Below are 107,224 nucleotides of genomic sequence, written 5' to 3' on the forward strand. Positions count from 1 at the left end.
CAGGCATGCGAATTGGGGAAGCCACTGCGATTCAATGGGAAGATATTGACTTTGACAAAGGTCTGTTATCTATCGATAAAACACTTTACTATAAGAATTTGGATAACTATTCTTTTGTAGAACCAAAAACAAAGGCTAGTGTTCGTCATATTGCACTAGACGGAGATACATTAACTTTACTCAGCGAATGGAAGGACGTACAGCAATCTGTCGTTCAAACCAATTTTGTGATGAGTTATAATGGTATCCCTACACAAAAGCATACGTTAGCGAATGCTATTACACGTTTTTCTGAAAAAGCTGGGATTCATCGGATTAGGTTACATGCTTTAAGACATTCTCACGCTTCCCTGCTCATCAGTATGGGAGAAAATCCGTTAATCATCAAAGATCGTTTAGGGCATGAAGATATTGAAACGACACTCGGCACCTATGGACATTTATATCCAAATAGTAACTTCGAGGTCGCCCATAAATTAGAAGGAATTATGTCTTATCAGACATCAAAGGAAAATATCGATACGTCTCCCAAAAATCAATTTACTGTCCAATACCTACGTAAAGGTTTAAAAACAAAAACAAATAATGCAATAACAATGCAATGAAAATAGAGTAAAGAGCCGAAACCCTTGTAAACAAAGGGGTTTCAGCTCTCCTACAACTACTCCCACTCTTTTTTAAACGTACGGCATATTAAGCAAAATGCTGTAATATCAAGGAGTTTGGGAACATATAAAAACGAATAAACTGTATAGAAAATAATAAAAAGTGCAATAAAAGTGCAATTGCACCTAATCAAATACTTGTTGAATTCTGTTACTGATTCCTAAAACTCTAATATTCAAATTTAGTTAAATTCTATAAGAAACAGTTATTTCTGCAAAGGCGTTCATTCTTTTGAACGTCTTTTTTTATTGGGATAGGTTTAATATCAATAGTGATAAAAACTTACATTTTTATCTTCCACTTATTATTTCAATAATTGTATTTAACGTCATTGGAATGTTGATCGATGACAGATGATGTTTCTTAAGGTTATGAGATCAGAGGTGAAATATTGATAGATGACATGTTTAAAAATAACTATAACACAAATTTAAAATTAGGTAGTCTTTTTGACGGAATTGGTGTCTTTCCTCTTGCAGCTTCTCGTTGTGGAATTATACCTACATGGGCAAGCGAGATAGAGAAAGCACCTGTTTCCATTACCAAACGACACTTCCCTCATATGCTCCATCTGGGGGATATTACAAAAATAGATGGTGGAAAGATACCACCTATTCATATCATTACATTTGGTTCACCCTGTCAGAATTTATCCAATATTGGAAATAGAAAAGGTCTTGCAGGAAGTCAATCAAGTTTGTTTTTTCACGCAATCCGAATTATTGATGAAATGAGGTGTGCAACGAATGGAACATATCCAGTTATCGCTGTTTGGGAAAACGTCATGGGAGCTTTTTCATCAAATAACAGGTTGGATTTTAAAGCCGTGCTGGAATCGTTCACAAAAGCCGATATTCCAATGCCTGCTTCTGGAGAATGGGCAAACGCTGGAATGGTCCGAGGGAAAGATGTTGAAGTGTGTTGGCGACTCTTGGATGCCCGATATTGGGGAAAGCCCACGCTCGCTCAAAGAAGAAGACGTATCTTCCTCGTGGCAGATTTTGGAGGAACACGTGCCAAAGAAATATTATTTAAAGCCCGCGATTTGCAATCGTTTCCTACGTCTTGCGGAAAAAACAGGTTGTCCTCCACCAGCACCAGTCGAATATCTGCTACAAAAACAAGGGGGAAAATACCCATCGTCCGCCCCTTTCAAGAAAGACGCATGCGAAGTGCCGCAAAAGATAGAAATAAAACGGGATTCATTGGAAGTTTTGGACGAACGCATGACCCTTTTCCCACTTTGCTCGCAGGTTCCGTAAATTATTTTTCGTTTTGGTACGAAGGAGAAGAAAAAGAAGGATTTATTCGTCAGCTTACCCCATTAGAATGTGAACGTTTGATGGGTTTACCTGAAGGTTGGACAGCTTTAGGACACAAAGATGAAGCAATTAGTGATTATGCACGATATAAAGCGATTGGAAATGCAATTGCCGTTCCATGTGCGGCATATATTATGGCTGGTATTGCAGAAACTTTATAGATTAACAAGCTAACGTGTGACAAATTCTATCTGTCATGCTTTTTTTATGGTTTCATCCATGAAGGAGTGTGGTTTGTTTGGAAGATAACGAAACAAAGGTGATGGAATGGATCGATGATCATTTTGTAATCAATGAAATTGAGATTGAAGATTTCCCGTTTTTTCCTTGTGGGAAATTGATTCGTGATAAAAATGGAGAAACTATGATTGTGTTTTGGTGTGTCATTTATGGGCGTGTGGATTATCGACTACAAGAAGCATAGGAGTGATTCATTTATGAAAATGTATTTTACTCGTTCACCTCCGTTCTGCTCTTGTTTTCCATTTGAATAGATAATCAAAAATTAAAACAAGAAAAGAGGGCTATATCATGGAATTAAAATATGTCATTCCAAACATGGAAAAGACGTTTGGAAATTTAGAATATGCAGGAGAAGGTAAAGTCGAACAGCGACGGATTAATGGGCGTATGACCACTCTTTCTAGGAGTTATAATCTGTATTCCGATATTCAGCGTGCAGATGATATTGAAGTGATTCTCCCCCAAGAAGCTGGAGAAAAGTTTTTTGAACATGAGGAAAAAGTAAAATTAGTGAATGCTAGAATTACCGCAGAAGGTTATAAAATTGGTGAACGTGGTTTCACTAATTATATTTTACATGCAGACGACATCGTCAAAGCATAAGGAGGAAAAAACATGAGATTAGCAGAAGGAATTGTGATTGATAAAGAAAAGACATTCGGATTATTAAAGTTTTCTTCATTACGTCGGGAAGTGTTTCTACAAAATGAAGATGGTACAGTATCAACGGAAGTAAAAGAACGCACCTATGATTTAAAGTCTCGTGAACAAGGACGTATGATCCAAGTAAGTATTCCTGCTTCCGTTCCATTAAAAGATTTTGATTATAATGCGGAAGTGGAACTGATTAATCCTGTCGCAGATACAGTCGCAAATGCAACTTTTCGTGGTGCGGATGTGGATTGGTATATCAAGGCAGATGATTTAATTTTAAAAGGGAAAACAGCGTCGCCAGGCACTAACACTCAAAAATCCACTTCATCCAAAGATAAATAATGAAATTATACCGAAAAAGAGGGAAGCGAATCCGACCAAGTGACGCATCTCTCTTTTTTCAATTTATCTTTTTTAGATTGTTTGGTGTATGGCTCGTTTTCATTATCCCTTTTCATATAAAGTTTTTACTTACGACAACATGGGAAATTGATCCATTTCAAACTCACTTTGTAAGTAAGTATGGATTCACTTCACTAATCATTAGTTTGGTATTAGTGGCAATCTGTACTTTTGTTTATTATCGGTATCGTTATAATCATCTAAAACAATTGATGCATCGACAAAAGCTCGCAAAGATGATTTTAGACAATCAGTGGTATGAAACAAAACAAGTGATGAATGAAGGTTTTTTTAAAGATGTACCTTCTAATAAGGCAAAGGAAAAAATCAGTCATTTTCCAAAGATGTATTATCGTTATGAAAAAGGCATGATTCATATTCAAGTAGAAATAACACTTGGCAAATATCAAGAGCCACTTTTAAATTTAGAGAAAAAGTTAGAAAGTGGCTTATACTGTGAGTTAGTGTCTAAGGAGTTACATGATTCCTATATTGAGTACGTTCTTTTTTATGATATGATTGCGAACCGTATTTCGATTGATGACGTCATTGCGCAAAACGGTCGTTTAAAGCTCATGAAATCGATGGATTGGGAATATGATCAGTTGCCACATATGTTGATTGCTGGCGGAACAGGTGGCGGAAAAACGTATTTTATTCTTACGTTGATTGAAGCGTTGTTAAAAACAAATGCGAAGTTATATATCTTAGATCCAAAAAATGCAGATTTAGCCGATCTAAGTACTGTCATGCCTGATGTCTATTATAAAAAGGAAGATATGATGGCATGTATTGACCAATTTTATGAAGATATGATAGCTCGAAGTGAAGAAATGAAACAAATGCGGGGATATAAAACAGGAGAAAACTATGCGTATTTGGGTTTACCTCCCCACTTTTTAGTTTTTGACGAATACGTGGCTTTTATGGAAATGCTCGCTTCTAAAGAAAGTACAGCTGTATTAACGAAACTAAAACAGATTGTCATGTTAGGTCGTCAAGCCGGTTTCTTTCTTATTCTCGCCTGTCAGCGGCCAGATGCAAAATATTTAGGCGATGGGATTCGTGATCAATTTAATTTTCGCGTTGCTTTAGGAAGAATGTCCGAACTAGGATATGGCATGATGTTTGGAAGTGATGTCCAAAAACAATTTTTCTTAAAACAGATTAAAGGACGCGGGTATGTCGATAAAGGAGATAATGTGATTACCGAATTTTACACACCACTTGTGCCAAAGAATCATGACTTTTTAAAAGAGATAGAGAAACTAGCTCAATGAAGGCTGCCCAGCGCGGCGGCGTGCGAAGCGTAAGCCGCTGTGCTGGGCAAAGCCTGCGTGGCGACAGCCACGCTTTACCCCCCGTTTCTAACAGGGGGGTAGAAAAACAATAAGAAACTGTTTCAAAAGTCTAAAACCCCTTTTGCATCAAGGGTTTAGAACATATTACGAAGATGTCAGCTTTTAGCCTTTAGTTGACATCTTTTTTCTGTTGGGAGGCATGCACATGAATGAAGTACCTTGGTATCAACAATTAAAAGAAAAACGGTTGGCATATGGCGTATCGCAAAACAAATTAGCGGTACATGTGGGAATTTCAAGACAATATATTAGTGAGATTGAAACAGGAAAAATGACACCGACTCAAACATTACAACAGGCAATGTTCGATATTTTAGAGCAATTTAATCCAGAAGCACCTCTCGAAATTTTATTTGATTATGTAAGAATACGTTTTTTAACAACGAACCCAAAGCCAGTTATTGAAGAAATCTTACGGTTGAAAATGGAGTATATGATCCATGAAGACTATGCGTTTTATTCTTACATGGAACAATATGTTTTTGGTGACATTGTCGTCATGGTTTCGCCAGATGAAGATAAAGGTTGTTTACTTGAACTGAAAGGAAAAGGATGTCGGCAATTTGAAAATTTTCTACTGGCTCAACAACGAACATGGTTTGATTTCTTTATGGATGTGTTTCGTGTGAATGGTGTATTTAAACGAGTTGATCTTGCGATCAATGATAAGACAGGCATATTGGATATTCCATTTTTGACTAACAAATGTAGAAATGAAGAATGTATTTCTGTGTTTCGTAGCTTTAAAAGTTATCGTTCTGGAGAATTAGTTCATGGAGAAGAAAAGCGGGATATGGGAAATACGTTGTATATCGGCTCTTTGAAAAGTGATGTGTATTTTTGTGTGTATGAAAAAGATTATGAACAATACGTAAAACATGGTGCCTCACTTGAAGATACGGACATTAAAAATCGGTTTGAAATTCGATTAAAAAATGATCGTGCGTATCATGCAGTTGTTGATTTAATGACCTATGAAGATGCGGGACGAACTGCTTTTTCTATTATTAATCGGTATATTCGATTTGTAGATAAAGTGGAGAATAAGCGTCGTAGTAGTTGGCCAATGAATGCAGAGTGGCAGCGTTTTTTAGATTTAGGTGAAAACAGAAAAATTTATTTAACAACAAAACCTGAACCTTACACATTCGATAAAACACTTAGGTGGTTGGCTCGACAAGTAGCCCCTACTTGGAAACTAGCGACTAAACTAGATGAAATCAATCAAACAACTGTGATTCAAGATATGTTAGATCAAGCGAAGTTAAGCAAGCGTCATCAACAATTATTGATGCAACAGGCACTTGAAACAGAAGATGTCATTAAATGATAGATTGGAGGGCTTCCATGAAATTCGTAAAATTTATTTTTATTACCATCATAGGTGGCATCATTTTATGGTTTATCGAATGCATGCATCAAGTGACAAAATATTAGTAATTGAAAGGAGAAATGAAAGATGAACTTTGGGCAGAATTTATATAACTGGTTTTTAAGTAATGCGCAGTCTTTAGTATTAATGGCAATAGTGGTCATTGGTATTTATTTAGGATTTAAACGGGAATTTTCTAAACTGATTGGCTTTTTAATTGTTGCCTTGGTTGCAGTAGGATTAGTATTTAATGCAAGTGGTGTTAAGGATGTACTATTGAACCTGTTCAATAGAATCATAGGGTCTTAATTGTAACGTTTGTTTGTGGGGGATAAGTGTATTTTTATGTTCTATAAACAAACGTTGATCCAAACGGTAGTGCGGAAGGGATTAACAAGTCTATTTTTGTCTATTAGCGGATAAAATGCTTCTGTTTGTATGTTCACTTTAAAAGCCTGACGGATATTAAATTTTAGATGATTTATTATTCAATTGTTAGTGAACCTATTTTAAACAATAAGAAATTAGGTGAAAGTATTGATTTCAAATACTATAAGTTATAAATCGATATAATGTTAGCTGGTTAACATTATGAAGAATACATTGTGTATATTGACAAACTAATTAATTTTATATAAAATTAATATTGTTAACTGGTTAACTAAAAGTTGGAGATAGGTGATGAAAATGAACAAAAGTATAGAAGCACTAGAGGCTTTAGAGCAATTCATCAAGGAAAGAGAAGCCGCTGATAAAATAAGAAAACAGATGAATATGGGACAAGAAGAATCAATTATTTCGGATTGGACGCTGACTCAATTACACATCGTGGCATCTATTAAAGAAAAAGGAAGAGCAAATAATACCACACTCTCTAAAAGTTTAAATGTATCTAAACCTGCGATTACAAAAGCTGTAAGGAAACTGTTAGAACATCATATCTTAGAAAAAATACAAGAGAAAGACAACAAAAAAGAAGTTTACTATCTGCTAACAAAATCAGGTGAAATGCTTGCTCTTATTCATGCCCAACTACATGAGCAGGCAAGGGAACGTTATTTAAGAATTTTTAATGAATTTAATACAGCGGAATTAGAGACCATTATTCGCTTTTTAAAGACTGTTACAGGAAATATAAAATCTCAATAAGATTATACAAGGAGAACATGTATGTTTCGACAGCTTACTCAAACAAAAATACTGTCATTATATTTGTTGAGTCTTAGTAGTTTTTTCGCTTCTTTAAATCAAAATATTTATACACCGGTGATTCCGCTTATTCGAGATTCTTTTAACGTTTCTATTAACTGGGTAAATTTTACTGTTAGTAGTTTTATTTTTATTATAGCTTTGATTCAAATTATTTTAGGAACCATAGTAGACACTAAAAATCAAAAACGTTTATTAATCCTTAGTTTTATTTTAATTGGTATTTCAACCGTTAGTTGTGCGTTCACTACCAATTTTATACTCTTTATGATTTTTAGGATTGTTCAAGCGATTGGCGCTGGGATCATCCCATTAGTTGCGATAAATATGATTTCACACTTATTTGAAAGTGAGAAAAGAGGGAGTGCTATGGGTACCTATCAAATATTGCTTACCTTAGCTCCCGCAATTGCGCCGATATTAGGAGGTATATTGGGAGAAAACTTTGGTTATCAGGGGATTTTCCTGTTTTTATTTCTTATTGCGATGGTACTGCTGATGTTTATTATATGTACACTTGATAGTGGTGAAAATATAGACGGTCAGAGGACGTCAAAAAATTTTATTAAAACCTATCGGACTATTTTTTCCAATCAAGTTGGTTTTATTACGATGGTAGTAAGTTTTTTTATCTTTTTTATTTACTTTCTGATTATCGTATTTTTACCGATATTACTAAACGACTATTATCATATATCCTTGCAAGATATCGGGCTATTATACTTACCTTTAACAATAAGTATGATTTTAGGAAGTATGATCTTTAAAAAAGTCCAGGTAACAATAGCGTTGCGAAAACTGTTTATTATTGTTATCTTTTTTATGCCTTTGCTTATTATAATCTTTGGTTTTCTTCATTCAAAGTCTATCATAGGGTTAAGTATTCTATTATTTCTGTATGGAATAACAGTAGGATTTGCTCCCCCATTATTTTCATCAATTATAAGCAATGAATATAGTGAAAATCGCGGTGCGGCTTTAGGTTTGTTTAATTTCATTCGTTACTCTGGTATGGCAGTTGGAGGTATGTTTACTGGATTAAGTCATGTGATACCAAGCTCCTATATCTTTATCGTTTTGGGTGTGTTACTTTTTCTTATTTCCCTATTTCAGTATATCAAGTTCTAACACTTTGAAAAGTGAACAAAATATAGCATTGTTAGAGCTAATATGGTAATTAAAACGGGAGATAATATATGAGTCAGTATAAACGAAGAAAAGTTTTCAAGTGCAGTAGACAATACGAGTTGTTTACTGCTTTTTTTATGTCTAATTTTAAGAAGGATGTGAAAACTGATGGACATGCAAGTATATATCGCTAATCTCGGAAAATATAATGAAGGCGAATTAGTTGGATCGTGGTTTACACCACCTATCGACATGGAAGAAGTGAAGGAACGCATTGGGTTAAATAGTGAATATGAGGAATACGCCATACATGATTATGAATTGCCGTTTGAAATTGGTGAATACACGCCAATCTCTGAAATCAATCGGTTATGTGCCATGGTAGAAGAATTAGAAGGCTCACCAATTTACCATGAACTATCTGAAATTCAAGGCTACTGGTTTGATAGCTTAGAAGAATTGCTAGAAAATCAGGATGATATTATCTGTTATGCAGATTGTGAAGATATGGAAGATGTAGCTCGGTATTATGTAGAAGAAACAGGCATGCTTGGGGAAGTCCCTACTAACTTACAGAACTATATTGATTATCAAGCGCTTGGTAGAGATTTAGAAATAAACGGGAGTTTTCTTGTTACATCACATGGTGTCTTTGAATATGTTGGATAAGTAAATATAAAAATGTAAAAACAGTCTGTGTATATGCAGGCTGTTTTTTTCTTGAAAGGAGAACTTATGAAAAAACTAAAAAGTTATACACGTATTTGGTCGGTTGAAAAAGTGATTTATGCGATTAATGATTTTCGATTGCCCTTCCCCGTCACGTTTAATCAAATGTCGTGGTTTGTACTTTCGCTTCTGCTTGTCATGTTACTTGGGAATCTTCCCCCACTCTCTTTGATCAATGGAGCGTTATTAAAATATGTGGGAATACCTGTTGGCTTAACATGGTTTATGAGTCAAAAAACATTTGATGGCAAAAAGCCATATAGCTTTCTAAAATCTGTCATCACTTACTTTTTTCGTCCTAAATTAACTTATGCAGGGAAACCAATCAAATTACAACAAGTGAATATGAAAGAAAATATTACAGCTGTGAGGAGTGAACTGCATGCGTTATCCGATTAAATATATAGAAAATAACCTTGTCTTCAATCATGACGGGGAATGCTTTGCTTATTATGAATTGCTTCCCTACAATTATTCTTTTTTATCGCCAGATGAAAAAATCCAAGTGCATGATCACTTTCGCCAATTGATTGCACAAAATCAAGACGGAAAAATTCATGCCCTACAAATTAGTACGGCTAGTAGTATTCGTTCTGTTCAAGAGCGAAGTAAAAACTTGGTTACTGGAAGGTTAAAAGATGTTGCTCATGCACGAATTGACGATCAAACCGAAGCGCTTGTTTCCATGATTGGGGAATATCAAGTAGACTATCGTTTCTTTATCGGTTTCAAGTTGCTCTTGAATGAAGAAGAAATCAGTATGAAATCTATGGGGAAATCAATCAAAAATTCACTATCTTCTTTTGTTCGTGATGTGAACCATCATTTAATGGGGGATTTTGTTTCCATGCCTCATGATGAAATGAGACGTTTCTCTAAAATGGAGTCTTTGCTGCAAAACAAAATTTTAAGACGTTTCAAAATACGCCCTTTAGATAAAAATGATTTTGGTTATTTAATTGAACATCTACATGGACAATCAGATATTGCTTATGAGGACTATGACTACGTGCTTCCCTTGAAAAAATTAAAGCATGAAACTTTAGTGAAGCGCTATGACATCATTAAACCAACACGTTGTTTAATGGAAGAAAATCAACGTTATTTAAAAATAGAACAGGAAGAACAAACGACTTATGTTGCTTATTTTACGATTAATTCAATTGTTGGTGATTTGGAATTTCCGTCAGATGAAATCTTTTATTACCAGCAACAACAATTCACCTTCCCTATCGATACATCCATGAATGTAGAAATTGTGACGAATAAAAAAGCATTATCAACCGTACGGAATAAGAAAAAAGAACTGAAAGATTTAGATAATCATGCCTATGAATCTAACAATGAAACAGGAAGTAATGTGCTAGAAGCCTTGGAACAAGTGAATGAATTAGAAGATGTACTCGATCAAAGTAAAGAATCAATGTACAAGTTAAGTTATGTCATTCGAGTTTCTGCATCTACTTTAGATGAACTGAAACAGCGATGTAATGAAGTAAAAGATTTTTATGATGACTTAAACGTAAAACTTGTTCGACCTTTTGGGGATATGATTGGTTTACACAGTGAATTTATTCCCGCCAGTAAACGGTATATAAATGATTATATTCAGTATGTAACATCTGACTTTTTAGCGGGACTTGGATTTGGTGCAACACAGATGCTTGGTGAAACAGAAGGGATTTATTTTGGCTACAACTTGGATACAGGAAGAAATGTATATCTCAACCCAAGCCTAGCCAGTCAGGGCGTCAAAGGTTCTGTCACCAATGCGCTTGCTTCTGCTTTCTTAGGTTCACTTGGTGGTGGGAAATCTTTTTCAAATAACTTACTCGTTTATTATGCAGTGCTATTTGGTGGACAAGCTCTTATCGTTGATCCAAAGGCGGAACGAGGAAGTTGGAAAGAAACATTACCAGAAATGGCACATGAAATAAATATTGTTAATTTAACAAGCGATGATTCAAACAAAGGACTACTTGATCCTTTTGTCATTATGAAAAAGAAAAAGGATTCAGAAAGCCTTGCGATTGATATTCTTACCTTCCTCACGGGTATATCGAGTCGGGATGGTGAGAAATTCCCTGTATTACGACGTGCGATTCGGGCCGTTGGTCAACAGGAAGAACGTGGCTTGCTTCTTGTCATCCAAGAACTTAGAAGTGATCCGAATCCATTAGCACGTCCAATCGCCGATCATATTGAAAGTTTTACCGATTATGATTTTGCCCACCTCCTGTTTTCAGATGGAACGGTGAAAAATTCGATTAGTTTAGAAAAACAGTTAAATATTATTCAAGTAGCCGATTTAGTTTTACCTGATGCAGAAACGAGTTTTGAAGAATATACGACGATGGAACTGCTTAGTGTCGCAATGCTCATTGTTATTTCTACCTTTGCATTAGACTTTATCCATTCTAATCGCAGTATATTTAAAATAGTTGATTTAGATGAAGCTTGGTCCTTCCTGCAAGTAGCACAAGGGAAAACACTGTCTAACAAACTAGTAAGAGCTGGACGTGCCATGAATGCGGGCGTATATTTTGTGACGCAAAATGCAGATGATTTAACGGATGAGAAATTGAAAAACAATATCGGTGTGAAGTTTGCCTTTCGTTCTAGAGATATTAATGAAATTAAAAAGACGTTGGAGTTTTTTGGCGTCGATAAAGAAGATGAAGGAAACCAGAGAAGACTTCGTGAATTAGAAAATGGTCAATGTTTGATTCAAGATTTATATGGACGTGTGGGGATTATTCAAGTCCATCCTGTTTTTGAAGATTTATTTGATGCCTTCGATACTCGCCCACCTACAACTGAAAAAGAGACGAGGTGATGATGTGAAGAAACGACAATTGAAAAAAGTGATCTTAACGGTAGTACTCATTGGTGCTGCCGTTTTTCTATGTCTTCTATTACTTGGCACTTTTGCGCAAGCTGCGGGATTAGTCGATGATACGGTATCGGAGGATAACTTCTATTCCCTTTATCCATTAGATCATTACCAATTGGATTTTTATGTCGATACAGGTTGGGATTGGCTGCCGTGGAACTGGAATGATGGAATTGGTAAACAAGTGATGTATGGACTTTATACGATTACCAACTTCATTTGGATAATAAGTCTGTATTTATCAAATGCGACAGGCTACTTAATCCAACAAGCCTACTCTCTAGATTTCATTTCTCAAACAGCGGATGCGATTGGGAAGAATATGCAAACATTAGCTGGGATTACGGCAAGCGGTTTTAGTAGTTCAGGATTTTATGTTGGGTTCTTGCTGCTGTTTATTTTAGTCATTGGGATTTACGTGGCTTATACAGGATTAATGAAACGAGAAACAACGAAAGCGATTCGAGCGATTTTAAACTTTTTGGTTGTGTTTATTTTATCTGCCTCCTTTATCGCTTACGCACCAACATACATTACAAAAATCAATGATTTTTCAGCAGATATTAGTCAAGCAAGTTTAGATTTAGGAACAAAAATTTTGATGCCAAGTTCTACTAGTCAAGGAAGAGATAGTGTCGATATGATTCGAGATAACCTCTTTTCAATTCAAGTGGAGCAACCTTGGATGTTGTTACAATTCGATGATTCGGATAAAGAAACGATTGGCGAAGATCGTGTTGATACATTAGTTTCGATTAGTCCAGATGCCAATAACGGAAAAAATCGTGAGAATGCGGTGAAAGCAGAAATTGAGGATCATGACAATAAAAACTTAACGATTACGAAGACCACTACGCGTTTAGGCATGGTCTTCTTTTTATTCCTATTTAATATTGGTATATCCATTTTCGTATTTCTGTTAGCGGGCATTATGATTTTCTCACAAATTTTGTTTATTATTTATGCGATGTTCTTACCGATTAGTTTTTTATTATCTATGATTCCAACTTTTGAAAACATGGGGAAACAAGCCATTATGAAGTTGTTTAATGTAATCATGCTTCGTGCGGGCATTACGTTAATTATTACAGTTGCTTTTAGTATTTCATCCATGTTGTATAGCTTAACAACAAGCTATCCATTTTTCTTAATTGCTTTCTTGCAGATTGTCACGTTTGCGGGCATTTACATGAAACTTGGTGACATCATGAGTATGTTCAGCTTACAAAGTAATGATTCACAAAACGTTGGGCGTAAAGTGATGCGTCGGCCTTATCGCATGTTTAATCGTGGAGGGCGTCGATTGCAACGCAATATTACGCGAACTCTTGCAGGTGCAACCGCTGGAGCGACGGCTGGTGCATTAGTTGGCCAGTCTAAAAAGACAAAAGGAAGTTCATCTTCCCTTCGCCCATTACAACGGCTTACATCATCATCTAAAAAGAATCGAGAAAAGACGAAGGAACAAGTAAATCCAACTTCATTAAGTCAGAAGTTTGGTCAAGTAACGGGAAAGGTGCTTGGTGCAAAAAATCAGGTTCGAGCAAATATCAAACACCGAAAAGAACAATTGGTTGATTTACCGACAAATACTCAATATGCAGTGATGCAAGGCAAAGAACAATTGAAAAAGCCTGTTCATGATTTTAAAGAAGGTGTTGTGCAGGCGAAAGAACAAAGAGAAAAAGCAGCAAAAGAACGTTCAATGAAGCATCGCCAAACAATAGCTGATAAACGACGGGCATTGGATAAAAAGCGTGAACCTTCTCGTAACCGGTTTACTCATACACGACCAGTTACTCAAAGTGAACCGATTGTAGCAAGAATTGTACAGCAAGGAAAGACATCAACAAATGCTAAAGAATCTTTAACCCATGTGGTGCAGGATCCATTCAAACAGTCGAAGTTAAATAGAAAAATATCTGTTTATAAAGAACGTCCTGAAATGGAACGTAAACAAAAAGTACAAAAAGTGATGAAGCACCCGGATAAACCAATCAAAGTAATGAAGAAGAGGCAGCTTCAGAAACGTTCTGCGCCTACGAATAGGAGGCAACGTTAATGAAAATCATGCGATTAAAAATCATGCTCATTACGTATGGAGTAGGCTTTCTACTCTTTTTTGGCTTGTTAGTTTTTGTGGCACTTTTCATTTCTAATGAAGATGATTCATCAGGAGGAAATGATTTTGACATGGATGGCGGTAGAAGTGTTTCCGTGTCAGCAGATGTATTAAAATACCGACCAATGGTAGAAAAATATGCAAAAGAATATGGCGTTAGTGAATATGTGTCAACGTTACTCGCAATTATGGAAGTGGAAAGTGGTGGAAAGTTAATCGATGTGATGCAATCGAGTGAATCCATGGGATTACCTCCTAATACGTTAGATTCGGAAGAAGCCTCTATAGAGCAAGGCGTAAAATACTTTGCGGATTTACTTCAATCAGCAGAATCTAAAGGTGTAGATGGAAATACGGTCATACAAGCGTATAACTACGGCGGTGGTTTCATTGATTATGTCGCAAAAAGAGGAAAAAAATATAGTTTTGACTTAGCCCAAAGCTTTGCGAAAAAACATTCAGGTGGAAGTAAAACGACTTATTCCAACCCAATTGCCGTAAAAAAGAACGGGGGTTGGCGTTACCTGTATGGCAACATGTTTTATGTAGATTTAGTCCATCAATACTTTCACTCCCCACAATTTGATGGTGAAATTGTTCAACTTGTGATGGATGAAGCATTGAAATACGAAGGATATCCTTATGTATTTGGGGGAGATAATCCGAACACTTCTTTTGACTGTAGTGGACTTACGCAATGGAGCTATCAAAAGGCTGGAATTAATTTACCAAGAACAGCACAACAACAATATGACTTTACAGAACATATCCCTTTATATGAAGCTAAACCAGGTGATTTAGTATTTTTTCACTCAACGTATAATGCTGGAACGTATGTTACCCATGTCGGTATTTATCTTGGAGACAATCAAATGTATAACGCAGGTGATCCGATTGGTTATGCAGACTTAACGACTGCTTACTGGCAAAAACATCTAATTGGAGCCGGACGAATTAAACAATAGGAAGGGTTGGAATAGATGAAAAACATATTTAGAAAAAAAGAAAAACAAAAAGTGGAAATAAAGTCATCGAAAACAAGAGAAAAAAGTGTTGGAACACGTAAGAAATCAGTGACTGTTTTGTGGATTGTGTTAATCAGTAGCCTTGTCTTTGGGATATATAAGAACTTTACTGCTATTGATCAACATACAGTTCATGAAAAAGAAGTGATTGAAACAAAACTTGTGGACACTAGTGCAATTGAAAGCTTTACGAAAAGCTTTGTGAAAGATTACTATACGTGGCAAAATAATAAAGAATCGATTGAACAACGTGAGGATAAGTTAAGCCATTATCTAACAGAGGAATTGCAAGCTTTAAATACTGATACAGTAAGAGCAGACATTCCTACTAGTTCTAGCGTAAGTGATATTGATATTTGGTCGGTATCACAAGAAGATGATAATACTTATGCGGTTGTTTATTCCGTAGAGCAAAAAATTACGGAGGATAAAAATAGCGAAAAGATTCATTCCACCTATCGGATTTTGCTTCATCAAGATAGTGCGGGAAATTTAGTGATTGCACAAAATCCTACTATATGGAACATACCACATAAATCAGATTATGAACCACAACAACCCGAGAGTAACGGTACAATTGATTCCGATACGGTGCAAGAGGTGACAGAGTTTTTGGAGACGTTCTTTGCATTTTATCCTACTGCGACGGATAAGGAACTTGCTTATTATGTGAAAGATAATGCCTTACCACCTATTGGTAAGGACTATTTATTTTCAGAGTTAGTTAATCCCGTATTTCAGACAGTGGACCATCAAATAAAAGTATGGGTTACAGTAAAGTATTTAGATGAAGCAACGAAAGCAATGCAGTTGTCGCAATATATACTCACGTTAGAAAAAGATTTGAATTGGCTAATTATTGAATAAATTAAATGTAGGATAGTCACCACTTGCTCCATCAAAACTGAACAAGTGGTGATTGTTATGTTAGTACAGCACATCTAAAAAACTGAAGAATTTATTACTATATATTCAACAATCACAATTGATTATAGGAAACAAATATTTAATTTGATCCGCTTTTTTTATGGTAAGTTCCTTTTAATCATTTCATATAAAATTAGTTGTTAGTATATTTATTGATTCCACTTCATAATTACAAATAACATGTGGGCATATATTCGCCAGTCTTAATCCATTCATAACATTGCAAGGATGCTAACGCATTCCAACGATGACCTAAAAATAATGCAAGATGTGAGGGACCAGCATAAAACAAGTGCACTTGTTTTGCATTAGATATAGAAAGTGCCTTTTTAATTTCAGTTTTTATTTTATTAACTGCATCATTAGCTTGTTGGGCGGATAAAATCGGCAAGTGCGAATAGAGATGAAGTTTTGGTAAATGTAATAAATTTTGTTTTTGTAAATATTCAGTAACCTCAGTGACAATACTATCCCTTGTGATACCTATTGTAACAATAAGTTCTTCTCCAATTTTATCTTCAAAATCAATTGAAAACTTATACTCTGGAGTTTCATTATCAGGAAACGAATCTGTGTACCATATTTCCCTATTTCGCTGTTTAACTTCAATTACAAAACCTGATACTGCTGAAAAAGCAACTCCAAACGCTAAAGACGCAGAAATCCTGCGATTACCACTTAGATGTATCTTCTTTGTTGATCGATTTGCTTGAATCCTTTTTTTTGTCTCCAGTAATTCTTGAAATAACTTTGTATTCCATTTGGGGGTAGGCGGATATTTTCTGTCATAACCACCAAAAAAAGAGTGCCACATGAATTCAATCTCTTTATTTTCTTCTAAGACCTCATCTATAGATGTACATATATATACTGGGTTTGAAGGGATACTATCCTTGTTAATCGATTTATTTATCGTATCAGTTAACCGACAACGGGAAACAGGTTTATTCTTTTGAGACCTAACCAAGACAAGCAAGTTTTCAAACACTTTATCTAATTCACTGCTTCTTAAATCGTAATCGGGTAAGTGACTATCAAATTCATCCTTAAAAATACCTTTAGTCTTATCACTAAGTGATCCCCATTTTTCTTCAATAATAACCTTACTATAAATGAACATCGCCATTTTATCGTCTTTACCCAATTTTTTTATTATTTCTTTAAAATCATTATAAGAATTTCGAAATACTCCAGATGAAAAATCATAGAACGGGTATGAATCCCGCAATCGTTTTAACCCATTTACTAGGGGGTGTAGCTTCACTGACAATCCAGGACATGATAAGATAAATCTCCTATATGTTCCAGGGCTACCTTCATCCATTCGTTGAAATCTTTCAATTTCTTCCCAAAACTCTGAAGGGGTTACTTGGTGATCTTTTGCCTCAATCGCTTCAACACTTTCCCCTATTCCAGGTACATAAAACTTTGCTTCTATATCTCCTATACTCTCCCAAATAATTGATGAAAAACCCTCATATGATAACCAATAAGGGATTTTGCATAGAATAAGATTAGCCTGAAAATCTATCCCCTTTGTGGCTATGTCCCCTCCTCTAGATTCAGCTTCTAAAAGTGACGGTGATTGTTTATATTTATCAGTCAATTAATCGCTCTCCTCTCGTATCAAATTTCCTTTAATCATTGAAGAGCCAGGAATGTACAACGTAACATTGTAATCAATTTTCTCATGATTAAGTTTTACCAATAAAAGGACTACAAAATTAGCTCCTACCTCAGGGTTATTTACTATATCAGACATACTTTGTCGGTCTTGTATGCTGGGTATTAATTCAAAAGAAGGATGTGAATGCCATTCACCAAGGTAATTAAATTTTGTATAATTATGTTTATTTTTTTCAAAAAATTGACGTAAAGCCTGTTTTAAAGACTTTTGAATCCGTCGAACAAATGTAATCCATGTTCCACCGTCTCTTTGAATCGTGAAATCACAAATCCTGAATGTTCCTTTTTCCACATGTTCACCCATTAAAATCCCGCCAATTTCTCGTTCGCCAGCATCCTGTAATTCAATTTTTAACTTTTGTTCAATATGGTTAGGAAGAATCAGGTTAATCATTGGTTTTCTCCAATAATGTTTGAATAAATTCTATAGTCGGTCTCAATTCCTCTTCAGATACTTTTTGTTTTTTTGAATATTTTTGCAAGTGCTCTGTCTTTATTGGACGTGTATCAAATGGTGCTTCAAATATCCATGAAGTCGTTAGGCCAATAAGATACATTGAGAATGGAAACATAGATGGATCATTTTCTAAAACTGTATCAACTGCAAGTCTTGTTAAATGACTTGCTATCACATTAACATCAGCATCTGAAGCAATCATAACTTTTCCAGTTTCCTCTTCAATACCATAAGGTTCAAATGTATTGAAATCAATATCTGGAAATTGCTTCGTTGTTTCATAAAAAGCATGTCTCATTGTTTGAGGATCTGGGTCAATATCTGGTCTACTTCTTGCTATCAAACCACCAATTCCTCCTGCAAAAATTTCACCCCAAACCATTGGTTTTTTATAAGAAACACTAACAGCTGACAAGAAATTAAACACCTTTGGACTTGCGGTAGCATCAATAATCAAATCACAATTCCCTAATTGGCTTAATACAGCATTCAAAGAAGTTGTTGCCTCTTGCCCAGTAACATTGATTTTGCTTGTCTTAACATAAATATAAGAAGATATACGTTTTAACTGATTCTCAACTGCATCAACCTTATGTGCTCCTACACTCTTCCAATCAAGGGTATGTCTCACTATGTTTTCAGATAAGAATATATCATCATCAACAAGATAAAATTTTTCAGCACCCATCCTCGCTAAAGATGTTGCCACTTTACTACCTAACGATCCCAAACCTACAATCCCAATTTTTCTTTTATTTAATTCGCTTAAGTACGCAGGATTTCTATTTTTAACATTATTTTCAGTTACAATCGGAATTTCTAACAATTCGTTATCACTTTTAAAACTAAAAAGTGCATGGGGTTTATTGTCTTTATCTATTACTAAAATTAATTTTTCATCTGACAAAGGTTTTACAGAGCTTTTATCATAAAGTTCTTCTATATCTGTGATTGTCTTAAGCGTTTGGATTTTTTCCAAGGGTAGTTGTGTCTTTAAAATTAACCCAATATCCTCCTTCGATGGTTTTAATTCTTCTGGAAGGATAGAACTTGTCCAGAGCGTTTCGTCTTCTTTCTCTAACGCTGTAACATGCATAACCAATGTTTTGTTTTCAAAAACCATGGCAAACTTCATGTTTGCCACTTTGTTATAGTGAAAAGTTGATATTACATCCAAAAATTTACTTTTTACGTAAAATCTTATGTTTTTACGTCTAAGTTTTTGACCTTCGGTTAAAAAATGCCTAGAGGGTATATGTTCTTTTTCCTGTTTGTTTCCTAGAGGGTTTTCTGCATGAATTAGTCGATAAGCACTTTCTAATACTTGAGCCCCTGTAATAGATGGATGCCAATTATCTGGTCCCCATTCAAGACATAAAGCTCCATCTGTATACTGATGATCCGACCAGCGACTGTCATCATCAATTGGCTTTACTGTTGGTGGGGTTTGTGGGAATAGATTCGGGTAGCTTAATTTCACTTCATAAATATACTCATGTGCTTTTATTTGAGCTTTTAATACGATACCAGAATCAAGGATCCATTCCACACCCTCTAACCATGTTGATTTAGACTGCATCCGTTCAATTGCTTCTCTCTCTATAGCCAATCGTTTAGGTTCGGATAAAAACCATAGATTCATTAAGCAAATCCTCCTGGCTTTTTTGGTTCAACTGCTTTATTTGGGAATGTTAAAGAAGGCTCTATAGCATTCTTTAACAAGGAGTTAGTATTGTAGGTACCAGATGATGGATAGCGGGAACCAAAAATTTGGCGCCACAATTTTAATGCTTCTTCGTCATCCTCTTCATTAAGTGCTTTTCTTCCAATCTCAGCATGTTTCTTGGCTTTGTTGTAGAAACCTTCAAATGCTGCAAAACTCATACCTGTTGTAACTGAGTTTCCAGACACACCAGGATCATCGATATGTGGTACCATCCCTAGTCCAATATAAAAAGCATATTTATCAACGATTGATTCAAGTGTCCCTACAAACAATTCCCCATACTGTGCTTCATTTCGATCCATACATTCTGCCGTAATGCATTCAATGACAAATCCCTTTGGTTTTTTATTTACAGTTGGATTCTCGCGACGCCACCATTTCATTAACTTAACAAGTGGTTTAAAACGCCCTCCACTATCTTGATTGACTTCTGTTGTCCATTCTGTATGCTGTGGTGGATTTGTTTCAAGCCAATCTTCTTTTTTTCTATCTGGAATATATAAAGTACCTTCCATGCCATTTGGTGCAATAATAGGTACAACATCCATGTCAACGTTACTCGTTTCGATTCCCACGGAACGAGCCTGTTTTCTAATAATAGAGTATTTATTTTTTAGTGTATTGTAGAGAAGATCAATCACATCTTGTGGGTCATCATTTGTAGTGTGATTGGTTACTACTATTATATCAACATCTGGTCTTGCAACATTACCATCTTTTATTTTCGGACGGATGGCAGTATTTCTTTTATAAGATCCTGATAAAAAATCTGTAACATGGTATTTTTTGAAATCATCATCTTTCTTAAGATAATCCCTTAAATTGGTGTGACCATTTTTCGCATCACTCTTTGTTGTTTTACTCGGTTCAATTTCTTGAAGAAGCTTAATAAACTGTGATTGTGTTGCCATATAATCTGCTCCCCCTTTTTACTTATTCTTTATAATTATATTGAATAACCCTATTATAACACGAATATATGTTCTTACAAATAAAATAGAATTTATTTACTGAATATTGCTAACGAAGACGAGTACCAAGTAATGAAAGTAGTAATTCAGCATTATGAAACTATATGTCAAGGTAGTCCATACAAAAACAGAAAACTCCTTTTGGAGACGGAGTAATCATTCACATGAGATTTTACAATAATCATTTTAACCCAGCAACACTAAAAGGGCCTTTAATCGCCATTTGTGAGAGTTTTTCTGCCATATATTCAGGTGAATACTGCATGTCATTCTCCAACCAATAGGAAATAACACCTACATACCCATGTGCCACATAGTAAATGAACAGCTCTTTAGGTATTTCCATTTTATTAGGATTGGGATGAAATTTGTCAAGATAACTTAACATATATTTTTCTATGATTCTTAAAAACTGTTGTTGGAATGAAGAAATTCCATTCTCCCCCATCATTACTTTAAAAAATTCTCCGTGCTGATAAATATATTGCATTGCTCTTAAATAAAATGGATTCGGGATATGTGCTAAGGTTAATTCCTCTTCATTTTTTGGAGCAACTTCTTCTACAAAAGATACTAATTCATCGTTTATAGTCTTATCTAATAAATCATATTTATCGTAAAAATGCGCATAGAATGTGGAGCGATTAATTTGTGCATAAGTTGTTAATTTCATTATTGTAATTTCCTCAAATTCCATTTCCGTGAGAAGTGCTAATAAAGCCTCTTTTAAAAGTTGTTTCGTCTTAATGACACGCAAGTCACTGGATTTGCCCATAAAACATCTCCTCCATTTTTGTTGGTTATTTATATGCTACAAGACAGTTTCAATCCCTTTGTCCTTTAAGCAACAGATTAGACAATTTATTCGGTTGTTACTTTATTATAACCGACTTACAATAAAAGCAACAACATGTTGTCTTGATATTTATTGTTTATTTAGGAGGCGGATTAAGTGAAAACTATTTCAATAAATAAATTAAGCAAATCTTACAAAAAAAATAAAGATGAAAAGTTTTTCGCACTAAAGAATCTTAACTTTGAAGTAGAGAGTGGAACGATTTTTACTTTATTGGGTCCTAATGGCTCTGGAAAAACTACTACCATCAACATGATTAATGGTCTAAATAGACCGACCGAAGGAAAAATAGAAGTTATGAATTTAGATCCAATCAAAGACATGAAACAGGTTCGCAACCTTATAGCTGTTGTACCTCAAGAAACAGCTCTTTATAATGATTTAACCGCGAGGGAAAACTTAATGTTTCATGCACAATATTATGGTATCCCCAAAAAAGAATGGAATACTAGCGTTCAAAGCGCTTTAGAACTTGTAGGTTTAGAAAAAAGAAAAAATGATCGAGTCGGAACATATTCAGGCGGAATGCAACGGAGATTAGCACTTGGAAGAGCATTAATGACATCTCCCGAGATACTATTGCTAGATGAACCTACTTTAGGAGTAGATGTACAATCAAGAAACGCCATCTGGAATCAAATTAGAAATTTGGCAAAGGCTGGAAAGACTGTTGTCTTAACAACTAATTCCATGGAAGAAGCTGAAGCACTTGCAGATCATATTATGATAATTGACCATGGCAAAGAAGTTATTTCCGGAACACCAAAAAGTCTAAAAAGTGAAATTGACACCAATACCCTTTCAATTAGTTTCCAAGACCAAGAAGCTGCCAAAGAAGCTGTAAAGGTTCTTCAAGATACTTACAAACTGAAACAAGATAAAACTGAAATAGAAGTTCGAACAGAAGACAGAACAGAAATTTTTACGATGATGAACCAAATCCATTTCTTAAATGACAAAATCGTTAGTTTTGAAATGAATGAACCAACTTTAAATAATGTCTTCTTGCATTTCACTGGGCGTGAATTAAGAAACTAGGAGGTGTAGGCATGTTTCATGCTATAACAGGAATGGTAAAAAAAGATTTAAAGACATCTTTTAGGAACCCTTCTATGCTCGTTCTGAGTATCATTGTTCCTATAGTTTTTATTTTCCTCTATTCACTTATTTCTCAATTGTCAACAACTAACCCTATTGCTATTGCTCAACATTCAGAGGATGCTGCAAGCAAGGAATTAACGACAATTATGAAGGAAATGGAAATCGAGGATGGACCTTATTATGAGATAATGACGCTTGATCCAGACGAAGCGTTTCACATGTATCAAAATGGTGAAGCTCCGGCTCTCATTGAAATACCTAAAAACTTTGAACAACAATTACAAAAGGGTCAGAATCCAAAGATCAAACTATATGTAAATAATATTAATTCGGATGGAACTAAAAACTTTCAACTTCGACTTTCGCATGCATTATACCAATTTCAAGAAAGTAGAGACAGCGAAAATAATATAGGTATAATTGAGGAATTTTCAACATTTGATAAAGACATATCCATGAAGTTTTATGTATCTATTGGTTTATTAATGTTTGCAGTGATTTATTCCGGGATGGTTAATACAGGTACATTATTAACTAGGGAATGGGAAGAGCGAACAAGTAAAGAAATTTCTTTATCTCCGAGTGGGTTTGCTCCATTACTAATTGCAAAAACCACTACTGCTTTGCTATTGACAACTGTTACAACAGTTTTAGCAATGATTTTAATGGCTTTTACATTGAAATTTCCAATTGCAGATGTATCACTGCCGATTATAGGTTGGCTATTTGTTTTATTTTTAATCGGTGCTTCTCTAGGAGCATTTGCAGGAGTGACGATTCAAAAATCTTTACCGGTTATTACATTGTCAGCAGTCATAGGAATATCGCTTTACTTACTAAGTGGAAATGAATCCTCTATTCGAGGATTTGCTTATGGCGGTCCAATTGAATTTGTTTGGAGAATCTCTAGCTATTTACCAATGTCTTATATAACGGATACAATGAGACTTATTTTTGTAACAGGTAAGAATAACTTACTAACCAGCTCATCCAATCCGTTAACAACTACAACAAGTTTTTATATGAGCATGATTACGATACCAGCGACCATCTTAATATTTGGTTGGGCTTCTATTATCAAATTAAAAAATAATTTGTTTTCTTCTGGAGGTCAGTAAGATAACAAATGCAAGGAGGATAAACATGAAATGGAAAACATGGTTTTATGCAATTTCTGCTGTTAACAAAAGAAATATTAAGCTATTATTACGCCAAAAACAATTCCTAGTTGCCCCCTTCTTAATGCCTATTGTAGTTATGATTTTAACAGCACTTATTATGGGAGCTGGTGGGGATGATTGGCCTGTTGGATTGGTAAATGAATCTGACAGTGTTGAATCAAAAGATTTTATTGAAACTCTAGATACCGTTCATTCAAATATCACACCTTATTTTTCTATTAGAGAAATGGAGTATGAACAAGCTAGTGATGCAGTAAAAAAAGGTAGATTACAAATGTTAATTAGAATTCCAGATGATTTTAAACAATCCCAAACTGTTTATACAGAAACATTTAATATTAATACAGACATGATGAAAAATGTACGATTACGTTTGGAGCATTCAGCTTTAAAACAGCTTGAAAAAAATAATGTGCTTCATGCAGCACCAGAATTAATCACAGAGAAAAAAGAAGATGTTTGGCGTGAGTCCTTTATTGCAGGTAGTAGCGTCTTGCTCGCCTTAATGTTTTCGGCAACCATAACGGCTGCAAATTTATTTTCCTTTGATATAGAGAACCGGACAGTTAAAGAAATATCTCTTACTCCTTTGAGTAATATTTACAGTGGAATTGGGATTATTCTCACATCGGTTTTACTGGCATTTGTCTCAGCAATTTCTACCCTGCTTGTAGGGATGTTTGCTTTTAGATTAGAACCAGAAAATTTATTAATGATTTTTATAGGGATAATTCCTGTGTTAATTGCTTGTGCAATATTAGGAATTATTATTGCTCATTTCCTAAGAAGATACCGAATTATTCAACCTATCATCATAGTTACTTTCATGGCTACCTTCTTTGGAGCTGGTGGTTATTCTAGTGTCGCAGGTTTACCACCAATTGCAAGATCATTTTCAGAGATATGGGCCTTTTCATATATTTTTGAATGGTTCAACCCTATCCTTCACAATTTTAGTGGTGGGTTAGATGTTGTTCAGTATGTATTTTTAATTGTAGCTGCTTTTATTTTTATTGCCATACTACCGATCGTTTATAAAAGAGAACTTTTAGTTAAAAATAGCGGAGGACAATAATCGACTATGTTGATAAACAATTCCTGTGTATATGTTTATACAAAAAAGATACTGCCATACGGTATTAAAAAACGTTAACTAGCAGTGTCCTTTCCAGACGACGGTTTAAATAGTAACCGTCTTTCTTTTTATACGGAATTTATAGATGGTATACAGGGTTGAATTTTTAAGAAGTTGACGACTCCTAAGAGGTAGTCGTAATTGAATATATTGTTATTCAGCAATGTTTTTTTGACACCTTATTAAGAAAATCAAAAATACTATCCACCTATCCTAGATGAAAATGTTTATAATTTTTTTTAGATCATATAAGACGAACTAGTGAAACGCATAAACAGACTGTGCAAGCTGTTTATGTGTTTTTTGTTTATAAAAGAGATTTATAAAGTTTTTTACTAAAAATGCAACTAACAGCCCTTTCGCGTCGGGACTAATTACAAAGGGAGACAAAAGAGCATCGCTCACTTCTCTTCATCACAAAAAAGGGGGTGAGAAAAATGAGAACAACTTCTTTTCAAACTACCATAGAAAACCAGTTTGATTACATTTGTAAGCGTGCGATAGAAGATGAACGGAAAGATTATTTCAAATATCTATCAAGGATTTCAAAACAAGAAGTTTCCTTCTCTAATGCAGGAGAACATCTTGTCAATCAGTTTTCTACTATTGATTTCTATGACATCGATATGCATATGTTTTCATTGTACGGTTCTAGTATTGGAATAAAAAACGAATTACTAAGTGAAGCATTGAAATGTTTATCAGATAAAAAGCGTACCATTATTTTGCTGTATTATTTCATGGATATGAATGATACGGAAATCTCAAAGTTATTAAATTTAAGTCGTTCTACAATCTATCGTCACCGAACTACTGGACTAGCCATTATTAAAGAATTTATGAAGGAGCATACAGAATGAAAATAACATATCCGATGGTTCCCTTCTCTTTAATTGTACAAGCAACAGATGGTGATACAGAAGCGATTTCCTACATTGTAAGACATTATAGAGGGTATATCTCAAAACGCTCCTTACGTCCCATGAAAGATGAATATGGGAATCAACTATTAGTTGTGGATGAAATGCTACAGGGTAGAATGCAAACTAGACTGATCACCAAAATTTTATCTTTTGAAATTAAATAATCAATTCTCCATTCGCGGAAGCGTGCTGGAGCGTTACACGCTTCCTGATTAGTAGTTTGTCATTCTATTAAAGCATATTGATCCCAGTATATTTTGATAGGCTGACAAGCCGATGTTCTTTGACAGCTGAATAAAAAGTGATCGAATACATTTCGATAGAGAATGAGCCTACGGACTGATACGCCATGACTTTGCAGATAATGAAAAACGAGCGATTCTTTTCAGTGATCCGTAAGTTACTTTTGGACAAGTTACTGCCATGACTTCTCTATCGTGATAATGATACTCCTGTACAGCCACAGTCCGAGCGTTAGCCGCCACAGGCAATGGGTATAGCTGCATGTGAACCATGCAGGGGTGAAATTCCCGTGAGCTTAACCAAAGCTGTTCGATTACTTATATATTATTTGATTTGGGAGAAGTTGTAGATCATACAAAGTATATACTCTAAATGCAACATAAAATTCATTTATTTTAAATAGTGCGTTATAATTATAGGCGAATATTGGAGTTTTCCTAGCCTATAATGGAAAGGAGTATCAATGATAACAGTCACTAAAAAAGACTTAATTGAGCTAGGATACGGAACTTCTTTTTCAGCAGATATCATTAAAAAAGCAAAAGAATTGATGATTACAAAGGGGCATTCCTATTATGAGTCTAGAAAGCTAGATAGAGTCCCTCGTGAAGCTGTAGAAGAAATTCTGGGAATCAATTTTTCGGATGACAACAGGTCTGATTAGTTTTTGCACGGTAAGGAGTAAAAACTATGGCTAAAGATCCGATTAAAAAAGCGAAAAATGGCACTTACTATTTTCGTGCAAATCTAGGATATGATTCTAAAGGGAAAAAGATTCAAAAATATCGTAGTGGATTTACTACTAAAAAAGAAGCAAGAGAAGAATACTCGAAGCTACTACTTATGAAACCAGAAGAATTAAGTGAAAACAAGAACAAAATGTTGTTTGAACATTATATCTTTGAAATTTTTCTTCCTTGGTATAAGACACGAGTAAAGCTTAGAACATATGAAAATCGTTTACCAAGTATTAAAAAGCATTTTCCTTACTTTTACAAAATGGCTGTTTCTGATATTGAGCCTATTGATGTACAAAATTGGCAATTGAAATTATCGAAAAACCTAAAATCTTCATATGTAAGAGCAGTTCAAGGATTGTTTTCTGTTGCTATGGATAGAGCGATAGTATTGGGAATAACAACAACAAATCCTTCTAAGATTATTGGAAATGTAAAAAAGCAAAAGACAAAGATTGACTTCTGGACAAAAGAAGAATTTGAAAAAGTAATCTCTTTCATTTATAAAAAGGATTACTACCAACATTTCCTTTTTGTTTCTTTATGGTTCTTGTTTATGACAGGAATGCGAATTGGTGAAGCTACCGCCATTCAATGGGAGGATGTTGATTTTGATTCAGGGATACTAACCATCAACAAAAATCTTTATTACAAGAACCAAAGTAATTATAGATTTGTTGAACCGAAAACAAAAGCGAGTGTTCGACACATTGTCCTTGATGAATGTACACTAAGTATTTTAGCAGAATGGAAAAATGTGCAACAAGATCTTATCAAAACAGATTTTGTGATGAGTTACAATGGCATTCCAACACAAAAACATACTCTCTCACATGCTATTGAGCGTTACGCTAAACTAGCTGGGATTCACCGAATTAGAATTCATGGATTACGGCACTCTCATGCTTCGTTACTTATTAGTATGGGAGAAAACCCACTCATCATTAAAGACCGTCTAGGACATGAAGATATTGAAACGACTTTAGGAACATATGGACATCTTTATCCTAATAGTAACTTTGAAGTGGCCAACAAACTAAATGGAATCATAGCATTCAAGCAAGCAGAACAAAACTATGATTCCTCACCGAAAAATCAATTCACTGTAGAATTTTAAGAAAATAAAAACAAAAAGTGCAATAAAAGTGCAATGAAAAATAAAAAAGAGCCACAAACCCTTGATACACAAAGGTTTCTAGCTCTCCTACAACTACTCCCACTCAATCGTCGATGGCGGCTTACTCGTCACATCATAAACTACACGGTTAACCTCTTCGATCTCCGTCACAATTCTACTCGAAATCTTCTCAAGCACGTCCCAAGGAATTCTCGCCCAGTCCGATGTCACACCATCAACTGAATTCACGGCACGAATGCCAACCGTATGAACATAGGAGCGTCCTCCATCTTTCACACCAACACTGCGGATGTTAGGGAGGATGGTAAAGTATTGCCAGATTTCACGGTCAAGGCCTGCTTTTGCGATTTCTTCTCTTAAGATTGCATCAGACTCCCTTACAATCTCAAGCTTCTCTTCAGTCACTTCGCCGAGTACACGGATACCAAGTCCTGGCCCTGGGAATGGCTGTCTCCAAACAATATGATCCGGGATGCCAAGTGCCGTTCCGACAGCGCGGACTTGCTGCTTAAATAATGTTTTAAGCGGTTCGATCAATTCAAATTCCATTTCTTCTGGCAGGCCGCCGACATTATGATGGGATTTGATTATTTTTGAACCATCCGTTCCGCTTTCCATAATATCGGTGTAAACTGTTCCTTGTGCAAGGAAACCGATGTCCTCTAATTTCGCAGCTTCATCGTCGAATACATAGATAAACTCATTTCCGATAATCTTTCTCTTCTGTTCTGGGTCTGTGACACCTGCTAATTTAGATAGGAAACGATTCTTTGCATCTACTTTGATAATATTCATATGGAAATCTTCTGCGAAAACTTCCATCACTTGATCCGCTTCATTTTTACGCAATAAACCATGGTCGACAAAGATACATGTCAGTTGGTCACCAATTGCTTTATGCACGAGCGCTGCTGCAACAGAGGAATCAACCCCGCCACTCAAGGCACAAAGCACCTTTTGATCGCCGACTTGCTCTTTTATCTTTTGCACTTCTTGCTCAATAAACTCTTCTGCATTTAATTCATTTGGTTTCATTGTGATTGCTCCTGTCTGCTATCTAATATTCTCATTTTACTAACCAATGGAAATCGGGTCAACCCATAATTGTTTTCAGCAACTTTTTCCAGGTGGTTTTTAGTTTGTTCATTTCTTTCGGATTGAATTCATTACGATAAAGCATTCGTTCATAATAAGCGGTCAACATTCGCATTTCACCTGTTCCATAATGGGCATCCACTCGTTTCGCATATTCACGTAATGTCTGGTCATTTTTTCGTTCATTTCCTTCGTGATCTAGAACCGTGAGTAAATGAAGATATGCTTCTTGAAATGCTTCCTGACTCTGGTTGCGATTAAGTTTCATGGCTAGGAGCTTCGTTTTTATATTGAAACGGTACTTATACAGTACGAAGAAAATCAATAGAGCTACTAAAACAATAAGCCCACACTGCCACCAGGCAAGACTGAAATTATGATTAGAAGGACTAGCCATTGCTGGTGTTGTTTCCTCTTCTTCCAGTTCCCTTTCAGTTTCAGGTAATTCTGTCTCTGGAGCGTCAAGTACGTCATCATAAGCATCAAAATCTTCGGTATCTGTATTCGCCTGATCCGCATGGAATTCCGTCAAGTTCGAGAAGCCTTGAGTCGGTTCAAAGGAAACCCAACCAGACTCTGGAAAGTACACTTCCACCCAGGAATGGGCATTGGAATTCGTCACTTCATAAATATGATAATTATCCCGGTTTCCTTCACCAATTATCTCTCCGCCGGTAAAACCTTTCACCCAGCGAGCCGGAATATCGAGGGTCCGAAGCAAGACGACCATAGATGTCGAGAAGTTATCACAATAGCCAACCTGTGTTTCAAAGAGAAACTGATCAACATAATCATCATCCTCGCCCGGAACGGCAACTCCTGTCGTCTGATACGTAAAATCGTGACTGCTAAAATAGCGTTCAATCGCGCGTGTTTTCTCATACCGGCTCTCATAACCTGCCGTTATCTCCTCCGCAAGTTCAGCAACGCGACCTGGAAGTGTATCGGGCAGATGAAGATATTCCGCCATTTCCTCTTCATCATTTCCCGGGTCTTCCCGTAATGCAGTTAAAGAATAAGACGTCCGGTCATAGGCTAGCTGATAAAAGCCAAGTCTCAGTGTTTCCCCGTTTTCACGAGCTTCGATTGACTCTGTGATCTGATCAAGGAATAGATCTGGTTTAGGCATTGGTGCCATGAATTTTTTTACCCCATACGGATAAACTAGTTTTTTTAAATTTTGTCCCTCTTGAAACTCTATTAATGCAGTCGATTCTTCGGTCTCCACGTTCCCGTGATACATATCCAGATGAATTTCTCCATCTTGTTGTTTGATATAGTCATGATCAGCAGATGATTCCCAGCCTTTTCCGGTATAAATTTCTTTTGTTTCTATTCGCCAATATTGATCTTGGTCAGTCTCCGCATGAAAAACCGGCGTATCATCCTGGATAAAGGAGCCGCCAAGTTGCGAATCATCTTCCCCGTAGCCAACCTTCTGTATGGTACCACTACCAGAACCGCCGACCTGTTCTGCAGCACCTTCAAGAAACGGTACTGGATCCGGCCATTGGGGATCAAGCTTAGGTGCGACAAGGCCAAGCAAGACGGAGAAGACAAGTGTAAGCATAATAGGCAGAATCCATTTTGTTTTTTGCTTAATCCGGTCGAGCGATATTTTCTCTCTTTCTAGGTCGCGGTTAAAGTTCGTAATCGCGAGGGAAACTAAAGAAATAATAAAGATTCTTATGATCGCAAATTTCGCGTCATACAGTGTAAATGTATCCAACACCGTAATGTAGACGAAAGTCAGGAAGATGAATAAGAAAATTCGCTTCATCTGCACAAACCAGTAATGCAGCAGGTAACTCATTAACCAGATTAGGAGTAAAAAAAGAAAACTCCGGAATAATGGGCTTAAATAATACCAATCCTGGCTAATAAATATATTCGCGTTCATCGTAAATTCCAGTAAAAAATAGTTCAACCACTCCCTGCTAAGGAAGGTCATATCAAAATAAAGTCCATTCAAAATGAATAAAAGTCCAAAGCCTTTCAGCAAAAAGCTTGCCCACCATTTCAACTGCAAGAGCGAAATAAAAAAGCAAAAAATCGTATAAATTACAAAAACCGCGATACTGCTCGTGTCTGTCACCTGTTCAATCGGATAAAGCCACTCCAGAAAAAGGACGAGCCCACCGAGGTAAAGGATGACATTATAAATATTTGACTTGGTCACGTTCTGTTGCTCGTTCATCGAATACTCACCTCAAGTGGGGTTGTAAGCCATTCTTTTTCCGTTAATAAATGGATTGCTATTCCAGATTTTTTTATCTGGGCAATCATGTCCTGTTCTTTTTCCAGGATAAACTTTGAACCTTGAATATAAAAAATCACAATTTGTGCGGTACGCTGTCTTAACTCTTGAATCGTTTGCCGGAAGAAGTCGTCCACCGTAGACGTGATAATCACGAGTCGCTCCATTCGCTTCTCAGTCAGCATCAATTCTTTTAAAGCACCTGAAAAAGGACCATCTCCGTCTGGCTGTATCTTCGTCAAGTAATAGCGAATATCACTTTTCCCCTGATTGGATTCTCTTAGCGTAAATTCTTTCGTTTCTTTTCCGACTGTTAATAATTCAATATTAGTTGTTCCTTTTCCCAGTTTTTTAATGAGTGACAGAGTAAGTTCGACACTCGCTTCAAAGGCTAATGGGTTTTTTCGTTTAGGAATGCATGCATCAAGAAGAATGAAGAGACTATCGCTTCTTGCTTGTTCGAACTCTTTCGTCATGACGGATTGATTTTTTGCCGTCTGTTTCCAATGGATCCAAGAAAAGCGGTCGCCTGGAGCGTATTCACGTACACCCGTTGCAACATTCGTATTTTCTAACTGGAAAAGATTGACGACTTGCTGCCCCTGTTCAAAGCTGACAGCACGGTCCAAGAGCCTAATCTCCCTTGTGTTCGGCTGGACGATCAGCTCGTCTTGCACCGGAAAGATATGTTCCTTTTTCACAAATCCAAAGACATCGCTAATGAAGACACGTACGCCTTGCAGCTCAAGCTCTCCTCTAGGGAGATTTTCTAAGCGGTAGGAAATCTCTAGCTGCTTTTTAAACCCGATCATTTTCATTTTTTTCACCGTGCGATCGATCGTTACATGATCCGGTTCATTTAAAAATGCATAGTCGTGATGCAACCTATTCCAAGTTGCTGGCATAATTTCTTCCACCACTCCGTAATAAAGCGGTAGAGGAAACTTTCTTTCCAGGTGGATCGTTACATCTATCGCGTCACCTGCCTGGACGATTCGTCTCGGTAGCGTTCGACTCACTTTCCAATGATTCAATGGATAAAATAAGAGACATAGGTGATAGAGCAGGATTGGAAGGTAGCTGTAGAATAAGAACCAGCTGACAAATCCACCTTGGAACATCGCGTAGGAAAATAATGCAGCAAGCAGAATGAGAATGAATAGCAAGTTTCCAATGAATCTAATTGTGACTTTCATCAGTCCGATTCCCTTCGAACCGGGATATGTGTTGCTCGTAATATCGATTCCATGATGTTTTCGCCCGTTTCACCGTTGAATTTCGCATCTGATGTAAGGATGATCCGGTGTCTAAGTACAAACGGAGCTAAATATTTCACATCATCAGGAAGCACATAATCACGGTCGTGAATGTACGCGTATGCTTTCGCTGCTTTCATTAGTGCAATCGAACCGCGGGGACTAACGCCAAGGTAAATGGCCGGGTGTTCCCTTGTGCCGTTTACAATATTCACGATATACGTGTGGATCGAGCGGTCGACATACACATCATCCACTTCAGCTTGAATCATCGTTAGTTCTGCATTGGACATGACGGCTTGAATGGTTTCAATCGGGTGCTTTAACGAGGTTTTCTCCAACAGGTCAATTTCTTCGGCAAAGGCCGGATAGCCCATTTTTAACTTTAAAATAAACCGGTCCAACTGCGCTTCTGGCAGTGGATAAGTCCCTTCATACTCAATCGGGTTCTGGGTTGCCATGACAAAGAATGGTTGGTTTAGTGTAATCGTGCGGCCGTCAACACTGACACTTTGCTCTTCCATCGCCTCAAGAAGTGCGGACTGGGTTTTCGGAGAGGTGCGGTTAATCTCATCCGCTAAAATAATATTCCCTAAAATCGGACCACCCCGGAATTCAAACTCCATTTCTTTCGGATTATATATGGAAATTCCAGTAACATCGGACGGAAGTAAGTCCGGGGTGAATTGAATCCGTTTAAAATCACAATCTAATGATTTCGCTAATGTCCGGACGAGCATCGTTTTCCCAACACCTGGAACATCCTCTAGTAGGACATGCCCCTTCGCAAGTAAAGCAACTAAGCTGAGGGTAATAACTTCCTCTTTCCCAATAATTACCTGGTTCATATTCTGAATGACTGGATTAATCTTTTCATTATAAACGATCACTTCTGCCATCTTATCCAACCCTCTCTCAACTTCTATATATCAAGCTATTGTTCTAGCATTTAGTATGTAACAGATTATTAGTAATTATACCATCACTATACAAAAAAAGAGTAGTGATGTAAAAGGAAGATAGCTGGATTTATTATAGTTCAGGGGACGCAAAAGAATGTAGGCTACAGGGTGAGGTTAGGATGTTAGAATTTGCGAGATTAGATCATCGGTATTCTAGCAAAGTAGCGAGAATCGGTGGCATTTGAGCGATTAAATCAGCCTTATTCAAGCGAAAGTGCGCAAAATCCGGGCATTCAAGCGATTAGAGAAGCGATAAGCATCCAAACAAGCATACTCGTCCACCTTCATAGATGTAAAAAACAAAAAAGCAGTGAACCATCACATCGTCCACTGCTTTCATCATTTATTTTACAAAATATGGATTCCCTTTCAATCCAATCCAGTGATCCGTCTGCTCGAGCTCGGAAGCAAGCTTCAGCAAGCGATGCTCCTCACCCTTCGAAGCAATCACTTGAACACCAAGCGGCAATCCTTCTTCCGATAAGTAAACAGGCAAGGACATCGCCGGCTGACCCGTCAAGTTAGCAAGCATGCCAAATGGCGTATAGGTCAAGCTCGGCAGGAACATATCGTAAACAAGCTGCTGTTGTTCGTCTTTCGTTCCTTTATGAATATCGCGCAGGAACGCCTCTTTCTTCTCCCCTGTCACTTCAAGCTGTCCAATTTTCGGAGCGATATCCGCTGTCGCAGGAGTAATATAGAAATCATACGTTTCATGCAGTGCCGCCATCTGAGCAGCTGCTGTATCCCAGGAAGCAAGACTTGCGGAGAAGTCTGCTCCGGAGATGGATTTTCCGGCAACATGCATCATCCAACCCTCAAGCTCGATATCATCTTCCGTCAACTCTCGACCGAGTGCCTGCTCCAAACCTTGCACGGTCATATTCATTTCACCGCTATTCATGATGTAGTAATCCTTCATCAATTGTATGCCATCTACACCATTCGTGCGTTCATCCACCTCATGCCCTTCCGACTCAAGCCAATTCACGACTTTCATGACGGCATTCTTCGCATCGTCTGACACCGGTGTGCCAACTGGAGACTCGGTGGTAAATGCAACTCGGAGCGGCTTTTTCTGACCGCCCTTCAAACTGTCCAAATAATGATCTACAAAAACAGGTGCATGGAAAGCCGCTTCTGGTTGGAACGTCTGCAACTGATCCATCATCGCTGCTGCGTCACGCACGGTTTTCGTCAGCATAAAGTTAATCGATGCACCTTGCCAGTCACGCCCTGCACCGGGACCAACTGGCATTCTTCCTCTTGTCGGCTTCAGACCAAATAATCCAGAGAAAGACGCCGGGATACGAATCGATCCCCCACCGTCACTCGCACCGGCAACAGGTACCACGCCGGAAGCAATTGCGGCTGCCGCTCCCCCGCTGGAACCACCCGGTGAATACTCGGGATTCCACGGGTTACGGGTTGGCCCATATAATTTTGGTTCGGTAATATTTTTTAAAGCAAATTCGGGTGTATTCGTATGCCCTAAAAATACAAACCCTGCTTCTCTTAGTTTTCTTACAAAATGAGATTCTACTTCAGCAACATAATTTGCAAGCAGTTTCGAGCCGGAGCTTAAAATTTCCCCGGGAAGTGATTGGGATACGTTTTTAAGCATCGTTGGCACACCGGCAAAGGGCGCCTTCCCTACTTCTATCTCTTCTGCTTCTGTTAATGCTTTGTCTTTCCGGATACTTGTTGCTAGATTCAAGTCTGGTTGGACTTCCTCCAAGCGATTCAGTGCTATTTCAGTTAATTCTTTCGGTGACACTTCTTTTCTTTCTAATAGTTCAGCTAAGCCTACTGCGTCATAGTGTACATATTCTTCTGTTTTCACTTCATCACCTCAAGTAAAAATTTGGCATTGCAACTTCACTATATCGTAATCTAGTCTTTTTTCAATATAAAAGCCTCTTTCTCTATGTCGACATAAAGAGAAAGGGGTGTTGGTTCCGTGATGCCTAATAGTCTTCTAAACTCGGCAGGGATTGTAATCGAACCTTTCGTTGAGACATACCGCTGATTTTTCTTGTCATCGAGGCCTGAATGGTAAATCCAAATTTCCTTTCCTTTTAGATGGATCTCAAGTAATGTACCCGGTTCAAAACCGAATTTTGTCCGTTCTTTTTTAGGCAGATTAATAATACCCGATTTATCGGATGCTCTCACTTTTTTCAGGAAAATCATACTGTTCACTCCTATGCTTCTTGGATTCCTGCTGTACCAATATGAAAAAACTCACTCAATCATTCCAATAGAACGCACAGGAAAAGAAATCTGTAAATGGATTATACAATGGGAAGTAGACGGTCGAGTTGAATCGTGGATGCTGTTACATGACTATCATAAGCAAGAATGCGTACACCTAGATGTTCCGCCTCTTGTAAAGCCTCGTGAAAATGGGGGTCCATGACGCGATGTGACGTAAATGAATGACAGCCTTTCATCTGGATGACAAAAAGAACCGTCGCCTCATAGCCTTCTTGCACTGCTTGAATAAGTGTTTCCACATGCTTCGTTCCTCTTGTTGTCGGAGCATCAGGAAACATTGCAAGCCCGTCTTGTTCTAACGTGACACCTTTCACTTCGATAAAACCACCGCGCTCATCCCGGTAATAAAAAAGATCAAACCGACTGTTTCCGAAACGCGCCTCACGTTTCAAATCTCTTATTCCATGAAACTCTTTTATTTTTCCCGCGGCAAGTGCATCATAAACAAGCTTGTTCGGAATCTGTGAATCAATGTTAACCCAGCGTTCTTCCTTACCTGCTGCAATGATGGAAAAGCGGGTTTTCCGATTTGGATTATCTGAAGTTTCTAAAGAAAGCGGAACACCAGGCTTTAAAATTTCTGTTAAACGACCTGTATTTTTTATATGGACTTTTTCAAGTTCCCCATTAATATAAACTTCAGCGACAAAGCGGTTTAACTTCTTCGCAAAAATTCCTTCCACGACCTTCCCGTACTTCATCTCTACACATCCAATCCACTTGGGTTCCTATAAAATATTTCTAATTCCTCATTTTAGCATATCATGTTCTGCTCATTAGAGAAATTTTCATCACGTATTAACGGTCTGTAATACCCCCACTTCTAAACATGAGGGAAGCCCATTATGTGAGGGGTGGGGATAACAGTTCGTAAATCCCTGATTCTGTTCAACTAACATTCAGTGGGGAGAAGGGATCCCCACTGAATGAAGTTTCACTTTATGGAGTAAGTATTTGTATTTAGCAATCTTTCCGCTTATGATAGTACTATATATTTTCTGTAAAACTCTGACAACTCAACTGGGAGAATGGAGGAATCCATCTTGATGACCTATACGATTGAAAAAACAAATACGAAAATTATTCCGCTGGAAGTGCCAGCACCTAATACGTTAAAGAGCATTAACTTTTATTTACTTCAAAAAAATGACCGGACGTTTTTAATCGATGCTGGCCTTGATAAAGATACCTACTGGGAATACTTACAGCAATCCATGCAAGCAAACGGCATCCGGTTCCGTGATTTGACGGCAATTTTATTAACGCATCATCACTTCGACCACGTGGGGCTTGTTCACCGGATTTCTAAAGAATACGATACTCCGGTCTATATCCACCCCTACGCACTACCGAAGATAAAAGGAGACCCGGAATTTTTATATAAAAACTATACATTCTTCGCTGATTTACTGAATAAATTAAATACTGGAGAATTCGGAGCAGAACAGGTAAAGGCTAGATACAAGCGGCAAATGAACAATCCGAAAACAGCTTTAAACTGGAATGTGAAAGCAATTGAATCAAGTACACTATTCGACTTTGAAGTGATTGAAATCCCCGGACATGCGCCGGATCAAGTTGCGTTTTATTTACCAGAAGAAAGTATTATCTTCATCGGGGATTTATTAATCGATCATTTAAGGAGTAACGCCTTTGTCGAACCAGCACTGGATGGTAGCCGAATCCCTGCCCTTACGCAACACGTAGCTTCGCTTGAAAAAATTATCGAGCTCAATCCGGAAACTGCCCTTTCTGGACATGGGAAGGTCATCTATGAACCTGCTAAACTAGCAAAGAGAAGGCTTGATGCGATTGAAGCAAAAGCAAAAAGCATCAAGTCCATCATCGAAGCAGGCATTACAACCGGAAGGGAAATCGTGAAAAAACGGCACCCAAACAAATACGAAGATATCTTCTTCACGCTCATGTCCGACACGCTAAGCTTCCTCGACTACCTCGAAACAAAAGGCCAACTAACCAAAAAAGAAAAAAACGGAATCTGGCACTGGGACACGGGGTCAGAGAATTTGTCCCAAAAACACTACGGTAAATGGCAATGAAAGGAGTCTACACATTGGAACAACTATTACAACATTTAAAAGAAAACTTAACAGAAGATCAGGTAACAACGAATAAAACCGTAAGAGAATTACATGGTCGCGACGAAACATATCTTGCAGAGAGTCTACCGGACGTTGTCGTCTATCCGAAATCAACAGCAGACGTTGCCCACATTATTAAAGTTGCCCAAAAGTTTAATACACCTGTCACCCCTTTTGGAGTCGGGTCCAGCCTAGAAGGTCATATCATTCCGTACAAAAACGGAATCACAATTGACTTCTCTTTAATGAATAAAATCTTAGAAATTAAAGCTGAAGACTTGCTCGTGAAGGTCCAGCCTGGTGTGACGAGGGAACAGCTCAATAAAGAACTGAAAAAACACGGATTGTTCTTCACCGTCGATCCAGGAGCAAACGCAACACTTGGAGGTATGGCTGCAACGAATGCAAGTGGTACAACTTCTGTTAAGTATGGTGTGATGCGAGACCAAGTGAGAGATATGGAAGTTGTTCTTGCAGATGGCAGCATTATCCATACAGGAAGCTTAGCAACGAAATCATCTTCCGGCTATCATCTGAACGGACTTTTCGTCGGGTCGGAAGGTACACTCGGCTGTTTCACGGAATTAACATTGCAAGTATACGGAATTCCTGAGCATATTGTAGCAGCCCGCGCGGTATTCCCGGATCTCTCCGATGCTTTCCAGGCTGTAACATCAATTTTACAAGCTGGTATTCCAATTGCACGGGTAGAATTTGTCGATGAAGCATCGATCGTTCAATTAAATAAATTCAGCGATACAGATTACCCGGCAGTCCCGACACTTTTCCTTGAGTTCCATGGGAATGCAGAAGGTCTCAAGGCAGACCTCGCCTTTGCAAAAGAAATTATGGAAGATCAGAGCTGTCAGGAGTTTATTTCTGAATCGGATACAGCAGCCCGCAATCACTTATGGGAAGCTCGTCATAACTTGGCCTATGCCTTTGCTCATGATTATCCAGGTAAAAAAATGATGCTCACCGATGTAGCCGTACCGATTTCGGAACTAGCGAACGCTGCAATTTATGCACGACAGGAAGTTGATAAATTAGGGATACCGGGCGGAATTGTTGGGCACGTTGGGGACGGAAATTTCCATTCCATTCTAATGATTGATTTGGATAACGAAGAAGAGATCAGGAAGGCAAAAGAATTCAACAAAAACATTGTTCTCTATGCGCTGGAACGCGGTGGAACTTGTACGGGTGAACATGGTGTCGGGATTGGGAAAAAGCCATACCAAGAGCAAGAACATGGTGCTTCTCTTGAAATAATGAAGCAGGTTAAGAAGACATTAGACCCGAATAACATCTTAAATCCAATGAAGATTGTAGATATCGATTAAGCGAAAGAAACGCATCGCAGCGGCTCAAACCCTTGAACCGTTGTGACGCGTTTTACTTTCCTCTAACCTATAAAATATATTTATCGATTTCTTTCACAAGGTCGACAAGCTGCGGTTTACTCACTTGTGCACTTGCTCCGACCTTTTCCCCCTTATGATATAAATCATCCGTGATCAGGGAGGAGAAAATAATGACCGGGATACCTTTCAGACGATTATTTTGCTTTATCCGGTGGGTCAGATGATGCCCGTCCATCTGGGGCATTTCAATATCTGTCAGTACAAGCTGCACGATTTCTTCGGGATCGACCGATTGATCCTTCGCAAGTACTTCCAAATACTCCCAAGCTTCCTTCCCGTTTTGAAAAACTGTCACATTATCATAGCCGGATTTTTCCAATGTATCTTTAAGCAATGCCCGTAATACACTTGAGTCTTCTGCGAGAATAATTTTTTTCATCGTGCGTTCCCTCGGCCCTAACGCTTTAATACTGTCCACATTCCCGCCTAATTCCGGATTGATTTCGACGACAATTTTCTCAATATCAAGGAAGACCGCGAGCGTGTCATCATTAAGTTTAATCAAGCCTGTCGCATACGGTTGGTTACCTGTGGCGAGTTCGCTCGGCTTCTCAATTTGCTCCCAGGAAATCCGGTTGATACGCTTCACTTTATGAACCCGAAAGGCAATCTTGATCTGGTTTAGTTCGGCGATAATAAAATGATCTTGCTCTGGATTTATCGAATCCTCTTTATTTACAATGTCTGAAAGCTTGACTACAGGTATGATTTCTCCCCTCAAGTGGATGACACCTTCTACATAGTCAGGAGCTTTCGGAATGCTTGTAATCGGAATAGGAGTGATGATTTCCCTCGTTTTCAGCACATTAATCGCAAAGGTTTCATCCCCTAATTCGAAAAGGATAATTTCCAGTTCATTCGTTCCGCTTTCTAATAAAATTCCATTGTTTATACTTTTTGTCATACCGATTCTCCTATCTCTAATACGTGAGATATTTTACACTATATTTTACGGTGTTGCCACCATATTTTCAATCGATATTGACATGAAGCATTTTATATATCAAAATCCCATCGCTGTGACCTGGTAAATTCTAGCGGTTTTTTTCATAATATGCAGCTCTCCAACCGGTGGAAATAGCTTTTTCCAGAAATCTGATTCATTACGATGTATGTTCCGCGAGACGTGAATCGGTGCTTTCTCTCATTTGCTTTTTCCGCTCGGTCATTCTTAAATAAAGGTTATTGCCGAGTAAGGAGACGATGATGAACAATGTACCGATATAATCATACGCAGTCAGGCTAGTGCCTTGGATAAATGAAATGGTCAGCGTTGTGATTGGTACAAAGTTAATGAATAATAGCGCATTAATCGGTGACAAGATTGTCACCCCGACGTTCCAGCCTACAAGTGCAATAACTCCGGGGAAAATTGTCATAAATGCCAAATGTGGACTCGTCAGAACTAGCGTCTCAACTGTTGGAACTGAAACATAGCCGGTAAGAGTTAAGATAGCAACGATAACTACCGCAGTTCCTGTCCCTAGCAAACAACTTAACGTGGAATAGCGTAAGGCAGACCAACCAGCAAACCGTGGTCCCCCCATCGTATAGACAACCCAGCCAATCACTGCAATCAATATTAACAAGGATGGAAACATATTGCTCGTTGCGCCGAGGAATGATTGGATATCTCCCTTTGTAATAACCAATACCGCCCCGACAAAAGCAAGAACGACGAATCCTAAGGTAAGACTTTTCGGTAAGCTTTTATATAGCAAGGAGACGATCACGATGGAGATCATCGGCATTAATGCTTCCATGACCGAAGCAACCATGATTCCAGACTCCCCTAATAAGTCTTCTCCCCAGAAGATCAGCAAATTATAAATGGTAAATGCCATTGTACCGAAAAACCATAGTTGTTTTCCATTTCCTTCCAAACGGAAAGCCTGCTTCCCTTCTTTCCATAATAAAAACGCCACTAAAATGACGCTTACACCTACATAACGAATAATAGTAAAATAAAATGGATCAATATGTTGAAACGCCGAATGGGCAACTGGGAACATCGCACCCCAGGATGCCGCGGCGATAAAACAAAGAATTGCTCCAAACCACAAACTCTTTCTCATTCCTGCCCTTTTCCCCTCTCTCTATCTATTCTATTACGATTGTCTAACACTGTAGGTATCTTGTAAAACGAATTAAAATGATGACATCCATCACTTTAAGTGATACCATTGAGTTGCTATAAGATTGAGGAGGAAAGTCATGGAATTAAAGGATTTGGAAATATTCCAAGTTGTGGCGAAGAAAGGGACGATTACAGCTGCAGCGAAAGAACTTCGCTACGTCCAATCCAATATCACATCTCGGATTCAGAAATTGGAAGAAGAATTGAACACACCCTTATTTAATCGCCACCATCGCGGTATGACTCTGACACCTGAAGGAAAAAAGCTTTTGACATATAGTGAGGACATTACGTTGCTCGCCAAGGAAATGAAAAAAGCAGTGCAAAGTAAAGAAGAACCTGCCGGGAGACTCGAAATTGGCACAATCGAAACAGTCTTTCAACTGCCGAATATCCTTGCTTCTTTCGTTAAAAAGTACAAAAATGTCAATTTGTCGCTATATTCCGGAGTGACCGACCATTTGGAAAAACAAGTATTGGACCACCAGTTGGACGGTGCCTTTGTAACAGCGGGGAATTTCTCTCCAGAAATTGTGGCACATGAAGTGATTGAAGAGGAACTTGTACTCATCGCCCACCACCAAGCAGATTTGACCGATGCAATCCAGGAAGAGCCGGTTCTTTGTTTTTCAAAAGGATGTGGATACCGGGCCCGTCTGGAGTCTTGGTATGAGGATGAGAATATTCATCCGAAGAAAATTATGGAGTTCGGTACATTAGAGACGATTCTCCGTAGTGTTGTCGTTGGACTGGGCATTGCCTTTGTTCCGAGATCATCCGTAAGTCATTTGGAAGAAAGCGGACTGATCTCCAGTTATTCTTTACCGGATGCATATAATAAAGTGAAAACAATGTTCATTCGGAGAGAAGATACATTCCTTACAAATACATTGCAGAAGTTTATTGAAACAATTGAAACGAATAAAGATATGGAGATTCATTCGCTTAAATATTAATACGAGGGACAGTTTTGCTAGTCATTATATTTACCTACTTTAAAATCTTACTACCTTCATAAACTATTTTAATTGACTATAATTAGTAGTCCTAATAATCCTATAACGCAAACTGTACTAATTATAGCTAAGACATTTAAGACTTTATTTATTTTCTGTTTCTCTTTAAATATTTTGCAGAGTATAAAGTAAACCCCAATGCCTACCATTCCACCTAATGTATTACCTATAAAATCTGTGATATCAGATGCACCAATGGCAAATACGAATTGAAGTACTTCAAACAACAAACTTACACTCGCTATTGGTGCAATTTTTTTCAAAAACGACCAATTTGGCTTCAACATGCTCAAATAAATTCCAAAAGGTATAAAAATAATGATGTTTAAAATAATCTCATCAAAATCAATTTGATTATTAATGATCGTCGAATCTGCAAAAGGGACTATATTAATATTTCTCATGTAAGGCAATTCATAAGAAGATAAAGCCAATTTAAACAAGATAATCCAAGTTAATGCAAGCAGATAGATAACTAGAAGACTAATAGTTATTACCCGTTGACGCCTTTTGATTTTTTCCACATTAAGCCGCTCCATCTGTTACCACCTTTTCCATTGTAAGAAGCATCGTACGGAGATAAACACTATACCCTGCTCCACCATTAAAACTACTTTCCCTAAATCTACTACCAGGTGGGGATATACGGTCCATAAAACTCTAACATTCAGTGGGGAGGGAAGGATACCCCACTGAATGAAGTTTCACTTTATCTAAGTCCATCATCCATATGGGCAAATCCGATGTCTGTATCAACCGCTCCGTAAACTTTCGATGTTGCTATATTTTCTCCCTGAAGCCAGCGAGAGAAATCAAATATAGTTGGTTCTCGATTTTCTCCAAGCGCAAGCCACGCTTGTTTTTCTTTTGGTAAATACGCAGACGTATGAATTGTTCCGGCCCAGCTTTTATATTGTTTGGAAAATACACCTTGCTCCGGATCATTCATAAAACGGAAGGCTTCCGCTACACTACCAAGAACTTCTTTTTCTGATATTTTTTCCAACCGGGCTTCAGAATCAACTAAATGCCGACGGTTCTCTTCTTTTAGAATTTCAAAATGGTTCGTACAGCTCTGCGCGCTCCGAACTGCGACACCTCGGGGACTTGTTTCAATGATGAATGTTTCTTCATTTGGGTCTAGTACGATATAGCTGAAACTATGTCGGTGCGGGATTTCTTTTAGAAAATCAATCGTTTCTTCAACTGTAGCACAAGTCTCAAGAAGCATCCGGCCGATCATCCAGCAAACAAATCCTGCGCCGGGCTTTTTCCGATTAATTGCATTATATCCCATTACAAGACCTTTCTCATTCATGCCATCCATCCGACCGGTTATTCTCTGGGCAGGTCCGATTGTTGCGTATCCTGTATCAGTCGGCTCGTAAATATGGTATCTGCCCTCATATGTTTTTGGATGGAAATCATAATTTCGCACCATAAAGTCTTTCCCGGTCACGATGGAACAGCCGCTTTTCTCAATGGGCAAGCGGTATCCGGAAAAATCTCGTAAAATGATAGACATCGGGAGTTGCAATGCATCTTTCAACCCCTCAAGTTCTTCCCAAATTCCAGGTGCATATTTTGTGAGCATCTCTTTCGTTTCTTGTTCCTTTGTTGTAAACCTTGGCTGGCGCACTTTCCAGATCCGCTCCCGGTTTTTCATGATCAAGGAATCTTTGATTTGTTCACCGAGCATGAAGCCATAATCATAATGCGAACCACGAAACTGCACCACATCACTATAAATCCGCTTCAATCGTTTCCCTCCTCTATTACCATTGTACTTGAAAAGGGCTTCCGGGTCAGCCACGGGATATTGATACGCTTGGTCTGTGACCTGGAACGTTAAGATTACGCTAGGGCGGGAGCAATAGAGTCCAGTCACCTGACTTCACATGAAAATGGATTTTGATAAGAGTTGTCAGTAACCTAGAGCGCTAGTATTTTGCCGAGGCGGGCATTGACAGGTCATTTCTGTGCTTTAACAAAGCCGTAAAAAGTAGTGGCTGGCACTAACAACTCTCATCATTACCCAACAATCATTCTCAAACAAAAAAACAGACACTGATCAACCGGATCAGTGCCCAATACATAAGCTATTTGGACCGCAAGTGGGACAAATGCTCTGACCCCCGTGTCCCACTTCGGTTACTTGCCGCGTTCTTGCATTCTTTCGTGTTCGCCTAGTGTGGAGATGTCGATTCCTTTCATGGCGGTACCTAATTCTTTGGACAGTTGGCCGATTAATTCATAATCCTCGTAATTTGCTGTTGCTTGGACGATCGCTTTGGCGAATTTCTCTGGGTTTTCCGATTTGAAAATTCCTGAACCGACAAATACACCATCTGCACCAAGCTCCATCATTAATGCGGCGTCTGACGGGGTTGCAACTCCTCCTGCTGCATAGTTGGATACCGGTAATCTACCCGCTTCTTTAATTTGTTTTAAAATTTCATAAGGGGCACCAAGAAGTTTTGCCTCAGTCATTAATTCATCATCGCTCATCACAGAAACTTTTCGCACCTGTGCTTGAACTTGGCGCATATGACGGACAGCTTCTACAATGTTTCCAGTTCCAGGTTCACCTTTCGTACGAATCATTAAGGCACCTTCCCCGATTCGGCGAGCAGCTTCACCTAAATCTCTTGCACCACAAACAAATGGTACGGTAAAATCACTTTTCAGCAAATGGAATTCTTCATCTGCAGGTGTGAGCACTTCACTTTCATCGATGAAATCTGCTCCAAGTCCTTCTAACACACGAGCTTCTACAATATGACCGATTCGTGCCTTTGCCATTACCGGAATATTTACAGCCTGGATTACTTCTTCGACAATGCGCGGGTCTGCCATCCGGGCTACTCCGCCTGCCTTTCGTATGTCTGAAGGAACACGCTCTAATGCCATGACCGCAATCGCACCGCTTTCTTCCGCGATTTTTGCCTGCTCCGCATTAACGACGTCCATGATGACCCCGCCTGTTTTAATTTTCTCCAATACTTCTGCATGTTTTGTCAGTCCTTGAATTGCCAACTGGACCACTCCTTTGATTTATTAGAATTTTAGTTTATTATAAGAGTATAGTGACACCATTAAAAGAACCAGTTTATTAACTTTTGACAGGGTCAGTTTACAAGGAGGTCCCTAAATGAATATGTTAACTTGTCATTTAGAGCGTGAAAGTGAGATCCCGCTCTATGAACAATTATATAATTTTATAAAAAAAGAAATTATGGAAGGAAGAATTACGTATAGTTCGAAGCTTCCATCCAAACGGAAGCTCGCGGATTTTTTAAAGATAAGTCAGAACACGATTGAACAAGCTTACGATCAATTAGTCGCGGAAGGTTATATTGAGGCAAAACCAAGAAAAGGCTATTTCGTCCTCGCCTCGGAAGACCTCGAATATGTACAGCCAGCACGAACCATTCAGGAATACCAAATCGAAAAGAAACAAATCCGTTATGACTTCCATCCGAGCTGGATCGATACCGAGCATTTTCCCTTTGCCAAATGGCGGAAGTACGCGAAAGATATTATAACGAAGGACAATCAAGAATTACTTCTTTTGGGAGATCCGCAGGGAGAGCTTCATTTAAGAGAGGAAATCGCGACTTATATTTATCAAGCCCGCGGGGTACAATGCTCTCCCGACGACATCATTCTCGGCGCTGGAATTGAGACACTGTTGCAACAATTTATCCTGCTTATGGGAAATACGACTACTTATGGCGTGGAAGATCCTGGTTATCATGTCATGTCTCGAATGCTCAAGCACTATCCGAATAAAGTGTATCCTTTGCAAGTCGATAACGATGGGGTAAAAATTGGTGAACTCGAGCGAACACCAATTGATATTATGTACGTCACCCCGTCCCGGCAATTCCCTTTTGGTTCCGTACTTTCAGCCAACCGCAGGATTAAATTGCTGAACTGGGCAACGGAGAAGGATGACCGCTATATTATTGAAGATGATTATGACAGTGAATTCCGCTATACCGGTAAATCGATTCCGTCCCTGCAAAGTCTTGATCAGAATGAAAAGGTCGTCTATCTTGGCACCTTTTCCAAATCCCTGATTCCGTCCATTAGAATCAGCTATATGGTGCTCCCGAAGCACTTAATGAAATTTCACAGGAAAAAGTTATCTTATTTCCAATGCTCGGTCTCTCGTATTGACCAGCATATCCTCGCACAATTTATGAAAGAAGGCGATTTTGAAAGACATCTTAACCGGATGCGAAATGTGTACCGGCGGAAAATGGAATTGACCTTAGAAACACTTGCATCGTATCAAGATTTCGTTGAGGTAATCGGGGACTTATCCGGCTTTCATGTTGTTTTGAAAATAAAAAACGGAATGTCGGAAGCAACACTCGTTGAAAAAGCTTATCAAGCAGATTTAAAAATATACCCGCTTTCCTTTTATGTGATGGAAGAGCAGTTCGGTGCGGAACCGATTATTTTGCTCGGATTTGCGAGCATACCCGAGACAGAATTGGAGGAAGCGATTCAGTTGCTGATGGGTTGCTGGGAAACTCAGAAATAAGCCCTTGTTTACCAATATATAGCGAGGAGGGATTGCTTTATGGACAAAGAATCGTACAAACGTCGAAAGCAAATGTTGTATCCACGTGACAATCTGAATGCCGTTGATAAGGATGGATTAGCTGGAAAACAAGGATTTACTATTGAAGAACTTGATAACTTGATGACGCGGATCATTTTCGAAGCGAGAGATGAAAAAATCAAATAATCAGTATTCAAAAGTAAAATAAAAATATTAACTCACTTGCTAGTGTATAAACGTGACATTCGAAAACACTACGAACTGTCACGCTTTCTGTTTTACTTGAAAACCATTCCCTTCACACCCCCTCCCCTTATCGGTATGATAGAAGTAACAAGCAAAATAAAGTGAAACTTCATTCAGTGGGGGTTTCCTTACCTCCCCCACTGAATGTTAGTTGAACAGAATCAGGAATTTACGGACTGTATATCCCCCACCTTCACATGTTGGGCTTCCCTCATATTTAGAAGTGGGGGTATTACAGACCGTTAATGCGTGATAAATGAAGGAGGATTCCACCATGCGATGCGGTGAAAAATGTTTTCGCGTAACAATTGAGAAAGATAATGAAACAAAAAGTATCCCCGTTTACGCCAGAACACAAATCGAAGCAAGAAGAGCGGTCCGCCGAAAATACGGTAAGGAAGTCGACATTCGTACCGTCCGAAAATAAATGCTTGAATGAGCACGAATTTTACCTGAATTGGTTCATCATACATACTCCCCGCTGACACCTCTTTTTCCCTAGTTAACTACCTATCCCTTCCATATATTTAAGCACTAAGCACCTTTCAGATTCGCCTAAATTGTCGTATTATTAAAACGAGTTTATCCAGAGAAAGGGTGCTTGCATGCTAAAGAAAATAAAAATAATTACTTATCCACTTATGCTTTTATTTATTCTCCTTTTACTAAGCGCATGCGGGGATGATGATACGAATGAAGCAGAGAAATCTGAACCGGATGATCCAGACACGGCTGACGTAGAAGAAGATACAGGAAACGATGAAAGTAATGAGAGCGTTACTACTTGGGAAGCTGCTTTCACTGCGTTAGAACATCTGGAAGCAACAGCTATTACAGATGGGGATTTTGAAGCCGTAAAGATTGAGGAGGGCCCGTCTCCAAATAACTACTATCATTCCATCGCCAGTAACGGTCTCCTTATCATGGAAGATAATGATACTAGTTTCTATATGGATTATTTAGAAGGGACATGGGGAGGCTTAACAACTTCGATTGAGTCGTTGGAAAGTGATGCGGAAAAAGGTAGAATTACCCATTCAAACAACAGCTATACCGAAATACTTGATGAAAAATATTATTTTATAAGTTCTCTCCCAATTGGTGATAACGAATTTGACAGGGAAAACGCCTTATTAGAATTAGATATGGAGTCAAGGGAAATTAGAGAAATCCTGCCTGAAGAAGGATTCAACACCATTGCAAAAAATGAGGACACTCTTTTTGTCGGAACGGATGAGCGTATTTATGCAATTGACCTTGAGACGAACGAAATTCTTTGGGAAAATGACGATGGAATTAGCAGTAGTTGGTTTCCACAGTTTTCTCTGACAGATAATAATATCGTCTTTTCCAGTTGGGAAATCCTTGAAGTGTACTCCCAAGAAACAGGAGAACTCATTTATGAAGATGAAGGTTTCTTCTATGATGTCGCAACGGATGGCGATATGTTTTATGGTCTAATGAATGTTTCAGACTACGGTGATGGGGAAATTCAAATCATTTCTTTCCATGAAGAAGATGGAAGGCAGGAAGAACTGACAGAGGCCGCCCCTATTGACCACGTCTATGATGAAAATAATGTTACACTTGATTTAATCAATAATCGTTTCTTTGTTAAAGTAGAGAACGGTATTTTAGCCTATGACGCGAGCTCATATGACCATCTTTGGACTGATGCTTACGGAACAATTGACGATCAAGATACGGATGATGATTTCAGTTATTATATGTACAGCGCTTATTCGGATGATTATATCTACATATACACCGAGGCATTAGGTAGCGCAAGCACGGATTCAAAAAACCTATTCAGTGTACTTGACGCAGCAACTGGAGAAGTACTAGAACACTATCATCTTGGAAGTGATGCGGCAGCCGGGCCATTTCTTGACGAAGCGACTGGAAAGGTCATGATATACTACAATGAAGGTGACACATCCACTGCTTACATTCGCGACATTCAGTAAGTTTTCTAGTACGAACCTAAATTTAGGCAGAGTTGTTTTTGGGGTTATGATCAAATACAGCTCTGCCTTTTTCCAGTTATAAAAATTTGACCATCTTCATATATATAATGGATAACAAGAATGGAGGAATCCATATGAAAGCAATTAGTGCTATTCTAATGGACTATCCGAGTTCTGCGCATCTTCACCGAGCATTAACCTCACTCTATAACATTAATTCCCAGCTACATTCCGTCACAATCCTGCAAGAAAAAGATATTCACCTTCCCATGCCTAAGAAGCAAAGCATGCTCCCAAATCCAGTTGTTCACACCTACCAACCAAATGGATTTGGAAAGCTTCTAAATGAAGTAATAGCACAACAAAAAAGTGAATACATCCTTTTTCTAAAACAGTCCGAGTATCTTTCTCCTAAAATCACAAATGAAGCACTCCAGTTGAACTCCTCCCAGGCGGTCATGCAGCATAACTACTCCCTTAAGCATATTTCGCTGCCCTTCCCCCTCCTCGTCCGGACAGCATATTTACAGAATCATCCTTTTCTACTAGATCATCAGCTCCCTTTCAAAGAAGCACTCTTTTCTGCATGGCTTTCCACCATGGATGATGCAGTGATAGTAGTTAAAAAAGACCTAATAAAGCGGGCAACAGAAAGTACAACGCGCGACCGGATCGAAAAGCTCCAACTGCTTGAAAAATATCACTACAAGAAAACCTCTACGGAACACCCGAGCCTCACCATTCTCATGGCAAACTATAATATGGAAAACTATGTGGAAGCCGCAATAACATCATGCCTGTTCCAAACCGAAAGGTCAGAACAAATTTGCATCATCGATGATGGTTCAACGGATGACTCCTATAAACACATGCAAAACTGGCGACATGAGCCCGTAATCCAATTATTCACCAAGGAGAATGCGGGAAAAGCAAAGGCACTCAATGATTTACTGCCTTATGTTACTTCTGATTTTATTTTAGAGCTCGATGCAGACGACTGGCTTGACGCGGATGCTGTTTCTGTAATCAAAAGTCATCTCCCTCATCTACCTGAAGATGTTGCTGTCTTATATGGTAATTTCAGACGTTGGAAGCAGCGAGAAGGGAATATTCTGTTCAAAAGTATAACGACAGGAAGACCGGTTCATGAAAGAAAGGATTTACTGTCTTATCACTTCCCGCTTGGTCCACGAATCTACCGGACGGCTTCATTAAAAGCAATCGGCGGGTTTCCCATTGTTCCTTTTAAAAATGGCAGGTTGTTTGAAGATGTAAGTGTGCTAAACCGTTTAATCACAACGTACCGTTTCCAATATGAAAATTTCACCGTTTATAATATTAGGGAACATAAGGAAAGTATTACACGAAAACACAAGAAGCAGTGGTATGAATTTTTAAATTACTTATAAATGTTATGTTAAAAATCATTTTTCTTCATTGCCTTTCTCTTCAAAAAACCGGTTGATCGTTGAAATAATTAATCCCTGCTGCTGGGAGGTCATCATCGGATAAATTGGTAGGGCCAATATGCGATTTGCTGCTTGTTCCGCAACCGGGAATGCTCCTTTTTTATAATTCAAATAACGGAAAGCTTCTTGTAAATGTAAGGGGACTGGATAGTAAACCGCTGAAGCAATATGGTTTCTTGCCAATTCAGCCGCCAATTTATCCCGGTTATCCAGTTCGATACAATATTGATGGAAGGTATGCTCGCGACCACTCGGAACGTTTGGCTTCAATAAAAAGCCGGGTAAGTTTTTAGTATATCTTCTCGCGACTTCCTTCCTCTTATCCAAGAAAATATCTAAATAATATAATTTGACGATTAAAATAGCTGCTTGCATCTCATCCAATCTGCTGTTCATACCAATTAAAGAATGATGATATTTTTTATCGCTCCCATGATTGCGGAGTTTGAGCATTGTTTCGTAGAGTGTTTTTTTATTCGTCGTGACAAGGCCCGCATCCCCGAGAGCTCCTAGGTTTTTAGACGGGAAAAATGAAAAGCAGCCGATGTCTCCAATGGCACCAACTCGTTTTCCCTCAAACTCCGTGCCAATTGCCTGGCAAGCATCTTCAATCACACGTAAATTATATTTTTCAGCTAGGAACATGATCTCCTTCATATTTGCAGCCCTACCGTATAAATGGACAACTATGATTGCTTTTGTTTTTGGGGTAATAGCTGCTTCAATTTGGGCGGGATCAAAATTGTAGGTATCTGCTTCAATATCAACAAACACAGGAGATGCCCCAACTTCAGCAATTGCCTCAGCTGTGGCGAAAAAAGTAAATGGAGTTGTAATTACTTCATCTTTTGGGCCAATATTTAATGCTTTCAACGCCAAGACTAATGCATCCGTTCCATTCGCTACCCCGAGGGCATAGTTTGCTCCTACGTAGCCCGCGGCTAATTTCTCGAACATCTCCCCTTTTTCCCCAAGTACATAATTCCCACTATCCAACACTTCTGTCATTATTTCAAGTATAGGGGTACGTAATAAATTCAATTCTGCCTGTAAATCAACCATTGGAATCCGCTGCGTTATTTCTTCCTTCATTAGAATCCCCCCGTCCATTTCCGATTCCGATATACGTCATATTTAATTTATTTATTTCCTCTTCCTTTACTTTATTCCGACCGTCCAAAACGAGCTTGCAATTGGTGAACGCTGCAAAATCAAGATTCTCATATTCCTTATGGAAAGCTTGAATAATGATGGCATCTATTTCTTCAATCACCGAATCACTCAACTGTAGAGGGAGGACAGCATAACGTTCTATTTCACTTGTTGTAAACTGAGGATCATGGACAAAGATATTTGCCTTTGCTCGCTTAAGCTTATCAATGAGCATGAGCGCCGTAGACTTTGTAGGCTCTTTCACATTTTCCCGGTAAGAAAGCCCGAGGATAAGGATATTTTTATCCTGGAAAGTCCCTAACTCTTCTTCCATCTTCGCTAAGGAATAGTCAGCCATTTGATCATTAATCGTTCTCGCTAAGGGGGTTAGCCCACTAGTTAAGCCTTTATTGATGAAAAAGTAAGGATAGATTGGAATACAATGACCGCCAACGCCAATTCCAGGGTGATGAATATGCGAATAAGGCTGACTATTACTTACTGTAATCACTTCATTGATATCAACATTTTTCTCATCCGCAAACATAGCCAATTCATTCGCGAGGGCAATGTTGACGTCCCGGTAAACGCATTCTGCTACTTTGGAAAATTCGGCTGTTTCGAGTGTACTTACATCTATCAGCTCACAACCTAGAGACTTCGTATAAAATTGTTTTGCTAATGTGAGACTTCTTTCATCCAATCCGCCAACGATTTTAGGATAGCTCTGTAGATCGCGGATGATCCGATTCGAGTAAACTCTTTCCGGACTGTAGGCAAGATGAAAATCTTCCCCCATTTTCAAACCTGAAACTTCTTCTATTTTCGTACCAAATCTATTGCGCGTATCGCCCGGTGCAAGTGTTGTTTCAAATATGATAAGAGAGCCTTTCTTTAATCCTTTCGCTATGTCCAGCACCGCTTGATCAATGAACCGATAGTCTATATGATTATCATCATCAATGAGAACAGGGACAATGACAATTATGATATTCGATTGTTGAACGGCCTCTGCGGTCCGCTTCGTTGCAGACAACGTTTTACTATTATGAGCTTCGGAAACTAATTTTTCTAAACCTGGCTCATTTTTAATATGGGAAATCCCTTGATTGATCGATGATACAACATCTTCATTAATATCAGCACCATGCACATTAAACCCATTATTCGCAAACACTGCTGCTAATGTCAGTCCGATTTTACCAAGCCCGATTACAGCTACTGAATCGGTAGGTAAACTAGAATAGTCTGCCATACCATTCCCTCATTTCTTCATTAGTATGTGATACTTTATGTCTTATATTGTTTCATTGATTGTACGTATGATTAGAAAAATAGAATCTGGTTTATCCTCATCATTCATCCACCTTCGTTAAGCTCATCATAAATAGATAGAAGCCGCTTTTCCATTTTTGCCCAACTGAATCTCTCTTCCATCACCTTTCTCGCTTGAAGACTCATTGCATGAATTTGCTTTCGGTTGAAGTTAAGATCGAGCAAACCTTTAGCATAATCTTCCGCGGTTGCTTCACGCCCTTTAACGACATAACCGCAATTATATTTCCGAATAAATTCTTTCATATCGTCACATTGATTCACAACTACCGGCAGGCCATTATTTAAATAGCTGAAGAATTTATTCGGCATTGCATATCGATTGTTCAAAGACCCTTTCGCATCCAAATCCACCCAACCCAAATCTGCTCCTTTCATCTTTTCTGGTATCTCCTCATAATCGACCCAGCCAGTTTGGATAATCTTATCCTCTAGGTAAGATGGGATTAAAAGAGGGTTCTCTGATTTTTTATTTCCACCAATCAGAATGACTTTGAGCGGGAACTGTTCATTACATAATTCTGTTATCTTCATTAACTTATGGAAGCTGCCTCTTTTTCCATTCATGACGCCTTCATACACGAGAACGAGCTGCTCATTCTTCCCTTGTCCTGGATGATAACCATTACTAAGTGGAGGTGTATTGTAAATAACTTCTACTGATAAGGCTGCGTCCAGTGAATGGAAATCCCGTTTAATCGATTCGGAAACAGTTATTATCGTGTCTGTTTCATTTAACATCAGTTTTAACATGTCGCGCTTAATTTGTTCTGTCCGACTTGCTTGTTTCAAGAGCGGGTCTGGATCGACTTCATGGCTATCATATATTAATTTGCTTTGCTTTCCCCGAGATGAGAGTGCCCGTTTTACTTGAACACCAGTATACAGAGAATAAAATTCATGTGCATGATAAATATCAGCCTGCTGAGCAAGCGCCAATTGAATGAATCGGTCTGTATAGAGAATGTCTTTATTTTTTTTAATCGTAGTATAAAGTTTTTTTAACTGTTTTTCATGGTGGATTTCCTCATAGGTTAGGATTTTGATGCCTTCATGAGAGAATTGTTCTTCCCTGAAATGCTCCTTAAACAGTGTACCGTCCACATCGAATAAATAACCATTCCTACGAGGTACAATCATCGTCACTTGAAATCCCGCTTTTACGAGACTTTTAGCTTCCTTCTTAAAGATTCTCGCATCTAAAAAAGGATGCTCCGATACTAATATACATACATGTTTCACGATAATTCTCACTCCTAACTGCACGAACTCCTGAACAACTAAAAACTTAAAGAATAAAATATAGAAATTGCTTGAGAAAGGAAAGTAGATGATGAAAGCATTGACGATTGTAGGTGCAAGGCCCCAGTTTATTAAAGCATGTATGTTGTCTAAAGCTTTTAAAAGCTATCCTCACATCAAAGAGATTATCGTTCACACGGGACAACATTATGACTATAATATGTCTGATGTTTTCTTTAAGCAGTTAGATATTGCTGAAGCGGATTATAATTTAGCTGTCGGCTCTGGGACCCATGGTGAACAAACTGCCAACATGTTGCTGAAATTAGAAAAGTTAATGATGTCTGTAAAACCGGACGTAGTAATTGTGTATGGGGATACAAACTCTACTGTAGCCGGAAGTCTCGCTGCAGCGAAACTCCATATTCCCATTGCTCATATCGAAGCCGGTCTTCGCAGTTTTAATAAAAAAATGCCCGAAGAAATGAATCGAATCATTACCGATCATTTATCTGATTATTTATTTTGTCCAACGGATTATGCTGTGGAAAATTTAAATAAAGAAGGAATTAAGCAAGGTGTCTATCGAACGGGAGATATCATGTATGATACGATTACACATTTTAAACCTTTTGCAACAAAGCACTCTTTCTTATTGGATAATTTAAAACTTAAGGAAAAGGACTATTATTTAGCAACAGTCCACCGAGCAGAGAACACAGATGACCCTACCCGTTTAAAAGCAATATTCCGGGCCTTTCAGCAGTTGGATAAAGTTGTCGTCCTCCCCTTGCACCCACGAACAAAAAGTAAAATTATGGAATATCAATTGGATGATCTCGTCCGCTCTCCCAATATTAAACTCGTTGATCCTTTGGATTATTTTGGTATGCTCGCATTGGCTGCAAAGGCAGATATTATTCTCACGGACTCAGGAGGCTTGCAGAAAGAAGCTTGCATGCTTCAAGTACCGTGCGTCACCCTTCGTGAGGAAACGGAATGGCTGGAAACAGTGGAATCCGGCTGGAACAAACTAGCTGGTGCCGACTCCCAAACAATAATCGATACTATTCAAAATATACAGCGACCAACAGCAAATCAATCTCTTTATCGTACCGGAGCTGCCCACAAAATCGCTAATATACTTCTCAAAGAATTTTAAAGAATAATGGAAGAGGTGACCAGCAAGTTCACCTCTTTTGAGTTATAATTTCTTGTAAACATCGATATATTGATGAATGACATTGGTCGCACTGTGATATTTTTTCACGTAAGCCCTGCCTTGGACACCTAATGCTTTCCATTGTGCCGGAGTATGAAGCAAATCTTTCAGTACATCAGCAATATTAGCTGGATTAGCATTCACAACTGGAAATTCTTCCGGATATTTACTTACAAGATCTTCCCTTATATAGCAAATAACCGGTTTTCCTAATGCCATCGCTTCTGTGGAAAGGTATCCCGCTGCTCCAATTCGTAATTGATCTATCACAAGATCCGCTTCAGATAAAAGCTTCATCGTTTCCGCATGATTCAGGCCTTCAATTAGCTTAAATTCAAAAGACATACCTTCATTCTTCAACTTCTGAACAGCATCCAGTACAAACTCTGTTCCCTTTAAATTCCGTTTGGTCGGGGCATGGACGACAAGAGGGTTTTGTTTAATAGTAGGGTAATTCGGCTTTAGCTTATAGATATCAATAATGTGGGGAATAACATGTGTATGCTTATAATAATCTTTTACATAGGTTTCTATTTCATAATCAAGCGCGATCGCATGATCAACATACGATGAAAGCTTCGTCAGATTCTCTCTAATTCTTTCTTCTGTCCATTCATTTTTCACACGCACATACGGATTTTTCTCCTTTGCAACAGAAAGGATACGGGCATCCGATCCCCTGTGGTGGACGACCATCTTCTTTCCCGCTTTATGAAGCGTCTCTAAATCACGCTTATCAGGAAAGAATGTGCCGCCAAAATGAAAATGAAAAACATCATAATCCTCGATAGCTTTCTTAAAAAACTTTTGAATCTTTTCCAACCGTTTGTGTTTTGGAATATCCTGTAGATTTAAGCAAACATCCGATTCAAACTGGTAACGATTCGCATAAAAATGGCATGCCGTCGCGTCAATGCCTTGCAGACGCAATGAGCGACATAGATTGATCATTGGTAAGCCGCCCTCCGGAATATGCAACACGCGCATCTATCTCACCTCGATTCTACCGTTACGGAGTTGGTAAAAGTTTTGCATAAACACCGGCCAACCGTTTCTCCATTTCCTCCCATGAATAGATTTCCTCCATTACTTTCCTTCCATTCTTACTCATCTTCTCTAATTTTTCCGGATTTCGCTTGAGATAAAGAAATGCGTTCGCAAAATCTTTTGCGTCCGCTTGCTGCTTTTGGATCACATAACCGCATTTATGCTTTCGGATGAAATTTTCCATCTCCTGACATTTATTTACGACTACCGGAACCCCGTTATTCAGATAACTGAAAAATTTATTCGGTAGCGCATAATCACTATTAAGCGAATAATGCACCTCTTCCAAGTCAATCCAACCGATATCAATAGCTTGCATATGCTCCGGAATCGAATGGTAATCCACCCAGCCCGTTTGCTTGATGATCGTTGTAAGATGCTTCGGGATTTTAAGTGGAGTTCCAAACTGGCTGCCACCAATAATCTTAAATTGAAAGTCTAGTTTCTGAGAACATATTTCTGAAATTCCGAAAATCTTTTCCTGATTGCCTTTATGATGTGTAATATTTCCTTCATAACCAACTGTTAACTGACTTCCTTCATAAGCTTTTAGCTCAACATCTTTTATAAATGGAGGTGAATTATAAATCACCTCAATCGGTAAATCCGGCATTCGTGCTATATACCAATCCTTGATTGAATCGGAAACGGTAATCAAGTAATCGACTTCTTTCAACATGATGAACAGCTTATCTTTTAAGTTTTTCCTTTTTTCTTCAGACGTTCTCGGATGAAGCGGATCAGGTGTCAGCTCATGACTGTCGTAAATTAATTTTACCTTCTTTCCCTTCTCCTTCTGCATCCGCCGTTTAATACCAATTCCGGCAAAGAGCGATAAATATTCATGGGTATGATAAATATCCGCATCTTCTGCCATCGCCAAATTTGTTAGCGGATTATTGAAGCCTTCCGTTTCCCAAACATCTTCACTACTTAACACTTTATTCAATGATTTTCTCGTTTTTTCAGCGTGATAAGTGACTATTTTTATCCCTTCATGGATGAACACGTTACTTCTAAAGCTTTTTTTAAAAGGTGTGCCATCAATATCAAATAAATTACCATTTTTCCTAGGTACAATCATCGAGACGTCGTACCCCATCTTTTGTAGACTTTTGGCTTCCTTTTTAAATATCCTTGCATCCAAAAACGGATGATAGGCAACAACCATGCAAACCTTTTTGGACATCTCGATTCATCCTTTCCTTTAAGAAGAGGCTAGTAGATTCAGGCATCGATTTCTTTAGCTGGTACCCCTGCAACAATTATATTTGTATCAACGTCCTTCGTAACGACAGCACCTGCTCCAACAATTGTATTCGAGCCAATCGTTATACCTGGCAACAAAGAGGCATTATTGCCAATCTTTGCTCCTTGTTTAATACACGGTCCCTTCAAAGTGTATGCTTGTGCTCCCATGTATTTATCATTGGACATGGAAACACAAGGACCGATGAAAACATTATCCTCAAGAGTTGTATCACCTGTCACATAGGCTTGGGTTTGAATCGTGCAGTTCTTCCCAATCGTCGTGTTCAATTCAATAATCGCGGCTCTACCTATGACCGAGCCTTCTTCAATGTGGACATTTTCTCTAATGCTTGCGTGATCCCCAATAAAGACATTTCTCCCGATTGTACTGCCGGCATAAATTGAAACAAGATGCCCGATTTTCGTACCTGCTCCAATAATCAAATTACGCTCTATAGGTGATTCTTTTCGCATTTTCTCATTTGCCGCCGGTTGAATTCCAACGACACAATTACTACCAATCGTGACATGATCCCCAATTTGTGTTCCTTGCAAAATAACGGTATGATGGCCAATCACAACATTCTCACCGATAGAAACTCCGTCTTCGATTACGACGTGATGACCTAAATGGGTACTTTTAGGTATACTTGACAACTAGAATCCTCCTTTTTAGCTACTCGCTTTCTAGAATACATTCAATTTTCTCCATAAGTTGCTTGGCCCGAATCCTCACCGTATGGTTCTCCTGAATGAATTGATGACCCTGTTCGGTAATCCGCTGTCTTTCCTTCTCATTCGCTAAATAATAGTCTGCTTTTTCTTTAAAATTACTTTCATCAATTGCGACGAAATGTTTACCTGGGATAAATCCTAAGCTTTCCAGTTCATTGAACGTTGGTGCTAGTAGGAGCGTTTTACATGCTAAGGCTTCATAATATTTCATCACAGGGTAATTATAGATCGAAGGACATGTGAAGAAGATCTTCGTGCGGTTCAATTCCTTGGCATAATGTACACCAACCCGTTTATCTTTCTCCTCTTCCCTAGTGAAGTCACGATATCCTGGATGATGATAGCAGATGAACCGTGGATCTTTGGAATAAGCATTTACTATTTTCTCACGTAGTGGATAAGTCTTATTAACGGCACCTATCATTAGGAAATCTATGTCTTTTTCTAAAAAATAGTCTTTATATATTCCAGGATGAACAAAGTGAGGGAACCATTCTAGTTTATGTTTAAACTGTGGATATGTTTGGACGGATTTCTCCCATCCGATTGTAAAGAGGTAGTCAATTTTATTTTTATTGATATAATTTTCTCGTATTTTAACAAGGCGATGGACATCTGTCACAAATAATCCTGTCGGTATACTGCAATTCCTTAGTCCTTTAATCATTGGGAACAATTGGTGTCCCATATCATTCAGTATTAAAATAAAATCCGGCTTTGTCTCCAGCCTATTTAAAATATAATCAATATTGCCGGACTTCCTCCAAACGGTAAGGCGGACAATCCTTGCCAGTTCTTGTTCCAAATAATAAAAGTTTCTATTGATAAACCGGGAAGTATCTTCCCCAATAAATAAGACATGCCGCATCGATCTATAAACCCCTTTCTATTATCTCGTAGACAAGAGCCAAATTTAGATTTTCATTATGGCAGTCTATCTCGTTTCGAGTCTCTTGCATAGAATGACAGTAATCATTGAAATTAAATAGTGAGGAGATTTATCTATGAAAGTCGGTGTGATTGGAACTGGTAAAATGGGAGAATATCATGTGAAAACATATCTAGCATTACAAGATCATTGTCAGCTAGTCGGTATATTTGATAACGATGAAGATAGAAGCAGAGAAATTGCTGAAAAATATAAAGTGAAACAATTTCTATCCGTGGATGAACTTCTCCAAAGTGTAGACGCGGTAAGTATTGCTGTCCCAACGGATTATCATTATGAAATCGGTCTAGCATGCATCAGAAATAAGACGCATCTGTTGATTGAAAAGCCGATTACAAGCACTGTAGCAGAAGCTGATGATTTAATACAAAAAGCGAAAAAGGCTGGAGTGAAGCTGCAAGTGGGACATATTGAACTATTCAATCCACTCATTCCAATCCTGAAACAGGAACTGGAAAATGAAGAGATTATCGGTATCTCATTTTTCAGATTGAATCCGTACAATGCAAGACTAAAAGATATTGACGTCGTAAAAGACCTGATGATTCATGATCTTTATATTCTAGATGAACTTCTGAAGCAAAAAATAGTGGAATTCCATGCTTTAGGAAATATTATCGATCATTCAACGAAACACGCGGCTGTAATTCTTAAATCGACGCAAGGAGTAACTGTAGAGCTGATTGCCAGTTTTAAATCAAAAAGAAAAGTTCGGACAATTCAAGTGTTTACAAAAGAGGCCTTGATTGAAGCTGATTTGCTGAACAGAACGATACGCGTAACAAGAACATCCACACCTTTCTCAAAGAAAATTGCAGTTCCTTTAACAAAAACGATTACAATCGATAATAGTGTTCAGCCATTAGACATCCAATTAATAGAATTCCTTCATTGCATAAAATTTGATAAACCACCTGCTGTTTCAGGAAAACAAGGGAAACGAATCATGGAGCTTACAATTAAAATCAGCGAATCGATTCATCCAGCTTAAATTCTACAACACCAATTATCTATATGTTCATTTCTTACCTTTTATTTATTTTGTACTCAGCTTTCGCATTCTGGAACATATCGTTTTTATTCAAATGTGCGCAAGTTGAGTTTTGAATCTAAATGAAACAGCCCTGTCTAATTAAGGCAGGGCTGTTTTGAATTGGAACAGAACAGACTAGACTAGTTAATTAAGCTGCAGCGGGAAAGCGTGTGTAATTGATTGCATCAACGGATACATACTGCTTGAGATTATCGTAACCATTATCAACTTCGATAACTAGTACCAAATCGACAGTAACAGTGGATAAAATTCCTTCAATTAAATTATTGTCAGTCACAACCTCAACAGTTGATCCGATTCGTTTAGCCATTTCAGCAGCAAAAGTTGCTTCAAACATGTCAAACCCTCCTTTATCATTCACTGACCAGTTCAATTGCTTCTATTCGGACCAAAACTTGTGACCCACTTTCAACAAGCACAATATAGTCGTCTTTAACAGCAAGCAATAATCCCGAAACCGTTCCAAATGGAGTTGTAACCTCCACTTGTTCGTTCACTAGAGTCATTAATAATTCTCTCATTGTTGTTGGAACATTTCCTGCCGGTGGTTTTCCAGTAGAAGGTGACGTAGACACTCCTCCAAAATCAATATTGAAGTCCACCGACGGAAAATCTATTCCAAGACCGGTTTTACTCTCAATGACGGTGCTTGTGTTTTGTGATAGTTGATTAATTAAGTTCAACAAATTTCTTTGTCTATTCGTTAGTGACGGCAAGATGATTCACTCCTTTCTTTCAAGATTTAGCATTAAAGGATTTCCAGCGAAACGATAACAGCAATAAGCAGTTGAATGAGTAATTGCAGGTTAATTGCAATATCCGTATCAATTGTCGTGATATTGACATCTTTCGATTTTTCCACGATTGTCTTCTGACGGTTGCTTTGTCTCGTTCTGGTAATTTGGTTAAAGTCTTGCAAAATATCTTCCACTTTGCCACCATCCGCAATGGCTAAACGGAGTACAACCGCAAGTGCCGCCTCAATCCCAATTTGTAAAGATGCTGCGGCTTGTGTGTCCGTTGTCTCTACCTCGACATATTCTGAGTCTTTAATAATAATCCATTCTTCTGATTGTTGCTTCGTAATATTTTTTTGATTCGCATCTTGCTCTACGATAGCCTGTGACCTATTTCTTTTATCATCGCAATGGTCTAATGCTCTCCATTCTTTCACTTTCGACATCAAATCCACCTCTTTTCATTTTATAGAATTTCAACTAATAGCACTAAGGCAACAAGTACTTGAAGCATTAACTGGAGATTAAGCGCTAGGTCTGTATCTCTAGTCGTTACAACCGCATCTTTCGTATTATAGATAAAGATTTTTTGCTTATTTCTCTGCGCCATATTAAAATGTTGAGTCAACTCTTGAGACACTGCATCACGTTGTGTGCCATCAGCAATCGAGATATTTAAAACAAGTGCAATGGCGAGCTGTAAAGCAGCTTGCAGGGATACCCCAATTTGCGTATCTGTTGAACTTACGGTGATATTACACGATTCTTTCACCCAAATTAGCTCTGCTGATTCCTGATCCATAAAAGATAATTCGGTACCCTCTTGCAGTACAAACGCATTGTTATCACTTGTGAAATCGGATTCTGTTGATTTATGGGATGGGCTTTTGCTAGATTCGTTAGAACATTTGCCACTACAGCTATGGCCACAGCTACAGCTTTTTAAAGGTTCTTCCATAAAGTAGGAATATCTATCTCCTTTTCCCCTGCTTACATCGTAATCATATTCCGAATGTCTATAAATCGTCATTTTGACACTCCTTTCTTATTGGCTATATAATATTGTTATGGTTTTTTCCTCTAGAAGATTGTACAGATTCACTACGTCTCATAAAAATAGCGAAAGCACCCACAGCAGGTGCTTTCACTATTTAATCACTTTTATCTTTTGCTTGATTTTGTTGGAAATCTGCAACCTGTTTCTTTAGGTCTTCCACCATTTCTCTAATCATCTTTTTCTGCTCTTCTGGTATATTATTCTTCACTTCGTCAGGCTTCACACCATTTTTCCTCAATATGGTCTGGACCATCACTTCCACCAGCTTTTCATTTAATGGCGGCTGTTTTGATGATTCACTCATATAACTCACCCTCCTGTTCACATGTCTATATTAGACTATGAGATCAATCGGTTAGCTGACTATGCTGTTGTCTATATGTTTACAGGAAGGGTAACTTGCTCATGTACAATCATACATTTAAGCAGAACTGCACCATTGTCTCTAGCAAAAATATTGCAAATGCATGTTATATAGTAAGGAAGGGGCGATCCTTCCTGAACGCTGCCCAAACAGTGTCCATGTTTATAATTCTTTTTCCACAACCCTTTCTATATTTTTAAAGCCACTATCCGTAGCAGATAGTGGCTCTTTTTTTCTCTCTATAATAATACGTTCAACATCATGATTAATTTCAATTTAAATTGCGTATTTCTTGTTTGCTCATCATAACATTTCTTTCCATACGTTTCGTCTTTTACTTTTTCCAGTCGTTCATCGACCATACATTTATATACAGCAATATCAATATGCACGATTGTTCCTCCCTTAATCACGCATTAACGGTCTGTAATACCCCGCCTAAACAAGAGGGAAAACCATATGTTAAGGTGGGGGTTATACAGTCCGTAAATACCTGATTCTGTTCAACTAACATTCAGTGGGGAGGTACGGAAACCCCACTGAATGAGTTTCACTTTATCATTTACCTGAATATGAGGAAGGCTGCTTGTTTTTCGGCATGTACCTGAAATTTGGTAATGACTAGAATAGAGCCACCTCAATTATTTTTATAAACATTCTCACTACCTCCTTTCAGAATTATCAATTGCTATACTCTTATTAATGCACGAAAACGTTCGGGGGAACAAGCGACAGAATGGTTATAATCAAACTTCCCCAGGGCTCTTCCAATAAAAGAAAGCGCGAAGTTCCTGAATAGAACTTCGCGCCGTCATTATTTATTTATAATTGTTTCGCATTTTATAAATGATTTTTCGAATCGTATCAAAGGATAAATGAAATTTCTTCTCTAATTCTTCAAATGATTTTCCCTCATTGTATAACTGGAATATCTCTTCATTTCGTTTCGCGATCAATTCTCTTGATCCGCTTACTTCTCCCCAAGCTGCCCGCTCTTTTTTTGCTTTCGGGATATAAATTAAATCCCCCTGGATATACTTCTGCATTTCTTTAAGCAGACTAGGGGGAAGCACCTCTTTTGCATTTTTGTACTGCATGTTTAACTTCCTCCTTGAAAACGTAGAAATCTAAATAACCGCTCTTTGTTAAATAGTCCATTTTCATCCTACTCCTTTCTTTTTAAATTTATGACCTGTTTCTTTTAATTACTTACCTTTGATTATAATTGATTTTCTAGACGATGGAAAGGTGTTAATTTTCCCAAAATTCACTTTAAATAATTAAGGACCGCGCTCAGGCGGTCCCATGCTGGTGATTCCCGCTAAGCGGAAACCACCTCACTAACTGTAATCAATATTATCAGCCTCCTTCCCGAAAGAGTCTGTCGGTCCGACACCTTTATTTACTCATTTTCCAGGTTCGGTTACAAGGGTAAGAATGATTATAATTGATTTTTCCCTGCTATCCCACGACTTATTTCCGAGAAGAAAGCTCATAGTTTAAGTCAAAAAAACCGATCATACTCCATTAATTGGTATTTGACGGTTTGAAATTAACTAGAACAGGGCATAACTAAATGATATAATATCCTATCGATTAAGAAACCTTTCTTTAAGAAATTTAAAAGTGGAGTTCGTTTCCAGAAAGTAGTTAACTAATACTAAACGTAAAATATTAATCGATATGTTTAAAATAAATGTCTTGGCCATCTGAACGATTAAGGTAAAAATAAGCAATAAACCGGTCGATCGATTCATCCCCGCTATTTACCTTCTTCATCATTTTTTACTTCTTTTCAGTAAAAATTGTAGATGCTCTTCTTTAAAAACAAAGACGAGACCCGAAGACATACAAAATCCATTTAACTCTATGAGCCGCGTGAATATAAGAACATTTAGCGGTATAGACTTACTGAACTCTATATCCACTAATGTAATAATATCATAGGATTCCTTGTAACGTCCTTTAAAAGAACGGTCCCCTTTTCCGGATTGCGCTCCATCACATGATAAAGTGCTGTATCGGATTTTACCATTGCAGATAATAGCTCTTTCTCAATATTATTTTCTGCTTCAAATTGTTCCATATATTCAGAAACTGCACTTCTATTATTTCTATATTTTTTATAAGCTTCCAATAGAGACATTTGTATTCACCCTATCCTTATTGTTGCTGCATGCTGTAATCCCCTTTAATATATGATAAAGAGTTTTCTAACACAGCCCCAACTTACAAAGAAATTTCTAAGTACGGGCAAAATTGAAGTTGTGATGTAATAAATTAAATACTTCATTCAGTTTGGAGGGATAACATGTTTACTTGCGGTTGGTGCATGAAGAAAATTTCTGCTGATCAACCATTATCTGCCGTTAATATTAAGTTTACAAAAGGGATGGATTTTTCAGAGCATGAAGGAGAAATCATTCCAGTCTATCTACAATCACTTGATAGAAATGTTTCAATGGTTGTAACGACAGCTGATTCGGAGGCGAAGAAGGCAGGTACAGATGGTATGTTTGCGGTTTGTAGCAGTGCTTGCGGAGTAAAATTGCAGGCTGCTCTAGCGAAAGATATGAATATAGACTTGTAATCTCATTCTACCATTAAGTCCTTTATTAAAAAACTTGGCAGTAAGAATGGATTTATACTTTCTTATCTGCCAAATAATAAAGATGCACCTTTAGCGAAATATGGTAAAGTGGAAGTGCCTGAACAACCAAAAATACCAATTTGCAAGGTGCATTTTCATGCAATCAAGAATAGCGCAAGATTTTTCATTGCCTTAAGCGATACTTCCGGCAACTGGTTTATTTATTCGAGTCTGGGGTCAAATGAAATACCTTTGCACTCCGAATATATTCCACATCGGGAATATTCAACCTAAAGTTAACAAGCCTTGCTGCCACAAAAAAGTAATCCGATAATCGATTTAAATATTGTAACACTGTAGGTGGGGGAGCATTTTCCTCTTTCATTAATGCTACAATCAGTCGTTCCGCTCGTCTCGCTACAGTTCTTGCAATATGAATTGTTGCGGAAGCCTTCGAGCCGCCCGGTAATATAAACCGTTCTATTTCCGGGGTTTCTTCTGAATACTTGTCAATCTTTTCTTCCAAATAATTAACCGTTTCCTCTGTTAATTTATTCTTTCTTTCTTTAACGACACTAGCGATGTCACCGCCACAATCAAAAAGTTCGTGCTGAATTTTCTCTAAGTCATCTATAATATCCGAGAACTGATCTTTGCTAAGTTCGGTTATCGCCTTGCCTACAAATCCATTTAATTCATCAATCGTTCCATAGGCTTCGACACGGATATCATCCTTAAATACACGTCCACCAATTAATGATGTCTTTCCTTTATCACCTGTCCGCGTATAAATCTTCATTTCAAAGTCTTTTGTTTCGTCAGTCGATTGATTTCGTGTTTGCTGATCAATTCTTACAATATTTATGCCTAAATCTTTTGCTGCTTCTTGTGCTAATGGGGTAACGATAGTATTTCTCGCAACTTTCAACTCCCCAACCATTCCTTTATATTTCAGTATATCTGCACGGCTCAATAAGTTTTTTGAAAAAACATTTTGCGCAATTGAATCTTTTGAATGGGCTCGTACCACATTTTCCTCGACAGCTTGATATAATTCGGTTGCTTTAACAAGCTGAATTCCGAATCTTTCAATGGTCGCTAAATGCGCTGCAGATAGCTCTTTATAGGCAGTGGATGCTATTCCTGCTTGATCCTGCAAGGATAAATCACTAGCTTCCCTCGCGGCAACTACAGGAATATTGTACATTAGGGCATGGGAGATGAGATTAGTCGTCATATTATCCGTGATTCCATTCGCTATCTTTGCCACTGTATTAGCGGTCAACGTGGGCATAATAATAATTGGAACGCCTTCATATAACGGACTCAATCCCATATTTTCACTTTCGAGATAGATCTCTTCTATATCTAATTCTTTTTTTAAATCATCGATTGAATAAATATATTCTGCACTTATAGACAATGCTACCTTTAGCTTCCAATTAGCCTGATGCATTTTTTTTAATTGAACGATTGATTCTTTAAAGCCTACAGCTCCGCCCGTAAATACTATAAGAGCTGTCTTCTTCTCTTTATCAACATGGCTGACTGTATGGTTAGCTTCCACGTTCATCCCCCTTATTTAAACCACCTTTAAGCGCGATTCCTAGTGGTGTGATAAGTAACGGATGCTCCGGCTTTACGATCTCAATTCCAATATACTTCTGGAAAACTTTTGTAAATTCACTAAAGCAACTTGCTCCGCCAACGACATAAATCGTTTCCACATCATCAAACCCTTGTAAATGCCTTTTAATAATGGCAGCCATCTTTTCAACGACTGGCTTGATAATAGGGAAAACCTCCTTTTCCTTAGTCTTATCTTTTTTCATCTTTTCCGCTTCCTCAAATGGTATTTTTTTAGCACCAGCTAAGACTAGACTCATATGTGTTCCGCCTGTCGGTTCATCCGCTGAGTAAATCACTTTATTATTTTTTAATATACTAATCCCTGTTGTTCCGCCACCTACATCAACGACAGCACCATCAGTTATCCTTAAAACAACGGCTGCCGCATTCGTTTCTTCTAGGACGTCCGTCACTTCAAATAGTGCTGATTCAAGTACGTTCGTTATCACTTTTCGACTCCCTTTGTCTACCCGTGGCGGGATTGCCGTCGAAGCTTTCGTTAGAGGAAACCCTAATAATTCTTCCATATCCCGTTTCATTTTCTCTACAATATCCACAGCTTGCAAAAAATCAACAACAATTCCATCTTTAACAACAGAGGCTGGATATAATGCTCCGGCTAAAGGCTTATTTTCTTCGGTAATAACGGAAATTGCAATATTGGCGGTCCCCAAATCTACGCCAACTTTAACATTGCCAGAATAGACCGGGACCTTCTCTTTGTTGATAACTTTAGCAAAGGTGTTAACATAGTGATTAATTTCCCTAATAGATACTGACAAACGTACCAACCTTCCATTCCTACCTCAAGAGATATATTGGGCTATTAATTAATAAACTTAATCAACTGGTAATATTTCAATCACTTTCTTCACGTCTTCAGCTGACTGGTTCAGCTGCTTCTGTTCATCAGCTGTTAACGGTAATTCAATAACGCTCTCAATTCCGTTTCCTCCAAGAATTGTCGGAACACCGAGGTAAATGTCTTTATAACCATATTCTCCTTCTAAATAAGCAATGGATGGCAATATTCGCTTTTTATCCTTCACAATAGTTTCGGCCATTTGTACTAATGAAGCAGCGGGTGCATAATAAGCACTTCCATTTCCGAGCAAGTTGACAATTTCTCCCCCACCTTTTCGAGTACGTTCCACAATCGCATCGATTTTTTCTTGGGGTAGTAAATGATCGAGTGGAATGCCTCCTACATTAGAATAGCGAATTAATGGAACCATGCTGTCTCCATGGCCGCCTAGGACAAACCCGGTAACATCTTCAACCGCTATATTAAGTGCTTCCGCTACGAAGGTGGAAAAACGTGCTGTGTCAAGAACACCAGATTGACCGATAACGCGATTCTTCGGAAATCCTGTTGTTTTAAAGCAAGTATAAGTCATTGCATCGACCGGATTACTCAAGACAAGAATATAACTGTCAGGTGCATAACGGACAATTTCTTTTGATACATCAACCATAATCTTCGCATTGATGTTAACGAGATCGTCGCGACTCATCCCGGGTTTTCTCGCAATTCCAGCTGTTATAATGACCATATCAGCATCTTTTATATCTTCATAATTGGATGTACCGGTAACCTTTCCGTTAAACGGTTCCACTGGTCCCGCTTCCAGCATATCGAGCGCTTTTCCTTTTGTCGGATTCTGCTGTTCCGGAATATCAACTAAAACGACATCTCCCATTTCCTTTTGTGCTAATAAAAAAGCAGTCGTCGTTCCGGTAAAACCAGCTCCAATAACAGCAAACTTTCTTCTTTTAAACATAGACATTTTCTTCCTCCTTCATTTTTGTACATATGAGTAAAATATTATGACTCCACTCACTTGTTCCATCTTTAATTACAATAGGGACAGCTACTGACTTCACGCGCTGTCCCTATTTCCTACTAATTCAAGCTTACTCCGTTTTCGGAAGGATTGCATCTAATTCATTGTGTGGACGCGGGATAACATGTACAGACACTAATTCACCAACACGGTTAGCAGCTTCACTTCCTGCATCCGTTGCAGCCTTAACTGCACCAACATCACCTGATACTAAAACAGTGACTAATCCAGCACCAATCTGTTCTTTTCCAATAATATTAACATTAGCAGCTTTTACCATCGCATCCGCTGCTTCAATTGCACCTACCAAACCTTTCGTTTCAACCATTCCTAATGCACCATCAACTCTAGCCATTTAAAATTCCTCCTTATTTATTAATTTTGATATTCCCTTAAGATTTGTCTTACTAACTCTTCAATTTTCTCAGGGTTAATTGGTTCATCACCAATTGATTCTTTTACCCGACTTTCCACATTACTAAAGTTCGCCTCAGATGAATGTTTTCCTTTTCCTGGGCGAGGTACTTCAACCTCTTTAATGCCGTGGGCCACCCGTTTAATATTAATTAAGTGGCGGGCAGTGATATTATCAGAACTGATATTACCACCATAACCTCCACATCCTAACGTTAGGGAAGGGGTTAAACCAGTCGTTGCTCCAACTGCTCCAATGGAGGATAGCGTATTAACCATAAAGCGGGAAACAGGCATTTCTTCTCCAAACGATTGAACAACTTGATCATCATTCGTATGAAGCGCAAAACTATGACCTCTTCCACCTAAGTTGAGCAATGCGAGGGATATTTCTTTTGCCTTTTCTTGGCTTTCTGCTGTATACAACGGGAAGATTGGACCTAGTATTTCAACGGAAAGGGGTGCCTCTTTTCCAACTACGGTTTCTTCAGCAATAAGTAATCTTGTATCCGCTGGCACACGGATGCCTGCCATATCAGCAATTTTTAGAGCAGATACACCTACAACAGCTGGATTCACCCGATTACCAAGCCAAACAATTTGCTCTAATTTTTCTTTTTCTCCAGCATTAAGGAAATAAGAACCGTTTCTCTTAAATTCTTCAATTGCCTTTTCTTTAATTGATTCATCGACGACAATGGCTTGTTCTGTTGCACAAATCGTTCCGTAATCAAACGTTTTACTGTCAACAATTTGTTTTACCGACTTTTCTACATTCGCTGTCCGTTCGATATAAACCGGGACGTTACCAGGACCTACACCATAAGCCGGTTTCCCTGAACTATAAGCTGCTTTCACCAAGCTACCTCCACCAGTGGATAAAATCAAATCTACATCCCGGTGATGCATTAACCCATCTGTTGCTTCCATCGTAGGCTCTGTTATCCAGCCGATTAAACCATCAGGAGCACCAGCTTTCATCGCAGCTTCATTACAAATTTTTAATGTCTCCACCGTACATTTTTTTGCACGAGGATGGGGACTTACAACGATAGCATTTCCCGTTTTAAGGGAAATTATTGTTTTAAACATAGCGGTTGAAGTTGGATTAGTCGTCGGAATAATGGCAGCTACCACACCGAAGGGATAGGCAATTTCCGTCACACGATTAACTGTGTCCTCCCTGATGACACCAACTGTTTTTTCATCTTTTATGGATTCATAAACATCTCTTGATCCGACTTCATTTTTCATTATTTTGTGTTCGACTACACCCATTCCAGTTTCAAAAACAGCCATCTCCGCGAGTTCTTTTGAATGGGTATAAGCAGCGTCAGCAACTGCTTTAACAATGGAATCTATTCGCTCTTTGGAAAAAGTCATAAATTCCTTTTGGGCATCTTTTGCTTTTTTTACTGCATTTCTCATTTCCTGAATTGATGTTAAATCTTTATCCATAAGTGTCTTACCCCTTTCCATTAAATCTTACAGTTGTCTGTGTTACTCTTTAACATATGGTGTTATTTGGATCATTTTTTGCGTATCTTCTGGCTGAGCAGTATCCACACTAGATTGCACAATTGGATCAGGCAAAGGACTTTCATGTTTCCATATTTTAACTGCCGAGTGGTTCAATGATGTCTTATTATCGTTTAGGTCTTTTACTACCTCGATCACTATTTTTGTTACCTTTTCTACAAAATCCCTGTCCATACCACCACCTCCAGCTTCTTAAATTTAATTTGTTAAAAATATGGATTATCCTTCACCATGAAAAATGATGTTCCAGGAATTGCTCTGTCTGGCGTAATCTTCCATAGCCTTCATTGTATTCAACTGGACTAAATCATAGATCAATTGAAGCCCTTCCCCTGTATAAGCGGAAGTGATAACGATCGGTCCCCGCACCATCGCTTTTTTCAATATCTGAATGGATCGCTCAATGTCAGCTTCAGCATGGTCAGCTTTCGACACGACGCCTATCGGTAATTTATTGATTCCAGAACTAAAACCCGGTGCAAATATGGTTTTGTCATTCGTAGCATCTTGTAAAAAGATAACATGGGTCATCTCCATCGATGTTGCCATGATGTTTCGATAATGTAATGGGTTCTCAATATACTCTCCCGGTGTATCGACAATCCAATCATCATAAATGAGCGATTGGGTTTTAACCTTTTTGTCTTTTCGTTCCCTTTTCAACAAAGCATCTGCTAATGTCGTTTTTCCAGCATCGATACCTCCAAGGATCATTACACGGTTATTCGTTCGCAAATTAATTCCCCCATTCCATCCAAATCATGATTTCGTTATTTTCGTTGGGGTGAATGACAAAATTTCTTTTAAAAACTGGTTGATCTCATTTAAAGCAGTTTCAACTTCAGATACGCTGCCAACAAGGACCAAACTGCCGGTAAATCGATCTAAAAAGCCAATTTCAACATTCGCGGCTTTTGTCGCACGGTCTCCGGCAATAATTACCGATTCACTTGGAGTCAGCGTCAGTATACCTAAGGCCCCTGCTTGCTGGATACCAAGTTTATCAAACATATCTTCATCAGGATTAGCAATTAAGTGACTCAGTGTAATCTGTTTTCCTGGAACAAATTCTTGTATAAACCGCTTTTTTTCTTCCTCCATGCTCTACACCTTACTTTCTGATTACTCTCTTATCTTTTCTTTTTCCATTACTTGAAATAGTATGATGTATGCAACTGGAGCCGGGTTATTTCGCTTCTTTTTTATCGCCTTTACCTAAAATCATGTTTGCAATGATGATAGCGATAATAACGGCGGCGATTCCACCAACAAGTTTTCCGACAACCATTGGAAATATCATTTCACGAGCAACACCAGCTGCGAATCCTAAATGATCACCAAGTACAAACGCTGCAGGTACAGAAAAGGCGACATTAATGATTTTTCCCCGATTATCCATATCTTTCATCAAGTTAAACATAGCAATGTTATTAGCTAGTGTCGCTACCAAACCAGCTGCAGATACATCGTTCATTCCTAACAGTTTTCCTACTTTCATTAAAGGTTTTTTGAAAACCCGGGTAATCACTTCAACCATTACGAAGGCTCCTGCTAAAACAATCGCGATGCTACCAACTATTTGAATCCCTTCTTCTAAAGGAGTAATCCCAGGAAGAATCGTTAATCCGGTAAGTACATCGACAATACCTATGGCTAGACCTAACGTTGCGACGACAACGACCCCATAGCCGAAGATTGTAAAAGCTTTAATGATTTTATCAGGTATTTTCCACAATCCAATAATAATCAAAGCGGCTAATAGGAAAATTGGAATAAGGTTTTTCATAATCATTACGATAGAATAGCCGGACACAAGCCCACCGACAATAGCTCCGATTGGAATCGCAATAAACCCAGCAAGCATTCCTGTTGCAAGATAGCTATGATCTTCTTTTTTTATAATACCTAGTGCTACTGGAATAGAGAATACAACCGTTGCCCCCATCATGGACGCCAATATAATGCCTGAAAACATGGCAACATCTTGATCAATCGCCATCTCTTGCGCAAGTTGTAATCCACCCATATCAATTGCAAGCAAGCTACCAGCAAACATCGCTGGGTCCGCGCCAAGTGCTGTATAGATTGGAACAACAATCGGGTTTAGTACTTTGGAAATAATGGGAGCTATAACAATAATCCCGACCATCGCAAGAGCCAAGGAACCCATAGCCATGATTCCTTCCTCAAATTTATCTCCTAACCCGAATTTATTATTAAATATTTTATCTAGAGCACCAATGATCATAAATATGACCATAATATAGATAACTATTTCATTTATTCCCACAGCTCGTCCTCCTCATTAAGGGAATAGTAAACATTATTCATCTGTTATATCAATCGAGTCAATAACACCGACAATGACTGAATCAATCGGAATTCTTTCTTTACCAAAAGCGGTTCGAGCACTACTACCTTTCGTAACAAGCACGTCATCTCCAACTCCAGCACTCGCCAAATCTGCAGCTACAAATGATGAATCCACCCCTTCAGAATACTTGGGTTTAACGACTAATAATTTTAGTCCATTCAACCTCTCATCTTTCCGGGTCGCCCATACGGAACCAATCACATGACCAATAATCATCATCCATTCTCCCTATGTCTTTGGATATTCAGATTATGTCTGCGAATATAGTCGGTAGCAAGTGGAGTTATAATACTTGAAGCTGGAATCCGGATATTTTTAACATTTTGTAAAAATACTCTTTGCAGTTCATTTTCCGTAATTACTTTATTATTAATTTCGGTAAATTCCGCAGTCTCATGTTTCACTTCATTCGTTGGATTAAATGACCGTATCTGGCTCTTATTTTCGGGTGCCTGTACAGCTGGTGACTTTTTTATAATTTTTGCTAGTGTTCCTTTTTTAAAGCCACAAGCATTCGCCTCGTCAAAGTCAATATGCATATAAGTTCGATATTTTGGACTAACTCGAATCACTACTTCATCAAAAATGAGTGATCGATCACCAAATATTTTCACTTGAACGATTTCTTTATTTTCTACATGTAGTCTTTCCGCATCGTCAGGAGATACATGAATATGTCTTTTAGCAACAATTAATCCTTTATCTATCGTTAATTCACGGTCATTATTGATTAACTTGATACCTGGCGTCCCATCAATATCACCGCTTTCTCTTACAGGTGCCTTGATACCTAGAGATACGGCATCCGTTGATGATACTTCGACTTGTGTTGCCTTTCGTTCAGGACCTAGAATAACAACATTTTCCATCCTGCCTTTTGGACCTTCGATGGTTATTCTTTCTTTACATGCAAACTGACCTGGTTGGGACAGTTCTTTCGCCTTTGTAAGCTGATAGTCCTTTCCAAATAAAGCATCAATGGCTTCCCGGCTCAGGTGGATATGCCTACCCGATGCCTCAACTTCAACAAAAGCCTCTTCCGTCATCGCATTTTTAACTGCATTTTTTACCATGTCTACAATAATTTGATCCAAGTGTATCACCCCTCTTTCACTTTATTGTAATCACCAGTTTTATATTTAAACATCATGATCAAGCAAACAGAAGACAGTCGATTTAGGGCTAAAATGATATCGTCTCGTTCTGTGCTGCCATCTTCTTTTTTAAAAGCTTGATAAGCTGAAAGCTCCGTTTCCCTTACGAAGGTACGTATACTATTTAAAACAACTATTCCCTCACCCATACGATAATCGGGAGTAAAATATCCCTCTCCAAAATACTTTTCCGGCTGATGGGACATTTCCCTGATATCATGTTCATTCATATTAAGCAGGTGAATCTTTCCAAGTTCCTCTTCCATGACCTCAGAGCGGAGTATTTGACGTACAAAGCCAATCAGTTCTGATAAATCATCAATCAGTGCCGGATATTTAACGAGTTTCATTTGCCCTTCAATCATTTTTGCCTCCAAAGAGTCCAGCTTACCACGCAAAACAATACGTAGATGATCTTTAAACACAAGTAAATCTGAATGAAGAGAAGTCATATATTCGGGCTTTTCATCGATAAAACCACCATGCATTAATCGATATTTAAAAGAATCATGATTGTACAAATCAGATACACTGCTTTCATCATTCACCGATGTTTCCTCTTCGTTCGGTTCTTCAGACGAAAGTTCAACAAATTCGACAGTTACTTTTTTCTCCTGTAAAAAACTTTTCGCTGAGGGTGTTAATATAGTTCCTTTGGGAAGTTTCAGTACCGATTCTTGTAACTTATCTCTGTATTGTTGACTTCGTAATGAACTCTCCGTTAACACAGCCATCGCTTCACTTCCTTTTTATCACGCATTAACGGTCTGTAATACCCCCATATCTAAACAAGAGGGAAAACCAAAATGTTAAGGTGGGGGATATACAGTCCGTAAATACCTGATTCTGTTCAACTAACATTCAGTGGGGGGGGAAGGAATTCCCCACTGAATGAAGTTTCACTATATCACGGGCAGATCCAATGTCTGAAATAAGATAAGGATGAAGCCCATTCCTCATCTTATCTAAAACCTGACATATTCCCTCATCATCTGTTTAATTTCACTTTTCTGCCTGTGGTAGGATAGCACTCATCTCACCATGTGGACGTGGGATGACGTGAACGGAAATAAGTTCACCCACACGATCTGCTGCAGCTGCTCCTGCGTCGGTCGCCGCCTTAACTGCACCTACGTCACCAGTAACAAGAACGGTGACTAATCCTGCACCAATTGATTCTTTACCAATTAATGTAACGTTTGCCGCTTTAACCATAGCATCTGCCGCCTCAATTGAACCTACTAATCCTTTTGTCTCTACCATTCCTAATGCGTTTGTGTTTGCCATTTTAATTTCCTCCTTGAATTCGTTTATATTTTATATCCTGATTATTTTTATAAAAACTAATGCCTTCAATGTTTATCATTCGCCGTTAATAAATGATGGATAAGCTCAGCCTTTTTGGATGTTTTAATTTTTTCAGGTTGATCCTTCATGACATTTGTCTTTCGGGCCAGCGTACGAAGCTGATTCACAGTCATCTTTTCCAACTTTTCTTTCTCGTGGACAACAGGTTTTTCGGAGCTTTTGGGGCTCTTCACCTTAATAATTTCCGCTTCCTTTTTTTCAGGATCAACTGCCACCTGGGCGGGTTGGTCTTTTGACTGTTCCGACTGTTTTTCGTTAATTTCCTTGTCTTCAGTCGCTTGATCAGCGGATTCATTATCGGTTCTCTTAACTAACCGATTTGTCTCCGTATGCATTCTAGGTATGACGTGAGCTGAAATTAATGTACCAACGGATTCCACTACTTCACTGCCTGCATCAACAGCCGCCTTGACTGCCGCTACATCTCCAGAAAGTTGCACCGTAACATAACCGCCTTTAATGACTTCTGCATCGAGAAGTGATACATTCGCAGCTTTCAATGCAGTGTCAGCTGCAACAATGGCACCTACGAACCCTTTCGTTTCAATTAATCCTAATGCATCCATATGATTCACCTAATATCCTAAGGGATCGTTGGCAACTTGTTGCACAGCATCCGCAAAAGCGTCACAGGCGGCCTGACAAGCTGATTGACTTCCTGTCAGCAACGCTCCCCCAAAGTTGGTTTCGGAAGGTGGGCCATAGAAGGTGGCTACTCTTACATCTGCTGCCTTGAGTGCTAAATCCAGCGCATATACTGCCTCTAACGGCGGTGCAATAAGATATGCAAGGGCCTCCCCAGTACGAATATTCGCTTCATTCGATAGAAATGTCCCGCTCCGTGAGACGAGATGAGCAAAATAAGTGATAGAGTCATCATCATTTGCACTCATAAAGAAAGCATCATTTTCAATATAACGTATCGCTGCATCCAACCCGCTTTTTACTTCCTCTGGATTATTACCTGCTAAAACACCGATAACTTCTCCGGTGAGTTTCGATGTTGCGTTGTCTGCGCCAGCATACATAGACTCTGCATAAACAACGTCAACTGCAGCTTTTTTAGTCGCTTCATCTAAGGCGGTATATACAACATCATCAATATCACCAGTGATAATCCCTAAACTTCTTTGGTTTGACTGAAGCTTAAATTCCTTAGCCAGATCTTGACTGACATTTGAAATTAACTTTACGCCCAACACTTGAGCATAGATCGGACTATGTTTCATTCCAATTCCTCCGTTTCCCATTGGTTTATTAAACATACTCACTTCACACTTTATTTAAATCAAGACCGGAAGCTTTATGATCGATCATCCTTTTGATTAAATCAGCAATATGTGCTCCAGCTTCAACTGGTGGAGTTCCCCCCTGATGGATGTTTGAAATCACCGTCCGTTTAGCTTCAGGCATATTCACAGTCGGCTTATAAGCGATATAAGCGCTCATTGATTCAGCTGTAACAAGACCAGGTCTTTCTCCTACAAGCAGACATACAACTTCTGCGTCCGTTAATTCACCAATCACATCCATAGCTGGAACTCGGCAATGTTTCACAAATAAATCATTCCCTACTTCAACACCATGCATGTTCAAGCCTTGTTTAATCGCTGGCAGTATATCTTCCAGATTAGCTTCAACGGCTGCAGAGCTTAGACCGTCACCAACAACGATCTGCACTTCGGGATGGCCGCAATGTTGTTTGATTTTTTCTTTTTCTTCATCAGAAAATTGTCTACCCAAATCTGGTCGAGTTACATATTCATCTTTATCTACAACAACTGTTTGCGTTGGAAAAAGTTGATTCTTATCAACAAATTCCTCATCGACATAGGAAAACACTGCATCTTGCGCGGCAGCATGGTCTGCTTTAAATCTTAATGAAGTCGTTGTTAAATAACGAACGCCAGTATGCCATACTCCTAATCTTGCTGGCGATTTAGCTTTCAACTCGTAATATCCTTCTTCATTATTAGGCTCTGGAACGAGCAATTCCTTTTTAATTTCCACTTCGGAAATATCCGGCAAAACTGCGTCGGCGTTATTTCCAGAATTTGACGAATGGGTACTTTTTTCTGCATTCTGTTGGCCGTTCTCATTCGAACTATTTCCTTCAACCATCTCATTTAAAATAGTTTTAATGAGTGATTTCAGCTCTTGATCATTAACCATTTGTTTTCCTCCTTATGCTAAAAATAGCGAAGCATCGCCGGCTTTTTTCGTAAGCCTACCCGCGTCATCACGTATTCCCATTTGAATCAGCCATTCATTATACTCTTTTATCGGATTTAAATTTAGTAACTCACGTAAAGTTTGTATATCATGATAACCAAGTGATTGGTAATTCAACATCACGTCATCACCGTGTGGAACTGTAATTAAGAAATTAACCCCGGCTTGCGCTAGAAGTGTTGAAAGTATTTCCATATCATCCTGATCGGCTTTCATATGGTTCGTATAACAGACGTCAACACCCATCGATATACCTGAGAGTTTACCCATAAAGTGATCTTCCAGCCCTGCACGAATGACTTGTTTCGAATCATATAAATACTCAGGTCCGATAAATCCTACAACCGTATTAACAAGAAACGGATTATACCTTTTTGCAAATCCATAACAACGTGCTTCTAGAGTAAGCTGGTCAACTCCATGGTGCGCATTGGAAGATAATTCTGCACCTTGTCCTGTTTCAAAGTACATTACATTCGGTCCTGCCGATGTTCCCTCACGTAATACAAGATCTTGAGCTTCACTAATAAGGTCAGCCGTAATTCCGAAAGCTATATTTCCTTTTTCCGAACCTGCAATAGATTGGAAAATTAAATCTGCGGGGGCACCGCGACGGATAGCTTCCATTTGTGTTGTTACGTGCGCTAGTACGCTTATTTGGGTTGGAATATTATATTTATTTTTCACTTCGTCAAGCTTATGGAACATCCGTACAACGCTTTCTACTGTATCGTCAACCGGGTTTAAACCTAATACAGCGTCACCGGAACCATAGGAAAGCCCCTCTAATAAGGAAGCGACAATACCATCTTCATCGTCAGTTGGATGGTTTGGCTGTAATCGAGATGATAGTGTTCCAGGAAGACCGATGGTAGTATTACAATGAGCGGTGACATTTATTTTCTTTGCACCTTTAATCAAATCAAGATTAGACATAAGTTTTGCAACCGCAGCAACCATTTCAGACGTTAGGCCACGGGATAGCCGCTTAATGTCGTTCCCTGTTGTCTCAGTAGCTAAAATCTTTTCCCTCAACTCTTGTACCGTCCAATTTTTAATGGAGTCGTAGATTTTTTCATTTACATCATCTTGAATAATACGTGTCACTTCGTCATCTTCATATGGAACGGCAGGATGATTTCTGAGATCCTCCAACGTTAAGTTGGCTAGAACAACCTTAGCAGCCACTCGTTCTTCAGCTGATTCCGCTGCTATGCCAGCCATAACATCTCCAGATTTTTCTTCATTTGCTTTTGCCATAACATCATTGATTGTTTTAAATTGGTAAGTTCGTCCAAATAATACTGTTTTTAAAATCATAGTGATCCTCCCTCCAAATTTCAGGAAATTTTTTTATTTCATCGTTAATTAAAAACAAGCGTTTTGATTACGACTGGCAGCACATTTCCATCAGCGATAGGATGACCAATATCGATATAATCCCCATCACTTACCGATACGCTATCAATACAAATGAGCGATTGGTCCTTGCCAAGTATTGATAATAATGTTTGTCCAAGTGCTTTGGCTATATCATTTTCAACAATGACGATTAAAGGTAATCCCAGTTGGGTGTATGGTTTCATCCCTTCCGTAATGCCTTCTGCAGCCTTGACGATTTTAGGGAAACTAACGATACCATCTCCAGAAAATGAAAGGGCTACTTCTTGATTATTTTTCCGCACTTCGAACCATTCCAGCTTTTCCTGAATCGATGCTGCATACTCATCCGGATTATGTAGCAATTCGTCTTGCAGCTTAAGGACTGGTACATTTTTAACAGGAAAAACATCGCCTGAATACGTAATCGTACTTCCGCTTATTTCTGTTGTATGTGAACCAGCACCAACTACAGTGGCACGAATGAGCTCAGATGGTTCGACAAGGTTGAATGATTTTACTAGTTCTGACTCAGCAATCGCTGCACCAAGCATTTGTCCAATATCACCATATTTAAATACATCGCCATCCGTTTGGTTATAGATTGCTTCGGCAACACCTCCCGTAAATGAAATATGGGTTAACTGGTCGATCGCTTTAATGTTTTTATTCGTAATTATTTTTTCAAGTTGATTGGATGGAGGCTTAATCCCTACACTTTCTTCCAATAGCTGCACCATTTTGTCAACGATGGGTTGTAATAGTTCCTTTGTTGCCATTTGCCCAACTTTAATGTCCAGGCCACTTGTGTTAATTAAATCTTGGATTTTTTTAGAGATATATTCGATTTTTTTTGTACGTTGATTAATTTTTATTAATCGGCCACCAATATCCAAACAACCTGTATCAATGACTTCACCTCGATGCATTACTGCCAGATTACTTGTTCCGCCACCGATATCCAGGTTGACTATTTTAATGGAGTGTTCTTTTGAATACGTGTGTATTCCGGCACCTTTAGCAGCGATAATACTTTCTAAATCAGGTCCGGCTGTAGCAACAACAAAATCTCCAGCAAATCCACTTAAAGCTCGGAGAACCTCTTCGGCATTATCTTTTCTTGCCGTTTCACCAGTAATAATCACTGCACCTGTATTAATACTTTCTTTATTAACTGCAGCTTTTTGATATTCTGTTTCAACAAACTTTTGAATAGCATCTTGATCAACTTTTTCACTTTCAATAAGTGGTGTATTGATAATTTCACTTTTATAAATTACTTTTTTATCAACAATCATGATTCTCGGAACATTAAAAGCCGATGCAACATTTTCAATGGTTAAATTGGAAAATATTAATTGTGTTGTCGATGTTCCTATATCAATTCCTACACTTAATATTTTTTCCACCAAATTTTCACCTCCACTTCCTTCATAATTGACTTATAGAAAGCAAAAAAGCTTAAAGTACAAAAAGGACTACAAAAATCGCAGTCTACTTTATACCTTAAGCTTCTTTGCTTTCGGATAAGCTCATACACCATTGTATTAGCTCGATTTGAATCGGAATGTTATCTCCATTCCTTTATTTCTCTTATTAAATTTTATCGTTCCCATTAATTTATCTTTTACATAATTTTTAACAATCATCAATCCCAAGCAATTATTGTTAATTTTATCGATTTTGAAGCCTATTCCATTATCAATAACGGAGACAACGATGTCATCACGATCTTCTTTCAATGATACATGAATCAGACCCTTTTTATGATTGGGAAACGCATGATCATAACAATTTTGCACAAGTTCATTGACTATGAGAGATACTGAGGTTGCGACATCACTTAACACAACAGGAGAACTTTCCGCATCAATGGATAATTCGATGTGATCCAGTACGGAATAACTTCGACGTAAATTATTGATGATAAATTTCAAAACAAGACTTAAATCGACCTCATCTCCAAGATGCCTTGCTAGAATATCATGTGTTGCTGCGATGGACATAACCTGATTAATGTTATTCGTCAGCACACGTTTGACCTCTTTATTATGGGTCCTTCTCTTTTCCATTCTCAAGAGCGAAGCCATCGTTTGCAAATTGTTTTTAATTCGGTGATGGGTTTCACGTACAGCCTCTGTTTTTGAAATGATTTCTGCTTCTTTGTCCTTCAGTTGTGTAATATCCCTAAGTATGATTGCGAAATCAAGTTTATCATCGTCTAGTAATATTCGTTTCAACCGATAATATTTGCCATCAAGTTGAATTTCTTTTAAAATTTTTTTCTCTTCTCTTAAGATCAAATCACGATAGGGGAGTTGTTTTCCAAATAAATCATTATAATAAAGATCTTCTGATTTATTATTTGAAAAAGCGTCCGCTATACTATTTTGAAAGATCAGCTTACCAGATGAATCGAAAAAATAGATTGCGTCTTCGATATAATTATTCACTCGTGCTGTCATTGTCATATAGTCTTTTAAATCTTCTTGTTTTGGATGCTCGTCCTCGTTAAATGATTTTTCTAATATATAGGTACCAAGCACACGGTCACCATGATTAATCGCATAAATACTTTGGCGAACTAGTTCATTTCCTTGAGTAAATGCTTTATACCCTTTGAGACTCCCGCCATGCCTGGAGACTCTCCATACACCAGGCTCATTCATTTTCAGAGCGAGTTGACCGACAGGTGACTTTTTATATAACGATTGATTCGAAACAGGTAAAACGTGATATACGACAAGAGACGCCATGCTCCCTTTAAAAGGAACATCAATAAAAATGTCACAATCAAACAACTCAGCTAGCTCATCTAATGCATGGGCCTTATTGTAAATAATATCTATCTCTTCTTCATTGAGATCTGTATACATCTTGCACAGATCAATCATTTTTGATTTATCACTCATAGACAATCACGATGGTCCTAGCAATTTCACCAATTGTGGTCCGCCCATCCATACTCATTTTACGTAATAGCTTATACGCATCTTGCTCGTCAAGATTTTTCTCTTTCATTAAGAGACCCTTGGCCTTATCGATAAATTTACGATCTTCAAGTTTTTTAGAAACTTCTTCCACTTGTTGATTCAGAGACTGAATGTCCTTCGCTCTGGATATACACATTTCGACTGTTGGAATAAATGATTTCTCATCAAGCGGTTTCACCAAATAACCAAGGGCACCAACTTCTTTTGCTTGTTCGACAAATTCCTTGTCATAAAAAGCAGTTAGTAATAATATCCCGCCGGCAATATGATCATGCATTATTTTTTTGCTAGCTTTTAATCCATCAAGCATCGGCATTTTTATATCCATGATCACCAAGTCTGGTTTATGTGTCTTGCATTCATTAATTGCTTCGAATCCGTTTGATGCCTGGCCTACTACATCGTAGCCGGCCTCTTCCAATAATTCTTTTATATCCATTTTTGTAACAGGCTCATCATCGACTATCACAATTTTTTTAGCCATAACTTAGATTCTCCTTAGAATTTCTTTTCTATTTATCGTCCATTTCTAAAACGATAAATTTCTAAGACGTCTCTATTTACACAGAAATTCTCTTTTCTTTAAGAGCGTATTCAAAAAAGAGGATGAAAAAGACCGAGGTCGGCTAAGCGCGCAACGTCCTGTACGTCGAATTTCGAGGCGGCGAAAGCTCCCCGCACTAGAATGTACGTTAGTAGGTACATAAGGAGAGCAAAGACGAGCCAACGAGCTTCCATCGGATGTGGTGAGTTCTACGTTGTCCACAAGACGTGGACCGTTTTAGTAGAACCACCTTAATCACGAATTGTCCTTTTCACCAAACTTTTTGAACAACCTCTGAAAAAAGACATAAAGGAGCCTTGAAAAAGTCATAACCCTTTCAAAGCTCCTTTGCTTTAATAAACGCATTTTTTATCAATTTATGCACGTCTTTGTGCTTACTAATGATTATATAAGTAAAAGCGTTTACTTGCAAGCGAAACGTTACGTAATTAACGCCACGGTTTTGAATGACTTTGTCACGCATTAACCTGTAATACCCCCATCTCTATACAGGAGGGGAGCCCAGCGTGTGAAGGTGGGAGGATATACAGTCCGTAAATCCCTGATTCTGTAACATTCAGTGGAGGAGGTAAGGAAACCCCAACTGAATGAAGTTTCACTTTATCCAAAAGTTCAGGTACAACGACTGAACTTATCGTAAATTAGCTAAAATAGCTACTATATCTTCATTTTTTGGTTGAATTGGGTTCGTATTAGTACAACTATCTTGCAAAGCTGATCGCGCAATGTCCACTTTAACAGCTTCAGTGTATTCAATATCGTACCCTTTAAAATCAGCAGGCATACCTAGACCAGATCTTAGCTTTTCAATAGATTTGATAAGACTTCTTGTTCCAATAGCACTGTTTGTAGCAGGTAATCTAAGCATTTGAGCTAGGTAGGCATACTTATCTGCTGCAGGGTTTAAATCGGTGTTTAAATATCCTTCCAGACCAGCATTATATAGGATAACCTCCGGCAGCAAAATTGCGTTTAACCGTCCGTGCGGGATATGGAATTTCGCCCCGCACGCATGTGCAATACTATGATTGATCCCTAAGCCTGCCGCATTAAAGGCAATTCCAGCCATCGTGGAGGCTTGATGCATTTTCTCCCGAGCAATGGCATTATTTCCATCATGATAGGCCTCTGGCAAATAATCGAAAATAAGACGGATCGCCTTTTCGGCAAGGGCATCCGAAAATTCATTTGCGTTGGTCGCGACATACGCCTCGATAGCATGTGTTAATGCATCCATTCCCGTGTCTGCCGTGATAGTTTTAGGAACAGACTGAACTAGCTCGGTATCTAAAATGGCTTCTTCCGGCAATAAAGAATCTGCAACAAGTGGATATTTTACACCTTTACTGCTGTCCGTAATAATTGAAAAGGAAGTGACCTCTGACCCTGTGCCACTCGTTGTCGGAACTGCTATTAAAGGTAATTTTTCATAATTGTATATCTTACTTGCAAACTCTTTCATCGCTTTTGCCGCATCAATCGCGGAGCCCCCGCCTATCGTAACAACTAAATCTGGTTTAAAGGCAGCAATTTCTTGTACACCTGCAACAACATTTTCAACCGGAGGATCGGGAACAATATCACTAAAGACTTTCCATTCATTTTGCCCGACCTTTAAACGACTCTTAATTTCCTCAATTATATTTGATTCAATGATGAATGGATCAGCAACAATAAATACACGCTTATCGTTAAAACTTTTCAACCGGTCAAGTGCATTTTTTCCAGAATAAATCACTGTATGCAGTTGAATTTTCTCCATTTTCATTCCACACCTTTCATTGTTATTGTGATGAGGTTGTGTACATTAGGTGACAATACTATAAATTTCAAAAAAGACGCAAAGAAGCTCTATAGAAGAAATTTCTTCTATAGAGCTTCTTTGCCTTTTAAACCTACACGTCGTTGTGTAAATTTATTGTACTACTTCATTTGTAATTGTGTCAATCGTTATTATAACACTTCCTTAACCAAGCTTTCATTTCAGTTGATTGAATATTTTCATATACAATCGAACCTTCAACAAATACAAATGGTTCGAAACATTTCGATTGATTCACGAGATGAATGAACTGCCAAATTGAGCAGTCATACGATGAATAGAGCGCCCTCATCGCCGCTCTATTAACCATCCAAAGTTACACCATTGTAACTTTAATACAATGCACAAATAAGAGAGTTGGTGTTATAATAGCAGCAAGTCAACTTTATAGTTTCTAAACACAAAAAAACTCTTATCTTCTGTGGGAATAAGAGTTCACAGACTACACCCAATACTAACTCTATTGGATGTTATGTCATGCATCTCCTTTTCCTGGAAGGTTCATGTGCATTTTATTTTGGCAAGTCTCCTGACTTATGGCTGAACCTCACTCTGCCTTCCCAGTAAATCCAGTGGCTTCATAGAGTAAAGATACCATTTACAGTGGCCGGACCGTTCAGGATTTTCACCTGATTCCTTTTTAATCATATATATAATATATATGAACCAAAATAATACGTATTAATTTATATATTAACTATACAACATGTATGTGAAAATGACAAATATTTATTTCTAAAAGTTGTAATTTAATATTTGAAAACCGTGTGAAGTCTGTTGCACTATCACGGACTTCACACGGTCATTTTCTAATCACAGTAAGTTGACTTCGCTTAGCTCAATGCGAGCAGTTTTTCTATTCTTCTGTTACCTTAAAGAATGTGCGAATTGCTGGAATCCCTGTTCCAGGATGGTCATCACGATACGTCAATTGCGGCTTCCGATAAATATCTGGGATTTGCACTTTTCCTTGGTAAATAGAAGGATAAATATCAAGTACATGATAACCTGGATCTCCAGATGCCACAAGAGGAAGTGTGATTGTACCTTGGCTATTAAATCCACAAATATATCCGATATAAGCATTATCATAAGTTACGCCTAATGCGTTATCAAACTCCGTCCAGCCGGCACCTTTAATGGTAACAGTAATTTCAGTTCCTGGTGGTCCCTCGGAAGGTGTGATTGATTCTACAGATGGCAGGATTCGCAGATACGTTTGACCATGAATTTCCTCCTCGACTTTTACGTCAATTAAATGAGGAATCCCACCAAGGTCATCCGGAATCTCGAATGGAAATGTAAATTCGCCATTTTCATCTGTCATCACGGTACCTAACTCTGATACTTCGGAACTGAAGCCTTCTGCTGTTACCCGGTTACCTACCATTGTATGCCAGTCCAACGTAACTTCAACATTTTCCGGTAATCCACTACCAGTCATTTCAACCGGTTCGCCAACTACTCCCATCTCTTTATCTATGGAAATTTGAACACCCTCTTTATTTTCAGCATCGGGCATTTCTATTCCACCAGGTGCTGGTTCTGGTGGCTCTTCAACGTATACTAGTTCTGTTTCTGGCTCATCATCTGTCACTTCAAAAGTAAAATTCTGTGTATGAATGTAATTAATCGCGGATGAATCCCGACTTATATAAGGAGCACCAGAAGCTCCACTCTCAATTGTGATCATATGGTCACCAATGCCCCCTGCTGCACGTACAACACCTCTTGCCTTGCCGTTTGTGGAGACACCGGTAAACATTCCTGTATAGGCATTATCATAATTGAGATGCCAAACACTACCATACATTTGCCAGCTTAAGCCTTCTCCAATAATTTCAATTTCTGTTCCAATTGGGCCAGATTCAGGAGAAATACTAAATATAGTTTCAACGAAAAAGTTTGCTTTAGCAACTTTCTTGTCATTTTGATAAATAATAATATCATGGTCATCACCAAAACCTTCTGGAATTGTAATGACACCGCTCCAGTTTCCATCTTCATCCGCTATACCGTCAGCTAGTTCCCTCTCCACTTCTTCATAGAGCGCCCCATTGAAAGAGTAATTATTATCTATGTCAAAGCTTCCTTCCATATCAACATACATGACTTTTAAGGGCTCTTTTGGCTCAAGTTCCTGCGCTGACAGATGAACCTCATCACCAATTCTACCTTCAGATTTATCCAGCGTTAACTTTCCGGTAAGTATTTCTTTTTCCTCAGGTTCGTCACTTTCTTCAGCTGATTCACTATCTGCCTTTTCACCATTTGTCGCTTCATCTGATTGATTATCTGTATTTTCTTGTGAGTCGTCTGATGCGCAACCGGTCAATATTAGGAGAACGAATAATAGCAATACAAATAATAGATTTTTAGTTTTTGACATATACTATTCTTCCGTTGTTCCTTCAATGATCGTCATTTTGGAAGGCTCCACATCAAAAGGTTCATACGCATATTCTTCTCCATCAACCGTTGCAATTATTTCATATTCAAGTGTACCAGTATTATAGTCTTCAGGAATTGTCCATCCAACTGTATAAAGCTGTGTGTCTTCCCCGTGATTTCCTAGTTCCATTTCAAATTCTTGTCCATCTTCTAGTACTACCTTAACATCCGCATCCTCAATTAACTCATCAGTAGTGGCGTCATTTACCGCTGCTCTAAATACCATGCGCCATCCTTGTTCAAAACGACTATTCACTACACAGACAGCATCTTCTACTAAATGTGAATTAATTGTATCTGCTTGGATTGCAACAACCCTATCCTCAGTTGAAGCTTCTTGTGTTACATCTGCCTCCTTGGTATCCGATTCACCGTTTTCCGAATCAGAATTATTGCTACATGCCCCCAACAATACGCTTGTAATAAGTAGAACAAGCATAAATAATAAAAACTTTTTGTTTAACTTCATTTGAAGTCCCCCTTTGATGTTTATTTCATGAAAAGACTTTCTACTTAATACCTATCGCCTAATAACAAGTATAAATAAAAGCGTTTTCTAAACTTATTTCACTACTATCCTATATATCTTTCAAGAATATTATAGTGAAAAATTCAATTCTACCTGCAACAAAAGACCCCCACGCTAAACAGTCAGTCTAAATACAATTAACCATTTAGTATAGGGGTTTATTAATTTTGTGTTATAGAGAAAATCACTTAGGAATTAAGATAAGCTTACAACTTGAATTCATTCACAAGCATATTCAATTCTTCTGCCAACTTCGCCAGTTCATCAGAGCTTGCGGCAACTTCAACCATCGCAGAGCTCGTTTGTTCAATCGATGCTGAGGTTTCCTCTACCCCTGCTGCAGATTCTTCTGATATGGCTGCAATTTCTTGAATTGCTCGGTTCATCTGCTCATTACTTTCCGTTATCTCGCGCAGATTGAGAGAGACTTCTTTAATACTACCTGCGACACCGGTTACGGATGTTGTAATCCTTCTAAAAGTCTCTCCTGTTTTTGTAATCTGCTCGGTACCTCGGATGACATCTGCATATCCAGCCTTAAGTGACGCAACAACCATGCTGGACTCACTTTGGATCCGCTCGGCAATATCTGTTATATTCGTTACGGATTGGGAAGATTGTTCGGCAAGCTTTCTTACCTCATCTGCCACAACCGCAAATCCTTGACCATGCTCGCCTGCCCTCGCCGCCTCAATCGCCGCGTTTAATGCAAGTAAGTTTGTCTGTTCCGCGATATTATGAATGACTACTACTAATTCTGATATTTGCTGAGCATGGGTATCCAACCCTTCCACTTTCGATACAGCTTCATGAACTACTCGGTCTATTTCCGACATTTGCTCCATCGAAGCCTCCATCAACCCGGAACCTTCATTCGTCAAATGGAGTACTTCAGATGCCGTTTGTTGAATCTCTTCACCTTCTTCAGCTGTCTTTTGCAATTTCGTCGTGAATATCCCCATATTATTCGAAAGGTCCGATGCATTATTCGCTTGAGATTCAGAACCAGCTGCGATTTCTTCCATCGTAGCTGCCACCTGCTCCGAGCTTTCCGTTACTTCATTGGACGATTGGGTTAGCTCTTCACTCTGACTTGTGACCGTTTCGGACACGGTGTTAATCCGTTGCAACAGATCGCGCATATTTTTATTCATCATATTCGTCGATACAGTCAATTGTCCTGTTTCATCCTCCGCTTTTACTTCAAGCGGTTCTTGACTTAAATCACCAGCCGCAATTTGATCCATTCGTTCCATGACTATTTTAATTGGACTTGAAATCATGCGGGCGAAAAGAATAGCAATTCCAATACTTAAGATTATTGCCAGAACCGAGATAACAAGTGATATTACTAATGTCCATAATCCCTCTGTAATCGCATTATCTGCTCCGTTAAGAATCATTGCCTCTCGACCCTCTGCCAATTGCTGGTAACTGTCCAGCAACCCTTCACCTATCGGGACAACATTCTCTTCGAATAACTGCAGCGCCTCCTCTACGTTTCCTTCGTCGTACATAGCAAATACATCATTTATGACTATTTCACGCCATTCGACTGTATCGTTAATAAGTTGCTCCATTTCTTCAGAATAATTTTTTTCAAGAATATCATCCTCAAATTCACGAGCTTCGTCTGTAAGAAGATCAAACTTTTCCTTAAATTCATTATCTCCCGTTAGTAAATAGCCACGGACACTGCCCACACGATTGGCAAAATTCGTAGTCAACCCCTCATCCGCTATCAGCATTGGCAGATCTTCATCTGCAATGTTCCTTAATACATTATTGCTTTGCGTAGTGGAGATAAAGCCCATGATTGAAATTCCAATAACAAAGGCGATTATAATAAAAAATCCTGCTAAAGTTCTTGCACGTATACTTTTAAATTTCACTTTTAATATTCGCTTCCCTTCCATGTTAAGCATTGAACATTTAATAAGATGGGTATCTCGTTCACATTGCTATAATTGACGACTGTTTCTAATGTTAATCTTCATTCTGGGTTCAGTTGCCATGTTGTAAGATGTTATCATCAGCGCCTGTCAGTTCGGTACTTTTTTCGCTGCTTTTAACTCTTGGAATACTTTCTCATCTTCAGGCAGGGGAGCCCAAGATTTGTAAAAAGCAGTTAATATATTGTCCACTTCAATCATTTCTTCCCCAATTTATTTTGCCGATATGACGCCATCCTTGACCTCTTGCACATGTTGCTCTGCAGCAACTTCTTCAAGCCCCTCTTCAATTTCGTTTACAAGGGCTTGCTTTCTTTCCACATCATCTTTCAACTCATTTACGGAACTGTTAGTGATAAATAACTAAATAAATAGACCTACCAGCAGTCCGCCAATGAGCAAACCAAATGTTTTCTTTATATGTATTCCACCTCACTCCAATTCAAACAAAAAATCCATATCCTACGAAAGAACTAGATTTTTATAGTATATTATGGAGTGTGTTATTTGTAAAGTTACTTATTTATTTTCTTGCATTTATCACGTATTAACGGTCTTTAACCCTCCCTCCTCTAAACATGAGGAGAAGCCTATATATGAAGGATGGGGGCAAAAAGTCCGTAAATACCTGATTCTGTTCAACTAACATTCGGTGCCGATTTGTTAATGTTAGTAGTTACTATTTGTTGGGGTGCATCTTACTTATTTATGAAAATGGGACTTGATTCAATAGAAGAGTTTAATTTAATTGCCCTTCGTTTTGGATTAGCATTTCTATGTGCTGCAGCTTTTTTCCTCATATGATAAGGAAAATAGACATGAACACTATGAATTATGCCATCATACTTGGCTTTAAATTATTTTTAGTGTTTACATTAATCACTTTTGGCTTAGATACTACTACCACATCAAAAATACACAACACCTGCTAGAACTGAATTGATTTTCTCTTTAAAACCCGTCTTTGCTGCACTATTTGGTTATATATTTATCAATGAGGTAATGGGTTCCACTGATTATATCGGGGCTTTATTAGTAATTGCAGGTGTCATTATTTCATCAACGAATAAAAAGGGAGAAAATAAGCGATTACTCAGCAAGAATGTATCATAGACAGAGACTTTAATATTAAACAAACCTGACTGTTATAGGAATCACATATTAACCTATCAAATATGTGATTTTCTATATTATTAAACTAACCTGCCCCTTTAGCTCCATTACTTCACACTTTAATACTAACATAATATTCCAAAAATATTAGTTAGTATTTACATAAGAAAAAGACGACCAATTGATGATCGTCTTATTTTATTATCGCACCCGTTACTTTAAGTGCAACAATTCACAATTAAGGAACACGGTAGCCAACTCTCTACACAAAAAAGACTAGCCTCGTTTTTGAGGATAGTCTACTCATTTGTTTCCATTATTTTTGTGAATAATTCCTCCAACAAACTGGTATCCCCGTTAACTATTCCATCCATATATAAATGATATATGTCATCATCTAAATTTAAATTTACTTCTAGTATATATCCTTTTGCTAAAGCAAGTACTCTAATGACTTCCCTTTGTGTTCTGCCGTTTCCTTCTCTAAACGGATGCATATAATTTAAATTATCCAATATTTCTGCTAAAGATTTTATGATTGAGGACTTATCATTTGCTTGTTGATGATAATCTGTTATCAGTTTATTCATATATTCTGTACCGGTATCAAAGGCTTGCATCGCCATAAACGGATTCCCATCTTTTGATATATTAACTTGTCGAAATTCTCCAGCCCAATGATAAATTTCTTCAAAGAGGAATTGATGGATCTTCTGGATATCTCCCAACGAATAAACATGAATTGGATTTTCGAATAGATCAAGTAATTTGTTCGTAACAATACGATACTCCTTGGCCTGTAATTCTTGTGCAGATTTTATGTTAAATTTATTTCGCAGAACCCCGCTGTCTGGATATACATACAAATCATCCGGGTCTTCATATTTATATGATGCGTATCTTTTCCTAGTCATCGGATTTTTCCTTTTGTTTTAAAATAAGATAATCCTTCACTTGCTCAACATCTTGTTTCGTGGGCTGCCAGCCTTCAATCATATTCGAACTAATTGCGTATAATGCACCTCTAAATTCTTCCTGATTGTTAAACTTAACACCCATAATGGTTAATTGAGGTTTATTGACATCCAACTTCAATCCTTACACCTCCAATTGCTCATATACTTATTATACCATGGTTAAACCTGCGTAGAAACATATTCCTTCTACAAAGATTGCACCCAATTGTAAAACTTTATTTTGTTGCCCAAAAGACCAGAACGATAAAAAACAGTATTATAAATACAGCAACAATCAGACTTCCAATAGTACCAAAGTGGATAATGGGACTTGCAATAACTTTATTTAGATAAATTAAATCGAAAGATAAAGCCGATAACAATAATACCATTCCAGCTAGTACAACCGCCTGTTTCCTTGCGGATTGATTTGTTATATATCTAAAACCTGCAAAGGCAAAAAGAATAAAAACGATTCCAAATATAATATGCCCAACAATTTCAAGAACAGAACAAGAAAGATTTAAGTCCATTAAGTCTGGGAAAAGCCTAAATGAAAATGAACCAAATATAATTATACAGATGTATTTGAACCAGTTTTTATTATCAGTGTCCATTTCTCTAGAGAGCATCTTCATATATTCTTTTGGGGAATTTCCAACAACCTTTTCTATGGGTTTCCCGTTACGTTCTGCCTCTAAAATAATCCCTGGCAATAGTTGAATATTTTCTTGCTGTTTTCATTTCTTGTTTCAACCTATCCCAAAATCTTTCCAGTATTTCGGGTCTCGAAGGTATTACCTTGCCATTATGATCATCTTTTCTGTGATAGTAACGGTTAAATTTATCAAATAAGTTGGGAACTTGAACGCTATATTTTTCCCATATCTCATGCCCATGTCTGGTTTTTAGATATTCTAGGAAGCTTGGAATGGAGCAGATTACGAAATGTAATGGAATTGATTTCTGGAGAGACTTAAAATCAGACAGTTATTCGGACAGTTCAAAAGAAGGCACTCCTTATATTACAGGTGCTAGCAATTTTAAAGAAGGCACCGTGAACACGGTAAGAACAACGCAAAAACCAAGTGTTTTTTCAAGGAATGGAGATATTTTAATATCAGTAAAAGGAACAATAGGCGAATTGGCAATTAATCCGTATGATGTATCACACATCGTTAGACAAGTAATGGTCATCTAGTTATCTTAGCCGAACCATGTTATACTTATATAGCGATGAGCTGATTCGTGTAAGTCGAGGAACAGGTTAAACATGTGATGTGAACACATAGTTCTCTCGCCACGAATAATCGTTAGCGCCTATATTTATAAGCGCTTTTTATTTTACGTTGATAAGATAACCTCACCTATTGGAAAAATCAATTTGATGGAATAAGGCTTCTCAAAAGTCTGACGAACCTTTGAGAAGCCCTAATTTCTTTTTTTCTACAGCAGCATCGTTTGATTGTTCTTCAACTCGTGCGTTGTTTATTTGGAACTTCACTTTTCCCCCACTTGGAAGCAAGCATGGTACCGTTGAGACTCCCACGACTAAAGTCGCAAGCCCTAAACCTTACAGTTTTCCGGGTGGGATTCTTGAATGACTAAACGTTCGCAGTCCATTTCTGTTTTGAACAGCCTTCAAGATGAGGGTATCTCATTACCCCTCCTAAGACAGTGCATATAGCATCTTAGGCTGATTAACTATTACCATCAATCACAGGTGCGTATCGAATATTCATAGCACCAACTAAATCACGATGTTTTTCGAATCCACATTTACACTTATATTTGCGGTCTCGTGCCTTATTTTTTTCAGAGCATTTAGGACATGTTTGACTTGTATAGGCAGGATTCACATATTCAACTTTTATTCCCTCTAAATTCGCTTTGTATTCACTGTATTTTGATAGGCGGTAGAATGACCAATTGTGCAGATTCTTTTCGTTTTTACGGCTTGTTCTTGCCGTCTGTCTAATGTTCGCTAATTTTTCTAAGCGAATGACAGAAATCTTATTTTCTTTTGCAAAATCAATGATGGCACGACTAACCTTATGGTCTTGATCTTTCATCCAGCGTTGTTCCTTATCTTTTGAATTGCGAATAGCATTTAACTTTTTCTTTTTGCCTAATGTTTTGCGTTCAGAACGGAATTTTCGCTTCACGTATTTATTTTGTCTGCCATTACTAAAGAAGCGTACCTTTTCATCATCTGTCACAGCCACAGCAGGTACTTTTAAGCCTAAGTCTATCCCCATGACTTTTACACCTGTTCCTTGAATGGTAGGTATCGTGACAGAAATTTGGGCAATCCATTTATTCGCTTTCTTTGTGACACGTAGCGTACCTAATTTGTGTTTTAGCAAATCGAAATGACGGTTATCTTTATCAGCAAATAAGGCACGAATAGGGGTTTTAGTTGCTTTGCCATTGACCATGATTGGTATTGAAATGTGTGTAAAATCAAACGAATAGTTTTGGTTATTCCAAATACACACTGGTTTCTTCAAAACAGGAATCACCTTGTATTTATTTTTCTTCGCTTTTTTAAACACACTTTTAGCGTCTATAATCGCTTGATTTTTAACAGCACTGGGCAGGGCAACAGAAATATGCTTGCTTGATTTCTTTGTACTTTTCTTTTCAGCAACCATTTCTGAAACTAGAGTATTGATTGTAGAAATGTACGATTGACTCATTTCTGACAAAATAGAAGCCTGTTCTTTTGTTGGAAGCAATTTGACTTGAACCGTTATGGTTTGCGACACATGGCTCACCCCCTTGTTTTTTGTTGCTCAACATAACGTTTAATGGTTTCGCTCGATACATTTCCTGCGGTAGATACAAAATAGGAACGTGTCCAAAGGCTTGGCAAGTGTTGAAGATGCGAAAATTCCTCTCTTAACTTTTTAGAAGTCACCCCTTTAATTTTCGCCATAATATTAGCAGGACTAAATGTTGGTGGTGTATTCAGAAACATATAGGTATGGTCCTTGTCACATTCCAAAGCAACAATCACAATTTTTAATTCTTCACATCTTTCTTGGACTAATTGTTTGAATCGTTCCTCTACATCCGCACGAAGAAAAATTTTCCTTCTGTAGATCCAAATGAAGAAAACCACTCCGGAACCAAGAAAGCAATGACTGAAAAAATGATGATAATAAGCGCGAAATATTTACCGGCTATGTTACTTATTTTGTTGATTACATCCATGACTGATTCCCCTTTTGTTTGTGCTTTGTTGGTATGCTCCTATGTATAAATGAGATTGATAGTATCACTTTATTCGGATAATGTAAAGTGAATGTTTAGATAAATTAAACATTGGTGATCCGGAAAGAAATAATGTAACTTAAGCAAAAGGTTAGGTTTTACTTTTCTGCGGTAATATAAAAGGGCTCTTCCTCTTCTAGAAAAGCCCTTGATACGACTATAAAGTGAAACTCATTCAGTGGGGAATCCTTTCCCCCCACTAAATGTTAGTTGAACAGAAACAGGAATTTACGAACTGTTTCCCCCTTCACATATTAGGTTTCCTTCATGTTTAGAGAGGGGGTATTACAGACCGTTAATACGTGATAAATTGGTCATACAACATCATCAAAATTATACGTCGTATTGTATTCCGCAATATTTTTCATAGCTCGCTCCATGCGTTCCATTGCAAGCGCTCCATAATCTTCGCCTTTTGCCTCTTTATAAATCGTCCATAAACACCATAAATAATCTTGGAAAATTTCATGCAACAAAATACGCTGCATTTCTTCAGGTCTAGGATCGCGTCCAAAATAAGTTTTTAGGAAAAACAGTTGTTCTTCCTCTGTGAAAAATAATCTTTGAAACAATGTCGCTATATCCCACATTGGGTCAAACATTCCGCTATATTCCCAATCAATCAGATACAACTGATCTTTCTTATCTACTAAAATATTGGCAGGAACCGTATCTATATGACACGGAGCCTCTATCACTTCCATCGTTTCATACTCTTTTTTTAAGGCCAATATATGCTCTTTCATATGTGCAATCTTTTCCATCATGAAAGGTTGGACCTCTTGAACAAGGTTTTCATAGTGTCCCATTAATCCAAATAAATCAAACCGATTGGTCATTGGCTTCTTAGAATAGTGAAGTCGCTGGAACAGGTTAATGATTTTTTGCATGATTTGACCTTCTCTTGCCAATTCTGGAGTTAATGCTTTCGAAGACTCTAATTTCCGAGTAATCTTTAGCCCACTTTCTATATCAAAATATATAAGTTCTGGATTTATTCCAATTTCTGTTCCATATATTAGATTATTCATTTCCGATTGGCGGTCAATTAATTCGTCAGTTCCTTTGCCAGCAATCCTTACGACATATTTTCCCCATTGACTGTGACAAAATAACTGTCATTTGTCATCCCACCGGGCGTCCGTCTCATATCTTCAATACTCGATACCGGAATATTCAGTGTATTCTCAATCAACGAGCTCATCAATTTTTTATCCATGTGACCCCCTCCATTTAATATTATTAGTACAGAAAACATGCATGCATTCGGCAGCAATTTTATTTATTGTTTCCTATACATTCAAAAAGAGCCAAAGGTGGGCTCTCTTAAATAAAAAATAGTATATGATTTACTGTATATATTATAACATATTCCCGCTTAATTGTAAACGTTACCATAACTGTCGTATCAACCTTTATACTCTCCCCCCTCACGATTCCTTATAAAAAATATATAAGAAGAAATGTTGAGAACCACTGGTAGGTACTAATAAAGTAACACGACAACCTAAACCAAAGATTTTAATGAAGCCTCCCAGAAGTTCACTGAACTTTTGAGAGGCTTTTCTTAGTTAAATAAAAGTGAGCCGGTGGTGCAGCTGGTCTGACCCTTTGGTTTTAAAAAAAACTCTTCTGGAATTCCGCTAAATATCAACTTCTAACCTGCCCATCTCCTGTAATACGCACTTTACTCGAAGTTAATGCTTTGAGTCCCATTGGCCCTCTTGCATGTAACTTCTGCGTACTTATTCCAATTTCCGCACCATATCCAAACTCGAATCCATCCGTGAAGCGAGTCGATACATTATGATAAACTGCCGCTGCATCCACATGTTGTAGGAACATTTCAGCATTTCGAGCGTCTTCCGTAATAATCGCTTCAGAATGCTTTGTTCCATATTGATTAATATGTTCGATTGCTTCCTGCGGTGAATCCACCACTTTAACACTAATGGCATGTCCGAGATATTCATTCGTCCAGTCTTCTTCCGATGCTTCAAGAACGTCAGGGAAATCTTCACGAACCCGCTCATCAGCATAAATCTGTACATCATTCACTTTTAACTTTTCTAAAAGCTCCTTGCCATATTCGGCAAACCAGGAAGCATCGATTAAAAGCGACTCAATTGCATTACATACGGATGGGCGTTGCAATTTCGAATTTAAAACAATCGCTTCTGCCATCGGTTGCTTTGCAGTTTGATCAATAAATACATGACAATTTCCAGCACCTGTTTCAATTACCGGTACGGTAGCTTCTCGAACAACCGTATCAATCAAGTTTTTACCACCGCGAGGTATTAATACGTCTAAATAATCATTTAACCGGAATAATTCGCTAGCTGTTTCTCTACTCGTATCCTCAATTAGCTGAACAGCATCAACGGGTAGTTTACTTTTTTCCATAGCACGGTGGATTGAGTTCACTAGCGCTAGATTGGAATTTTTAGCGGAGGAGCTTCCTCTTAAAATAACTGCATTTCCCGTTTTGAGTGTCAAGGTTGCTGCATCGACCGTAACATTCGGTCTAGCTTCATAAATCATCGCGACAACTCCAAGCGGGACACGTTTCTCCTCGATTTTCATCCCATTGTCTTTATGGATTGTTTCCAGGATTTCGCCGATCGGATCGTGAAGTACGATGATTTCCTCTATCGCAGCAGCAATCCCTTCTAGTCTTTCCTGATTTAACATGATTCGGTCCAATACAGATGAAGTAAGCCCACTTTCACGTCCTGCGGTAAGGTCCTTTTCATTTTCTTTAAGAATCATATCTTGATCGTTAAGTAATTGCGCTGCAATCAAGGACAGTGCTTCGTTTTTCTCTTCTGTTGTTGCGCTTGACATAGCATAACTTGCTTTTTTCGCAGCCTTTCCTTTTTGAATCACTTCACTCATGGTAATGCCTCCCCTATTTTTTCTACACTAACCCAACCGTCACGATGGATTACTTCGATAGATGGTGTGACTTTTTCTCTATCGCTATGGCTTTTGATCGTCTGCTCGAGTTCATCAGATGAACAGCTTATTTCTCCTTTTCCAAGTAAATCATGCATTCCATACACATGGACAACATCACCCTTTTCAAAGGTCCCGCTTATTTTTAATATTCCTGCTGAAAGTAAACTGCTTCCTTGATTGGATATTGCTTCTTCTGCTCCTTTATCCACATAAATTCTCCCCATTGCTTCAGAATGGAGCGCAATCCATTGTTTTCTCATATTGATTGGAGCTTTGGAATGGCTCGCAATATACGTGCCATCGCCATTTCCTTGTAAAACTTGGATGAGTTTATCATGGCCTTTCCCGTGCCCGATAAAGACAGGAACGCCGAGCATCGTTGCGGTTTTGGCTGCGATTAGCTTTGATTTCATTCCTCCAGTGCCTACCTTCGATCCAGTCGAATCTGTATCTTGAATCATCTCTTCTGTTATTCCATCTAAGTAGTCATATTTTACTGCGGCGGGGTTCGTTCGCGGATTTCCATTATAAATTCCATTAATATCTGTTAATATAATGAGCTGATCGGCATGGATAAAGCCACTGACCAAAGCGGATAGCATATCATTATCACCAAATGTCAATTCTTCAACTGATACAGTGTCATTTTCATTGATGATTGGTATTGCGCCTCTTTCCAACAGTTCTGTCATCGTTGCATAAACATTTCGGTAGCGCTCCCGGTCTGAAAAGTCATCCCTAGTTAACAATAATAAGGCTACCCTTATATCGAAGGAACTAAATTTCTCAATATATGTCTGAATCAGCATGCTTTGTCCGATTGCCGCGGCTGCTTGTTTACCTTTTAGGGTTACCGGTCTTGAAGAATAACCAAGTCCGCGGAAACCTGCCGCAACTGCACCTGAAGATACCAGGATTACTTCATGGTTAGCTTCCTTTAGCGCAACAAGTGCACGAACATGTTCATCCAGTTTTTGCTGATCTATTTCACCCTTTTCGTTCGTAAGTGAACTACTGCCGATTTTGACTACAATTCGTTGTCTACGCATTTTCTGTTTCCTCCGTTTACTCTATTAACGCTTTACTTACTTTACAGAATAAAGTGATAAATCTGGTTATAATCCACCTAAAAAAGCCCCTTCATCCTATATTATAAGGACGAAAGGGCTTGCTTCCGCGGTACCACCATTACTTGAATGTATGCACATTCCACTTCATCAATAACGCTTGATCTCGCGCCCATGTGTTGCATGGGACTCCAAAGGCAGGTTCTGCAGGTTGTCTATGGCGGAATCTCTCAGCTTATAAATTCCACTCTCTTTCATAGCAAGTACTGCATACTATTCCTTTGTCACCGTTCGGATATATGTACACTATTATGGCGAGGAAAGATAAGATTGTCAATAGGGAACTGTTCAACGAGTTGCTTGGTTTGCTTTTCGCCTTGCCGGACCCGATGGATCAATTCATCAGGATGGAGCTGTGGCAGAGTAACAATATCGCGGACACTTTGTATCGTATGGTTCGCAGCATCTGTCAAATTCAGTGTTGTATTCTTAACATTTTGCAGTCCGTAATTAATATCATTTTCTAAAAAACTTTGCTCAATCCTTACATTTGGAATTAATTCAAACGACTGGATTGCTTGTTCCATCCGCTTCAATCCGTTTTCAAAATCAATTAGAATTTCATACAAATGGATTAAAAACTTCTCATGTGCTTCCTGTCTAGCTTGTTTTCTTCTTCCTTCATACTGGAGAAAGTGGATTCAAACTGATCCGCAATAGATTTCAATTCCGATAATGCAGATTTTACTTTGGCCTCGTTCAGTTTAATTTCTTTAGTCATTGATTGCGAAGCTCCTCTCTTCTTTCTTTTAAAGCAGAAATACTTGAGTTGGTCGAAGCAATTTGTTCATGTAAGCTAGTGATTGATTGTTCGAGAGTCTCTATTTCTTGTTCTAATCTGTTCAGAACAGTGTTTAATTGAACCGTTCCAATGTCTTTATAACTCGCCAATAATTCCACGCTTCCAATTGAAGAGGGAGACTTCTTTTGGAAGTGTGTTAAAAAAGCTGGAGTCGAGAGGTTTCCCCCTGCGACTCCAGCTTTTTTCATAATTGATCAATCCCCAACAACAATCCCTTTTAATTCCCCACTCAACCTATTGATCTCTTCAATCGCCTCATTGATATTGGCAATTAACTCATGTTCACTTTCTATCGTAGCAACAATTTCCTCTGTGGCTGATGCATTTTCCTCTGAAATATTTGCCACACTTTCTATTTGGGCTTGAATATCCTTAAAGTTTCTTGTCGATGATTGTATCTCTTCCATCCCTGTAGCAAGCTCTTCATTTGTATACTGGAAAGAATCTCTTATCTCTGCAAAATATGCAGAAATTTCCTCTAGTATTTTTTCTCCTTCTTTAATAGCAGATTCTCCTTGCAGCGATCGATCGTGCGCATTTCGCGATTTGTCGAAGAGTTCAGTTGTAACGTTTTCAATATCAACGGTTATATTGGCACTTTGTTCCGCTAATCTGCGAACCTCATCCGCTACAATCGCAAAACCTCTTCCATGTTCACCAGCACGAGCCGATTCAATTGCAGCATTCAGCGCAAGGAGGTTCGTCTGATCTGCGATATCCTTAATCCCCTGCAAGAGTGAATTAACGGTTTCTAGACTTGTCTGCAAATCATTCACCGTGACGGCAGTTGTACTTATTGCAGTATTTACAGTGGACATATGATTATTAAGCTGGCTGATCTTCTGCCAGCCTTCTTGCACGTTTTCGTTCATCGCCTCTGATTTATTTACAATATCCCGCGAGATCGAAATTGATCGATTTGCCCTCTCAACGGAATCCCCCATCGCTTCACTTATGGAACTAATACTACCTGCCTCTTCTTGAATTCCTGCTGCCATCTCTTCCACCGATTGATTAATTTGATGACTTGAATCGTAAATCGTTGTAATATTTGTGTTTAAATGGTCAATATTGTCGTCCAGTGTATGCGTATTTTCCTCAATCGTATGTATGGTTGCTTGTAATCGCTCGGTCAAGCGCTGGGCTTCCATTTCCTTGCGATAGGATTCATCAATTAGCTCTCTTCCCCATTTCGTCAATAAGTATAAAGCAGCCATTATTCCATTAATTAACGCTAGGACCGTAATAAATCCTTTAAAGTCACTATCGATTCCGAGCAGCTCTTCCGGTTCGCTCAGATAGGTTACAATAAATGCAAGATTAACAATGCCAATAAATATAAGTATAAGTTCTTCTTTAAAATAGAGTGTCACCATTGCGATAGACAAAAGAATAATATAATGCTTATTTAAAGCAAAACCATCTAAATAAAACATTGATGTCGCAACAATTAATGGCAGTAAGGCGAAGATTAACCCTTTTACATATGGCGGAAAAGGTAAAAAATAATTAGCGACTGATAAAACAATAACTAAAACTCCCGCTATAATAATACTAACCGTGTCATCCACACCCCGTGAAGAAACAATTGGTACTACTAAAAGTAAAACGGTTGCAATCATCAGAAATAAGTTAACCTTATGAACACGCTGTGTGTTATATGTATCTTGTTTCATGCCAATCTCCTTTTTCTATTTTCTCATACATCCCGCTTCTATTATCGGTTATCTGGGATCAATGTTAAATCAAACTATAAATATATGTATTTATTCACTCCACATGATTTTTCCATAAAAGTACAGTATACTATCCTATGTTATCACAACTTATGTACTAGGAGGAAGTAATATGAGAATCGCAATTATGGGTGCAGGGTCCTTAGGGACGATCATTGGAGCATATCTATCTAAGAATAACGAACTAGTTGAGCTAATTGATGTTAATCAGGCGCATGTGGATGCCTTAAATCAATCGGGCGCTACAATTACTGGTACGATAAATGAAACGATCCCTGTAAAAGCAATCACACCGGACCAAATGGAAGGTCAATATAATTTAGTGCTTTTATTAACGAAGCAATTGTATAATACAGAGGTTTTGAAAAATCTCACTCCACACTTAGATACGGATAGTATTGTTTTATCATTACAAAATGGAGTTCCAGAAGATTCCTTAGCTTCTATTTTAGGAAAGAAACGAATAGTTGGCGGATCAGTTGAATTTGGAGCAACATGGGTCGAGCCTGGGGTATCTGAATTAACAACGGCCGCTGAGTCTTTCCAAGCAAATGCTTTCCAAATCGGTGAGTTAGATGGAACAACTACAGACCGCATTCAAGAAATTAAAGGCATTCTTGATGCTGTAGGTAACACAACAATTTCTGCAAATCTCATCGGAACAAAGTGGGCAAAATTGCTAGTAAACGTCGCGATGAGTGGTATGTCCGCTGCTTTAGGTTGTACATATGGAGATGTTTTAAAGGATGAAGTTGCAGTAACGAGTGCTGTCATGTTAGCCGATGAAACGATTAAAGTTGGCACTGCATCCGGTGTCGAGTTTGACGAACTTGCTGGATTTAATTTAAACATCTTTAATATTGCTGCAGACAAATCGAACTTGCCACAAGCTATTGGCTTTTCGAAAAAAGCATTTGGCCCACAAGCTTTACTGAAAGCAAGTATGCTGCAAGACCTTGAGAAGAAACAAAGAACGGAGATTGATTATATAAATGGGTTTGTAGCTTCGAAAGGAAAAGAAGTGAACATCAACACTCCGTTTAATGATTTACTTGTGCGATTGGTGAAGAAAGCCGAGGAAGGAAAAGGGCTTCCTGAATTTGAGGAGAATCTTGCTTATTTTAGAGAGTTGCTTTCCTAATTTATCACATATTAACGGTCTGTTTATTATTTGTAAACACAGCTTTCATTATAAAAAATTTTATGTACTTTTCATTATACAACCATCGTTATTTTCGGTTTTTAGATACAATTACTAAATTGATTACAGACACCACAAGAGCCACAATTGAAATCATTAAGGCTGCAGCCACCATAATTTTCACCCTTTATGTTGATTTTTTTGAATAAAGAGGGTATGATTGACATAGATTATGGTTAGGAGGAGATTTTACTCCCCTCCCATGTGGTTTAGAACTCTAACGTTGTGAGCGTTTAGAGTTCTTTTTCTTTTTACGCCTTTTGTTGTCTCTGTCTAATATTATGACAATCAGATTAGTGATTGCTATTATCAGATTGACTACAGACGTAATCAGAATCAAAACCTGCTCCATACTTCTATGCCCTCCCTTCTATAAAGAGAGGGAAGGTATCATACCCTCAAGTCATTCCAATCTTTTAAGACACGTTCATAATATATTTTCTTCCTGCATAGCACTTACGACTCCCAAGTATGCTTATAATACTGTCGTAAAGTAGATATATAGGTTAAAAGCAGCGGCCGTACACCAGAAGAGTTACTCTTTTATTTAAAAATATTTCAAACAAAAATACTAGCATTATATTTGCTGGTCTGCCTCTTGGCGAAGAATTTACTTCCCTCATCCTCGCTCTCCTTCAAGTAAGTGGACGGGCCCCAAAAGTGTATGAGAAACTGATTGATCATATTAAAAAGCTTGATGGGACATATCACTTTGAAACGTACGTCAGCCTAAGCTGTCATAATTGTCAGTTGTTGTGCAGGCATTAAACGTAATGGCTGTCATAAATCCTAGCATTGCATTACCCACACCATGATTGAAGGCGGCGCTTTTAAAAAAGAAGTCAAAAGCAAAAATATCATGGCTGTACCTACCGTCCACCTCAATGGTGATGAATGGGGTGGCGGACGTATGGAACTGGAGGAAATCCTGAATCAATTAGGAAGCACAGCAGACCAATCCGAATTCGAGGATAAAGATCCTTATGATGTACTCGTTGTCGGTGGTGGACCAACAGGTGGCAGTGCTGCTATCTATGCCGCGAGAAAATGCATCCGCACTGGGATGGTTACAGACCGTTTCGGCGGACAAATTCTTGATACTAGCTCCATAGAAATCTTTATCAGTGTAAAAGAAACGAGTGGTGACTCGCTCGCTGCAAGTATTAAACAGCATGTCGACGCGTACAATATCGATGTTATGAACACACAACGCGTGAAAGATATCGAATCCAATCAAATACAGAAACCTTATTTAAGGGTTGTTAAATAATGGTTCATAAAGTAAGCTATCAAACTGGAATACATGGAAAGATGAACAAGAATTGCAGTGTAAACTAAACTATGTTAAGAAGAAAGCTTACACGCTTCTTACTAAAAGCTTAGTTTTACACTTTATTTATCTTCATTCGTCTAATTATTTTTAAAACATACACTTACAGATTTTAATTTGATATTCATTTTCTAATAGTTCCTTGGTGTTTTTAAGATCTACACTATATTCAAGAACTTTTTTAAAAATCTCTTCTTTTTCCTGTTTGTCCTTACAAAATTCAAGGCACTTTGATAGATTAAATAAATCAATTTTTATTTGGTTGAATTTTTTGATTTCGCTCACAATAGGGGATTCATTAGTCATAAAATCGTTCCTTTTTTGTGACTGTTGCTTTTTAATTTTTGATAGAATTCCTAAAATCTTATAGGGACTGTTCCCAATCACTTTGAAACTTTCTGTATCGGTTTCAATAATTGTAGTAGGAGTAAATTTTCCACCAATACTTTTAAAATCCTTTGCTGATGATACATCATTGATTATATCTCTCTCAATAAAATGAATCTTATTTTTGATCAACCATTTTTTTAATTCATTACAAGGTCCACAGGTAGGGTTAATAAAAACCTTTACAGAAGTTGTTGAATTCATTACTAATCCTCCTTATTATTGTACGTTTATATATATAAGTGAGGTTCGATAAATGAAAATCAAAAAAATAAATTAAAAACGTTTTAGTTTGGAAGAATTAAAACCACCTTTTAAAAATAAGAAGGGAAAAGAGGTGAAAATTAATGAACCACGATGAAGAAAAGAAGGTTGTGCTTCCTTTATCCGAAATATATTGTGCACCTGATCGAAGATGTTGTGGATATGGTAATGATTGTCCGGGTTTATACAAAGTTCTCCCTACTGGGCGTATAGTTTGGGAAGGTTGCGGCTGTTAACGCATAAAATGATTATAAAATGAAAGGATGAAATGAATGGCTATCCTAGTTAAATCGCAAGAATTAGAGATGACTAAGAAAAATGAACTGATTGAAGAGCTTAATCTCAGTAGAGACTTTGTTTTATTAATATCTGAAATACAAAAGCATCATAAAGATGTCGAAGTCAAAGAAACCGAAACAATGTCATTAACATTCGCTCCTGATAAGAATGGAGAAGGAGTTAAAGTAGCTGCTATCTTTGTTAGATTGCACGATGAAGTTATTATCCAAGCTCTGAAGCAAGGTGAGGATTTGCGTGTAAAAGCCCATTTTTCAACGATTAATGAATTTGGTGAAAAGATGGTAGTAAAAGCTATTGTAGAAGACGAAGAAGTAAAAATTGAGAATCAAATAGAATTTAATGCGGAGTATTTCTTGTTTGTAGAAGAACTTAAAAATCCACAAGGTGCGGATGAGATTTCCGAAGTAGCTCCGGCAGCTTGGTATGAGGGATGTTTGATCTTTTATAGTTCCGGGGAAGGTAAGTACTACTACTATAGATATTGTGGTAGTGGTTGTAATGGGAAAAACTTCACACAAACACCTATTAATCCACTTGATAGCTGTTGCCGGAGTCACGACCGTTGTTGGGCAAACTTCGGTAAGGGTGATGATGGATGCGACTATCAACTTTACACCTGTGCGAATCGTACTTCGGATCCAGGCTGGTGGATGATTGCTGAATTCGGTTTGTTATGTTCCCAAGGTAAGTTGGGGTCAGTTTGCTAAAATCGTGTAGAGGGAAAAGTTAAGTAACTTTCTCCCCCTCTCACACAGCCGTACATACGGTTCCTCCGTATACGGCGGTTTATATTACAGTGTGTACTTTTGAGTAGGAATCTAAGGCAAAGGGGATACTCCTTTGCCTTAATCGTTTATTGGACATTACTCGGTGAACGACCTTCGATAAAGCGATAGCCCTTCGGCAGTATGTTAAGCTTTAAGCTTCCCCTTCCTGAATACCAAGTTGAACCAATGATTTAATTCTTTTCTTACTACTCTTCCATTGTTTCCAAATGATGCTCGTAATCTAGATCGAAGTTTTGAATCTATTGCTCCAAGCACTACCTTCATGTTAGCAATTTTAAAATAGTTAACCCAACCGTAAATGACCTGTTTCAGTTTTCTCATATCTAAAGAAATGCTTCAATTCCGTCTCGTCAACTGACGCAATTTTCTTTGGAAATTCTGGATTGAATGTTGATTTGGTCTAGATTGACATTGCTTCTTATTGGAATCATAGTAGAAACTGCTTTTGAGTATCCTTTTTTCTCTAGTGGTTGGTTGATGTATACCCCCACAGTGGACTTGCACCACTTAGATAGTCGCCATGCCTTACGCACAAATAAAAAAGCGAAGGACTACTCCCTTCCCTTTCCATTTTTATGCCCCCAACACTTTTCCTAGATAAAAGAAAAATCCATAAAAACCTAAAGATGAAACACATAGGCTTAAGACAACTATAGAAAGAATATTATTGAGTAAGTTATTTGTTCTGAAATTCTTTATAATATATACTGCAAAGGCTATACCTACTAAAAATAAGAAAGGCCAAAAATATGAAATTACATTGAAGGAAAAATAATTGGATGTCGAGTTGATTATAAAAACTACACAAGCTGACACAAAAACTAAGAAAACTATTGGGGTAAAAATCAATTTCATTTTCTTTGTGTTCATTTTAATCCACTCCTGTTATTTTAAATACTAATTGAATGAATTTCATAATTCACAGTCCTTGTCTCCCAACGGTCTTGAGAGTTGAAAAAAGAAGCACCCAAATCTTGTATAATGGTAATAACGACAAAACCATAAAAAGACTGG

The 107,224-nt window shown here is 38.2% G+C and carries 111 protein-coding genes, 4 pseudogenes and 1 riboswitch; of the genes and pseudogenes, 39 read left to right on the forward strand and 76 right to left on the reverse strand.

The annotated features are described in order from the left end of the window. The 16 genes from SPD53_RS06280 to SPD53_RS06355 all read left to right on the forward strand — a co-directional run. Nucleotides 1–605: site-specific integrase (locus tag SPD53_RS06280; protein ID WP_336251989.1), on the forward strand; the 605-nt coding region annotated here is incomplete at its 5' end. 452 nt (nt 606–1,057) lie between these two features. After that, nucleotides 1,058–2,149, forward strand: coding sequence for a DNA cytosine methyltransferase (locus SPD53_RS06285; protein ID WP_336251990.1), 1,092 nt, complete (start codon nt 1,058–1,060; stop codon nt 2,147–2,149). Nucleotides 2,150–2,217: 68 nt separating this feature from the next. Continuing rightward, nucleotides 2,218–2,412, forward strand: coding sequence for a hypothetical protein (locus SPD53_RS06290; RefSeq protein WP_442946269.1), 195 nt, complete (start codon nt 2,218–2,220; stop codon nt 2,410–2,412). A gap of 107 nt (nt 2,413–2,519) precedes the next feature. Continuing rightward, nucleotides 2,520–2,834, forward strand: a complete 315-nt coding sequence (locus SPD53_RS06295) for a YdcP family protein (RefSeq protein WP_336251992.1) — start codon at nt 2,520–2,522, stop codon at nt 2,832–2,834. Between the two features lie 12 nt (nt 2,835–2,846). Further along, nucleotides 2,847–3,227 carry a YdcP family protein gene (locus SPD53_RS06300; RefSeq protein ID WP_336251993.1) on the forward strand — a complete coding sequence of 127 codons (381 nt, stop codon included), beginning with the start codon at nt 2,847–2,849 and terminating at the stop codon, nt 3,225–3,227. Next, nucleotides 3,227–4,567, forward strand: coding sequence for an FtsK/SpoIIIE domain-containing protein (locus tag SPD53_RS06305; RefSeq protein ID WP_336251994.1), 1,341 nt, complete (start codon nt 3,227–3,229; stop codon nt 4,565–4,567). Before SPD53_RS06300 ends, SPD53_RS06305 begins: the two co-directional genes overlap by 1 nt. A 211-nt stretch (nt 4,568–4,778) precedes the next feature. Beyond that, entirely contained in the window at nt 4,779–5,978 is a 1,200-nt protein-coding gene (mobT, locus tag SPD53_RS06310; protein WP_336251995.1) for a MobT family relaxase, read from the forward strand. A 129-nt stretch (nt 5,979–6,107) separates the two neighbouring features. Next, nucleotides 6,108–6,329 (forward strand): hypothetical protein, encoded by a 222-nt coding sequence (locus SPD53_RS06315; RefSeq protein WP_336251996.1) that lies wholly within the window; start codon nt 6,108–6,110, stop codon nt 6,327–6,329. A 372-nt stretch (nt 6,330–6,701) separates the two neighbouring features. After that, on the forward strand, nt 6,702–7,169 hold the full coding sequence (locus SPD53_RS06320) for a MarR family transcriptional regulator (protein WP_336251997.1): 468 nt from the start codon (nt 6,702–6,704) through the stop codon (nt 7,167–7,169). Nucleotides 7,170–7,190: 21 nt separating this feature from the next. Then, nucleotides 7,191–8,357 (forward strand): MFS transporter, encoded by a 1,167-nt coding sequence (locus tag SPD53_RS06325; protein ID WP_336251998.1) that lies wholly within the window; start codon nt 7,191–7,193, stop codon nt 8,355–8,357. 168 nt (nt 8,358–8,525) lie between these two features. Continuing rightward, nucleotides 8,526–9,026: an antirestriction protein ArdA gene (locus SPD53_RS06330; protein ID WP_442946179.1), complete on the forward strand. Its 501-nt coding sequence runs from the start codon at nt 8,526–8,528 to the stop codon at nt 9,024–9,026. 66 nt (nt 9,027–9,092) lie between these two features. After that, nucleotides 9,093–9,485, forward strand: a complete 393-nt coding sequence (locus SPD53_RS06335; RefSeq protein ID WP_336251999.1) for a conjugal transfer protein — start codon at nt 9,093–9,095, stop codon at nt 9,483–9,485. Next, nucleotides 9,469–11,922 carry an ATP-binding protein gene (locus tag SPD53_RS06340; RefSeq protein ID WP_336252000.1) on the forward strand — a complete coding sequence of 818 codons (2,454 nt, stop codon included), beginning with the start codon at nt 9,469–9,471 and terminating at the stop codon, nt 11,920–11,922. The genes SPD53_RS06335 and SPD53_RS06340 overlap by 17 nt, the downstream gene beginning before the upstream one ends. Continuing rightward, nucleotides 11,876–14,041 carry a CD3337/EF1877 family mobilome membrane protein gene (locus SPD53_RS06345; protein ID WP_336252001.1) on the forward strand — a complete coding sequence of 722 codons (2,166 nt, stop codon included), beginning with the start codon at nt 11,876–11,878 and terminating at the stop codon, nt 14,039–14,041. Before SPD53_RS06340 ends, SPD53_RS06345 begins: the two co-directional genes overlap by 47 nt. A gap of 8 nt (nt 14,042–14,049) precedes the next feature. Further along, complete coding sequence (locus SPD53_RS06350) at nt 14,050–15,066, forward strand: bifunctional lytic transglycosylase/C40 family peptidase (RefSeq protein WP_336252065.1); 1,017 nt, start codon at nt 14,050–14,052, stop codon at nt 15,064–15,066. Nucleotides 15,067–15,081: 15 nt separating this feature from the next. Further along, nucleotides 15,082–15,993 (forward strand): conjugal transfer protein, encoded by a 912-nt coding sequence (locus tag SPD53_RS06355; RefSeq protein ID WP_336252002.1) that lies wholly within the window; start codon nt 15,082–15,084, stop codon nt 15,991–15,993. A 229-nt stretch (nt 15,994–16,222) separates the two neighbouring features. Here the strand turns inward: SPD53_RS06355 and cap4 are convergent, their stop codons facing one another. The 5 genes from cap4 to SPD53_RS06380 form a co-directional block, all read right to left on the reverse strand. Next, complete coding sequence (gene cap4, locus SPD53_RS06360) at nt 16,223–17,659, reverse strand: CD-NTase-associated endodeoxyribonuclease Cap4 (protein WP_336252003.1); 1,437 nt, start codon at nt 17,657–17,659, stop codon at nt 16,223–16,225. After that, nucleotides 17,660–18,133 (reverse strand): Mov34/MPN/PAD-1 family protein, encoded by a 474-nt coding sequence (locus SPD53_RS06365; protein WP_336252004.1) that lies wholly within the window; start codon nt 18,131–18,133, stop codon nt 17,660–17,662. Beyond that, a complete protein-coding gene (locus SPD53_RS06370; RefSeq protein ID WP_336252005.1) occupies nt 18,126–19,838 on the reverse strand; it encodes a ThiF family adenylyltransferase in 1,713 nt (570 codons plus the stop codon). Before SPD53_RS06370 ends, SPD53_RS06365 begins: the two co-directional genes overlap by 8 nt. Then, nucleotides 19,838–20,833: an SMODS domain-containing nucleotidyltransferase gene (locus SPD53_RS06375; protein WP_336252006.1), complete on the reverse strand. Its 996-nt coding sequence runs from the start codon at nt 20,831–20,833 to the stop codon at nt 19,838–19,840. Before SPD53_RS06375 ends, SPD53_RS06370 begins: the two co-directional genes overlap by 1 nt. Before the next feature lie 241 nt (nt 20,834–21,074). Then, the gene (locus tag SPD53_RS06380; RefSeq protein ID WP_336252007.1) at nt 21,075–21,650 is read right to left on the reverse strand and encodes a TetR/AcrR family transcriptional regulator; all 576 of its coding nucleotides are present in this window, start codon (nt 21,648–21,650) and stop codon (nt 21,075–21,077) included. Nucleotides 21,651–21,845: 195 nt separating this feature from the next. On the opposite strand from SPD53_RS06380, the gene SPD53_RS06385 reads away from it, so the two are divergent. The 5 genes from SPD53_RS06385 to SPD53_RS06405 all read left to right on the forward strand — a co-directional run bounded on the left by SPD53_RS06385 (nt 21,846) and on the right by SPD53_RS06405 (nt 26,253). Then, nucleotides 21,846–22,787: an ABC transporter ATP-binding protein gene (locus SPD53_RS06385; protein ID WP_336252008.1), complete on the forward strand. Its 942-nt coding sequence runs from the start codon at nt 21,846–21,848 to the stop codon at nt 22,785–22,787. Nucleotides 22,788–22,798: 11 nt separating this feature from the next. Further along, nucleotides 22,799–23,968 carry an ABC transporter permease gene (locus SPD53_RS06390; protein ID WP_336252009.1) on the forward strand — a complete coding sequence of 390 codons (1,170 nt, stop codon included), beginning with the start codon at nt 22,799–22,801 and terminating at the stop codon, nt 23,966–23,968. Between the two features lie 25 nt (nt 23,969–23,993). Then, nucleotides 23,994–25,106: an ABC transporter permease gene (locus tag SPD53_RS06395; RefSeq protein WP_336252010.1), complete on the forward strand. Its 1,113-nt coding sequence runs from the start codon at nt 23,994–23,996 to the stop codon at nt 25,104–25,106. Between the two features lie 497 nt (nt 25,107–25,603). Then, on the forward strand, nt 25,604–26,026 hold the full coding sequence (locus SPD53_RS06400) for a sigma-70 family RNA polymerase sigma factor (protein ID WP_336252011.1): 423 nt from the start codon (nt 25,604–25,606) through the stop codon (nt 26,024–26,026). Further along, complete coding sequence (locus tag SPD53_RS06405) at nt 26,023–26,253, forward strand: helix-turn-helix domain-containing protein (RefSeq protein WP_336252012.1); 231 nt, start codon at nt 26,023–26,025, stop codon at nt 26,251–26,253. The genes SPD53_RS06400 and SPD53_RS06405 overlap by 4 nt, the downstream gene beginning before the upstream one ends. Nucleotides 26,254–26,421: 168 nt before the next feature. Here the strand turns inward: SPD53_RS06405 and SPD53_RS06410 are convergent, their stop codons facing one another. Beyond that, nucleotides 26,422–26,595, reverse strand: a complete 174-nt coding sequence (locus SPD53_RS06410; RefSeq protein WP_336252013.1) for a hypothetical protein — start codon at nt 26,593–26,595, stop codon at nt 26,422–26,424. A 200-nt stretch (nt 26,596–26,795) separates the two neighbouring features. On the opposite strand from SPD53_RS06410, the gene SPD53_RS06415 reads away from it, so the two are divergent. Then, nucleotides 26,796–26,996, forward strand: a complete 201-nt coding sequence (locus tag SPD53_RS06415; RefSeq protein ID WP_072741228.1) for a DUF3173 domain-containing protein — start codon at nt 26,796–26,798, stop codon at nt 26,994–26,996. A 26-nt stretch (nt 26,997–27,022) separates the two neighbouring features. Further along, nucleotides 27,023–28,186 carry a tyrosine-type recombinase/integrase gene (locus tag SPD53_RS06420; RefSeq protein ID WP_336252014.1) on the forward strand — a complete coding sequence of 388 codons (1,164 nt, stop codon included), beginning with the start codon at nt 27,023–27,025 and terminating at the stop codon, nt 28,184–28,186. A gap of 93 nt (nt 28,187–28,279) precedes the next feature. Here SPD53_RS06420 and guaA read toward each other — a convergent pair whose 3' ends face one another. From guaA to sfsA, 7 genes are all read right to left on the reverse strand, one after another. Further along, on the reverse strand, nt 28,280–29,242 hold the full coding sequence (guaA, locus tag SPD53_RS06425) for a glutamine-hydrolyzing GMP synthase (protein ID WP_268239585.1): 963 nt from the start codon (nt 29,240–29,242) through the stop codon (nt 28,280–28,282). Between the two features lie 58 nt (nt 29,243–29,300). Further along, nucleotides 29,301–31,499, reverse strand: coding sequence for a transglutaminase TgpA family protein (locus SPD53_RS06430; RefSeq protein ID WP_336252015.1), 2,199 nt, complete (start codon nt 31,497–31,499; stop codon nt 29,301–29,303). Next, on the reverse strand, nt 31,496–32,755 hold the full coding sequence (locus SPD53_RS06435) for a DUF58 domain-containing protein (RefSeq protein WP_336252016.1): 1,260 nt from the start codon (nt 32,753–32,755) through the stop codon (nt 31,496–31,498). The genes SPD53_RS06430 and SPD53_RS06435 overlap by 4 nt, the downstream gene beginning before the upstream one ends. Next, entirely contained in the window at nt 32,755–33,714 is a 960-nt protein-coding gene (locus tag SPD53_RS06440) for an AAA family ATPase (RefSeq protein WP_336252017.1), read from the reverse strand. Before SPD53_RS06440 ends, SPD53_RS06435 begins: the two co-directional genes overlap by 1 nt. 406 nt (nt 33,715–34,120) lie before the next feature. Next, a complete protein-coding gene (locus SPD53_RS06445; RefSeq protein ID WP_336252018.1) occupies nt 34,121–35,620 on the reverse strand; it encodes an amidase in 1,500 nt (499 codons plus the stop codon). A gap of 50 nt (nt 35,621–35,670) precedes the next feature. Next, nucleotides 35,671–35,970 carry an AbrB/MazE/SpoVT family DNA-binding domain-containing protein gene (locus tag SPD53_RS06450; protein ID WP_156857953.1) on the reverse strand — a complete coding sequence of 100 codons (300 nt, stop codon included), beginning with the start codon at nt 35,968–35,970 and terminating at the stop codon, nt 35,671–35,673. A 101-nt stretch (nt 35,971–36,071) separates the two neighbouring features. Then, entirely contained in the window at nt 36,072–36,755 is a 684-nt protein-coding gene (gene sfsA / locus SPD53_RS06455) for a DNA/RNA nuclease SfsA (RefSeq protein ID WP_336252019.1), read from the reverse strand. A 345-nt stretch (nt 36,756–37,100) separates the two neighbouring features. Here sfsA and SPD53_RS06460 point away from each other — a divergent pair, with 345 nt between their 5' ends. Together SPD53_RS06460 and SPD53_RS06465 are read left to right on the forward strand one after the other, a co-directional pair. Next, nucleotides 37,101–38,114 carry an MBL fold metallo-hydrolase gene (locus SPD53_RS06460; RefSeq protein WP_336252066.1) on the forward strand — a complete coding sequence of 338 codons (1,014 nt, stop codon included), beginning with the start codon at nt 37,101–37,103 and terminating at the stop codon, nt 38,112–38,114. Then, nucleotides 38,111–39,499, forward strand: coding sequence for an FAD-binding oxidoreductase (locus tag SPD53_RS06465; RefSeq protein WP_336252067.1), 1,389 nt, complete (start codon nt 38,111–38,113; stop codon nt 39,497–39,499). The genes SPD53_RS06460 and SPD53_RS06465 overlap by 4 nt, the downstream gene beginning before the upstream one ends. Before the next feature lie 67 nt (nt 39,500–39,566). Here the strand turns inward: SPD53_RS06465 and SPD53_RS06470 are convergent, their stop codons facing one another. Both SPD53_RS06470 and SPD53_RS06475 read right to left on the reverse strand, forming a co-directional pair. Next, nucleotides 39,567–40,484 (reverse strand): chemotaxis protein, encoded by a 918-nt coding sequence (locus SPD53_RS06470; protein WP_336252020.1) that lies wholly within the window; start codon nt 40,482–40,484, stop codon nt 39,567–39,569. A 199-nt stretch (nt 40,485–40,683) separates the two neighbouring features. After that, nucleotides 40,684–41,655, reverse strand: coding sequence for a DMT family transporter (locus SPD53_RS06475; RefSeq protein ID WP_336252021.1), 972 nt, complete (start codon nt 41,653–41,655; stop codon nt 40,684–40,686). Nucleotides 41,656–41,794: 139 nt separating this feature from the next. Here SPD53_RS06475 and SPD53_RS06480 point away from each other — a divergent pair, with 139 nt between their 5' ends. Beyond that, nucleotides 41,795–42,673 (forward strand): LysR family transcriptional regulator, encoded by an 879-nt coding sequence (locus SPD53_RS06480; protein WP_336252022.1) that lies wholly within the window; start codon nt 41,795–41,797, stop codon nt 42,671–42,673. 68 nt (nt 42,674–42,741) lie between these two features. Here SPD53_RS06480 and SPD53_RS06485 read toward each other — a convergent pair whose 3' ends face one another. The 3 genes from SPD53_RS06485 to pdxS form a co-directional block, all read right to left on the reverse strand. Beyond that, the gene (locus SPD53_RS06485) at nt 42,742–43,272 is read right to left on the reverse strand and encodes a VanZ family protein (RefSeq protein ID WP_336252023.1); all 531 of its coding nucleotides are present in this window, start codon (nt 43,270–43,272) and stop codon (nt 42,742–42,744) included. Between the two features lie 170 nt (nt 43,273–43,442). Next, the gene (locus SPD53_RS06490) at nt 43,443–44,492 is read right to left on the reverse strand and encodes a C45 family peptidase (protein ID WP_336252024.1); all 1,050 of its coding nucleotides are present in this window, start codon (nt 44,490–44,492) and stop codon (nt 43,443–43,445) included. A 392-nt stretch (nt 44,493–44,884) separates the two neighbouring features. Continuing rightward, a complete protein-coding gene (pdxS, locus tag SPD53_RS06495) occupies nt 44,885–45,769 on the reverse strand; it encodes a pyridoxal 5'-phosphate synthase lyase subunit PdxS (RefSeq protein ID WP_255454389.1) in 885 nt (294 codons plus the stop codon). A gap of 115 nt (nt 45,770–45,884) precedes the next feature. On the opposite strand from pdxS, the gene pdxR reads away from it, so the two are divergent. The 5 genes from pdxR (at nt 45,885) to SPD53_RS06520 (ending at nt 50,928) form a co-directional block, all read left to right on the forward strand. Continuing rightward, entirely contained in the window at nt 45,885–47,285 is a 1,401-nt protein-coding gene (gene pdxR / locus SPD53_RS06500; protein ID WP_336252025.1) for a MocR-like pyridoxine biosynthesis transcription factor PdxR, read from the forward strand. A 39-nt stretch (nt 47,286–47,324) separates the two neighbouring features. Then, on the forward strand, nt 47,325–47,492 hold the full coding sequence (locus SPD53_RS06505) for a hypothetical protein (protein WP_336252026.1): 168 nt from the start codon (nt 47,325–47,327) through the stop codon (nt 47,490–47,492). Nucleotides 47,493–47,826: 334 nt separating this feature from the next. Then, complete coding sequence (locus SPD53_RS06510; protein WP_336252027.1) at nt 47,827–47,979, forward strand: hypothetical protein; 153 nt, start codon at nt 47,827–47,829, stop codon at nt 47,977–47,979. Nucleotides 47,980–48,193: 214 nt separating this feature from the next. Then, on the forward strand, nt 48,194–49,519 hold the full coding sequence (locus tag SPD53_RS06515) for a hypothetical protein (protein ID WP_336252028.1): 1,326 nt from the start codon (nt 48,194–48,196) through the stop codon (nt 49,517–49,519). A 134-nt stretch (nt 49,520–49,653) separates the two neighbouring features. Then, nucleotides 49,654–50,928 carry a glycosyltransferase family 2 protein gene (locus SPD53_RS06520; protein WP_336252029.1) on the forward strand — a complete coding sequence of 425 codons (1,275 nt, stop codon included), beginning with the start codon at nt 49,654–49,656 and terminating at the stop codon, nt 50,926–50,928. Between the two features lie 15 nt (nt 50,929–50,943). On the opposite strand, the gene SPD53_RS06525 is transcribed toward SPD53_RS06520, so the two are convergent. From SPD53_RS06525 to SPD53_RS06535, 3 genes are all read right to left on the reverse strand, one after another. After that, entirely contained in the window at nt 50,944–52,080 is a 1,137-nt protein-coding gene (locus SPD53_RS06525) for a DegT/DnrJ/EryC1/StrS family aminotransferase (protein WP_336252030.1), read from the reverse strand. Further along, nucleotides 52,043–53,395, reverse strand: a complete 1,353-nt coding sequence (locus SPD53_RS06530; RefSeq protein ID WP_336252031.1) for a nucleotide sugar dehydrogenase — start codon at nt 53,393–53,395, stop codon at nt 52,043–52,045. Before SPD53_RS06530 ends, SPD53_RS06525 begins: the two co-directional genes overlap by 38 nt. A 104-nt stretch (nt 53,396–53,499) precedes the next feature. Then, nucleotides 53,500–54,717, reverse strand: coding sequence for a glycosyltransferase (locus SPD53_RS06535; RefSeq protein ID WP_336252032.1), 1,218 nt, complete (start codon nt 54,715–54,717; stop codon nt 53,500–53,502). A gap of 91 nt (nt 54,718–54,808) precedes the next feature. Between SPD53_RS06535 and wecB the strand changes: the two genes are divergently transcribed. After that, complete coding sequence (gene wecB / locus SPD53_RS06540) at nt 54,809–55,879, forward strand: non-hydrolyzing UDP-N-acetylglucosamine 2-epimerase (protein ID WP_442946181.1); 1,071 nt, start codon at nt 54,809–54,811, stop codon at nt 55,877–55,879. A gap of 42 nt (nt 55,880–55,921) precedes the next feature. Here wecB and SPD53_RS06545 read toward each other — a convergent pair whose 3' ends face one another. The 4 genes from SPD53_RS06545 to SPD53_RS06560 are packed head-to-tail and all read right to left on the reverse strand — an operon-like array spanning nt 55,922 to nt 59,840. Then, complete coding sequence (locus SPD53_RS06545; RefSeq protein WP_336252034.1) at nt 55,922–56,926, reverse strand: glycosyltransferase family protein; 1,005 nt, start codon at nt 56,924–56,926, stop codon at nt 55,922–55,924. Between the two features lie 22 nt (nt 56,927–56,948). Beyond that, nucleotides 56,949–58,175, reverse strand: coding sequence for a glycosyltransferase (locus SPD53_RS06550; RefSeq protein ID WP_336252035.1), 1,227 nt, complete (start codon nt 58,173–58,175; stop codon nt 56,949–56,951). Between the two features lie 38 nt (nt 58,176–58,213). Further along, nucleotides 58,214–58,894, reverse strand: coding sequence for an acyltransferase (locus SPD53_RS06555; protein ID WP_156856967.1), 681 nt, complete (start codon nt 58,892–58,894; stop codon nt 58,214–58,216). 19 nt (nt 58,895–58,913) lie between these two features. Then, the gene (locus SPD53_RS06560) at nt 58,914–59,840 is read right to left on the reverse strand and encodes a glycosyltransferase family protein (protein WP_156856966.1); all 927 of its coding nucleotides are present in this window, start codon (nt 59,838–59,840) and stop codon (nt 58,914–58,916) included. A gap of 136 nt (nt 59,841–59,976) precedes the next feature. Here SPD53_RS06560 and SPD53_RS06565 point away from each other — a divergent pair, with 136 nt between their 5' ends. Further along, nucleotides 59,977–60,912 carry a Gfo/Idh/MocA family protein gene (locus SPD53_RS06565; protein ID WP_188856860.1) on the forward strand — a complete coding sequence of 312 codons (936 nt, stop codon included), beginning with the start codon at nt 59,977–59,979 and terminating at the stop codon, nt 60,910–60,912. 190 nt (nt 60,913–61,102) lie between these two features. Here the strand turns inward: SPD53_RS06565 and SPD53_RS06570 are convergent, their stop codons facing one another. The 8 genes from SPD53_RS06570 to SPD53_RS06605 form a co-directional block, all read right to left on the reverse strand. Continuing rightward, nucleotides 61,103–61,312: a hypothetical protein gene (locus tag SPD53_RS06570; protein ID WP_336252036.1), complete on the reverse strand. Its 210-nt coding sequence runs from the start codon at nt 61,310–61,312 to the stop codon at nt 61,103–61,105. A gap of 16 nt (nt 61,313–61,328) precedes the next feature. Then, complete coding sequence (locus SPD53_RS06575) at nt 61,329–61,691, reverse strand: DUF2642 domain-containing protein (RefSeq protein WP_156856963.1); 363 nt, start codon at nt 61,689–61,691, stop codon at nt 61,329–61,331. Between the two features lie 32 nt (nt 61,692–61,723). Continuing rightward, nucleotides 61,724–62,158 (reverse strand): spore coat protein, encoded by a 435-nt coding sequence (locus tag SPD53_RS06580; RefSeq protein WP_188856862.1) that lies wholly within the window; start codon nt 62,156–62,158, stop codon nt 61,724–61,726. Between the two features lie 20 nt (nt 62,159–62,178). Next, nucleotides 62,179–62,742: a spore coat protein gene (locus SPD53_RS06585; RefSeq protein WP_229782636.1), complete on the reverse strand. Its 564-nt coding sequence runs from the start codon at nt 62,740–62,742 to the stop codon at nt 62,179–62,181. A gap of 121 nt (nt 62,743–62,863) precedes the next feature. Then, nucleotides 62,864–63,073 (reverse strand): spore coat protein, encoded by a 210-nt coding sequence (locus SPD53_RS06590; protein WP_188856863.1) that lies wholly within the window; start codon nt 63,071–63,073, stop codon nt 62,864–62,866. A gap of 299 nt (nt 63,074–63,372) precedes the next feature. Beyond that, nucleotides 63,373–63,525: a hypothetical protein gene (locus SPD53_RS06595; RefSeq protein ID WP_156856959.1), complete on the reverse strand. Its 153-nt coding sequence runs from the start codon at nt 63,523–63,525 to the stop codon at nt 63,373–63,375. 426 nt (nt 63,526–63,951) lie between these two features. After that, entirely contained in the window at nt 63,952–64,230 is a 279-nt protein-coding gene (locus SPD53_RS06600) for a CD3324 family protein (RefSeq protein ID WP_156856958.1), read from the reverse strand. Nucleotides 64,231–65,060: 830 nt separating this feature from the next. Continuing rightward, the gene (locus tag SPD53_RS06605) at nt 65,061–65,279 is read right to left on the reverse strand and encodes a hypothetical protein (RefSeq protein WP_188856864.1); all 219 of its coding nucleotides are present in this window, start codon (nt 65,277–65,279) and stop codon (nt 65,061–65,063) included. Nucleotides 65,280–65,444: 165 nt separating this feature from the next. Here SPD53_RS06605 and SPD53_RS06610 point away from each other — a divergent pair, with 165 nt between their 5' ends. Beyond that, nucleotides 65,445–65,723: a hypothetical protein gene (locus SPD53_RS06610; protein ID WP_188856865.1), complete on the forward strand. Its 279-nt coding sequence runs from the start codon at nt 65,445–65,447 to the stop codon at nt 65,721–65,723. A 217-nt stretch (nt 65,724–65,940) separates the two neighbouring features. Here SPD53_RS06610 and SPD53_RS06615 read toward each other — a convergent pair whose 3' ends face one another. The 26 genes and pseudogenes from SPD53_RS06615 to SPD53_RS06740 all read right to left on the reverse strand — a co-directional run bounded on the left by SPD53_RS06615 (nt 65,941) and on the right by SPD53_RS06740 (nt 89,942). Next, entirely contained in the window at nt 65,941–66,522 is a 582-nt protein-coding gene (locus tag SPD53_RS06615) for a cob(I)yrinic acid a,c-diamide adenosyltransferase (protein ID WP_229782647.1), read from the reverse strand. Between the two features lie 372 nt (nt 66,523–66,894). Continuing rightward, a pseudogene (locus tag SPD53_RS06620) lies at nt 66,895–67,296 on the reverse strand (flavoprotein); the annotation flags it as partial. Next, nucleotides 67,280–68,134 (reverse strand): ethanolamine utilization protein EutJ, encoded by an 855-nt coding sequence (gene eutJ, locus SPD53_RS06625; RefSeq protein ID WP_336252037.1) that lies wholly within the window; start codon nt 68,132–68,134, stop codon nt 67,280–67,282. The gene eutJ and the pseudogene SPD53_RS06620, both read right to left, overlap by 17 nt. Nucleotides 68,135–68,191: 57 nt before the next feature. Further along, the gene (mdh, locus tag SPD53_RS06630) at nt 68,192–69,139 is read right to left on the reverse strand and encodes a malate dehydrogenase (protein WP_370459773.1); all 948 of its coding nucleotides are present in this window, start codon (nt 69,137–69,139) and stop codon (nt 68,192–68,194) included. A 127-nt stretch (nt 69,140–69,266) separates the two neighbouring features. Next, the gene (locus SPD53_RS06635; RefSeq protein ID WP_336252038.1) at nt 69,267–69,551 is read right to left on the reverse strand and encodes a BMC domain-containing protein; all 285 of its coding nucleotides are present in this window, start codon (nt 69,549–69,551) and stop codon (nt 69,267–69,269) included. A gap of 20 nt (nt 69,552–69,571) precedes the next feature. Then, nucleotides 69,572–71,068, reverse strand: a complete 1,497-nt coding sequence (locus tag SPD53_RS06640) for an aldehyde dehydrogenase family protein (protein WP_336252039.1) — start codon at nt 71,066–71,068, stop codon at nt 69,572–69,574. 42 nt (nt 71,069–71,110) lie between these two features. Then, the gene (locus tag SPD53_RS06645; protein ID WP_336252040.1) at nt 71,111–71,323 is read right to left on the reverse strand and encodes a hypothetical protein; all 213 of its coding nucleotides are present in this window, start codon (nt 71,321–71,323) and stop codon (nt 71,111–71,113) included. Between the two features lie 45 nt (nt 71,324–71,368). Further along, nucleotides 71,369–71,863, reverse strand: a complete 495-nt coding sequence (locus tag SPD53_RS06650; protein ID WP_442946180.1) for a EutP/PduV family microcompartment system protein — start codon at nt 71,861–71,863, stop codon at nt 71,369–71,371. Between the two features lie 45 nt (nt 71,864–71,908). Next, on the reverse strand, nt 71,909–72,250 hold the full coding sequence (locus SPD53_RS06655; protein WP_336252042.1) for a BMC domain-containing protein: 342 nt from the start codon (nt 72,248–72,250) through the stop codon (nt 71,909–71,911). 85 nt (nt 72,251–72,335) lie between these two features. After that, nucleotides 72,336–73,439 (reverse strand): ethanolamine utilization protein EutH, encoded by a 1,104-nt coding sequence (gene eutH, locus SPD53_RS06660; RefSeq protein WP_336252043.1) that lies wholly within the window; start codon nt 73,437–73,439, stop codon nt 72,336–72,338. A gap of 33 nt (nt 73,440–73,472) precedes the next feature. Next, nucleotides 73,473–73,739, reverse strand: a complete 267-nt coding sequence (locus SPD53_RS06665; protein WP_336252044.1) for a EutN/CcmL family microcompartment protein — start codon at nt 73,737–73,739, stop codon at nt 73,473–73,475. Between the two features lie 242 nt (nt 73,740–73,981). Further along, nucleotides 73,982–74,596: pseudogene (gene eutD, locus SPD53_RS06670) on the reverse strand (ethanolamine utilization phosphate acetyltransferase EutD); the annotation flags it as partial. Nucleotides 74,597–74,622: 26 nt separating this feature from the next. Continuing rightward, the gene (locus SPD53_RS06675) at nt 74,623–75,411 is read right to left on the reverse strand and encodes a cobalamin adenosyltransferase (RefSeq protein WP_188856874.1); all 789 of its coding nucleotides are present in this window, start codon (nt 75,409–75,411) and stop codon (nt 74,623–74,625) included. 268 nt (nt 75,412–75,679) lie between these two features. Beyond that, nucleotides 75,680–75,964 carry a BMC domain-containing protein gene (locus SPD53_RS06680; protein WP_188856875.1) on the reverse strand — a complete coding sequence of 95 codons (285 nt, stop codon included), beginning with the start codon at nt 75,962–75,964 and terminating at the stop codon, nt 75,680–75,682. Nucleotides 75,965–76,029: 65 nt separating this feature from the next. Next, nucleotides 76,030–76,611 (reverse strand): BMC domain-containing protein, encoded by a 582-nt coding sequence (locus tag SPD53_RS06685; protein ID WP_336252045.1) that lies wholly within the window; start codon nt 76,609–76,611, stop codon nt 76,030–76,032. A gap of 9 nt (nt 76,612–76,620) precedes the next feature. Continuing rightward, a complete protein-coding gene (eutL, locus tag SPD53_RS06690) occupies nt 76,621–77,274 on the reverse strand; it encodes an ethanolamine utilization microcompartment protein EutL (RefSeq protein WP_336252068.1) in 654 nt (217 codons plus the stop codon). A 43-nt stretch (nt 77,275–77,317) separates the two neighbouring features. Further along, nucleotides 77,318–78,217 (reverse strand): ethanolamine ammonia-lyase subunit EutC, encoded by a 900-nt coding sequence (gene eutC / locus SPD53_RS06695; protein WP_336252046.1) that lies wholly within the window; start codon nt 78,215–78,217, stop codon nt 77,318–77,320. A 12-nt stretch (nt 78,218–78,229) separates the two neighbouring features. After that, nucleotides 78,230–79,597 carry an ethanolamine ammonia-lyase subunit EutB gene (locus SPD53_RS06700; protein ID WP_188856879.1) on the reverse strand — a complete coding sequence of 456 codons (1,368 nt, stop codon included), beginning with the start codon at nt 79,595–79,597 and terminating at the stop codon, nt 78,230–78,232. A gap of 44 nt (nt 79,598–79,641) precedes the next feature. Next, complete coding sequence (gene eutA, locus SPD53_RS06705; protein WP_188856880.1) at nt 79,642–81,069, reverse strand: ethanolamine ammonia-lyase reactivating factor EutA; 1,428 nt, start codon at nt 81,067–81,069, stop codon at nt 79,642–79,644. A gap of 135 nt (nt 81,070–81,204) precedes the next feature. Then, on the reverse strand, nt 81,205–82,569 hold the full coding sequence (locus tag SPD53_RS06710; RefSeq protein WP_336252047.1) for a histidine kinase N-terminal domain-containing protein: 1,365 nt from the start codon (nt 82,567–82,569) through the stop codon (nt 81,205–81,207). Beyond that, a complete protein-coding gene (locus SPD53_RS06715; protein WP_188856882.1) occupies nt 82,562–83,134 on the reverse strand; it encodes an ANTAR domain-containing response regulator in 573 nt (190 codons plus the stop codon). The genes SPD53_RS06710 and SPD53_RS06715 overlap by 8 nt, the downstream gene beginning before the upstream one ends. Before the next feature lie 712 nt (nt 83,135–83,846). Further along, nucleotides 83,847–84,977 (reverse strand): 1-propanol dehydrogenase PduQ, encoded by a 1,131-nt coding sequence (locus tag SPD53_RS06720; protein WP_188856883.1) that lies wholly within the window; start codon nt 84,975–84,977, stop codon nt 83,847–83,849. Between the two features lie 181 nt (nt 84,978–85,158). Further along, complete coding sequence (locus tag SPD53_RS06725) at nt 85,159–85,347, reverse strand: hypothetical protein (RefSeq protein ID WP_188856884.1); 189 nt, start codon at nt 85,345–85,347, stop codon at nt 85,159–85,161. 192 nt (nt 85,348–85,539) lie between these two features. Continuing rightward, a riboswitch (cobalamin riboswitch) is annotated at nt 85,540–85,723 on the reverse strand. A gap of 170 nt (nt 85,724–85,893) precedes the next feature. Beyond that, nucleotides 85,894–87,426 (reverse strand): IPT/TIG domain-containing protein, encoded by a 1,533-nt coding sequence (locus SPD53_RS06730; RefSeq protein WP_336252048.1) that lies wholly within the window; start codon nt 87,424–87,426, stop codon nt 85,894–85,896. A 3-nt stretch (nt 87,427–87,429) separates the two neighbouring features. Beyond that, a complete protein-coding gene (locus tag SPD53_RS06735; RefSeq protein ID WP_156856950.1) occupies nt 87,430–87,957 on the reverse strand; it encodes a hypothetical protein in 528 nt (175 codons plus the stop codon). A 266-nt stretch (nt 87,958–88,223) separates the two neighbouring features. Then, a complete protein-coding gene (locus SPD53_RS06740; protein ID WP_336252049.1) occupies nt 88,224–89,942 on the reverse strand; it encodes a methyl-accepting chemotaxis protein in 1,719 nt (572 codons plus the stop codon). 966 nt (nt 89,943–90,908) lie between these two features. On the opposite strand from SPD53_RS06740, the gene SPD53_RS19795 reads away from it, so the two are divergent. Next, nucleotides 90,909–91,082: an EamA family transporter gene (locus tag SPD53_RS19795; protein ID WP_442946178.1), complete on the forward strand. Its 174-nt coding sequence runs from the start codon at nt 90,909–90,911 to the stop codon at nt 91,080–91,082. 299 nt (nt 91,083–91,381) lie between these two features. Here SPD53_RS19795 and SPD53_RS06750 read toward each other — a convergent pair whose 3' ends face one another. The 3 genes from SPD53_RS06750 to SPD53_RS06760 all read right to left on the reverse strand — a co-directional run bounded on the left by SPD53_RS06750 (nt 91,382) and on the right by SPD53_RS06760 (nt 92,754). After that, on the reverse strand, nt 91,382–91,996 hold the full coding sequence (locus SPD53_RS06750; RefSeq protein WP_336252050.1) for a Fic/DOC family protein: 615 nt from the start codon (nt 91,994–91,996) through the stop codon (nt 91,382–91,384). Then, nucleotides 91,989–92,177, reverse strand: a complete 189-nt coding sequence (locus SPD53_RS06755) for a hypothetical protein (protein ID WP_336252051.1) — start codon at nt 92,175–92,177, stop codon at nt 91,989–91,991. Before SPD53_RS06755 ends, SPD53_RS06750 begins: the two co-directional genes overlap by 8 nt. 97 nt (nt 92,178–92,274) lie before the next feature. After that, nucleotides 92,275–92,754 carry an HAAS domain-containing protein gene (locus SPD53_RS06760; protein ID WP_336252052.1) on the reverse strand — a complete coding sequence of 160 codons (480 nt, stop codon included), beginning with the start codon at nt 92,752–92,754 and terminating at the stop codon, nt 92,275–92,277. Nucleotides 92,755–92,969: 215 nt separating this feature from the next. Here SPD53_RS06760 and SPD53_RS06765 point away from each other — a divergent pair, with 215 nt between their 5' ends. After that, nucleotides 92,970–93,239 carry a hypothetical protein gene (locus tag SPD53_RS06765; RefSeq protein WP_336252053.1) on the forward strand — a complete coding sequence of 90 codons (270 nt, stop codon included), beginning with the start codon at nt 92,970–92,972 and terminating at the stop codon, nt 93,237–93,239. Nucleotides 93,240–93,738: 499 nt separating this feature from the next. On the opposite strand, the gene SPD53_RS06770 is transcribed toward SPD53_RS06765, so the two are convergent. The 11 genes and pseudogenes from SPD53_RS06770 to SPD53_RS06820 form a co-directional block, all read right to left on the reverse strand. Further along, nucleotides 93,739–94,806, reverse strand: a complete 1,068-nt coding sequence (locus SPD53_RS06770; protein WP_336252054.1) for a transposase — start codon at nt 94,804–94,806, stop codon at nt 93,739–93,741. Nucleotides 94,807–94,811: 5 nt separating this feature from the next. Next, nucleotides 94,812–95,141, reverse strand: a pseudogene (gene tnpA / locus SPD53_RS06775) (IS200/IS605 family transposase); the annotation flags it as partial. After that, entirely contained in the window at nt 95,108–95,254 is a 147-nt protein-coding gene (locus SPD53_RS06780) for a hypothetical protein (RefSeq protein WP_336252069.1), read from the reverse strand. The pseudogene tnpA and the gene SPD53_RS06780, both read right to left, overlap by 34 nt. A gap of 374 nt (nt 95,255–95,628) precedes the next feature. Further along, on the reverse strand, nt 95,629–96,345 hold the full coding sequence (locus tag SPD53_RS06785; protein ID WP_336252055.1) for a phosphotransferase family protein: 717 nt from the start codon (nt 96,343–96,345) through the stop codon (nt 95,629–95,631). 47 nt (nt 96,346–96,392) lie between these two features. After that, nucleotides 96,393–96,533: a hypothetical protein gene (locus tag SPD53_RS06790; protein WP_336252056.1), complete on the reverse strand. Its 141-nt coding sequence runs from the start codon at nt 96,531–96,533 to the stop codon at nt 96,393–96,395. Nucleotides 96,534–96,964: 431 nt separating this feature from the next. Further along, nucleotides 96,965–98,212 (reverse strand): glutamate-5-semialdehyde dehydrogenase, encoded by a 1,248-nt coding sequence (locus SPD53_RS06795; RefSeq protein WP_336252057.1) that lies wholly within the window; start codon nt 98,210–98,212, stop codon nt 96,965–96,967. Further along, complete coding sequence (proB, locus tag SPD53_RS06800; RefSeq protein WP_336252058.1) at nt 98,209–99,324, reverse strand: glutamate 5-kinase; 1,116 nt, start codon at nt 99,322–99,324, stop codon at nt 98,209–98,211. Before proB ends, SPD53_RS06795 begins: the two co-directional genes overlap by 4 nt. A 302-nt stretch (nt 99,325–99,626) precedes the next feature. Continuing rightward, nucleotides 99,627–99,971: a T7SS effector LXG polymorphic toxin gene (locus SPD53_RS06805; RefSeq protein ID WP_188856897.1), complete on the reverse strand. Its 345-nt coding sequence runs from the start codon at nt 99,969–99,971 to the stop codon at nt 99,627–99,629. 5 nt (nt 99,972–99,976) lie between these two features. Next, complete coding sequence (locus SPD53_RS06810) at nt 99,977–100,123, reverse strand: DUF5344 family protein (protein ID WP_336252059.1); 147 nt, start codon at nt 100,121–100,123, stop codon at nt 99,977–99,979. Beyond that, entirely contained in the window at nt 100,120–100,392 is a 273-nt protein-coding gene (locus SPD53_RS06815; RefSeq protein WP_156856940.1) for a hypothetical protein, read from the reverse strand. The genes SPD53_RS06810 and SPD53_RS06815 overlap by 4 nt, the downstream gene beginning before the upstream one ends. A gap of 6 nt (nt 100,393–100,398) precedes the next feature. Next, complete coding sequence (locus SPD53_RS06820; RefSeq protein WP_336252060.1) at nt 100,399–101,880, reverse strand: methyl-accepting chemotaxis protein; 1,482 nt, start codon at nt 101,878–101,880, stop codon at nt 100,399–100,401. 172 nt (nt 101,881–102,052) lie between these two features. On the opposite strand from SPD53_RS06820, the gene SPD53_RS06825 reads away from it, so the two are divergent. Both SPD53_RS06825 and SPD53_RS06830 read left to right on the forward strand, forming a co-directional pair. Continuing rightward, nucleotides 102,053–103,081, forward strand: a complete 1,029-nt coding sequence (locus SPD53_RS06825) for a ketopantoate reductase family protein (protein ID WP_156856938.1) — start codon at nt 102,053–102,055, stop codon at nt 103,079–103,081. Between the two features lie 636 nt (nt 103,082–103,717). After that, a pseudogene (locus tag SPD53_RS06830) lies at nt 103,718–104,381 on the forward strand (thioredoxin family protein); the annotation flags it as partial. A gap of 180 nt (nt 104,382–104,561) precedes the next feature. Here SPD53_RS06830 and SPD53_RS06835 read toward each other — a convergent pair. Then, nucleotides 104,562–105,062 (reverse strand): glutaredoxin family protein, encoded by a 501-nt coding sequence (locus tag SPD53_RS06835; RefSeq protein WP_336252061.1) that lies wholly within the window; start codon nt 105,060–105,062, stop codon nt 104,562–104,564. Between the two features lie 332 nt (nt 105,063–105,394). Between SPD53_RS06835 and SPD53_RS06840 the strand changes: the two genes are divergently transcribed. Further along, nucleotides 105,395–106,129, forward strand: a complete 735-nt coding sequence (locus SPD53_RS06840; protein ID WP_336252062.1) for a hypothetical protein — start codon at nt 105,395–105,397, stop codon at nt 106,127–106,129. Between the two features lie 204 nt (nt 106,130–106,333). On the opposite strand, the gene SPD53_RS19800 is transcribed toward SPD53_RS06840, so the two are convergent. Together SPD53_RS19800 and SPD53_RS06845 are read right to left on the reverse strand one after the other, a co-directional pair. Next, complete coding sequence (locus SPD53_RS19800; protein ID WP_336253608.1) at nt 106,334–106,531, reverse strand: group II intron maturase-specific domain-containing protein; 198 nt, start codon at nt 106,529–106,531, stop codon at nt 106,334–106,336. Nucleotides 106,532–106,783: 252 nt separating this feature from the next. Beyond that, nucleotides 106,784–107,080: a hypothetical protein gene (locus tag SPD53_RS06845; RefSeq protein ID WP_336252063.1), complete on the reverse strand. Its 297-nt coding sequence runs from the start codon at nt 107,078–107,080 to the stop codon at nt 106,784–106,786. Between the last annotated feature and the right edge of the window lie 144 nt (nt 107,081–107,224).

The sequence above is a fragment of the Oceanobacillus sp. MO10714A genome (assembly GCF_037072045.1).
Lineage (GTDB): Bacteria > Bacillota > Bacilli > Bacillales > Amphibacillaceae > Oceanobacillus > Oceanobacillus indicireducens.

Excerpts from the sequence above, each read along its gene's own strand:
- SPD53_RS06735 (WP_156856950.1), bottom strand. The coding sequence starts at position 87,957 with ATGAAGTTAAACAAAAAGTTTTTATTATTTATGCTTGTTCTACTTATT.
- SPD53_RS06295 (WP_336251992.1), top strand. The coding sequence starts at position 2,520 with ATGGAATTAAAATATGTCATTCCAAACATGGAAAAGACGTTTGGAAAT.
- SPD53_RS06740 (WP_336252049.1), bottom strand. The coding sequence starts at position 89,942 with ATGCTTAACATGGAAGGGAAGCGAATATTAAAAGTGAAATTTAAAAGT.
- SPD53_RS06370 (WP_336252005.1), bottom strand. The coding sequence starts at position 19,838 with ATGAATCTATGGTTTTTATCCGAACCTAAACGATTGGCTATAGAGAGA.
- SPD53_RS06590 (WP_188856863.1), bottom strand. The coding sequence starts at position 63,073 with ATGAGTGAATCATCAAAACAGCCGCCATTAAATGAAAAGCTGGTGGAA.
- SPD53_RS06815 (WP_156856940.1), bottom strand. The coding sequence starts at position 100,392 with ATGAAAAAAGCTGGAGTCGCAGGGGGAAACCTCTCGACTCCAGCTTTT.
- SPD53_RS06585 (WP_229782636.1), bottom strand. The coding sequence starts at position 62,742 with ATGACGATTTATAGACATTCGGAATATGATTACGATGTAAGCAGGGGA.
- SPD53_RS06675 (WP_188856874.1), bottom strand. The coding sequence starts at position 75,411 with ATGGCTGTGTTAACGGAGAGTTCATTACGAAGTCAACAATACAGAGAT.
- SPD53_RS06550 (WP_336252035.1), bottom strand. The coding sequence starts at position 58,175 with ATGTCCAAAAAGGTTTGCATGGTTGTTGCCTATCATCCGTTTTTGGAT.
- SPD53_RS06810 (WP_336252059.1), bottom strand. The coding sequence starts at position 100,123 with ATGACTAAAGAAATTAAACTGAACGAGGCCAAAGTAAAATCTGCATTA.
- guaA (WP_268239585.1), bottom strand. The coding sequence starts at position 29,242 with ATGAAACCAAATGAATTAAATGCAGAAGAGTTTATTGAGCAAGAAGTG.
- SPD53_RS06725 (WP_188856884.1), bottom strand. The coding sequence starts at position 85,347 with ATGGTTAATAGAGCGGCGATGAGGGCGCTCTATTCATCGTATGACTGC.
- eutL (WP_336252068.1), bottom strand. The coding sequence starts at position 77,274 with ATGAAACATAGTCCGATCTATGCTCAAGTGTTGGGCGTAAAGTTAATT.
- SPD53_RS06560 (WP_156856966.1), bottom strand. The coding sequence starts at position 59,840 with ATGCGGCATGTCTTATTTATTGGGGAAGATACTTCCCGGTTTATCAAT.
- SPD53_RS06615 (WP_229782647.1), bottom strand. The coding sequence starts at position 66,522 with ATGAAGATTTATACGCGGACAGGTGATAAAGGAAAGACATCATTAATT.
- SPD53_RS06710 (WP_336252047.1), bottom strand. The coding sequence starts at position 82,569 with ATGAGTGATAAATCAAAAATGATTGATCTGTGCAAGATGTATACAGAT.
- SPD53_RS06820 (WP_336252060.1), bottom strand. The coding sequence starts at position 101,880 with ATGAAACAAGATACATATAACACACAGCGTGTTCATAAGGTTAACTTA.
- SPD53_RS06315 (WP_336251996.1), top strand. The coding sequence starts at position 6,108 with ATGAACTTTGGGCAGAATTTATATAACTGGTTTTTAAGTAATGCGCAG.
- SPD53_RS06720 (WP_188856883.1), bottom strand. The coding sequence starts at position 84,977 with ATGGAGAAAATTCAACTGCATACAGTGATTTATTCTGGAAAAAATGCA.
- SPD53_RS06700 (WP_188856879.1), bottom strand. The coding sequence starts at position 79,597 with ATGATTTTAAAAACAGTATTATTTGGACGAACTTACCAATTTAAAACA.
- mdh (WP_370459773.1), bottom strand. The coding sequence starts at position 69,139 with ATGTCTATGTTTAAAAGAAGAAAGTTTGCTGTTATTGGAGCTGGTTTT.
- SPD53_RS06300 (WP_336251993.1), top strand. The coding sequence starts at position 2,847 with ATGAGATTAGCAGAAGGAATTGTGATTGATAAAGAAAAGACATTCGGA.
- SPD53_RS06835 (WP_336252061.1), bottom strand. The coding sequence starts at position 105,062 with ATGAATTCAACAACTTCTGTAAAGGTTTTTATTAACCCTACCTGTGGA.
- SPD53_RS06375 (WP_336252006.1), bottom strand. The coding sequence starts at position 20,833 with ATGGCAACACAATCACAGTTTATTAAGCTTCTTCAAGAAATTGAACCG.
- SPD53_RS06640 (WP_336252039.1), bottom strand. The coding sequence starts at position 71,068 with ATGGATAAAGATTTAACATCAATTCAGGAAATGAGAAATGCAGTAAAA.
- SPD53_RS06415 (WP_072741228.1), top strand. The coding sequence starts at position 26,796 with ATGATAACAGTCACTAAAAAAGACTTAATTGAGCTAGGATACGGAACT.
- SPD53_RS06655 (WP_336252042.1), bottom strand. The coding sequence starts at position 72,250 with ATGGAGGAAGAAAAAAAGCGGTTTATACAAGAATTTGTTCCAGGAAAA.
- SPD53_RS06345 (WP_336252001.1), top strand. The coding sequence starts at position 11,876 with ATGCCTTCGATACTCGCCCACCTACAACTGAAAAAGAGACGAGGTGAT.
- SPD53_RS06765 (WP_336252053.1), top strand. The coding sequence starts at position 92,970 with ATGGAGCAGATTACGAAATGTAATGGAATTGATTTCTGGAGAGACTTA.
- SPD53_RS06650 (WP_442946180.1), bottom strand. The coding sequence starts at position 71,863 with ATGATCCTTGGAGGTATCGATGCTGGAAAAACGACATTAGCAGATGCT.
- SPD53_RS06505 (WP_336252026.1), top strand. The coding sequence starts at position 47,325 with ATGGACAAAGAATCGTACAAACGTCGAAAGCAAATGTTGTATCCACGT.
- SPD53_RS06355 (WP_336252002.1), top strand. The coding sequence starts at position 15,082 with ATGAAAAACATATTTAGAAAAAAAGAAAAACAAAAAGTGGAAATAAAG.
- SPD53_RS06450 (WP_156857953.1), bottom strand. The coding sequence starts at position 35,970 with ATGATTTTCCTGAAAAAAGTGAGAGCATCCGATAAATCGGGTATTATT.
- SPD53_RS06430 (WP_336252015.1), bottom strand. The coding sequence starts at position 31,499 with ATGAACGAGCAACAGAACGTGACCAAGTCAAATATTTATAATGTCATC.
- eutC (WP_336252046.1), bottom strand. The coding sequence starts at position 78,217 with ATGGTTAATGATCAAGAGCTGAAATCACTCATTAAAACTATTTTAAAT.
- SPD53_RS06470 (WP_336252020.1), bottom strand. The coding sequence starts at position 40,484 with ATGACAAAAAGTATAAACAATGGAATTTTATTAGAAAGCGGAACGAAT.
- SPD53_RS06405 (WP_336252012.1), top strand. The coding sequence starts at position 26,023 with ATGAAAATAACATATCCGATGGTTCCCTTCTCTTTAATTGTACAAGCA.
- SPD53_RS06570 (WP_336252036.1), bottom strand. The coding sequence starts at position 61,312 with ATGTTTGAAGCAACTTTTGCTGCTGAAATGGCTAAACGAATCGGATCA.
- SPD53_RS06545 (WP_336252034.1), bottom strand. The coding sequence starts at position 56,926 with ATGCGCGTGTTGCATATTCCGGAGGGCGGCTTACCAATGATCAATCTA.
- SPD53_RS06730 (WP_336252048.1), bottom strand. The coding sequence starts at position 87,426 with ATGTCAAAAACTAAAAATCTATTATTTGTATTGCTATTATTCGTTCTC.
- SPD53_RS06840 (WP_336252062.1), top strand. The coding sequence starts at position 105,395 with ATGGCTATCCTAGTTAAATCGCAAGAATTAGAGATGACTAAGAAAAAT.
- SPD53_RS06605 (WP_188856864.1), bottom strand. The coding sequence starts at position 65,279 with ATGTCTCTATTGGAAGCTTATAAAAAATATAGAAATAATAGAAGTGCA.
- SPD53_RS06790 (WP_336252056.1), bottom strand. The coding sequence starts at position 96,533 with ATGGATAAAAAATTGATGAGCTCGTTGATTGAGAATACACTGAATATT.
- SPD53_RS06750 (WP_336252050.1), bottom strand. The coding sequence starts at position 91,996 with ATGACTAGGAAAAGATACGCATCATATAAATATGAAGACCCGGATGAT.
- SPD53_RS06485 (WP_336252023.1), bottom strand. The coding sequence starts at position 43,272 with ATGGAGCGGCTTAATGTGGAAAAAATCAAAAGGCGTCAACGGGTAATA.
- SPD53_RS06845 (WP_336252063.1), bottom strand. The coding sequence starts at position 107,080 with ATGAACACAAAGAAAATGAAATTGATTTTTACCCCAATAGTTTTCTTA.
- SPD53_RS06420 (WP_336252014.1), top strand. The coding sequence starts at position 27,023 with ATGGCTAAAGATCCGATTAAAAAAGCGAAAAATGGCACTTACTATTTT.
- SPD53_RS06410 (WP_336252013.1), bottom strand. The coding sequence starts at position 26,595 with ATGCAGCTATACCCATTGCCTGTGGCGGCTAACGCTCGGACTGTGGCT.
- SPD53_RS06395 (WP_336252010.1), top strand. The coding sequence starts at position 23,994 with ATGAAATGGAAAACATGGTTTTATGCAATTTCTGCTGTTAACAAAAGA.
- SPD53_RS06645 (WP_336252040.1), bottom strand. The coding sequence starts at position 71,323 with ATGGACAGGGATTTTGTAGAAAAGGTAACAAAAATAGTGATCGAGGTA.
- sfsA (WP_336252019.1), bottom strand. The coding sequence starts at position 36,755 with ATGAAGTACGGGAAGGTCGTGGAAGGAATTTTTGCGAAGAAGTTAAAC.
- SPD53_RS06475 (WP_336252021.1), bottom strand. The coding sequence starts at position 41,655 with ATGAGAAAGAGTTTGTGGTTTGGAGCAATTCTTTGTTTTATCGCCGCG.
- SPD53_RS06795 (WP_336252057.1), bottom strand. The coding sequence starts at position 98,212 with ATGAGTGAAGTGATTCAAAAAGGAAAGGCTGCGAAAAAAGCAAGTTAT.
- SPD53_RS06600 (WP_156856958.1), bottom strand. The coding sequence starts at position 64,230 with ATGCAGTACAAAAATGCAAAAGAGGTGCTTCCCCCTAGTCTGCTTAAA.
- SPD53_RS06520 (WP_336252029.1), top strand. The coding sequence starts at position 49,654 with ATGAAAGCAATTAGTGCTATTCTAATGGACTATCCGAGTTCTGCGCAT.
- SPD53_RS06635 (WP_336252038.1), bottom strand. The coding sequence starts at position 69,551 with ATGGCTAGAGTTGATGGTGCATTAGGAATGGTTGAAACGAAAGGTTTG.
- wecB (WP_442946181.1), top strand. The coding sequence starts at position 54,809 with ATGAAAGCATTGACGATTGTAGGTGCAAGGCCCCAGTTTATTAAAGCA.
- SPD53_RS06460 (WP_336252066.1), top strand. The coding sequence starts at position 37,101 with ATGACCTATACGATTGAAAAAACAAATACGAAAATTATTCCGCTGGAA.
- SPD53_RS06665 (WP_336252044.1), bottom strand. The coding sequence starts at position 73,739 with ATGATTATTGGTCATGTGATTGGTTCCGTATGGGCGACCCGGAAAGAT.
- SPD53_RS06480 (WP_336252022.1), top strand. The coding sequence starts at position 41,795 with ATGGAATTAAAGGATTTGGAAATATTCCAAGTTGTGGCGAAGAAAGGG.
- SPD53_RS06610 (WP_188856865.1), top strand. The coding sequence starts at position 65,445 with ATGTTTACTTGCGGTTGGTGCATGAAGAAAATTTCTGCTGATCAACCA.
- pdxR (WP_336252025.1), top strand. The coding sequence starts at position 45,885 with ATGAATATGTTAACTTGTCATTTAGAGCGTGAAAGTGAGATCCCGCTC.
- SPD53_RS06340 (WP_336252000.1), top strand. The coding sequence starts at position 9,469 with ATGCGTTATCCGATTAAATATATAGAAAATAACCTTGTCTTCAATCAT.
- SPD53_RS06435 (WP_336252016.1), bottom strand. The coding sequence starts at position 32,755 with ATGAAAGTCACAATTAGATTCATTGGAAACTTGCTATTCATTCTCATT.
- SPD53_RS06525 (WP_336252030.1), bottom strand. The coding sequence starts at position 52,080 with ATGAAGGAAGAAATAACGCAGCGGATTCCAATGGTTGATTTACAGGCA.
- SPD53_RS06335 (WP_336251999.1), top strand. The coding sequence starts at position 9,093 with ATGAAAAAACTAAAAAGTTATACACGTATTTGGTCGGTTGAAAAAGTG.
- SPD53_RS06785 (WP_336252055.1), bottom strand. The coding sequence starts at position 96,345 with ATGAATAATCTAATATATGGAACAGAAATTGGAATAAATCCAGAACTT.
- SPD53_RS06365 (WP_336252004.1), bottom strand. The coding sequence starts at position 18,133 with ATGATTAACCTGATTCTTCCTAACCATATTGAACAAAAGTTAAAAATT.
- SPD53_RS06465 (WP_336252067.1), top strand. The coding sequence starts at position 38,111 with ATGAAAGGAGTCTACACATTGGAACAACTATTACAACATTTAAAAGAA.
- proB (WP_336252058.1), bottom strand. The coding sequence starts at position 99,324 with ATGCGTAGACAACGAATTGTAGTCAAAATCGGCAGTAGTTCACTTACG.
- SPD53_RS06400 (WP_336252011.1), top strand. The coding sequence starts at position 25,604 with ATGAGAACAACTTCTTTTCAAACTACCATAGAAAACCAGTTTGATTAC.
- SPD53_RS06685 (WP_336252045.1), bottom strand. The coding sequence starts at position 76,611 with ATGGATGCATTAGGATTAATTGAAACGAAAGGGTTCGTAGGTGCCATT.
- SPD53_RS06305 (WP_336251994.1), top strand. The coding sequence starts at position 3,227 with ATGAAATTATACCGAAAAAGAGGGAAGCGAATCCGACCAAGTGACGCA.
- SPD53_RS06325 (WP_336251998.1), top strand. The coding sequence starts at position 7,191 with ATGTTTCGACAGCTTACTCAAACAAAAATACTGTCATTATATTTGTTG.
- SPD53_RS06440 (WP_336252017.1), bottom strand. The coding sequence starts at position 33,714 with ATGGCAGAAGTGATCGTTTATAATGAAAAGATTAATCCAGTCATTCAG.
- SPD53_RS06390 (WP_336252009.1), top strand. The coding sequence starts at position 22,799 with ATGTTTCATGCTATAACAGGAATGGTAAAAAAAGATTTAAAGACATCT.
- SPD53_RS06715 (WP_188856882.1), bottom strand. The coding sequence starts at position 83,134 with ATGGCTAAAAAAATTGTGATAGTCGATGATGAGCCTGTTACAAAAATG.
- SPD53_RS06680 (WP_188856875.1), bottom strand. The coding sequence starts at position 75,964 with ATGGCAAACACAAACGCATTAGGAATGGTAGAGACAAAAGGATTAGTA.
- SPD53_RS06530 (WP_336252031.1), bottom strand. The coding sequence starts at position 53,395 with ATGGCAGACTATTCTAGTTTACCTACCGATTCAGTAGCTGTAATCGGG.
- SPD53_RS19800 (WP_336253608.1), bottom strand. The coding sequence starts at position 106,531 with ATGAGAAAACTGAAACAGGTCATTTACGGTTGGGTTAACTATTTTAAA.
- SPD53_RS06580 (WP_188856862.1), bottom strand. The coding sequence starts at position 62,158 with ATGTCGAAAGTGAAAGAATGGAGAGCATTAGACCATTGCGATGATAAA.
- SPD53_RS06565 (WP_188856860.1), top strand. The coding sequence starts at position 59,977 with ATGAAAGTCGGTGTGATTGGAACTGGTAAAATGGGAGAATATCATGTG.
- SPD53_RS06320 (WP_336251997.1), top strand. The coding sequence starts at position 6,702 with ATGAAAATGAACAAAAGTATAGAAGCACTAGAGGCTTTAGAGCAATTC.
- SPD53_RS06350 (WP_336252065.1), top strand. The coding sequence starts at position 14,050 with ATGCGATTAAAAATCATGCTCATTACGTATGGAGTAGGCTTTCTACTC.
- SPD53_RS06825 (WP_156856938.1), top strand. The coding sequence starts at position 102,053 with ATGAGAATCGCAATTATGGGTGCAGGGTCCTTAGGGACGATCATTGGA.
- SPD53_RS06515 (WP_336252028.1), top strand. The coding sequence starts at position 48,194 with ATGCTTTTATTTATTCTCCTTTTACTAAGCGCATGCGGGGATGATGAT.
- SPD53_RS06780 (WP_336252069.1), bottom strand. The coding sequence starts at position 95,254 with ATGGATGTAATCAACAAAATAAGTAACATAGCCGGTAAATATTTCGCG.
- SPD53_RS06330 (WP_442946179.1), top strand. The coding sequence starts at position 8,526 with ATGGACATGCAAGTATATATCGCTAATCTCGGAAAATATAATGAAGGC.
- SPD53_RS06510 (WP_336252027.1), top strand. The coding sequence starts at position 47,827 with ATGCGATGCGGTGAAAAATGTTTTCGCGTAACAATTGAGAAAGATAAT.